This is a genomic window from Thermoanaerobacter sp. A7A (genome assembly GCF_000445185.1).
Classification (GTDB): domain Bacteria; phylum Bacillota; class Thermoanaerobacteria; order Thermoanaerobacterales; family Thermoanaerobacteraceae; genus Thermoanaerobacter.
Genome location: NZ_AVAF01000171.1, coordinates 1 through 100,869, shown reverse-complemented (window position 1 = coordinate 100,869; position 100,869 = coordinate 1). Strand labels below are relative to the sequence as shown.

Below are 100,869 nucleotides of genomic sequence, written 5' to 3'. Positions count from 1 at the left end.
ATTGTTGTTACTTCGGTTTCAAACATCGCAATTAGCTTATTTATAAATTCCATTGCTTGTGCAATTTCTGCTGCTTCTCTTACTTCTTCATCAGTAGCCTGGTCATTTCCATATTTCAAATTTGATTTAATTGTACCGCTGAAAAGCCAGCTCTTTTGGGGTACATATCCTATTCTGCGACGCAGGTCTTCCTGTTTTACCTCTCTTACATCTACACCATCAACCAAAACCTGTCCTTCTGTCACATCGTAAAATCTCAAGATCAAATTCACTAAGGTACTCTTTCCAGAACCTGTTCTTCCTATTATGCCTACTGTCTGCCCTGGCAAAATCTTGAAGTTTATATCCTTTAAAGCGTACTCTTCAGCACCTGGATATTTAAAAGATACATTCCTAAATTCTACAGTTCCAGCCATATTTTCATTAAATTGTTTTGGATTTTCTGGGTCTTTTATAGAAGGCTCTGTAGCCAAAACCTCAGCAATACGCTCTGCCGATACTGATGCTCTTGGTATCATTATAAACAGCATTGAGAACATCAAAAATGCAAAGATAATCTGTATAGCGTATTGCATAAATGCCATCATGTCTCCAACTTGCATGCTGGAATTTTGGATTTGGTGAGCTCCTACCCATACTATCAAAAGAGTAATTCCATTCATCACAAGCATCATAGATGGAAATATAAATGCCATAGCACGATTTACAAAAAGCCCTACTTTTGTAATATCTTGATTAGCTTTGTCAAAGCGCTCTTCTTCAAATTTTTGATTATTAAAAGCTCTTACCACCATTATTCCTGACAAATTTTCACGAGTAACTAAGTTTAATCTATCAATCAATTTTTGCATTAGCATAAACTTGGGCATCGCAATGGAGTACAATGCTGATATTATACCTAAAAGTACTATTACTGCTAAAGCTATAATCCAAGACATTGAAACACTTTTGCTAAGTGCTCTAAATACACCACCTATACCCATTATAGGCGCATAAAACACCAATCTTACCATAATTACAAGAAGCATTTGTATTTGTGTAATATCATTTGTAGTTCTTGTTATCAAAGAAGCCGTAGAAAATTTGTCAAATTCAGCATTAGAGAAGCTCTCTACTCTTGCAAATAAATCTCTTCTCAAATCTCTCGCTACTCCAGCTGCCACTTTTGATGCAAAAAATGCTACCATAATAGTGCTTAATGCACTCAGTCCAGTTATCAATAGCATTATAAGGCCAGTATGAAGAATGTAATCAGTTTGAATTTTGTCTGTATTTATGCCAATTGCCTTGTATTCTTCTTTTACAGCCATTGTTGCAGCTTGTATAACCATATTGTCACCTAAAGAAGCAAACTTTTTGTTCATTTCATCTCTTATTTGAATAAGTTGCTCTTCTGGCAGTTGAGAGATCATAGCAAAGAGGTCTACATTTGCCGGTATTTTCTTTCCATTAAATTCTATACTTCCGTTTTTTGCACTGGCTTTAGCTTTTTCCACACCTGTAACAGCTAAAAAGGCTTTCCCCATAGGTAAATTTATTTTGTCAATTTCTGATTTATCTACGCTTTTAAGGACATATACAGGCTCTTTTGAAAGAATAGGATATTTTTTTACATATTTATCATAATCAGGACTGGATTTGTCTACTAATGTATAATCTTTTAAAATCTCTTCCTTTTCTTCAGGTGTAACAAATAGCAAAAGTTTATCCATTTCGCTTTTCCTTATAGCCTCAGGAACTGCATTTACTATGCCACCTTGCTGTATTCCATTGTTAACTATCTTGGACATATAGTCAGGCAATGACAAATCACTCATTGCTTGAACAAATATAAAGAACACTGCTAAAAAAATCAACAGAATATAGGGTTTTAAATATTTCGCCAGTTTTACCATACCAACACCTTCTCCTCCTAAAAATTTGCCTCGATTTCTTTTGTGAGAACTACTTCTTTTTAAATTTCTACTTCCTCAACTTATTTACTTAATTTTGTTATACTTCCTCACTATAAATCATGTTGTTTTTCCAATATTTTTTTCAGTGCTTCTAATCCTTCAATTATTTTATTAAGGTCTTGTGGGCTTGTTCTACTTATTAATTTTTCAAACTTCTCTTCAGCTTCTTTGAAATGTTTTTGAAAAGTATCTTTAAACTTAGGAGTCACACTGACATAAACAACTCTTCTATCTTCAGTGCTTCTCGTCCTCTCTACCAAGCCTTGCTTTTTTAATCTGTCAATAATGCCAGAAACAGTGCTATTGGAAAGCCCTAATCTCTGACTTAAGTCACTTACTTTCATTTCACCATAACGGGCTAAAATGCCCATAAGCATTCCTTGTGGTCCTGTAATGTCAAAATCTTTGCACTCGTATTTCATAGAATGCTTTATAATATTCATTATTTGTTTTAAAAGCTTAAGTATTTTCAATCCGTTGTTTATCTCTTCCATTTTCACCACCGCATTTTAAATTATTTCGCATGCGAATATTTTGTATTCAAATATTTCTGATACAAAATATATTGTACTCTTCTCATAATAGTATGTCAAGATTTCTTAAAGCTTTTCAAAAAAATAAAATAAAAAAACCGCTAATAAAATTAAAAGCGGTTTTACACCTCCACCTCTTCATGCCTTAATAAAAACTTTTTTATCTCAATACCCCCTCCAAAACCTGTCAAGCTTCCGTTACTTCCAATAACTCTGTGACAGGGAATTACAATGGGAATAGGATTTTTATTAAGAGCTTGCCCTACTGCTCTTGCTGCCTTTGGCTTGCCAATTAATCTCGCAATCTCTCCATATGTCTTAACTTCACCATAAGGAATTTTTAAAATCTCCTCCCACACAGCCTTCTGAAACTCTGTACCTTGCAAATCCAACCGCACGTCAAAATTTTTTAATTTTTTTTGAAAATATAAGTCAAGCTGCCTAATGCACTCTTCAATATAAAAATCGCTGCCTTCTTTAAAACCTTCTAATGAAGATTTCTCATTTTCAAAGTCAATGCGGCATATACCTTTACCCGAAGAAAATATTGTAAGCATGCCAATAGGCGATAAGAATTTTTTATACAGCACCTTCTCATCTCCTTAAAAATTTAAAAACTGGTAATTTGATTATATCACAATATAATCTGCAAAAACATAATGTAAAATTTTTTGAGTAATCGTTTCATATCGATTTATCACTATTGACATCATTTTAAACCTGTTTTATTATAAAAGTGTAAAGAGATTGTTAAATGAATAACAATTAAAATATAGAGCAAACTATTGTTAACTTCTAATTTTTATAGAAAAATACTTAAATTTTTCGAAGTACACTTTGACAATCTCTTTATTTAAATAAAATATTTTGTTAAATTATTATCAATATGGAGGTGTTCTTATGCCTAACTTATTACAAGAAAGAAGAGAAGTAAAAGAAAAAACAGAAGTGAAAGAAACGCTGGATGTTAAAAGACAAATAGACCAATTAGTAGAAAAAGCACAAAGAGCACAAGAAAAATTCATGTCTTATACCCAAGAACAAATAGATAAAATAGTTAAAGCTATGGCTTTGGCTGGTATTGAAAATCATGTGAGATTGGCAAAATTAGCCCATGAAGAAACAAAAATGGGTGTTTATGAAGACAAAATAACGAAAAATCTTTTTGCAGTAGAATATGTGTACAATTATATAAAAGACAAAAAGACTGTCGGCGTCCTAAGTGAAAACTTAGAAGAAAATTATATGGAAGTGGCAGAACCTGTAGGAGTTATAGCCGGCGTAACACCCGTTACAAACCCTACTTCTACAACAATGTTCAAAAGCTTAATCGCTATTAAAACAAGAAATCCAATAATTTTTAGCTTTCACCCAAAAGCATTAAAATCTAGTATAGAAGCAGCAAAGACCATGTACGAGGCAGCATTAAAAGCTGGTGCACCAGAAGGATGCATAGGTTGGATTGAAACGCCTTCAATTGAAGCAACGCAACTTCTCATGACACATCCCGGCGTCTCCCTTATCCTCGCAACAGGCGGCGCTGGAATGGTAAAAGCCGCTTACAGCTCAGGAAAACCCGCCCTTGGCGTAGGTCCTGGCAATGTCCCCTGCTACATTGAAAAAACTGCAAATATTAAAAGAGCAGTCTCAGACCTAATACTTAGCAAAACTTTTGACAATGGCACAGTATGCGCATCAGAACAAGCTGTGATAATAGACGAAGAAATAGCAGATGAAGTGAAAAAATTAATGAAAGAATATGGTTGCTATTTTCTCAATAAAGAAGAGACTAAAATGCTAGAAGAATTCGCTATAGACAAAAACACCGGTTTAATGAATCCAGCAGTTGTAGGTCAACCGGCAACAAAAATTGCTGAAATGGCTGGATTTAAAGTACCTGAAAACACAAAAATACTTGTAGCTGAATATCCTGCTGTAGGACCAGAATATCCTCTCTCCAGAGAAAAGCTAAGTCCAATACTTGCTTTATACACAGTCAAAGATTACAACGAAGGCATAAAAAGATGTGAAGAAATGACAGAATTCGGCGGACTTGGTCACTCTGCAGTAATACATTCTGAAAACCAACAAATTATTAATGAATTTGCAAAAAGAGTACGAGCAGGAAGAATTCTTGTAAACGCCCCTGCTTCTCAAGGAGCTATTGGAGATATTTATAACACGGCTATCCCATCTTTGACTTTGGGTTGCGGTACAATGGGTAGAAATTCAACAACAGATAATGTAAGTGTTTATAACCTTATAAACATAAAACGAGTTTTTATAAGAAAAGAGAGAATGAAATGGTTCAGAGTTCCACCACAAATTTATTTTGAAAGAGGGTCATTACAATATCTGTCACAAGTAAAAGGCAAAAAAGCCTTTATTGTAACAGACCCTGTGATGGTTAAATTAGGTTTTGTAGATAAAGTAACGTATCAATTAGATAAGGCAAATATTAAATATGAAATATTCTCTGAAGTTGAACCAGATCCTTCAGTTGACACTGTAGAAAAAGGGGTAAAAATAATGAGAGGGTTTGAGCCTGACTTACTAATAGCTGTAGGTGGTGGTTCTGCAATAGATGCAGCGAAGGGAATGTGGCTTTTCTACGAATACCCTGATACAAAATTCGAAGACTTAAGGTTAAAATTTATGGACATAAGAAAAAGAACTTATAGATTTCCTGAACTGGGGAAAAAAGCTTTATTTATCGCAATACCAACCACCAGCGGTACAGGTTCTGAAGTTACTGCCTTTGCAGTTATAACAGACAAAAAGAAAAATATAAAGTACCCTCTCACAGATTACGAATTAACACCAGATATCGCTATAATAGACCCTGACCTCACAATGACAATACCACCCTCTGTCACAGCAGACACTGGTATGGACGCTTTAACCCATGCTATTGAAGCCTATGTATCTGTAATGGCATCAGACTATACAGACGCTCTCGCAGAAAAAGCTATAAAATTGATATTTGAATATCTACCTAAAGCATACAAAAACGGGCAAGATAAAGTCGCCCGCGAAAAGATGCACAATGCTTCATGCATAGCTGGAATGGCCTTCACAAATGCATTTTTAGGAATAAACCATAGTATGGCTCATATACTTGGTGCTAAATTCCATCTTCCACACGGAAGAGCAAATGCAATACTTCTGCCCTATGTCATAGATTACAATGCTGAGTTACCTAAAAAATTTGCTTCATTCCCACAATATGAATATCCCAAAGCAGCCGAGAAATATGCAGAAATTGCAAAATTCTTGGGACTTCCTGCTTCAACAGTTGAAGAAGGAGTAAAAAGCCTCATTGAAGCGATAAAAAATCTCATGAAAGAGCTTAATCTTCCTTTGACACTTAAAGAAGCAGGCATAAATAAAGAAGAATTCGAAAAACAAATAATGGAAATGTCGGATATAGCCTTTAACGACCAGTGCACTGGCTCAAATCCAAGAATGCCATTGGTATCCGAAATTGCAGAAATATATAGAAAAGCCTATGGAGAATAAGGGTAAATTTTCAGTTTACCCTTATTCTATTTCCAAAACAGAAGTGAATTTTTCTATAAAAGATACTCCTGAAGTTGTCGGCAGAAAAGTAGAGGTTACCATAACTTCATTTACAGGAACAAATTCATATTTATCTTCCTTTTTCTCTCCATACCCATGAAAATTATGTATTATATAAGGAATGCCTTTTTCTTTTCCAATGTAAATCATAGCATGCCCTGGCATATAGACTAATGCTCCTGGCTTTACACTGTCGAACACTTTTATTCTTTCTTCATTTGACATTCCCTCAATAAATTTATAGGATTTGTCCGCTACTGCTTCTTGCTCATTAGCATTCCTAGGAAGCCTTATGCCAAAAGTTTTAAAAACATACATTATATAGCTTGAACAATCTCTTCCCCCAAAACTATCTCCCCACCCATACCTATCACCTAAAAGTTTAAAAGCTTGCTTTAGAATATTTTCTCTTGTATATGGAAGGTATCCTAAATTTATATCTTCTTTTTTGGAAATCAAAGAATACTTAAATTGAAGATTTCCATTACTATCTCTTACAGGTATTTTAATTACATAATTGCCTTCTACGGATTGATTGCCTATATGCCTTGGAACTTTGTTTGTTTCGAGAGGTATCTTAGTACCCATTGTAAATTCCAGTTTAGAAATGCTTATATCAAAAGGATTACTCCGAGTTTTTGTGTAGTTTCCTGTGACCACTAAAAATTTATAGGAATTTACATAATCAAATAACTCTTTTTTGTCCTTTGAAATTGCAATATCCTCTGCTTTAATCCATCCTCTGTAATTGTACATCTGTATAAAAAACCATTTTCTATCTTTACTTTTGTGTAAAATAACTAAAGGTTCAAAAGCTTGACATCCCGTCTCTTGAAACCTGTCAAATTCAATATCTCCCTGCTTGTCAAAAACAGCTTCCTCCGTGGGAAAACTTCTAATAGAAGTATTTCGAATTGCTATACCGTATTTTACTGGATTTACATCCTCAATTTTTTCTAAATTTGTATTTTCTATTACATCGTCATAAAAGTCTTCTTCTATGAGGTTGCCGTACCTATTGTACATAGACTTTTTGGGTATCTCATAACTTTTGATTAACTTAATAAGCTCATCTTTTTTTAAACTTTTTTTGTATGTCTCAATGTCACATACCATACCTACTTTATTTATTATCTTTCTGTTAAAGTTTTCAATCTCTTGTGGTGTCATAATAACTTTGTCGGCATTGTCTATTTTCCTAATCCAATATTCTGGACTTAACATATCTTCAATAACCTCAAACATACAAACTCTCCTCTCATATATGCAAATTTATACACGCCTATTATAGAAAAATTTTAAAAAAATGAAACTAAAAGCGAACTTTTTCGTCTATATTATAGAGATATGTTTTACAAAGGGGCGGTATACTAAATGGAGAAAAAATTTTATTTAGCCATTTTTTTAATACTGAGTATATTATGTCTTCTTCTTGGGATAACAATATTTTTAACTGCTTTTCATCATGGCATCTAGATTTTTAATACATAAAAGAAAGCGAGAAGGAGTGACAAAGTTTGTCAATCTCCTTCTCCTATTTTTTCGTTATGCTCTTTCAAAATAATTTGCAACTTCTTTAAGGTAGTCAATTATTGTAAGATGTTGTGGACATACGCTCTCACAGGTACCACATTCAATGCAGGAACTCGCTCTTGCATCTCCCAAGTTTTCGTAATCCCTGCGGTTAGCTTCATAGGTGTTATACATATGAGCTTCGTTGTAAAGTTCAAAGTTCCTTGGTATATTTACACCATTTGGACAAGGCATGCAGTAGTTACACCCTGTACAGGCTATTGGTGAAAGCTCTTTGTATTTGTTTCTAACTTTACTCACAATCTCAAGTTCTTCTTTTGTTAAGGTATTTATTCCTGACCTTTTTGCGCTTTCAATATTTTCTTTTAATTGCTCAAACGTGCTCATGCCACTTAACACAACCGAAACCTCCGGCTGATTCCATAACCATTGAAGTGCCCACTCTGCAGGGGTACGCTTAACCTTTGCAGTATCCCAAATGTCTTGCACTGCTTTTGGAGGGTTGGCAAGCCTTCCTCCTCTTATAGGCTCCATTATTACAACACCTAAGCCTTTTGAAGCAGCATATTTTAATCCCTTCTCTCCAGCCTGCACATCTATGTCCATATAGTTGTACTGTATTTGACAGAAATCCCATTTGTCATAATAATCTACAATCTCTTGGAATACAGGATACTCATCATGGAAGGAAAACCCTATGTATCTTATCTTCCCTTCTTGTTTTTTCTTTTCAGCCCAGCTTAAAGCATCAACTTTTTTCATGTTCTCCCATTTATTTTTATCTAAAGCATGCAAAAGATAAAAATCTATGTGGTCTGTCTGAAGTTTCTTGAGCTGTTCATTTAAATATTTGTCCATATCTTCTTTCTCGTTAATTAGCCAGGTGGGAAGTTTCGTAGCAAGAAAAGTTTTTTCTCGGTAACCATCTTTTAAAGCTTTACCTGCAACTATTTCGCTGTTACCTCCATGATACGGCCATGCTGTATCAATATAATTCACGCCATTGTCAATGGCATACCTTATCATCTTTATCGCTTCAGCCTCATCTATTTTGCTGTTATCATTATCAATTACAGGAAGCCTCATTAAACCAAATCCTAATGCAGATACTGCTATATTTAGCTTGCCAAATTGTCTGTATTGCATCTCATCCTCTCCCCTTTGTAAAATGTTTTAATTTATATTATATCATAAATAGCAGAACAAACAAAAAGACGTTTGTACCGTCATAGTACTTTTATCGTAATTTATAAAAGGGCCAAAAAGCCCTTTTAGTTACTCCCTTTCCTTTCTGTATTTGTCCATTATCTCTGAGAAAATCTCTGCATTTGTAGGAGGAGTATAGGATATAGCATTAGCGCCTGCTTCTATCGTCTTTAAAATGGTTTCCTCAGTAGGACCTCCTGTTGCAATAATGGGTATGTCGGGACAAATATCTTTTACACGTTTTACTAAATCAGGTGTCTTTTGTGCACCAGATATGTTAAGTATTGTAGCGCCAGCTTCTACTCTCCCTTTTATGTCCTCTTTCTCCGACACTATAGTTACAACAATAGGTATATCTATTGTCGCTCTAATTTTTTTGATTATATCATTGGCAGTAGGAGCATTTACAACAACTCCCATTGCTCCAGAAAATTCCGCGTCAAGAGCCAAGTTAACAACTCTCTTTCCTTGTGTAAGTCCTCCACCCACCCCGCAAAATACCGGTATATCCGCTGCCATCATAAGAGCGTGAGTAATAACTGGCTGAGGAGTAAACGGATATACTGCTAAAACAGCATGAGCATTAGTATTTCTAATCAAAGCAATATCTGTTGTAAAAACAAGGGATTTTATTAATTTACCATAGACCTTTATTCCCGAAGCTTTTTGATGAATAACTTCAGGAACTAAAACCATCTTTTGCCTTAAAGGTGAAGTTATCTCGGGAACAAAATTATCAGACATTTTATCACCATCTTTTGCTCTTATTTTATAAAAATATTATACCAACAATTGTTTATAAATCAACACCTTTTAAGAATTAATCTCATATTTTCAAAGATCCACTTCTTGCTTTATAAAGGCCATACAAATACAAGCAAAAGCGATATTAAAATCATTTTGCTGTTTATTTACTTTTTAGTAGTCAAAAACCATTTTTAGTTTAAAAATAATATTAAATTTTAAATTGACTTATACTTTTGCTACTTTTTTTGAAGGTTTATTAAATTTTTATGAAAAAATTTCACAAAATATGTACTAAAATCATCTTCGTTTGCATAAAATTAAAATAGATATTTAAAAATTAATAATTTTCATGTTTGTATTTTAATATATTTTTAAAAATACATGTGTAAAATTAAAAAAATCCGCAAAGGATTTACACTTTTAGTGGATATGTTGCCAATATATATTAAATATGCTATAATAGTAATCGTGTACAAAATAAATATAATTTAAAAAATGCTAAGAAAAAAGTGGCTTCCTCTAGTTGTGACCCTAATTTTTATCCTATCTGTTTTTTTGACCTCCTGTGGTAAGACAGAAACTCAAACGCCACAACAATCTCAAGAACAAAAAACAACACCTACAGCTTCAGTTCAAGATAGCGACAACTGGACTAAAGCAAAAGACACTTCAAAAATACCAGAAGCATCAAAGGCTCGTACCGACACACTTATAATAGGTCTTCATGAGCCAAAAGGAGTTTTCAATCCTCTCTATTCTGAAACATCATATGACAATTATGTAAACAGCGCTATTTTTGATAGTTTACTAGAGGTAGACTTCGATGGAACATACATTCCATCTCTTGCAAAGAGTTGGGATATAGACAAAGATAACAATACTATCACCTTCCATTTACGAGATGACGTAAAATTTAGTGATGGAACACCTTTGACAGCTAAGGACGTAGAATTTTCTTATTATGTACTAGCTGATCCTACTTATGATGGGCCAATTGCTTTATCTGCAGCAGGAATCAAAGGGTTTAAAGAATATAATGAAGGAAATGCAGACAAAATTGAAGGAATAAAAGTAATAGATGACCATACAATACAGATTCAATTAGAAAAAGTTCTCGGAACATCTTTGTCAGACCTTAATATCCCAGTTATCCCACAACATTATTATGGAAAAGACTTTGCTAAAGGCAAATTAGACGGAGTAAAGGCTTTAGAACAGCAGCCACTCGGCTCAGGTCCCTATGTATTTGAAAAATTTGTTCCTGGTCAAGAAGTTCGCTTAGTAGCAAATGAGAATTACTGGAAAGGTGCTCCAAAAATTAAACACTTAATTTACAAAACTACAACAGAGGAAACAGCTGTTCAAATGTTACAAACCGGTGAAACAGACTATGAGACCTCAAACATCACAGCAAAGAAAGATAACGTAGAGTTGCTAGAAAGCCTTGGATTTGTTGATTATAGCTTACTTCCAACTAATGGTTATGGTTATATAGCTTTCAATCACAAACTTCCAAAATTCCAGGATGTAAGAGTGCGTAAAGCATTAGCTTATGGTCTTAACCGCAAAGCTATAGTTGATGCTGTATATCAGGGCTTAGCAGAAGTAAGAGATGTGCCACAGTCTAAAGTATCATGGGCATATCCTGATGAAAAAGACATAATACATTATGACTATAACCCAGAAAAAGCAAAGCAGCTTTTAGATGAAGCTGGTTGGAAATTAGGACCAGATGGTTATCGTTATAAAGATGGTCAGAAATTTACAATACACTTCTTAGCTTCATCACCTAATCCAGTAAATGATGCTTTAGTGCCAATGGCAGTAGAAAATTATAAAGAATTGGGTATAGAATTTGTGGCAGAACCTCTTGAATTCAACGCCATAATTGACAAGGTCAATAAAGGCGATTTTGAAATGTACTTCATGGCTTGGGGCTTAACTCCTGAACCAGATCCTTATACTATATTCTTCTCAAAAGGGTCTCAGAATAAAATAGGGTATGCAAATCCAAAAGTTGATGAACTCATACTAAAGGGCCGTGAAGAATTAGATATGAACAAACGCAAGGAAATTTACCATGAACTTTACAAAGTATTAAACGATGACTTGCCATACATCTTCCTGTATCAGAGAAATGACCTCAACGCAAAGAACAGCAGAGTAGTAGGATTCCAGATCTCATCTTTCAGAGATTTTACTTATTCACTGTATCAAGCAGAAATTCTTGCGTATTAATTTAAATTTAAAAGCCCGGGCTGTTAAGGGCCGGGCTTTTCATCTATTAGGAGGGATAGAATGACACAGTTTATTATACGCAGACTACTACAGAGTATTCCTACATTAATTGGAGCTTCTATAATAATATTTTTAATTTTTGCAATGGCACCTGGTGACTACGTCACCTCTCAACTTCAAAATCCTAAGATGACTGAGGAAAGGGCTGCACAATTAAGGGCCCTTTATGGATTGGACAAACCACTCCCTCAAAGATATATATCTTGGGCAAGCGGTGTCTTAAAAGGTGATTTGGGCGACTCTTTATTGTTTAAAAAACCTGTTATACAGGTAATAAATGATTTTATATGGAATTCCTTTATATTGGGAGTTGCCATAATGTTCTTTGAATGGTTAATTGCCTCTATAGTCGGTATCTATTCTGCTGTACGGCAGTATTCCGTATTCGATACCATAGCTACCTTGCTTGTATTTATCCTTTACTCTTTACCCTCTTTCTTCTTAGGTCTTGTTATGCTTAAAGTTTTTGCAGTAGACCTCAAATGGTTCCCCTTAGGTGGAATGATAACAACAGGATCCAATTATACTGGTTGGGCCCATATAGTTGATGTTGCAAAGCACATGGTGCTTCCTGTTGCTACTCTAACTTTAATAAGTGTAGGGGGCTTAAGCCGCTATTTTAGGGCAAATATGCTAGAAGTCATAAAGCAAGATTATATAAGGACTGCCAGAGCTAAAGGCTTAAAGGAAAGAACTGTTATTTTTAAACATGCTTTAAGAAATGCTCTTCTACCTTTGATCACTTTGTTTACTTTAGAATTACCTAGCTTATTTGCAGGTGCAATGATAACTGAGAGGATATTCAACTGGCCCGGCATTGGTAAAGTCGTTCTAGAAGGAATTTATATAAGGGATTATCCATTGTTTTTGGGATACACAATGCTCATAACCGTTCTTACAATTTTAGCAAATATTTTAGCTGACGTTTTGTATGGCGTTGCTGATCCACGTGTAAGACTTAAATAGGGGGGATAAAGCTTTGGATCAAGTCAATGTAAATCAACCTCTTGATTATAAAAAGAAAAATAATCTGAAAAAAGCACCTTCGATTTGGAGAGACGCTTTCCATAGATTTTTAAAAAATAAATACGCCATATTGGGACTGGTAATTTTGACTTTTATGTTCCTTTTCTCTTTTGTAGGGCCTTATTTTTCGCCTTATCTGGATGCAAAAATAGATGTATCAAAAGGGAATCAACCACCAAGTGCAGAACATTGGCTTGGTACAGATAATCTAGGAAGAGATGTGCTTTTAAGGCTTATGCTTGCAGGTAGAATTTCCCTTACAATAGGGATTGCAGCTACTTTGATAATCGTTTTAATCGGTGGAATGTTAGGCTCTATCGCAGGATATTACGGAGGCTGGTTAGATGTCATAATAATGAGGTTGGCAGATATCATTTACGCTATGCCTGGTCTTCCCATTTTAATCATGTTAGGTGCTATAATGTCCGACTTAAAAATTCCGCCACCTCAAAGGATATACTATGTCATGTTTATCTTAGGATTTATATCCTGGGTAGGTCTTGCAAGGCTTATACGAAGCCAAATTTTGAGTTTAAAAGAGCAGGAATTCATGCTGGCAACAGAAGTTTTAGGTTTAAGAGATAGTAAAAAAATAATAAAACACCTTTTCCCCAATGTATTACCTACTGTTATAGTTTCTGCAACATTGGGAGTAGCTGGCGCAATATTATCAGAATCTGCTTTAAGTTTCTTAGGACTAGGTGTCATCCCTCCAACACCTTCTTGGGGATATATGCTGTCTGCTGCAAATAATATGATCGATTTTGCAAAGCGTCCATGGCTTTGGATTCCGCCAGGTGTTGCTATAATGCTAACTGTCGTAGCTATCAACTTCATTGGTGATGCTTTAAGAGACGCTTTCGATCCTAGACAAAAAATTTAGGAGGAATCAAAATGGCGAAAAATCTAGTAGAATTTCGCAATCTCAAAACTTTTTTCTACACTGAAGAAGGTGTTGTAAAAGCAGTAAATGATGTAAGTTTCTCTATACGAGAAGGGGAAACGGTGTGCATTGTCGGTGAATCTGGCTGCGGCAAAAGTGTAACTGCTTTATCCCTAATGAGATTAATTCAGTCTCCTCCTGGGAAAATTGAAGGTGGCGAAATAATCTTTGATGGGCGAGATATTCTTAAATTAAGTGAGGCAGAAATGAGAAGAATACGCGGTAATGAAATAGGCATGATATTCCAGGAGCCAATGACTTCTTTAAACCCTGTTTTAACAATTGGAGAACAAATAATGGAGCCTTTAATGGTGCATAAACTCATGACTAAAAAAGAGGCCTGGAATAAGGCTATTGAACTTATTAAACAAGTTGGCATACCAAGAGCTGAACAGATAATGACAAGTTATCCTCATGAACTAAGCGGTGGTATGAGACAGCGTATAATGATTGCAATAGCTCTAAGTTGCGATCCAAAACTTTTAATAGCTGATGAACCAACCACTGCTCTTGATGTAACAATTCAAGCCCAAATCCTTGACCTTTTGAGAAAAATAAAGCAGGAAAGAAATATGGCTTTAATGCTTATAACCCATGACCTTGGAATTGTTGCTGAAATAGCTGACTACGTAGTAGTTATGTATGCTGGAAAAGTTATTGAAGAAGCTCCTGTAAGAGAACTTTTCAAAAACCCTAAACACCCATATACAAGAGGTCTTTTAAAGGCAAAACCAATAATTGGTCAAAGGCAAGAAAGACTATACACAATCCCAGGGCAAGTGCCTAACCCTATTGGTTTGGGAGACTATTGTTATTTTAGCGATAGGTGCGAATATGCAATGGACATTTGCCGCCAAAAGATACCTCAACTTGCAGCTGACGAAAATGGGCACAAAGTCGCCTGCTGGCTCTATGAAGGAGAGTGGAAAAAATGAGTGAACCTTTAATAGAAGTAAAAAACCTTAAAAAATACTTCCCAATACGAGGCGGTATTTTACAAAGGACGATAGGATATGTAAAAGCAGTAGATGGAGTGACATTCACTATAAATAAAGGTGAAACTTTAAGTCTTGTTGGCGAATCTGGTTGTGGTAAAAGCACAGTCGGGCGTACTATAATAAGGTTGTATGATAAAACTGACGGAGAAGTTTTTTACAAATCTATTCCTATTCACAGTCTCAAAAAAAGCGAGCTTAGAAAACTAAGACCTAAAATGCAATTGGTTTTCCAAGACCCCTTTAGCTCTTTAAACCCACGCCTTAGAGTAGGAGATGCCATAGGAGAAGCTCTTTTAGACCATGGCCTTATTTCTAAAAATGAATTGCGGGATAAAGTCATAGAAACAATGGAGATATGCGGATTAGCTCCGTACCATATAGACCGCTATCCTCACGAATTTTCTGGTGGTCAGCGTCAGAGAATAGGAATAGCTCGTGCACTCATTTTAGATCCTGAATTTATTGTGTTAGACGAACCTGTATCTTCTCTTGACGTATCAATACAAGCCCAAATAATCAACCTGCTTATGGATTTGCAAGAGCAAAAAGGGTTAACTTATTTGTTTATTTCTCACGATTTGAGTGTAGTAGAGCATATAAGCACAAGAGTTGCAGTAATGTATCTTGGGTCTATAGTTGAAATGGCAGCACGAGACGAACTTTTTGCCCATCCACTTCACCCCTATACACAAGCCCTTTTGTCTGCCGTTCCAATTCCAGACCCAGACTTAAAAAGAGAAAGAATAATCTTAGAAGGAGATATCCCAAGCCCTGCGAATCCACCAAAAGGATGCAAATTCCACACAAGATGCCCACTTGCTAAAGACATTTGTAGAGAACAAGTACCAGAATACAAAGATGTAGGAGGAGGGCATTTCGTAGCTTGCCATTTGGTATAGCTAGATGCCTTCCACATCTTTTTGAATTTCTTCTTCAAAAGAAAAGTTACTATTGTTTAGCTTCTCAATAAAAATCGGTTTAATAAATATAGCAAAATACAAAAGACTTACTAATAGTATTACAAACGTAATTAGAAAGGGATAAGTATAATTTTGATTTTCTAGGATATAGCCAGCTAAATAGCTGGCTATTGCTGATCCTATACTCCTTAAAAGTGATTTTACTCCAGCAAAAAAATCCCTTTTTTCTTCCTCTACAACAGACATTGTTTGACTTTCTATCATATTATTCAAAAGCGTAAAACTACCACTTCTTAGTAAAAATATTGTTGAAAACATCATTACAGAAATATTATTAAAGGCTAATATAAGTGCAAACAATAAATTCATCCCATATACATAGTAATAAGCTTTAATGGTTCCAAATTTATTTATTATCCATGGCATTATCATAGAAGCAAAAAACAAAATTAGCCCATTTATTGTAAGCAAATAGGAGACATATTCATCGCTCCAACCCATCCGAAATTTCACAATCACGTTTTGGAAAGGAATTATCGTAGAAAAAGCCATACCCGCCAAAAAAAGATAAAAAATAATTAAAAGAATTTTTTTATCAAAAACTTGGTAAATTCTAATATTTGACAATAACAACTTACTCTTACCTTTATCAAAACTATTGTTTACGCATGGCAACAAAATCCCTCTTAATAAAGCCGCCACTAAAATTAACACGGCTGATATATACACAGAACTTTGATATTTTGTATTACCATATGGAAACCAATTGGGTATAAAGCCTCCCAAAAGCGTACCTACTCCACTAAATAGAGTAAAAACAGCAAATAAAAGGCTATAACTTACAGTTTCCAATTCATTTGTCTCAGCATATGAAAATAAAAGCTGTATTTCTGTTGTAATCAAAAAGGAAATTCCTATAAATTGTATAATCTGTGCCAAATAAAAAACTCCTATAGATTCCCCTAATCCAAAAAGCCCATATCCTATCCCTGTAAGAGTTATTCCTGATATAAAAATTCGTTTTCTCCCAATATAATTAGCAAAAAAACCTGCTGGAATAGCAGCTGCCCCCATCACTAAAGTTCCTACAGAATTAAGAGCTCCTATTTGTTCAGGAGAAACGTTTAAAGCAAGCAAATGCAAATTTAATACTAAACCAAAAATCCCCATTCCTATACCCAATAAGGCTTCAGTTGCTATAAAACGTTTTACTTCTTTGGGCAAAAATTTAACCTGGGCGATGAACGACATATATGTTCTCCTTTCCTCCCGTATATATCCTCCAAAAAAGCCGCTTTAAAAGGCGGCTTTAGAAATACTCAAAAGTTATCCATGTCTTCTTAAAAAAGGTATTTCACAAAGTCATTGATTCCAAAGGAAAGCAAAGCAGATAAACCAACGATCGGAATTGGTTTAACACCAGGAATTCCAAACATGACTAAAAGTGTAACAACAAAGATTGAGATAGTCTCACACAATGAAACACCAAGTTTTGCCCAGCTTCCTTTTGAGATAATTCCACAGGAGATTATCCAAACTCAATCAACCAATGTTGATATAATCTCTGGTACAACAAGGACGTCTTATGGAATAATCATGGCTGTTGAAGATGCTCTAAACAAGGCAAGGATCGAATGTTCACAAACTTCACAAAATTAGTATAATTGTAAACTTAAGAAAATTAGGGAGTGTCCCATAAAATTCACAGGTGCACTCTCTTTCTTTTACTCCACCCATGGTCTTTTGAAATACTCCATCTGCCCAACAATTTGGGCAAAGGTTCTGCTTTTAAACTCAAGCTTGCCAATCTTCTGAACAGGAAAAACCCCTGCAACACTGCTTGTTATGAAACATTCATCCATTGAGGTAAGATCATTTAAAGTTAAAAATTCTTTTTTTACAACATATCCTAAATCTTTTGCAACCTCACACACCTTTTTTCTCATCACACCCGGCAAAAGCCCGCAAGAAAGATGTGGTGTGAAAATTTCATTGCCTCTTCTAAAGAATATATTTGAAAATGCCGCCTCGCATATATGCCCTTTTTTGTTCAAAAAGAGGCAGCTATCATATCCTTTTTCTTTTGCCCTTGCCTCTTCTATCTGGTTTATTCCCATGTTGAAAGTCTTTATATAGTTTAAAATGTTGATTGGGTCTTTTTTTACTTTTGACACTGTCAAATCAAGCCCTTTTTTGAATAAATCATTTGTATATCTGATTCTTTTTTCAAATATTAAAAGCTGATTTTTAAAATATACCACCCTAATTGCGCCAAAACGTTCATTTTTTCTACAAACATATTCTCTTATCCTATACTTAAACTCATCATATGAAATTTCAAAATTCAAACATAGAACCCAAGAACCTCTTTTTAGTCTCTTATAATGTTCAGCCAAAAAATGAGCATCTCCATTTTTATAATATATTGTGTCAAAAGGAACAAGCCCAAGATTAAAGCTATCAAAATCATCTTCAAAAAACAATTTATAATCGTCCCCCTATTTCAAAAATTTCACATGTTTTTGCCTATCAAAATATCAAAAATAGGTTTTCCTTTGTGGAGTGTCTCTTCATACTCATCTTCTTCAGTAGAATCCCATACAATCCCGCCGCCAACATTAAAATAAGCAGTATTGCCTTCTATCACTAAGGTCCTGATTGCAATATTGAAATCCATGTTGAAGTTGTTTGAAATATACCCTATTGAACCTGTGTATATACCTCTTGGGTCCTTTTCTAACTCTTCGATTATCTTAATTGCATTTAACTTTGGGGCACCTGTGATAGAACCGCCCGGAAATGTTGCTTTTATTATGCTATCAAGCTCCACTCCCTCTTTCAAGTCGCCTTTGATTGTTGAAACAAGATGAAACACACTTGAGTACTCCTCAACCTCAAAAAGTTTTTCCAAAGTGATTGTATGTGGTGTACATATCTTTGCAAAATCATTTCTCTCAAGGTCAACTATCATCAAAAGCTCTGCACGGCATTTCTCATCATTTAAAAGAATCTCTTTCAATCTCTTGTCTTCTTCCTCATCCTTACCCCTTCTGATTGTCCCTTTGATAGGCTTTGTTATTATGGTTTTACCTCTTTTTCTCAAGAAAAGCTCAGGTGATGTTGAGATAATACTTGCTTTTGGTAGCTTTATATATGCATGGTATGCACCATAGTTTTTTGACCTTAAAGTTGAATATACATAATCTGGGTCAAAGCTGCCTTTGAACACAAAGCGCTGGGACAAGTTTACTTGATAAACATCCCCTTCATATATGTAATTTTTGATCTTTTTTATACACGCTTTGTATTCTTTCTTTTCAAAGTTGGTAACAAATTCTTCAACAACTGGTCTTTTAAATTCCATCACAAAAGAGCTTGGACTTTTTAAAAGCTTATCAATCTTTTCTAAATGCTCTTTTGAAGATAGACTTACATACATCTTTTTTTCAAGATGGTCAAGAACAATGAAATCCTCGTAGTACCCAAAGAAAGCTTTATAAACTGATGACACATCTTTCTTTCTTTTAACATTGTAAAGGTCCACTCCAAAATTGTAAGAAAAGTATCCTGCAAAACCACCATTGAAAATAAATTCTGAATCTTCTCTTCTTTTTAAAACCTCTTCCGAAAGCCTTTGCAGAAACTCAGACACATCATCTTCATCATTGCAAATAAACACATCTTTGGGGTTTACAAACAAGAAAGAATATCTTCCAAAGTTTTTGTTAAATAGATTGCTCTCAAGTAGTATTGAAAATTTATCATTCAGATAGCAAAACACATCAAAAGGATTTAAAAGACTATCATACACAACCATCTTCAAAAAACTTCACCCTCTTAAAAAGTTTTCTATCATCAAAAGCCCATCTTCTGTTGCAATCGATTCTGGATGAAACTGAACACCTTCAATTTGATAAAATCTATGCCTTATTCCCATTACCTCATCATTTTTTGTAATAGCGCTAATAATCAGTTCTCTTACATTCATACTATCTTTCTCCAAGATAAGAGAATGGTATCTTGTAACTTCTAAAGGACTTTTTAATCCCTTAAATATACCCTGTCCATCATGCTCTATTGTATCTACAATCCCATGTATAGGCTTTCTTGCCTTTATAAGCCTTGCTCCAAAGTACATCCCAATTGCTTGATGCCCAAGACATACGCCAAGGATCTTTTTTGTATCTTTAAAATTATCTATTATTTCAAAAAGTATCTTATCATCAGTAGGTCTTCCAGGACCAGGTGATAGAACAATGTGCGACGGATTAAATTTTTTGATATAATCAATATCAATCTCGTCTCTGTTTTTCACAATGGTCTTTGCACCAAGTCTTAAGAAATAGTTATACAGATTGTATGTAAAAGAGTCGAAATTATCAACAATTAGTACCATCTTCAAAACCACCTTTGTTGACTTTCACACTGCCTTTTTCAATATATTATCGTTTTGATAAAGCAGCTGTCAAGAAAGTTTAAAAATTTTGTGGACTTTTGAGTAAAAATAAGCTATTCACTAATCTACAAAAAACGATTATAATTTTACTTACAAGATTTTTTGAAGTGAGCTAAAGAGGAAAGATGGGAGTATCAAAGGTTTTTTACACAGACCTCAAAACCAAAACAGGGTATAATATGCTTGACATATACCAGTAAGTCCATCTGCTTACAAAATGGACGAAAGCAAATATACATATAACAAAGATTCAGACCAATGGTTTTGCATGGAAGGCAATCATACAGTAAAAAAAGAACATGTTAAGAGAAAAAAAGGCGGTAAATTTAAAGAGGATAGCCAACCTGGTATCCTCTTATTTTAAAACTTTTTTCTATATTATGGGAACAAAAAGTAGTTTTTCAACTACAAGAATAAATTTGTTAAACATCTCTGCATAAAAATAGGGCTTTTTCCAGCAATCTCGGACGGTTCTTCTGTCTGGGACAGAAGAACCGTCCCCGGTGTTTGAAAAAAGTAAGGCTCGTAATGGTCTTCGCTTCAGCCAGTACAAATCTCTTCATACCTCACTTAAAAGGCAAGGTATTGCAAAACCCATACTGACCTATGCTCGACTATTATAGATACCTTAGAAACCTTATGCACTTTGCATAAGACCTCCAGTCTAAGTACATGACGTACTTCGACCTGCGGCACCTATAATAGTCTTAGCTCGACTATAATACATCCTTTTTAGCCTTAAAATTAAGGCTCTACATGGACATATTATAATCTGCCCGCCGACTAGCATCCGACCTTTTGATCGAATACCAATCTTTGGCCGACCATCACAGAACTTGCGTCCTGTGATGACCTTGGCTCAACCATTACGAACCTTACACTATTATATTGCCCTTTTTGTCTTTTTATATTCATTTGTTTTTAAAAAATATTTTACACCGAGTATTGGAAATTTAAAGCAATTACTCTTACCTCATCCTCCAAATCCTCTTTCTTTGCATTTAATTCGGAGGATAAAATCTTTTTGCCACCTGTCATATCCAAAAAGTTATCTACAGTATCAATAGGGAAATTAATAAACTCTGTTTTATAGTGCATTGGTATGGTTATTTTTGGCTTTAGCTGATTCATTACTTCTACTGCTTGTTTTCCATCAATTGTATAATAGCCTCCAACAGGAATGAGTAGAACATCAACTGGTCCTATTTCTTCAACTTGCTTTTCTGTTAAAACATGTCCCAAATCTCCCATGTGACAGACTCTGATTCCATCAATATCAAAGACAAAAACTATATTTTTACCTCTTTTTGCACCATGCTCGTCATCGTGAAATGTATTTACACCTTTTATGTTGATACCTTTTATATTATGTTCTCCTACTGTGTCAACAATATCAAAGTTTCCCTTTACCGCCTTAAAATAATTGTGGTCAAAATGGGAATGAGAAGATGTCACAATGTCTGCCTTCACATTTGGCATAGGGTACCCAACTGATTCATCAAAAGGGTCTGTGACAATGACCGTACCCTTCTCAGATGTCAACTTAAAACATGAATGCCCTAACCATTTTATATTCATAAAAAACACCTCCTAACCATATTATACCACAAAATAAAGGTGGAAAAACCGCCTTTTACATTCTCTCTGGTGCTGTTATTTTCAATATATTTAAAGCGTTCTTTATAACAGTCTTTACTGCTAATATGAGCACAAACCTTGCTTTCATCAAATCTTCTTCTACGCCTTTTACTCTATGACTGTTATAAAAAGAATGGAAAAGCGATGCTACATCAAGTACGTACCTCGTAATTCTGTGGGGTGCCAATGTCTTTGCAGCAATAGTAATTTCTTCAGGGAAATATGCCAATTTTTTAATTAATTCTTTTTCCTCTTCTTCTTTTAAAAGGCTTAAATCTACTTCATCTATATTATCTATCTTTACACCCTCTTCTTCTAACTGCCTTATTATGGAGCAAATCCTCGCATGGGCATACTGCACATAAAATACTGGATTTTCATTCGATTGCTCTTTAGCCAAGTCAAGGTCAAAATCAATGGGACTGTCTGCAGACCTTAAGTTGAAAAAGAATCTTGCTGCATCTTTTCCTACTTCATCTATCAAATCTCGTAGTGTCACCATTCTGCCTGTCCTTTTGGACATTTTAACAACTTGACCGCCTTCTATGAGTTTCACAAGCTGCATTAAAACAACGTCAAGCCTGTCAGGGTCTATGCCAAGTGCCTGCATCGCTCCTTTCATAGGAGCAACATGGCCATGGTGATCCGCACCCCAAACATTTATAACCCAATCAAATCCGCGAGTTATAAATTTATTTTTGTGATAGGCTATGTCAGAAGCCAAATAGGTAGGAAATCCATTAGACCTAACTAATACATCGTCTTTTTCTGCGCCAAATAATGTCATTTTAAACCACAAAGCCCCGTCTTTTTCGTAAGTATACCCTTTTTGCTTAAGCTCTTCAATTACTTTATACACTTCTCCGCTGTCATAAAGAGATTGCTCAGAAAACCACACGTCATATTCTATACCGTAAAGAGCTAAATCCTCTTTTATTTTTTCTAAATTCTTCTTAAGTCCATATTCTATGAGTGCCTTTCTTCTCTCTTCTGATGGTACATCTTTATATTTATCTCCGTATATTTCTAAAAACTCTCTCGCTCTATCTATTATGTCCTCCCCGTGGTAGCCGCCTTCGGGCACTTCAGCCGGTATACCCAATAATTGCAGGTATCTTGCCTCAAGTGAATATCCAAACTTCTCTATCTGATTTCCTGCGTCGTTTATATAAAATTCCCTTGTAACATCGTATCCTGCATAGTCAAGTACTGACGCCAAGGCATCTCCCAAAGCACCGCCTCTTGCATTTCCCATATGCATAGGACCCGTCGGATTTGCCGATACAAATTCCACTTGTACTTTCTTGCCATTCCCAATGTTTACTCGTCCATAATCTTTCCCTCGTTCATAAACGAGCTTTAAAGTTTCTTCCAAAAATTTATCCTTCAAAAAGAAATTGATAAAGCCAGGTCCTGCGATTTCAATCCTTTCTATAAAAGTATTTGAAGGGTCCATTTTTGAAACAATGATTTCCGCAATTTTCTTAGGGGGCATTTTAGCCTGCTTTGCCATTACCATTGCTGTGTTTATTGCAAGGTCACCATGTTGTCTTTCTTTTGGCTCCTCTATTTCTATCTCTGGAATAACCTCTATATTCATCAAACCTTCTTTTACAGAATTCTCTATAGCGGTAGTCACCATGTCTTTTATTTCATCTTTTACTTTTTGTATAATGTTTTCCAAATCAGTTTACCTCCCACACTTTTAAGTATAGTTCATTATTGCTAACAGTCTTGTTATTAAAATCAAGAGCATATTTTATAGTAATCTCACCGCCAGCTTCCGACATAGCCACTTTTACATCTGTTGGCAGTATTCCTAAAGGAACTTTCCCATAAGGAGTATCATAGTCCGATTCGTATCTTTTGTTTTTCTCAAAAACCATTTTCGATTTGTTTGTGCCAAACCGCAATAATGTGACTTTGTCTTCTGTAATTTTTAAAGTAGTAGTAGTTCCATCCATTCCTGATAGTTCACTTTCTTCATATACTACATAAAAAGTATTGCCTTTAATATAGAAACTACCCTCTGTAATAAGTTCTATTGTATCAGATTCATTTTGATCGTTTTTTTGAGTACCTTTTACAGATATAATCGCTTTTTTCAATTACCTCTCCCCTTCTTCCCTTATTTCTCACCATTCCCTACATTTTTCATTATAGCTCTCTGTCGCTAAGTTTATAAGTTCGTCCAATAATATTGAATACGGCTTTCCGCTTACTTCCCACAGTTTAGGATACATGCTTATTTTTGTAAAGCCGGGAATGGTATTAACTTCATTCAAATAAAGAGTCCCTGTATTTCTATCCATTAAAAAGTCTACTCTCGCCATACCTCTCAAATCCAACGCCTTATATGCTTTTATAGCCAATTGTCTTACCTCTTCCATTTTTTCATCTGGAAGTGGTGCAGGTATTAAGAGAAGAGATTTACCTCCATCAAAATATTTAGCATTATAATCATAGAATTCATTAGAAGGAACAATTTCTCCTGCAATAGAGGCTTGCGGATTTTCGTTACCTAGCACAGAACATTCAATTTCCCTAGCATCTATTCCTCTTTCTATCAACAATTTTCTATCATATTTTGCAGCTAATTTCAAGGCCCCAGGAAGTTCTTCCTCATTGTGGACTTTGGTAATACCAACACTAGAGCCTAAATTAGCAGGTTTTACAAAGCATGGATATCCCAAATGTTCAACTTTTTTCTTTATAGCTTCTAAGTCTTCAATCTCTTTTCTATATACTACTACAAAATCAGGTGTAGGTAGCCCCGCTTCCTTAAAAATCCTTTTTGTAAAAACTTTATCCATGCATAAAGCAGAAGAAAGCACATTAGCTCCTACATAAGGTATATCTAATAATTCTAAAAGCCCTTGTATAGTCCCATCTTCTCCATTAGGTCCATGCAAAACAGGAAATACCACATCTATAGGATAAAAACCATTTTTTTCGTCTTCGAAAGTTATTATTCCTCTATACTTCGTAGAAGCTCCCATAGTTGCAGGAATTCCTTCTTTTTCCCATTCTCCGGTTTCTATTTTTTCTACATCTCCTTTATATAAATACCATTCTCCTTTTTTTGTAATACCTATCATGTAAATCTCATATTTATCTTTATCAAGGTTGTTTATTATAGACTTTGCAGACATTAAAGAAACTTCATGTTCTCCCGATTGTCCACCAAATAAAACAGCTAATTTCTTCTTCGCCATTCTCTCACACTCCACTAATTTTTCTTACATTATCTTTATTCTACTCTTTTAAGAATATGTATTCAAGAAAAATTTTATTTTATAAATTTTAAAGCCGGGAAAGAACAAGTTTTTCTTCCCCGGCTTGCTGGGCATTTAGAAGGTGGTATTTCCGTTGTTATAATTTTCTACAAGCATTTTTTCTGCTTTTTCGATTGCAAGTTTTACAAGATTACCGCAATTTCTAGAAGAAACACTTCCCCAACCTTCCTTCATTACTGTGTCGTAAACGCCGAGTTCTTTAGCCAACTCATATTTAAGTTGGTCAGACATTAAGCCTCTGCGTCTACCCATTTTTATCCCCTCCTTCTTTTGCCCTACACTTATTTTGCGCCTTTAAAAGCACTTTTATGTTATGGACTACATGGTCAAATCTCCATGTTCTGTTTTTATAACCTTTAAAATTTTTTCTTCATTTCCATTTAATGCATTTATATACACGTAAAATGTATCACCTTTGTATGTTCCTTTAAATTCGTAAGCCAATACTTCTTTTCCGCCCTCCAAAGGAATGAGTGTTAATTTTGTTCCTTCTATTTTTAAGTTTTTATTTACTTTTTGCTCCGCTTCTTTTTCCGTAAGTTTTGGCTTTTCTAATTTTCTCTCCGTATGATTCATGTAGTAAGCTGTAGCGTCAAATCCGATTATGTCACCATTGTCAAGTGCCACTTTCACTTTGACAATGTCTGGATACAAATATACCTCATCTTGTACAGGAACAAAATTAAACTGTACACTACCATCCGCCTTCATAGAATAAGTACTTTCCACGTTTTTGAAACCGTGTTTTTCTAAAAATTTTTTAGCATACTGCAAAGCTTGTGATTGAGAAATATTTATTTTATTCACACTTCTCTGGTCCATCATCCATACAACATATCCACCTTTTTGACTGACATTTATATAAACAGGTAATTTACCTGGAGATTTTAATTCTATCCCATAAGCTTTTATTTTTCCATTGTTAGGACTATACTTGTTTTGTGATTCTACAGGCTTTCCATAAAAATCTTTTGCTATTTGTAAAGCTCTATCGTAAGAAACTTCTTTCCCAACTAAACCTTTAGGTGTAGTTTTTGCTAAACTTTCAGAAAAAGGGCCGTCATATATCAAAGTAGGGTAATTTGTCATAGTCTGATTGACACTACTCATTTTTACATTTAAAATTTTACTATCAATCTCACCCATTTTTTGTGTACCTTTTTGACGTAAGTTTCCAAGTTCATATCCACCTTGAATTTTTTTTCTTAAGTCTTGTAAGTTTTTACCTAAAAATACCGCATAATTCTGTAATTTCGTAAGGGTTGCTAAATCTTGCTGTGATAATTTTTGCCCTGAAGCAACTTTTTTTGTAAGACTGTAAGCGTAATCGCCAATTTGTGTCAAAAACTTTGAAGTATTATCTATTTCAGGCTGCCCTATAGGAAGTTGATTTAAGTGCTCTTGCCCTGAAAAAGCTTCCCTCCATATTTCATCTAAAATAGGAATAGTGGTTTTATCTGAAGAAGCTACCATTAGTTTTCCCATAGAAGTTTCGATGTTCTCTACGTTAGACACCAATTGATAAAAAGACCTATCATATTGTGCTTGTAAATACCTGTGATAAGAAATTTTCTCAATATATTGTCTATATCCCCATGCTCCGAGGATTAATATTAAAATTAAAGCAAAAGCCGTCAAGCCTCGTTTTAACATTTTTTCACCTCACCTTGCAAAGATATGGCTGCCTATTTGGGTTATAATTGGCCTGTTAAATATCCAATAACTTGTCACTCTCGCAGCGTTGTAATAATACAAGGCACCACCAGTAGGGTCCCATCCAGCAATTGCATCTCTTGCCGCCCTTATGCTGTCATTTGTAGGAGGTAGCCACATTTGACCATCATCTACTGCAGAAAAAGCCCCAGGTTGAAATATAACACCTGCTATAGTTTTTGGAAATCTCGGGTCTCTTACTCTATTCATCACCACAGCTCCAACTGCAACTTTTCCAATATAAGGTTCTCCTCTCGCTTCTCCATTTATAAGCATTGCTAAAAGGTAAACATCGTCATTTGTGGTGACAGAGGAAGAAGCCTGATAAGCCGCTAAATCCTGTGCAGTAGTCGTAAAACCTAAAGCTACTTTTGTATCGTCATCTACAATTCCAGTAACTCTGAGTCCATTATATGCTTGAAATTTCCGAACTGCCAGCCACGTTCTAACCCCAAAAAATCCATCTACAGCTCCCGTATAATATCCCCAGTCTTTAAGCCGTGCTTGCACTTTTGCAACATCACTACCTGTATTTCCCCAATAAAGGTTAGACATAGCTGTTTTGGTCAAATCATAAGCCGCATACTCAAAAACTGCTGTTATAAAAATAGCCAAAACTGTTATTATAATCTTTATGCGGAGAATAAAATCTATTTTCATTTTGAACCTCCTTTTCTTTGGTGTTTGTAAATATTTTTTGTAGTAGTAAAAGTATTATACGCTGTTTTTAATTTAAAAAATTAAAGCGCCCTTTAAGGCGCCTTCCATGCCACTTTAAATTTATTGTAATATTCCTCTATAATTTCAACTATTTTAAATTTAACTTTAGGTTTTTCTTTCTCAATAAGTTTCATTTCATCTTGAGAAAGATATTTAGCCACTTCCTCTGCAGTTTGTGTATCTGTAAACCCGTGGGTAGCATCAATAAAGCAAAGGGGAGGAAATATTACACACCACCAATTTTTACCTTCACCATTTCCTATTACTACTTTAAGCGCGTTGTAATTTCCCGCAGGAAGAGTAAGTGCCCCATAATACCGTGTAGGAAAATCAAAGGTGCCATAGGCAACTTTCACATCATAATTCTTACCTTCTCTACGAATTACTTCCTCTGCAACCTTTTTAATCTCCTCAATACTTTGCTTTATAATCCTTTCCGAATCTTTTACATCTTTTACTTTTTCAAATTTAGGCGTTAAATCAACAAGTATAGCATCTCTAACCTTAAGTTTTAATTCCTGGTCTTCTTCGGAATCGCTGTTGGCAATCACATGAAACCTTATTAATTTGCGGGATAGGTCTTCTCTTTGCAAATTGGAAGATTTAGCCCCATAAAAATTTGCTGCTATAATAATTGCTAATACCATCAATGCAATTAACCTTTTCATAATTTTATCCTCCATCACAAATCTTTAGTTTAACTAAAGTATTACCAAATATATTAAAAAATATACCCTTCTACCTGAAAAGCCCTATCCTTCGGACATGAGAAGTAACATCTACTTTTATCTCTACCTCCGGAAAAATTTTATCCCAATCTTTCCCCACCTTTTCCCATAAACTTGGATGATATTTTTCAATATAATCTCCTATACCTAGCATGTCTACTTTTAATTCTTTTTGAAATCTATTTATAGCTTTTTGTGTCATCTTCTTTATTTCGTCACTAGTTTTTCTTTCTATGACGTTTAACAAGTCACCTTTCATCATTTCTCCGTGCTTTTCAAAAGTATATTCCGTTATATCTCCTTCCACCTCCAGTTTAACTCTATAAATAATTTTCCCATTTTCTTCTTTAACATCTCGCCTTCTAATAACATTTGAAATATTAAAAGGAACCTTTATTTCTTCTCCATCTCCTGGCATATTTATAGAAATATCTCCTCCCTTCACAAGACCAGTCAGCCACATATATCCCATGTTTTCATCATCTTCCATCCAACCTGCTAATTTATAATTTTTAATAATAGCAGAACCTGCTATTTTAATTTCATCTTTTCCTGCAATTATTTTTGGGATTATCGCATTGCCGTTCGTCTCATGAAGAGACTTAGTAATTTTATTATAGTCAATTGTTGGAAATTTTGATGTCAAGTTGTAATGTTTGAATATATCTCTAATATAAGCTCCTGTATTTGGTTCCATCTCGTATTTTTTTAGAAGAATATCCTGAGCTTTTTGTGGAGTTACAAGAAGGTAAACTTTACGGCTCAATTCATAACTCCTGTCAAGAGAATCTAAAACTTGTTGAAATTTATCCTTGTTTTCCACTACGTCTTTGCCAAAAATAATAGCTTGTGTATGACCTAAATACAGCGCTTTATTAATTCTTGTACTTATATGACGGGAAGCAGAAAAAATCGTATCAGCAACTTCTGAAACAGCAAAACTTGGCTTTTCACTTCCTCCTCCACCGCCACTGGTACCTTTTGTAATTTGAGCAGCATTAGGAAATTGAAAAGTCACAACATATCTTTTATTCGAAGAAGATAAATCTATACCAATTGCCATCACAAAAGCCCTGTCTTCTATTTCAATTTTATCCCAACAGCCTGTCAACATAAGAGCAATTAAAACCCATAATATCACTATTTTAAGTTTTCTCTTCATCTTTATCACCTAATCTTTTGACTTTTAAAATGATAAACAATAGTATTGGCAATATAGCTATAAAAAACACTGACATGTACTGGGAAACATATCCCGCATATTTATAAACTGTCACAATAGAATCGGGAATTAAAGCCATTAAATACATTATAGGAACTGCCGGCAATACAAAATAAGAATGTTCTCTGGTCTTTAAAAGCTTTGAAAGAGCCAAAGTAGCAAAATAGTGAAAAGAATAAATAGAAGTAAAAATGGTGAATGTCCATATTCCCATTACAATTCCCTCTACATTTTCAATGAAAAACACAGGAAAATTAATAGATTTAATGAGGGTCAAAAAAGGCCACAGCTGTTCCCTTGTTTCCTTGTATCCAAATATGCCAACTACAAAAAAAGTTATATACATGTAAAACAACATCGTAGAGATTATTGCTGAATTGACACTTCTTTTCAATTTGTCTGTATTAATTATATATGGAAAAAGCAAATACAATATCTCAAAGCCAACAAAACTATATGTAGTCACAAGCATTCCTTTAAAAAACTCAACTAATGAAACCCTCATAAATGGAAGAAAATTACTTAAATCTATATCAGTTAAAGTCGGTAAAAAAAGTAATACAAGAGGTATCACTATTATGGGAAACAAAATTTCTGACATTCGTGCAATTGGCTCAAGTCCATATCGCACTAAATAGGCAGAAGTAAAAAGCATTGTAATAATTATCGTTTCAATAGGGGTACTTGGCAAAAGATATATTTTCAAAACTTCCCCAAAAATCCTTACATCAAGGCTTGCAAATATTGTGAAGTAAAAAACAAGTATAATACTTATAATAATAGAAATAGGTCTTGTTATAAGTTTACCGGTATATTCGACAAAAGTTTCTGTAGGAAATTTAGAAGATAGATAAAGTATCAGCCTTGCAAAAAAAAGAGAAGCTATTCCTCCTCCCAAGATAGCTATAAGCCCATTAGGTCCTACCTCTTTGGAAACATCTGCAGGAAGACTTAATATTCCAGCTCCTACCATAGTAGTGAAAAGCAATATTGATACTTGATTTGCAGAGATTTTATCATTGTTTTTTATCATTGTTGTCTCTCCTATCGTCTTCTATGCTTTCTATTTTTTCTTCTCTTAAATCTTTCATCTTTTTTCTATCAGGAGTATCTAAAATTTCTGGCCGATTTTTAAAGTACATTATAGGAGCTTTTATTAAAGCATCCGCAAGGTCACTTAGGTCTATTTCCACAAAAGGAGAAAGATACGGAACCCCAAAACTTTTTAAAACAACCAAGTGAGTGAGAACTATCATAAATCCCAACATTATACCATACAAACCAAAAACAGCTGCAAGAATCATAAATATAAATCTTAGCATTCTAAAAGCAATGGCAGCGCTGTAACTGGGTATTGCAAAAGAAGCTACAGCTGTAACGGCTACCACTATTACCATCAATGGGCTTACAATACCCGCTTGGACAGCAGCTTGTCCTATAATAAGACCACCTACAATGCCAATAGTTTGCCCTATAGGTACGGGAAGTCTAACTCCTGCCTCTCTTAAAAGCTCAAAAGTCGCTTCCATAATAAAAGCTTCAAAAAAGGCAGGAAAAGGCATACCTTGTCGTGTTGCTGCAACATACAAAGTCAATTTAGTCGGTATAAGGCCTGGATGATAGGCTGTAAAAGCTATGTAAACAGCAGGCGAAATTAATGCGACGATTGCTGCAAGAAATCTCAAAATTCTTAAAAGTGAAGATATCATCCACCTTTCGTAATAATCTTCAGGCGATTGAAAAAGAGTAGCGAGAGTAGTAGGTATTATGAGAGCAAAAGGAGTATTATCTGTCAAAATTGCCACTCTTCCCTCTAAAAGAGAAGCTGCAACCTTGTCAGGCCTTTCTGTACTCAAAACTTGAGGAAATGGTGAATGCCAATCTTCTTCAATCAATTGTTCTATATACCCGCTTTCAAAAATACCGTCTATTTTTATATTTTTGAGCCTTTCCATCACTTTATTCAAAACATTCCTATCGACAATATCTTCTATGTAAAGCACTGCTACATCTGTATGAGTCCTTTCTCCAATCTGCATCTGCTTTATTTTTAACTTGGGATCTCTAATCCATCTCCTTACAAGAGCAGTGTTAACCCTTATTGTTTCTGTAAACCCTTCTCTCGGTCCTCTTACAACCGTCTCTGCCTCGGGAGGTGAAATTGACCTCATCTGCCATCCTTTACTAGAAATGATGACTATTTCAGGAGAACCATCAAAAAGCAAAGCAGTGTCTCCACTCAAAATTGACAAAATACACTTGTCTAAATCTGTAATCTCTTTTATGTCTCCTCCTGTTATAGTCCCTTTCTTTATGACCTCATACAAATTTCTCTTTATCTTTTCAATAGAAGGGTCTGCTTGTCTTGAATCCAAAAGCAAAGAGTGGAGTACATGGTCATTTATGAGGTCTTTGTCCACAAGTCCATCTATAAATACAATTGCAAGATTATATTGTTGGTTTTCCCCCACCCAAATATCTCTATATATTACATCATCACAATCTTTTAATTTATTTTTTATATAATCTAAATTTACCTTAAGACTATTTGAAGCTGGTATACCATTTTTATCTTCTTTTTTATCGTCTTTTTTGCCAAATATCTTATCAAAAAATCTCATATTCTCCTCCTTACATAGGGAAAAAGGTTCGTAAAATAATAGCAACTATTCCAATGAAAATATAAAATAATCCAATCCACCTACACAGCTTAGAATCTCTGTCTAGTCCTTTCCTCTCTAAAAATTTAGGCTCAATAAAAGTCTCATAAATCCCTACAATGAATACATTAGCAAACATATAAACTGTAAAATATTGTCTTACAAAATGCAATAAGCTATACATCGCATCACCTTCTGAATATATATTTTGCACTCAGAAAAAAAATATACAAAAAAATAGGCCTATGCCTATTTTCGACTGAGATATTTAGTTGCCATTACTACATCTTCTTCTTTATCAACATCGTTACCTATTTCTGGATATTTAGATATGATAGCCTTCCCTTTTATGTTAAATAACTCTTCTGCTTTTTTCTCAATATGAGAAATTGAAAGTCTCCCTATTAAAAATAAAAATAATATCTTTCCTCCTAATAATTTTCCTAATTTCCATGGTTTTTTTCTATAAGCTATAAATTGTTTCGCATCTTTTATTAATTTATCTATGATTCCAGGGTTAACATAAAAAATATTGCCACCTGTAAAAACTCCTTCTTTCACCCGTGCATAAGTCCTTTTAGCCTCAGGAAACTTTTTTAAATTATCTTCTTTTCTAACAATAGGATAACATAAGTCCGCTCCTGTAGCCTCTGACTTTTCAATAAAATCGCAAACAGCTTCTTTAGTCAACATAGGAATATCACAAGTAAGAATCAAGACTCTTTTGTCATTTTTAAAAGGCTCTACTCCTTTCAAAACATTGTCCATTATATTGTCAGCTTGTTCAATGATAACATCTATCCCTGCTACTTTTTTAAGTTTTTCGGGATCTCCAACTACTGCAATTTTATCTATTTTATCACAACCTCTTAAAGCCTCAATTACATAAGAGACCATATACTTCTCATTTATTTTAACAAAAGCTTTATCAGGCAATTTGTCCTCTTTAGTACTGCCGGCCAAAATTATGGCATTCACCCAAATCACTCCTTGTAACTAAAATACTTTATGTCTTTTACAACCTCTGTCTGGAAATTGCGTATATGCTTCTCTGCCCATCTTCTTGCAGCATCTGTATCTCTTGCTTCGATAGCTTCTGTAATTTTTTTATGCTCTTGATGTATCTTTTTCGCTTTTTTCTCTTCGTTTATATACCTAACTCTAAATCTGTGTACATGTTCTTGTAAATTATTCATTATTTGAATTAATCTGTCATTTCGTGAAGCAGTAAAAATTAAATCATGAAATTCTTTATCCAACTTCACTAGCCCTTCATTATCACCTTCTTCTATCTTTTTTTGAAATTCCTCTACAATTTTCTTTAATTTATCAATTTCTTCATCCGTTATCCTTTCAGCAGCTAGGGAAGCAGCTAATCCTTCTAACGAACTTCTTACTTCTAAAACATTCAAAAGGTCTTTTGCATCCAAATCTGCCACATAAGCACCCTTTCGAGGAACCATAACAACTAGCCCCTCAAGTTCTAATTTTCTAATCGCCTCTCTCACTGGAGTCCGACTTACTCCCAGCTTTTCTGCCAGCTGAACTTCCATAAGTCTCTCTCCAGGTTTTAACTTGCCTGTAATTATGGCATCTTTCATGTAATCAAAAACTACATCTCTTAGCGGTTTATAATTTTCCAATGGAAGAAAATCATTCATACAATTCTAACCCCTTATCTATAGTTTTTGAAAAAAACACAAAACTGTAAACTTCTTTTAAATCCTCATAAGCTCTCTTAAGTCTTTCTAAATCGTCAAAAATTCCGTAAACAGTGGGACCACTACCTGACATAGCACATCCTAATGCGCCTTTTTTAAGCAATTCCTCTTTTATTTGATTAATAACTTCACATTCCCGAGAAGTTACCAATTCTAAATCGTTTTTTATATTTTCTGCAATTTTGTATATGTTTCCTTCTTGTATAGCTTGAGCAACTAAAAAAGTAGCATGGTGACTTTTAAAATTAAGTCTGTCCCATTTATCATAAATTTCTTTTGTGGAAATTTCAATATCAGGTTTTACAAGAAGTAAACTCATAGAGGGAACCTTTAAATTTTCAAATATTTCCCCTATGCCTTTCGCAAGCTTTGTCCCACCTTCCAGACAGAAAGGAACATCTGCTCCAACTTTCAAAGCAATTTCTTTTTTTTCTTCTTTTGACATATTCAAATTCCATAATTTGTCTAATGCAACAATTGTAGCAGCAGCATCAGCACTTCCCCCAGCAAGGCCGGCAGCTAAAGGGATTCTCTTGTCAAGCTTGACTAACACCCCTTCTTTTTTTTGGTATTTTTCTTTTAGAAGGTTAATGACCTTCACTATTAAATTATCTTCTCCTAAAGGTACTCTATGGTCATTGCAAAAAACCTTGACTATTTCGCTTTTTTCAAACTCTAAAATATCAGCCAAATCAATTGATTGCATTATTGTAGAAATTTCATGATACCCATCTTCTCTCTTTCCTAATACATCTAAAGATAAATTAATTTTAGCATAGGCCTTTACTTTGATTTTTTTCATTTCTCCATCCCATCCACGCTCTTTCAATAATATTATAGTTATATATTATACATTATACAATAAATTTTCTGTAAAAAAAATACGCAGTCTCCTGCGTATCATTCTTCCATAGGTATTATTAATTTCATTCCCTCTGAAACTTTTTCTTCTTCTAAACCATTGGCAGAAATTAATTCTTCAAGGCCTACTCTATACCTTTTAGCGATATCCCACAAGGTTTCACCTTTTTGAATCATGTAAACAACAATGCTGTGTTTATTATCGATTTCTCTTGGGGCTTCGATTTCTTTAAGGTCTACAATAACCTCTATTTCTTTCTCTGCAAGTAAATCAACTGTATTATCAATTGCAAACTTTAATTCAATTTCTTTCATGGCTATTATTTCATAGGAAACATGAGAAATTTTTATATCAACCAACATGGGTCCTTTAACTTGACTTATCTCAACAAAAGTCTTAAAAGGATATTCATCTCTATAAGACTTTACACTACCTTCTTCAGACAAATATAAAATAGTATAATCTAATATTCCTTCTAAAACCAATTTATCTACATCTACACTGTAGTCAGATATAATAGGAATAACCACAACATCTATAAATCTTTTTAAGAGAGAAGGTAATTCTACATTAGTTTTGACTACAAATTGAGATTTAAAAGATTCTAATTTCTCTATCACAGTTAAATTTTCTTTCATGGGTTGAATATAAGCTTTTGTACCATAGGCATCAACAGGAAGCTCTCTATCCTCCGTCTCAAACACTTGAACTTTTACCCTTATTGTGACTTCTATATCTAAAATAGTATTTTCTCCCTTTTCATCCTCCACTGCGGTTGTAATTACCTCCATGAGTTCCTCTTGAGTTTTAGCCGACATATAACTTAAAGCCCCAGGAATATCTACAAAATTTGCATAATTTAAATCTGCTTCTAAATTTCCAAATTCTCCTTCCTGTGAAATATATAAAATATTACATTGTACACTTCCTTGAACTATTACTTTGTTATCAGTGACTTTAATTTCCTCCGGTTTTACTGCCACATCTGTTTTTACGACTTTTTGAATAGGGGCTTCCCCCTCAGGAACTTTTATTTTATCTTTTACAAAGACTTCTACACTATTTTGCCCCACTGTATGCATTAACTTCACTTTTTTCTTTAGGGATTCCACTTTTATCGAATCTTCAGCTCCTATTACTACTTCTTTTTTATCAGATACTACTAACCTACATTGTATCTTTATTACAGCTCTCATACTTATTTTTCTACTGTTTACCAACTTGTAGTCAACATTTTCAACATTTGCAACTAACATACATCTGCTCCTCTTATCAATACCTTCATCCTCAATTACATGTGAATAGTCAATTTCTTTTTCAATCCTTTCAAGCTCTCCATTTTTTTCGCCCAAATACAAAATATCTAATGCTAATTTACCTTCAAACTGAACTTTTCCTTCTGTCACAAAAACTTCATTAATATATGTCCGAGGATTTAATGCCAAAAGTACCAGCACGTCCGGTTCATTCTCAGGAACAATTATATCACTCTCTACCAGAAGTTGAGTATCATATGTACCCGATACAGAATCAAACTCTAAAATATCTTTATACACCTGTGGCATGCTTTTACCTCCTTAAAATAATAGTCCTTCACAATAAGATATGCTAATATAATATATAGTTATTGAGGTAAAATTATGCCAAAAAAATAAGACCGAATATCTTCGGTCATTGGAGACACTGGATTTTTTTATTTCCTTCCATCACTGTCAACTCTACTGTATCTGTCAAAATATCTGAATAACTGTAAGAAACCCTCCGGGTCGCTCCTTGTCCATCTAATACCACAATAAAAATGCTCGGATATGTCTTTTCTAATAATCCCTCTTTTATTATGGTCTTTTTTCTGCCACCATTTGTTTTAAGGCGAACTCGAGCACCTATATGTTTATCCAATTGTTTTTTTATTTCATCAAGGGTTGATCTATCTGCCACCACTATCAACTCCTTAGCACATGCTGTGAATATTGTACCACAATTTTCAGACAATGTCAAGGGTATAATATTATATCAGTGCACCTGCCTACTTGTCAATAATGATTTTTATACAAAAAACAAAAAAAAATATGCAAATCTCAGAGATATTTGCATTTAATCAATAATTTTTAGCTTAAGGAGTAAATTAATTTAATATTTGCCTTTTGGAACACCATATCTAAATTTTCCCATTGTCTGCAATCCTCCAATTCCTGGTGCTCCCGTTATAGTGTTTTCTATTAATTCTTCAATTTTTACAAGCTCATTTATATGGGAAAAAGCTACTTTTTCACTTACCAAGACTGGATCAAGGCAGTGTATTAAAACCCTTTCTGGAGAGCTGGCATAATTGGCTCCCACCTTTATAAGAGCTTCGTAATTTGATTGACAAGCTCCTGCAAAAATCACTAAATTGTCAAGTGCAGGTTCGTACTTTCTTGCATTTTTAACCGCTTCCACAAAATACTTAGAATTTCTATAGTTGTTTATATCGCCATAATCCCTGCTATTGCTTCTTATACTATCATGACCTGTAAGAACCAATATATCCGGCCTATATTTTTCTAAAAGGTCATACACTTTATCTGGTTGTTCTTCTTCCTTTACCACTACTCCTACGACTTCCATACCAACCTTTTTATAAGCATCAAGACATATATTTAAATATTCTTCATCTCCATCTATGTGAAGAACTTTTCCTGGCCTTCCGTAAGGCTCTTGCCGACTTGCACGTACCATCCCTTTTTTTCGCTGAAGGTTTTTTGAAGAAGCAATTTTTTTTAAAAGGTATTCTGCCTTTTCTCTATAAGGCCTATCATATTCCGCAATTTTGGCGCGAGAAGCCTCTATAAGGTCATCTTCTGGTGCATCTGCAATTATTCTCATGTTTAAACCGTGTAAAAGATAATGTCTTACTCCTTTATTATCTATAACATTAATGACTCTAAACAAAATGTCAGAGCCATAAGACTTTCTCATTACAATATCATTAATGCGAAAAGCCATAAATTAACCCCCCTGCGCAGCTTAATTCATAGTTTATAATATGCAGAGGGGTATATATATGTGTATATAAATTTATTCTTCCATCTGTTTACCCAAAAAAGCAGCAGCAGTTTCAGCGATTTTTGCTTCAACTTCTGTAACTGCTTCACCGGCTTCTTTAGTAAAAATCACCACACTTCCTATTGTATCTCCTCTTGAAATAATAGGAACTATAACTTGAGATGTAATGTTAAATTCCTGTCCATCTGCTATTTTAATCGGTCCTTTATCTTTCCCAGTCCCAAGCATTATCGTCTTTTTTTCTTCCAAATATTTTTCTAATTCTTGACTTATTGGTTTATCAATTAATTCTTTTTTTGCTACACCGGAAACAGCTATTACATTATCTGTATCTGTAATGCATACAGGGTGCTTTGTAGATTGATATATGCTATCAGCGTACTCTTGCGCAAAATCGCTTAATTCACTTATTGGAGAATATTTCTTTAAAATTATCTCTCCTTCTTTATCTGTAAAAATTTCTAAAGGGTCTCCTTCCTTAATTCTTAATGTTCTTCGAATTTCTTTAGGAATAACAACTCTTCCTAAATCATCTATTCTGCGTACAATTCCTGTAGCCTTCAAAGTAAATACCTCCATTTCCTAAAATTTTTAGCTCAAGATTAGTATTTATATTTTTCCATAAATTTATTCGCAAAAAAAAGACCGGCAACTAAATTGCCGGATTTTTATCCCACTGTTACTTTTATATTTTGAGGAAACTTTTGTATCTTTGCTGCTTTCTCAAGTGCATCATATTTTTCTTTAATAACCTGATTTTTCTTATTATTTAACAAATATCTTTCTATCGCATCTTTTACTTCATTAAAAGGTTTTATTGTAACACCCTCTGACTTTATTATATGATATCCATAAGCAGTCTTAACAGGTTTTGATATCTCACCTTTCTTAAGTGAAAAAACTACTTGGTCAAACTCAGGAACCATAACACCATGAGGAAATTCTCCCAGATCTCCTCCTTTGTCTTTTGTAGCCGTATCAGTAGAATACTCTTTTGCTAAAGTAGCAAAATTTTCCCCTTTCATAAGTCGATTGTATATATCTTCTGCTGTTTTTTCATCAGCCACTAATATATGACTAGCCTTTACTACTTCAAACTGTTCTTTATTATTATCATAATACTTTTTTAACTCTTCTTCTGTAACTTTTACATCTTTTGTATATTTGTCAAAGAGCTTATTTATTAAAAGGTAATTTTTCACATCTTCCTTTGTAATATCTTTATTAACTTCCTTTTCTTTTTGATACTCATCATCTATTTCTTTATCTGTAACTGTAATATTATTTTTTATTGCCTCTTGCACAAGTATTTTTTGAGCAATTAAATTATCAAGCACATTTTCCTTTACTGCATCTAAAAATTTTTTCCCTTGATAATCCTGATTCCATATGTCTTTTGTATATTGTGGACTACTTTCAATTTGAGCTTTTACTTGGTCAAAAGCTTTTTTGTATTCAGCATTTGTAATGTTTTCCCCATTAACAGTTGCAACAACGTCTTTTTTGGCAGAGCAGGATACGGTTAAAAATACTATAAAAACAAAAAATAAAAGTAATGCGATTTTCCTTTTCAAAATAACATCCTCCTGACTTTAAAAAGTTTACATAGTGATAACTTAATTATATATCATTTCTCCACTAACTGCAAACTTTTTATTTTTTCTACCAATTCTATAAGTTCCTTTTGTATAGTCTCTTTTTTATTGAATTTATAAGTAAGGTACGGTTGTACTTGACTTGAAAATACTAAATTCCCTCCATATTCCTTTATTGCCTTTTCTATAGCCTGCATATTTACTGATTTTGTATCTTTAAACTTTAAAATTACGGCGTTTCCTTTTTCAGTTATTTCAGTAATGTTGACCTGAGAAGCAATAGCTTTTAAATAGGCAATTTCTAATAGTGCCTCTACAGGTTTTGGATAATCGCCAAACCTATCTACAAGTTCTTCTGAAATCTCCATCATATCTTCTCTAGATTCTATAGAGGCTATTTTCTTGTACATTTCTAATCTTAAATTTTCGTCTTCAATATAGGAAGAGTCAATATAAGCATTGACTTTTATGTCTATTGTGGTAGTAATCTTTTCTTTGGGAGCTTCTCCCTTTAAATTTCGTATAGCTTCCTCTAAAAGCTTTAAATACAAGTCATAGCCAATTGCATCAATATGACCATGTTGTTCTGCTCCAAGGAGATTTCCTGCACCTCTTATCTCCAAATCCCTCATGGCAATTTTGAATCCAGAACCAAATTCAGTAAACTCTTTTATCGCCTCCAACCTCTTTTCTGCCACTTCACTTAAAACTTTATCCTTTCTATAAGTAAAATAAGCATAAGCAAGTCTATTTGACCTACCTACTCGTCCTCTTAATTGATACAATTGAGAAAGCCCTAACTTATCTGCATCATAAACTATAATAGTATTTACATTTGGTATATCAAGCCCTATCTCAATTATTGTAGTGCTGACTAACACATCGTACTCTCCATTTACAAAATCTATCATTACTTTCTCCAGCTGACTTTCTTCCATTTGCCCATGAGCTATAGCAACTCGGCAATCTGGAATCAATTCCTTTATAAAAGACGCTATTTTTTCTATGCCGTTTACGCGGTTGTATACAAAAAAAACTTGTCCTCCTCTTCCCATTTCTCTCAGTATTGCGTCTTTTATCAATTCTTCATTAAATTCCACTACATAAGTTTCTACTGGATATCGGTCTTCAGGAGGATTTTCAAGTATACTCATATCTCTTATCCCAATCAAAGACATGTGTAGCGTTCTTGGAATAGGAGTCGCCGCCAAAGTCAATACATCTATATTTTCTTTTAGCCTCTTTATTTTTTCTTTATGAACAACCCCAAATCTCTGTTCTTCGTCTATAATTAAAAGTCCCAAATCTTTAAATTTTACATCACTCTGTAAAAGTCTGTGAGTACCAACAATAATATCGATAGTCCCTTCCGCCAGACTTTTAATTATTTGCGCTTGTTCTTTAGGAGTCCTAAAACGACTGAGCATTTCTATCTTTACAGGAAATTCTTTGAATCTTTCTATGAAATTAGTATAATGCTGATAAGCCAAGATAGTTGTAGGGCACAAAAAAGCCACCTGTTTCCCATCAGCCACTGCTTTAAAAGCAGCCCTTAAAGCTACTTCTGTTTTGCCATATCCCACATCTCCACAGAGAAGTCTATCCATTGGCCTGTCTTTTTCCATATCCTCTTTAATTTCTTTTATACACCTTAACTGGTCTTCTGTCTCTTCATAGGGAAATTGTTCTTCAAACTCTTTTTGCCATGGAGTATCAGGAGAAAAAGCATGCCCTTTAGCTATCTGTCTTTTTGCATAAAGCTTAATCAAGTCTTTTGCGATGTCTTCTACTGCTTTTTTGGCTTTTCTTTTAACTCTAATCCATTCACTCCCCCCCAATTTATTTAATTTAGGAGGATTGTCTGTCGGTCCTACATATTTTTGCACAAGGTCTAATTGTTCCACTGGTACAAAAAGGGTATCTCCTCCCGCGTAAATTATCTTCAAATAATCCCTTATAATCCCATCTACTTTTATTTTTTCTATACCTTCATACTTTCCTATACCATAATTTACATGAACAACATATGACCCTACTTCTAATTCAGTAAAGCTCTTTATCTTGTCGGCATTTTTAATTTTTATAGTTTTTTTACTCCTTTTAGTCTGACCAAAAATTTCTCCATCGCTTATAACCGCAAATTTTGCATCCACATACTCAAACCCCTTGCTAACAGAGGCAGGATATATGACCACTTGCCCTTTTTGTATATCGTATTCACTGTCTTTAATCACTACAGTATCAATGTTAAAACTTTCAAGCGTATCTTTTAAAACTCTTGCTCTTTCTTGATTCCCACTTAAAAGCAACACTTTATATCCTGTGTTTTTGTAATATTTCAAATCATCTACTAAAATATCCATTTTGCCGTGAAAAGGATGCATAGACCTTGATATAAAATTAACAATCGTTTGGGGTTGTAACTCATTATCAGGTTTTGCTAAAGTATTAATTATGAGTAAAAAATTATTTTTCACTCTTTTTAATATTTCATCATAATCAAAAAAAAGCTTACTTTGCTCGGGCAAAACCTCTCCTTTTTCTAGTAAAACCTTGAAATTTTCATTAAATTCCATTTGAAGGTTATTTACCCTTTGTTTAATACGACTGCTTTCATCTAAAATAATAACTGCCTCTTCTCCCATATAATCAACAATAGAATAGACATCATCATAAAAATAATCTATAAGCTCATGAATATTTTCTACCCTTTTAGCCTCGGTAATCTCCTCCATAATCTCTTCAAATTTTTGCTGTAATTTTTCTGCAATTCCACTTTTCGATTTTTTTATTTTTGACAAATAGGAATTTAAATAGTTCGAAACTGCAGAAATCCCCTTTTTGATGTGCTCTGCTTCTGCGATAAACTCTGTAGCTGGGAAAATATTTATATTATCAATATTTTCTAGAGACCTTTGTGTAATCACATCAAAAGTCCTTATGGAATCTATTTCATCGCCAAAAAGTTCAATTCTCCATGGATATTCTTCGGTAGGGGAAAAAACGTCAATTATTCCTCCTCTCACACTAAATTGTCCTTTTCCTTCTACCATTTGAACTCTTTCATACCCCATGGTCACCAAATTTTTTATAACTTTCTCCAAATTCACAGTATCACCTAATTTAAAAACAAAGTGATACTTTTTAAATAAATCCATAGGTATGAGCTTACCTAATGCTGCATCTATAGAAGTGACTACAGCATGGGAACTTTCTTCTGACAATTTTTTAATTACCTGTAATCTTTGAGACACCACTTCTTGACTCGCAGCATCTATTTTATAAAACAAGGCTTCTCTTTTGGGAAATAAAGAAGCATTGCCAAAATTAAAAGAATACAAATCTTCGTATATTTTTCTTGCTTCCACCTCATCAGGAGCAATAACTAACACCTTTTTGTTAAACTTAGTCATTATATAATGGGCAATATGGGCTTTTTGAGAATCTGTAAGCCCATAAGCCAAAATAGGTCCTTTCCCGTGTTGTAGAAATTCTTCTATTGTTTTAATCTCTTTTAATTCCTCTATTTGACGAGTAAACATGTTCATCACCTCAACATAAGCCTATTCCATAAGCCGTGTATTAAAGAAGTTACAATAATGGCCAAAAAAATATTTGTTTGCATCACTAATATGTAAGAGGTTATACCAAAAAAGCTGTGGCTTAAGATACTTAAAATAGAAGCCCTTAAATTGATCTTATAGGAAGTTTTTATGTAATCATTTACTGCCTCTGCAATTCCAAATATCAAATGAGACAAAAGAATAGAGGAAGTCAAATACCCCGCCACTGTCTTACACGTTTCTTCAATGATTGGTACAAAATAAATTATAGCTCTTCTCTTATATTTAGTTACTGCCATCCTATTTAGAAAATATGCTAAAATTACACCACCAATTCCAGATAATAGCCACATGTATTCTTTTTTCTCCTTTATTGCCTTTTTATCAACCGTTAAATTTGCTCATAGCATGTTCTATCCCATTTTCTATAATATCTATCACTGCATCTGCTGCTTTTATAACAGCTTCATCAATTAGTTTTTTCTCTGACTCTTCAAATTTTCCTAATACGTAACTTACTAAATCCTTTTGCGGTTTTCCAATTCCAATTCTAATACGCGGAAATTCTTCGCTATTTAAAAGATATATGATAGAATTCATTCCATTGTGACCGCCCGAACTTCCTTTTTTTCTTATCCTTATTTTGCCCACATCCAGGTCTTTATCGTCATAAATTACAATTACATTTTCAAGTTGAATTTTATAAAAATTTACAGCATCGTATAAAGCTTCACCACTTAAATTCATAAATGTCTGAGGCTTTAAAAGAATTATTTTCTCTCCTTTAAAATTCCCTTCACCCACAAGGGATTTAAATTTTAATTTTGTGACATTTATACCTAATTTTTTTGCCAACTCATCTATTACCATAAACCCTATATTATGCCTAGTTTCTTCATATTCTCTACCAGGATTTCCTAAACCTGCAATTATGTACATACGACCACCCTTCCTTATCAAATTAATTATACATAATTAAACGAAAAAAAGCTATAGTATGTGTAAAAGGCTACCGGCAAGCGATAACTTGCCGGTAGCCTTTGTGCGAGGGAGGCCTTTATTTTATTTATTGAAAGTTTGCACTGCTTTGCAACTTTACAGGAACTGTAAATGTTTTGCTATTTCTCCAAATTGTTACATTTATTACATCTCCAACTTTGTGGTTATTTAATATGCCTTGTAAATCCTCAAAGGAAGTAATGTCTTTACCATCAACCTTTATTATCACATCTCCTGGTTGAATACCAGCTTTTTCTGCTCCACTATTTGGCTGAACTTGAACTACATACACTCCTACGGGCAAATTATATCGGGCTGCATCTTGTTGTGTAATAGTTTGAGCACCTATTCCCATCATAGGCCTTTCTACATAGCCGTGTTTTATTATCTGGTCAATTATAGGTTTTGCCTCGTTTATTGGAATTGCAAAACCCATACCCTCAACAGGAGTTTCTTGGCTCTGGAACATTCCAAAAGGGTCTTGAATACTTGGTCCTATTGAAGTGAGCTTAACACTTGTTATACCTATAACTTCTGCTTTACTGTTCACAAGAGGTCCGCCGCTGTTGCCAGGATTTATAGCTGCATCTGTTTGTATGAGTTTGACAGGCCCATAATCACTTTGGAGATTCCTGTTGAGTCCGCTTATTATACCTGCTGTGACTGTACCTGCAAAGGATTCTCCAAGAGGATTGCCTATAGCAATTGCCAATTCCCCAGGTTGGAGTTTGGAAGAATCTCCTAGTTTTACAATGGGTAAATTAGGAAGGTTTATTTTAAGTACTGCGAGGTCTGTTCTATCATCTTTTCCTACAAGTTTTGCATCAGCACTTCTTCCATCTGAAAGTTTTACTGTGATTTTTGATGCTCCGTCAATTACATGGTTATTTGTGACAATGTATCCATCAGAGCTTATGATAAATCCAGAACCGCTACCTCTAGTTCTATAACCGTAGTTGTAAGCAACACTTGTACTAATTTCTACAACTGCTGGGCTCACTATTTTGTAAATGTTGGGTATCAAATTTAAAATACCGCTTTCGTCTGACGAAGTAGCATCTAGAGGTAAATATCTTGTAACAACTTGTGCTGACGCATCATTTGGGGTCACGTAGTATTTCATTACAGTTCCTGTAATTCCTCCGCCGATTAAAGCTGCCACCAACGCTACTGCGATAAAAGAAGCTAACATTCTCTTTCTGAATCTTTTTACCATCTTCCCCAAACTCTTTTTGTTGTTTCTAAATACCACTTTAGGAATTGGCGCAGTAGTTTCCAACTCCTCTTGCTTTTGTTCCTCTGCTTTTAATATTTCGCTATTTAATTCTTCTGTTTGATATAGCTCTTCTTTTTCATTTTCTTCTGGAAGAACTACATTCTCCGGATCATTCTTTTCAATTTTATCTTCAAAGTCTTTTTCGTAATCCATAATCACTCACTCCTTTTGTTCTTTCTTGCTTTTAATTATAACCCCTTTTTATTAACAAATTATGAACATGATGTAAAGATTTTAAGTAGTTTTTATTAAAAAATTTCCGCGTTGTTTTTTATAAATAAATGTGCGGCCCAAGTATTCACTTGGACCGCTATGATAAGGGAGGTCAAGGAGAGGCATTTGTCGCTCTCAAATATTATTGTATCCCTTATTTATGAATAAAGTGTTAACAAAGTGTAAATATTTTATTGTGATTTTTTAAAATTTTTTCACCGACAAAGTAAAAGTAAATGCTGTACCTTTACCAACTTCACTTTCTACCCATATTTCCTCGTTATGAGCATTTATAATACGCTTTACTATATAAAGCCCAAGGCCTGCTCCATCTTTTCCTCTCGATTTGTCCGCTTTATAAAATCTATCCCATATATGCTCTTGGTCTTCTGGAGAAATACCTATTCCATTATCTTTTATAGTAATGAATACTTTGTCATCTTTTATTTCAGTAAAAATATGAATTATACCCCTTTCTTTAGAAAACTTTATTGCATTATCTATAAGATTTGTCAAAACTTGCTCTATCTTATCCCTATCCCCTATAACTATTCGTCTGTCTTCTTCAAAATCAACCTTAACAGCTAAATCTTTTTCAACTATCCTTTTTTCAAACTTTATAACAGCCAGTCTTATAAGTTCATTTATATCAAATTCAGTCTTATTAAGTGGAAATTGACCTGACTCAAGTTTAGTCATTTCAAGAAAATCGTCTATGAGCCGAGACATCCTCCGTGTTTCTTTTTGTACTATTTTAAGATAATCGCAAGCTTTTTCCTTTGGAATAGTACCGTCTAATATCCCATCTATATATCCTTGTATAGAGGTCAATGGAGACCTCAATTCGTGAGAAACATTTGCCACAAAATCTTTTCTCATGTTTTCTAATTGTTCTAATTCTTTTGCCATAATATTAAAGGATTTAGCCAAATCCCCTATTTCATCTTCTTCCTTATGTTGTACCCTTGCAGAAAAATTCCCCTTCGCTACCTGCTGAACAGCTAAGCTCATCTCTTTAAGAGGCTGAGATATTTTACTGGAAGTATAAGAAATGAGCACAAAACCTATTATAAGAGCTACTCCTCCAGATAAAAGCATTAAAATAAAGATGTTAATAATAGTTTTATTCATTTCTGTCAAAGGAGCATGCATAAATATAGCACCTTCAATTCGGCCATTTATAACAAGAGGCACTCCTACTGTCAAAACAGGCTGATTGAATTTGCCACCAAAATATCCTTTTTTTACAACAGATTGTCCATCTAAAATGCTTTTTATTTCTTCTTTACTGAGGCTTACTCCTGTCCATGCTTTGCCCTGCTGTTGTGATTGACTGTAAATTAGCCCTTCTTTATCTACGATCCATACAGTAGCATTAATCAATCTAGTAACAACGTTTAGTTCTTGATTCCATTTATCTATGTTTATGTCTCCTACCGCAAATTCATTTAAAATTGCATTTATTTCTTGAGCCTCTTCTAACATTATTTTTTCTTTGTCAGCAAAGTAATAGTTTTGAAACATCAGATAAAACATCCCTGAAAGAATAGACAAAGTAATAAGGATGATAATCATATTGCTTATAAAAAGTTTTTTAAAAAGTCTATTTTTGCTCAAATTTAGTTCACCTCAAATTTATAACCTACACCCCATACGGTGGTAAGTTTCCAATTAGGGCCATCTCCCATTTTCTCTCTAAGCCGCTTTATATGAACATCTACTGTACGACTATCTCCCATATAATCATAACCCCATACATTTTCTAATAGCTGGTCTCTCGTGAAAACCCTGTTAGGATGTGTACATAAGAAATATAAAAGTTCTAACTCTTTGGGAGTTAAATCTACATTTTGCCCTTTATAAACAACTTTATATTCGCTTAAACTTACATAAAGTTCTGGATAAGAAACAGCCTGTTTTTCCTCACTTTCCGGTTCATATCTTCTTAAAACCGCTTTAACTCTTGCTACCAATTCTTTCCCGTCAAATGGCTTTACGATGTAGTCATCAGCGCCAATCTCTAAAGCCAATACCTTATCAAGTGTATCCCCTTTTGCGGTAAGCATTATTATAGGCACCTTTGAAAATTTTCTGACTTCTCTGCAAAGAGCTATACCATCAATTCCTGGCAACATTATGTCAAGTATGACGAGCTTTGGAGGTTTTTCTTGTATTTTCTTTAGTGCGGTTTGCCCATCGTATATCTGCTCTACATCAAAACCCTCTTTTTCAAGGTACAAAGAAACTATTTCACATATATTCTTGTCATCATCCACTACATAAATCTTTCGGTTATCTCCCACAAAATCACCCTCTACTTCAAGTTTCCTTGCTTAAATTATATCATAATAAAATTTTAAATAATATAAAAAAGGCACATAAAGTGCCTATACAAACAATTTACTTACAGACATTCCTTCATGGATTCTCCAAATCGCTTCTGCAAATAAAGGAGCTACAGACCTCACTTTAATTTTGTCAATTTTTTTCTCTTCGGGAAGAGGGATTGTATCGGTTATAACCAATTCTTTTATTGGTGATTCCTTAAGCCTTTCAATCGCAGGGCCTGACAACACCCCATGAGTCGCGCAAGCATAAACTTCAGTAGCACCACTGTCAAGAAGAGCCTCCGCCCCTTGTACCAAAGTACCAGCGGTATCAATAAGGTCATCTACCAAAATAGCCTTTTTCCCTCTTACATCACCTATTATATTCATTATCTCTGCTACATTAGCTTTTGGCCTTCTTTTGTCAATAATAGCAAGAGGAGCATTCAATTTTTCTGCAAAATACCTCGCTCTTGTCACACTGCCATGGTCAGGGGAAACAACTACTACATCATTTCCCAATTCCTTGTCAAGAAAATATTTCGCAAGTATTGGTCCTCCTAAAAGATGGTCTACAGGAATATTAAAATACCCTTGTATTTGTGGAGCATGAAGGTCCATTGTAACAACTCTATGGGCTCCTGCTGCAGTTATAAGGTCAGCTACAAGCTTTGCAGTAATTGGGTCCCTCGCCTTTGCTTTTCTGTCTTGTCTTGCATAACCATAGTAGGGTATAACTGCATTAATTTCAGCCGCAGATGCCCTTTTAAAAGCATCAATCATTATCAATAATTCCATTAAGTTGTTGTTAACAGGCGCACAAGTTGACTGTATTACAAAAACGCTTGCACCTCTTACACTTTCTCCAATCCTTACACTTATCTCTCCATCACTAAAAGTCCCTACTTCTGAATCACAAAGTTTAAGTCCAAGATGTTCTGCTATTTCACTGGCTAACTTAGGATTTGAATTTCCTGAAAAAATTTTTAGAGAACTATTATATCTTACCATTTAATTTAAAGCCTCCCTTTTTTTATTCTTTCCTGTACCCAGCCCTCTTTATTAGTTTGCCTACTTCTGGCTATGGCAAGGGCTCCTTCAGGAACATTCTCTGTTATAGTTGAACCAGCAGCAATATAAGCATTATTTCCAATCTTTACTGGCGCTACAAGATTTACATTACATCCCACGAAAACATTATCTCCTATCACTGTCTTGTACTTTTGTTTACCATCATAATTAACTGTAATAGAGCCACATCCCATATTGACATTTTTACCAACTTCCGCGTCTCCCACATACGTAAGATGAGGAACTTTACTCCCTTCATCAATTATTGACTTCTTTATCTCTACAAAATCCCCTATTTTGACATTACTCTGTATCACAGTTTCTGGCCTTATGTGGGCAAAAGGTCCTATTTTAACATTATTTCCTATTTTTGAAGAGAGTATTACCGAATACGTGACACTACATCCATCACCGATTTCTGAATCAACAATCCTACAATTAGGCCCTATCTCACAATCACTTCCTATTTTCGTTTTCCCTTCTATAACACAACCAGGCAATATTACAGTATCTGCTCCAATCTCCACTTCAGCTCCTATATAAGTGGTATCAGGGTCCACTATTGTTACTCCGTTTTCCATGTGACGATAATTAATCCGCTTTCTCATTATTTTCTCTGCTTCAAAAAGCTGGACCCTTGAATTTACTCCCGTTATCTCCTCTGAAGGTACAGTAAAAGCGCCAATTTTTCCATCCATATCTCTTATAATTTCCACAGCATCCGTCAGATAATATTCACCCTGTGCGTTATTATTGGTTATCCTTCTTAACGCCTTTTTTAGTTTGGCTATATCCATAACGTACATGGCAGAATTTATCTCATGGATGCTTTTTTCTTCTTCCGTCGCATCTTTATCTTCCACAATCTTTATAACGTTTCCACTTTCATCCCTTATTATCCTCCCATAACCTGTAGGGTCTTCTAATACTGAAGACAAAATAGTGACACTGTTATGCTCTTTAATATGAAAATTTATTAATTCTTTTAAGGTATTGGAGGTAATAAGGGGCGTATCTCCAGTCAAAATCAGAACATTACCTTCCTCAGGGAGTAAGTCTTCCGCCATCATCACAGCATGACCTGTGCCTAACTGCACTTCTTGATAAGCATACTTGACTCTTTCTTTTAAAACTTCCTTAACTTCTTCTGCTTTGTGGCCGACTACTACAATTACTTCGTTACTTCCTATTTTTTCCACCGCATCTACTACCCATTCTATCATCGGTTTACCACAAACTTTATGAATCACCTTGGGATGCTTAGATTTCATTCTTTTCCCAAGACCCGCCGCTAAAATAAGCGTCACTAGCCCTTCCAATTTTTCCACACCCTCTATACTAAATTTAATTCTCATACCCTATACTATTTTAACTATAATTGCAGCAAAGTTCAACAAAAAAATAAAAAGGAGACAAGCTCCTTTTTATTCCTTATGTGCAGCTTCTTGTTCTTTTGCTTTTTCATATTCTTTGAGAATAGCGCTTTGTAATCTATTTCTTGTGTCTGAATTTATAGGGTGAGCAATATCTTTAAACTCCCCTTCGGGAGTTTTTCGACTTGGCATAGCAATAAACAACCCATTTTGGCCCTCTATAACCTTTATGTCGTGAACTACAAATTCATTGTCAAAGGTTACAGAAACTACAGCCTTCATTTTGCCTTCCTCATTAAGTTTTCTCACCCTTACGTCTGTAATTTCCATAAGCTCACCACCTTCCTGAAGTTAAACCCTAAGTTAGCATTTGCGGAACTACTCTTACACTAATAAATATTCGCCATAAAATCAAAATTTCCTTCAGGAAAAACTAAAATTCCGAAAAATTTTTAAAAAATTTTATTCATTTTAATCCTTCAATATCCAATCACTTATTTCAATGTCAATTATATTTTTCTCTTCCTCCATATTTTTTAACACGAAAACCGAAATGTAATTATCTACCAGCTTATTCTCCGGTTTTTCCGTCGAAATCATAACTCCTGCACCAACCACTTCAGCGTCAAATTCCTCCATAAGTTCCATCATACCTTTAATCGTCCCACCTGCTTTCATAAAGTCATCTATCAATAATACTTTAGAACCTTTCTGTAAAGACCTTCTAGCCAAAGACATAGATCGTATGTGTCTTTGAGACCCAGAAATATAATTAATAGAAACAAAAGAACCTTCTGTAACTCTGCTATCTTTTCTAATTATTACAAGGGGAACATTAAGCGTCCTTGCGCACATTAAGGCAATAGGTATACCCTTTGTCTCCACAGTTACAATCGCATCAACGTTTTTATCCAAAAAAGGAAATACTAAAATTTCACCAATTTTTGTTACAATATTGGGAGAATAAATCAAATCGGCAGTGTACAAAAAACCTCCGGGAATTATTCTCGACGGATCCTTTAATTTTTCCTTTATTTCTTGTACAAAAGGCAAATAACTTTTAATATTAGCTATAGGAATGTATTTTACTCCACCACCAGCTCCAGGCAGCGTAATTAATTTACCAAAATTAAATTTTTCTATTACACTCTTTAAAATATCGATATCTTCCGAGGCAGTAGATTTAGCTATACCAAAAAAATTCATAAAATACTCCAAATTTATTAGTGTATTAGGATTTTCACTAAATATCTTAACGATTGCTGCCAATCGTTCATACCGTTTGTACTTATCCATAAAAAATAACCTCCGCACATACAAACTTTTATACCAAAATTATATTTAAAAGTTCACTTTTGTGCAACATGTGATATAATTTTTTTATAAATATAGGGGCTTTTGACAAGCTTTAATCATATTTTAACCATGAAAAGGCAATAATAACAATAGGAACTGAGAGGAGCGTAAACTATGGATATAAATCTTGAAAACTTTAAAAGAGTGCATTTTATAGGAATTGGCGGTATAAGCATGAGCGGTTTAGCTCATATACTTTTGAATAACGGCCATATAGTAACAGGCTCAGATATAAAAAATTCTCATATAATCGAAAGGTTAAAACAAGAAGGAGCAGTTATAACAATACCTCACAATGAAAACAGTGTCATAGGTTCTGATTTAGTAGTGTATACAGCTGCTATCCATGAAGATAATCCTGAATATCAAAAGGCTAAAGAATTAAATATACCTACTATAGATAGAGCTACCCTTTTAGGTCTCATTATGAAAAAATACAAATACGGCATTGCTGTTGCAGGAAGTCATGGAAAGACAACTACTACTTCTTTAATATCTGTAATACTCGATGGTATGGGATTTGACCCAACAGTTTTAGTAGGAGGAGAAGTAGATGTAATAGGAGGAAATGTGAGAGTTGGAAACAGTGAATATTTTGTCACAGAAGCTTGTGAATATACAGATAGTTTTCTAAAGTTTTATCCTTACATAGCTGTTATACTAAATGTCGATTCAGACCACTTAGATTACTTCAAAAATATTGACAACATAAAACAGTCTTTTAGGCAATTTGCTAATTTAGTTCCACCAGATGGATTTGTGGTAGCATGCAAAGATGATGCAAACACCATGTATGTTGTAAATGGGTTAAATAAAAACATTGTGACCTATGGTATTTACCAAGATAGTGATTGGAAAGCAAAAAACATAAGTTTTGATGACAAAGGCTGTGCAATTTTTGACGTTTATTATAAAGAGGAATATATGGGCAATTTTAAATTATCAATACCCGGAAAACACAATGTTTACAACACCTTAGCTGCTTTGGCAGTAAGTCACCTTGTAGGAATTGACATAAAAAAAGCTTCTCATTATTTAACTGAATTCAAAGGCACTCATAGAAGATTCGAAATAAAAGGAATAGTTGATGGCATAACAATTGTGGATGACTATGCTCATCACCCTGCTGAAATTAAAGCAACTTTAGAAGCAGCAAAAAATTATCCTCATAAAAGAATTATTTGTATATTCCAGCCACATACTTACTCAAGAACTAAATCTTTGCTTAATGATTTTGCAGGATCCTTTGACAATGCGGATAAAATAATAATAGCTGACATATACGCCGCAAGAGAAAAAGACACAGGAATTGTTTCATCTAAAGATTTAGTGGAACTAATCTCTCAAAGAGGAAAGGATGTTTTGTACTTAAAAGATTTTGACTCTATAGTTGAGTATTTAAATAAAAATGCAAAAGCAGGCGATTTAGTATTAACAGTTGGAGCAGGAAATATCTACGAAGTAGGAGAAACGTTTTTAAAAGGCCATAAAAAAGCTGTAGGAATGTAAACCCTACAGCTTTTTATCTTGCAACACAAGATTTCCTCTCCACAAGCTTTACAGGCACAATGATGTGGTCTGTGTCTACATCCTTTTGCTTTAACCTTGCAATCAAAAGTTCTGCAGACTTAATTCCCAAATCAAATGTAGAAATATCTATTGTCGTAAGGGGTGGGTTTGCAAAAGCTGACAAGGGAATGTTGTTAAACCCTACTATTGATATATCCTCAGGAACTCTATATCCTTTATCTATTGCAGCCCTTATAACACCAAATGCCATAACATCATCAGTAACCACAACTGCAGTAGGTTTTTCTCTTTCTAATATTCTCATCATCGCCCTGTATCCACCGTCTTCTGAAAACTCATCTTGTTCCACCAACTCTCTCTTAAAAGGTATTCCATTTTCCTCAAGGGCAAGTTTATAACCATCTAACCTATCTAAACTCACTACATATTCCAATGAACCACTTATAAAAGCAATTTCTCTATGCCCATGTTTAATAAGGTAATTAGTAGCAAGCTTAGAAGCCCCTATATTGTCATTGTCAACCCAATATACACCTTTAGCATCAAGAGGTTTACCTATTACTACAAAAGGAAATTTTTCATCTCTTAGCCAAGGTATAAGCTCATCGGTTGTACGAGAAGATAAAAGAATTATTCCATCTACTCGTTTGCCTTTTACCATATTTATAACCGCTTCTTTTTCCTCTTCTTGATTTCCAGATGTCGACAAAAGCAAATCATACTTTTCTCTATGGGCAACAACACTTATGCCCCTCATAACTTCTGGGAAAAAAGGATTTGAAAAAGCTTCTTCTGTGGAGCGAGGCATTATAAGTCCCAAAGTATTTGTCACTTTACTTGCAAGGCTTCTGGCAATGGCATTTGGATAATACCCCAATTCCTCCATCGCCTTCCAAACTCTTTCTTTTGTCTCTTTACTTATACGCGGATTATCAGCAATAACCCTCGATACAGTAGAAGGAGCAACATTTGCCCTCTTTGCCACATCTTTAATCGTTACATTCATGTATATCACCACCTTTAAAATGAAACCGATTGCATTTCTTCTATTTATTATTCTATCCTATTCTTTTATTTACGTCAACAGTTTTCATTTTCTTTTAAGCATTCTTTATATAACCCCAGCTATTTTTAATATCTGTTCAGTAATTCTATACAAAAATACTAACACTGATAAAAGTACAGGCCAATGCAAGAAAATATATAAGTCTTCTTTTAACTTTGTAATACCGCGAATAACATATGGGTCAGTTACTTTCTTCAAATATCTCAATAGCACATACAAAAGAATAGCAGCAAATAATGCAAAAATCCCATAACCAATGACAACAATAAATGGAATATCTACCTGTTGTAATGGAGTTGCTTTTCCTAAGTTTTGTTGTGCTATAAAATAGGATAACAATACAGAAATAGTGTTATTTGTAAAATGGCCTATCATTCCTCCATATATGGAATTAGTTCTATACACCACATATCCCAATAAACTACCGAGAAAAAGTATACCTAAAAAATTTTGCACATTTAAATGAAGCATTGCAAAGAATATAGCGGTTATAAAAATACTCTTTATAGAACCTCTCATTTCAAAACTTCTCATAACAAGTCCTCGCATAAATATTTCTTCACAGCAGGCAGCTACAGCTCCAAATATTAGAATTTGCATAAAAAGTTCTTGTGTATTGGAAGCTGCAGGTATTGGCATAACCGGAATTTTACCTAATTTAGATAGAAAGTAATTTGTTAAAAGTGCAAAAAAACCTGATACTATCCAACCTAAAGCAGCTATTATTATCACTAAAAAAGCTTGATCACCCTTTATAGGATTTAACCTTAAAACATATTTTACATCATATCTTTTAAAAAGAAGGTAAAGAATAACAGGCAGTAAAACAAGAAAAAATTCTGTGATTAGTATACCTATATATAAAGAAGCCTTTTGCACCAAATATCCCACTGTTATGAGAAGTAACATGACAAAAAAGTACAACTTACTTACATCTTTTTCATCTGGTCGCATTTAATCACTTCCTTTTTTACATCGTCAATTTCACCCTTATAGATTTTAACATAAAAAGAATAAAAAAGTAAGAATTAAATGTGAGGATTTTGTGAAACCTAATAATTGAAAATTTCAATTAATGTGATATAATAAATAATAGAAAAATATGGAGGTGATGTAAATGAGCCTTATGAGGCGAGGACGTGATTGGTGGGATTGGCCATTTGACATCAATCTCAAAAATTTGCCAAGTATTTTAGACGTTAACTTTCCATCTTTTTCAGGTCTATTTTCTCGACCAAGAGTAGACATCACCGAATCTGAAACAGAAATAGTCGCAACTGCTGAACTGCCTGGTGTTGACAAAAAAGACATTGAAATAAATGTTTATGACAATATACTGGAAATAAAAGGGCAAACCACAGTAGACGAAGAAAGAGAAGATAAAAATTATTACATGAGAGAAAGATATTACGGAAGTTTTGCCAGAAGAATAGAACTACCAGCAGAAGTAGACCCTGAAAGAACCACTGCTAAATTTGAAAATGGCATCCTCAAAATCACAATGCCAAAATTACATCCAAGTAAGCCAAAGGGAAGAAAAATAGATATAGAATAAGAAATTGGGTAAGTTTTTACCCAATTTCTTTATTTCTATTTGCTTTCTTTGTCATTCTCTATAATTGTACCTATACGTTCTTTACCATATAAATTTTCCTTGGCTTATATCTATGCATTTGTTAACATAACAATTGATTTACACGTAAAAATGTGTTATACTAAATTACGTGGAGGTGATATTATGAATAGAGAAAGGCAAAAAATAGAAACACAGAACATCACATTGTCTTTACCTAAAAATTTATTACAAAGGATAAAACATATAGCTATAGATAAAAATACATCTGTATCTAGGCTTTTAACAGACACGCTAGAAGAAATAGTAAAAAAAGAAGACTCCTATGAAAATGCTAGATTATATCATATAAAAATATTAGAAAAAGGTTTTGATTTAGGTACAGAGGGAAAAGTTACCTGGAGGAGAGAAGATTTATATGAAAGATAATAGAAATTTGCAGTTCATTGATACAAATATTTTAGTTTACGCTCATGATGTATCTGCTGGTAAAAAACATGAAATTGCAAAAGAACTACTAAAAGAATTATGGTATGAAAGAAATGGATGCTTAAGCACACAAGTGCTTCAAGAATTTTATGTAACAATTACAAGAAAAGTAAAAAAACCTTTGATTCCAGCTGAAGCAGCAGAAATTATTTCAGCTTTTAAGAGTTGGAAACTAAATATAATAGATTTTGAAGATATACTTGACGCAATTAAAGTTTCACAACGCTACATGATTTCTTTCTGGGATTCGCTTATAATCGTTAGTGCAATAAACCTGGATTGTAATATAATATGGAGCGAAGATTTAAATTCAGGCCAGTATTTTAGCAAAGTAAAAGTACAAAATCCATTTTCCTTAGGCAATGACTTTTGAGTATTCCTATTTTTCCATCACCGCACTTGACCAAGCTTCACTTTCTTTCTCTCTAAGCTCTTCACCTTTATATCTTGCTAATGCTTCTCGTAGCAATATCGCATCCTTACACTGTCATCTAGAAATAATTAAAGTTCTCATTTATACCTAAACTGTATGCAAATAAAAAATTAGGGGCAAGCTCTTGCTTACCCCAATTTTTTAGTCAATTTTCTTTTTAAGCACTGCTATCATAAGAGCAGTAACTACTGTACCAACTGCTATTACTCCAATGTAAAGAAGAGGATTTGACACAGCTATCGGTATTACAAATATTCCCCCATGAGGAGCTCGAAGTTCAATGTGGAAAAGCATTGAAAGAGCGGCTGTCACAGCAGAGCCCACCATTATAGAAGGTATTACCCTGAAGGGATCTGCTGCTGCAAATGGTATAGCACCTTCTGTTATAAAGGAGGCCCCTAAAACCCATGCAGCCTTACCTGCTTCTATCTCTTCCTTTGTAAATCTATTCTTGAAAAGAACAGTTGCAAGTGCAAGTCCAAGAGGAGGTGTCATGCCTGCTGCCATGACCGCTGCCATTGGAGCAAAAACATTTGATGCTAAAAGACCTGTTGCAAAAGTATAAGCTGTCTTGTTTACAGGACCACCCATATCAAAAGCCATCATAAGTCCCAATATTGCTCCAAAAATCACTGCATTTGTAGAACTCATCCCAGTAAGCCAGGCAGTCAAAGATGTCATTATGGCTTTCATTGGAGAACCAATTACATATATCATTAAAAGTCCTACTATTAAAGTCGATAATACCGGCAATATGAGTATTGGCATTAAACCTTCTAATGTTTTAGGAAGCTTTATTAACCTTTTCAGATAAACTATCGTATATCCTGCCAAAAATCCTGAAATGATACCGCCTAAAAATCCTGCCCCAGTGGATACTGCCAGCATACCGCCTACCATACCGGGAACAAGACCAGGCCTATCTGCAATAGAAAATGCTATATAGCCAGACAAAATCGGCACCATCAATGCAAAAGCTGAACCACCGCCAATTTTCATCAAAGCCCAAGGAAGAGTTCCTTCTACCTCAAAGGCTTTATATCCCCAGAAAAAGGAAAGTGCAATTAAAATACCACCTGCAACTACAAAAGGTATCATGTAGGAAACACCTGTCATAAGGTGTTTGTAGGCACCTGTCCTTTGCGCTGACCTTTCTTTATGAATTTCTTCTACCTTTTCTACATAATCTTTTGGCTTTTCCATCTTAAGAGCCTTTTCAATAAGTCCTTTTGCATCCTTTATAGCATCTTCAACTGGTACCTCAAGTACAGGTTTACCGGCAAATCTTGATTTATCAACTTTTGTCGCAGCTGCTATTATGACAGCATCAGCAGCTTTTATATCTTCTTCAGTAAGCTGGTTTTCTGCACCTATTGACCCTTGAGTCTCTACCTTTATGTCTACTCCCATTTCTTTGGCTGCCATCTGAAGATTTTCCGCCGCCATATAGGTATGAGCAATACCTGTAGGGCAGGCTGTAACAGCAACTACCTTTTTCATAATTAATCCCCTCTCTTAAAAATTTACTTATTAAAAGCGTTTATGACTTCCTCAGGTGTCAAAGCTTTTTCTAACTCTTCTCTCACCTCCTTATGCATTAAAGACCTTGAAAGCTCAGCCAAAACTTTAAGATGTAACTCATCAGAGTTGTCTGGCACAGCAATTAAGAAAAATAAATGGGCAGGTTTGCCATCCATTGAGTTATAGTCTATTCCTTGGCAAGACTTACCAAATACTATTGCTGGCTTTTTCACAAGACTGCTTTTGCCATGAGGTATTGCAACCCCATAACCTATACCTGTAGAAAACTCCTCTTCTCTTTTTTTCACCACTTCTAAAAAGCCTTCTTCATCATCTACAACTCCATTTTCTTTTAAAACACTTACTAACTCTTCCAACACTCCATTTTTGTCCTTTGCCTTTAGGTCAAAAACCATCATTTTTTCGTTCAATACATCTTTTATTTCCATTTCCATCACCTTTTAATCCTTTCTATTTCAATCTTATCCTTTAATATATTTACCTCCTCAAGAGTACCTGCTCTTGTGCCTTCTTTCATGACAACTGAGGTAGATAAAGCTGCTGCTATTTTTATTGTCTCCTCAATGGGAAGTCCTTTATATATTCCATGGGCAAAGCCTGCAACAAAGGCATCTCCTGCTCCAACTGTCCCTTTTACTTCAACTTTTACAGGCATTACCCTGTATATTCCTTCTTTTGTTATCACAACACTGCCACGGCCTCCCATAGAAATTGCAACTATTTCTATGCCTGAATCCTTCAGCTTTTTTCCTTCTTCAATAACCTCTTCTAAACTTTCAAGCTTTTTGCCTACTACATCTTCTAACTCCTGCACATTAGGTTTTATCATGTAAGGCTTTTCTTCTATGCCGTATAAAAGCGCTTCTTTGTCAGCATCGAGAATTATTTTTAAATCACCGCTTTTTTCTCTAATTATATCTTTGTAAAAAGTCTTTGGCACTCCTTGTGGTAAACTTCCAGAAAGCACAAGCACCTTTGACTCTTCAGCATATTTAAATATACTTTTTTTAAGTAGCTCCATTTCTTCTTCGCTTACATAAGGGCCATATTCATTCAAATCAGTAACTTCCATCCTTGAAATATCAGAAATCTTTATATTTGTCCTCGTCTCATTTTTTATTTTCACAAAGTCAGTTTTTATGCCTTCATCTTCTAAACAATCGATTATATATTTAGCATTCGGTCCTATAAAGCCAAGAGCAATAACATCATCTCCAAAATTTTTAAGGTTTTTGGCGACATTTATACCTTTTCCCCCAGCATCTACTCTTGTTCGAATTACCCTATTTACATAACCAAGTTTCAAATCCTCAACAATTATTGTCCTGTCAATTGCTGGATTCGCCGTTACTGTTGTTATCATTATTTTCATCCTTTCCAAAGCTTACTATATCTATATTTGCCTGTTCATATTTTCTCACTATCTCATAATCAACCTCATCATCTGTTATTATTGCCGTAATGTCTTTTATATCTGCAAATTTGACAAAAGACTTTTTCCCAAATTTAGTGTGGTCTGCTACTATATAAACTTCACTTGCCACATCACACATCGCTTTTTTTGTATTGGCTTCAATTAAGTCTGGAGTCATAAGACCATCCTCAAAAGATATAGCATTTGTACCTATAAAGGCTTTGTCAACTTTAAACTGCTTTATCACCATTTCAGCAATAGGACCAACTAAAGCCTTAGTCCTCCATCTCTGTATACCACCTGTGACAATAAGCTCAATATCTTCATATTTTGAAAGCTCTATCGCGATAAGAGGAGAATTTGTCACAACAGTAAGTTTCATATTCTTAAGATTTCGCGCAATCTCAAGAGTAGTCGTACCAGCATCTAAAATTATAGAATCTCCTTCTTCTATCATTGAAGCAGCAATTTTACCTATTTTCCTTTTTGCCTCAAGTTCTACATCTTCTTTTTCAAAAAATGCAGGCTCATAATGAGTGCCAACATTCAATATTGCACCACCGTGAGTCCTCTGTATGAAACCCTTTTCCTCCAGTACATGTAAATCTCTTCTTATTGTTGATTCAGAAACATTAAAAAGTTTACTCAGTTCAGAAACACTGATACTTTTATCCTTGCTTATAATTTCTGCAATCTTTAAGCGTCTCTCCTCACCAAACATCCTATCAGATATACTCATATTCATTCACATCCATTCAATATTATCCCGCTCAAATGTGATTGATTTTGCTTAATTTTGATTAAATATTATCATTTTTGTTTTGTCAATAGGCAAAAAAATAAAACAGGCAATGCCTGTTTGAGAGAAAATAAAAGAGTCCCCCAAGGAGGAGGACTCTTTAAAGACTAAATTATTGAATTACTATTATAGTAACTTTGCCGCTCGTAGCATCAACATATGCATTAACATTTGAGCCATGTACATATACAATTGTATTACCATTAGCATCAGTACCAGTTTGTTGCGGCACTATTTCACCAAAGCTTGCTGTTGTCACACCCGTTACGTTACCACTTGTATCTTTCACAAGTTTAAATATCTTAACTGCTGGATCTAATGGTTTTACAGTTCCTCCAATATTGATGAATGTATTGCTAATTGCATATACTTCACCATTTACTAATGTTGTTACATCAACTTTTGCAGGATTCGTTGCATTTCCATTAGAATCTACACCAAAGGTAATGATATCCCCATATGCAAATGGAGCTGTTGTAGGTGGTGCACTAGTTAATACTGTATAAGCAGTATCTGTTCCACTCACATTTACATAAAGTTTGTATCCGCCAGCAACTAATGCATATCCTTCGTATACACCAACTGTTCCAGTTGTTATTGGAGCTATTGCATCATTCACTTGCAGATATTGTACTTGGTTGAATGAACCTGTTGTGGAAAGTTTAACTGCTTTGTTACCTGTTCCTATATCAGCAAATTTAATCGGTTTTACAGTACCATTATATACTTGATAAATTACTGTACTGTCTGTTACATAGTATGTGGTTGTTCCAATAGTAAGAGTCTTGTTCGTTTTCGGCGGTCTAAATCCTGCTGCCTGCGCCTCTGCCTCTGTTTTAAACCATACCTGCGCTTTTGTTTTGTCATACCATGGATCTCCAGGAATATGGTAAATTTTCTCTCCTTTGCGGTTGATATTACCCTTAATTAATCCCCTGCCGCTGCTGTCTACATACACTTTACCCGGTTCTCCGTAATACCCGTATGGTAGGTTCTGAGTGGTTGTTCCAATAGTAAGAGTCTTGTTCGTTTGATCTACACTAGCACTGCCAGAAACAGGCAATGTTACTGGCGATACATTTGTAAACTGACCATTAGCATTTACATCATATGTGATTGGTGCTGGTACTGTAGTAACTGACCAAATATCGTTGTAAACATTAGTAGATACAGTTGTTCCATTATAAGCTGTTACATTATCTACTAAATCATATACTGCTGTGGTTCCATCCGGCTTGACAATTTGGAATTTGTATGTTGCATTGCCAAATGCATCTGTTACTTTACCTTTATTTACTACATATGCATAATTAGCAGCATAGGTTGCTGTTACCAACTTCGCATCATATATCTTGCCATTGCTGTCAAGATACAATGTGTAAGTATTACCCGCTGTAAAGGAACTGGTAGATACTTGTGCCCCTGTTGCAAATCCATATTCTACGCCATTGTCCAATTTAATAGTCTTGGTTAATGGTTTTACTTCTACTACTTTGCCTGTCACTGTGTTACTTGATGCAAGTATTTGATAGATCGTTCCATCAGGTGATGCTGCTACTTGAATCACATCTCCAACTGCTAAATCAGCAAATGTTGCTGCTTTTCCATTCTTCGTAATTGTGTAAGTTACATTCGCAGCTCCCAAATTGTATGTGCCATTAGCATATACTACCTTATTTGTTGCATCAATAAATCTAATCTTTTCAGGAGCAGCATATCCAGTTGCAATGATATATTCAACCTTGCCATCATTGTTATTGTCAATTAAGGTTGCTGAGGAATTTGCTATCGTAGTCACATTGGGTTTGTTATTAACACTGTCAGATAATTTACCTATATTTTGGCCATTGTAGATCACTACATTGTTATCTGCTACAGGTATCGTTTTTACTGTATTATCAGATGCAACATAGTATATTGTTCCAGCTACTGTACTATTAGTAATTTGTGTTGTTGTGATTATTGTATTGCCAGTTGGAACCGCTATAAGTGCAGTACCGTTTTTCACATAAACCGTTACATTTTGTCCTATCAATGACTTAAAGTCAACAGAACCAACATTAACAGTCGTTGAACCCACTGTAGCCTGTGTTGCAGTTACATTTGTAACTACACCTGTTATTTGGGTATATCCAAGATATGTTAAACCTGATGCCAACAATGTTTGTCCCTTTGGCAATCCTGTATTAGGATCTACTACAATGTTCCCGTTTGCATCATAACTTACAACAGTACAATCTAAAGCCCTGTTCATTATAATTGCAAGATCGCCACGGTTTATCACATCATTGAAGCCACGATTTATACCCGTTGTCAGACCGAGTTTTTGTGCTTGAGCAACAACGCCATATGGCCATGAGAGATTCTTATAGCCAAGGGCATTGAGCATGAAGCCAAGAGCTTGTGCATATGTTACTTTTTCTTCTGGAGCAAACATGCCATTGCCTACACCATGTGTAAGGCCAAGTTTTGCTGCCAAGTTGATGTCACCAATTGCCCAGTAATTCTTTGGAACATCTTTGAAAGCCGGTGCATCATTTTTAGCCATTTCAGCTAAATTTCTGTAGCCAGATAATCTGTTTACGAAAACAGTCATCATGGCTCTTGTAACTGGCTGATCTACGCCATATGTGCCGTCTGTATTACCATTTGTAATGTTTAGAGCATACAGACGAGCCACTGCTGATGCATAAGGTGCATCATCTTTCACATCGGTGAACGGTGTCGTTGCAGCAAAACCTACTGCCATCGCACTGAACACCAATGCGAATGTGAGAACCACTGCTATTAACTTTTTGAGGTTCTTCATACAGTCAATCCTCCTCCTTGTATTTGTATTTTAATTTTTATATTTTTTGTTTTGAAAGGCATAATGCCTTTCAAAAATTTTTTACCTATGTAAGTACATTTTAGAGCATGTAGTATGTTTTGGATAAACAACCTGATTATATTATAGCATCAGGTATTTAATGAGTCAATAAATGTTACCAATTTGTAATATTTCTGTAATATTAATTTAACATTACGAACCCTGTTGTAATATTATTTTGGGTAAAACTTCTATTTCAAACATTCTGTTCCAAGGGTATCTCACTTTTACTTCTATATCTTTTATGCCAACAGAACTATTTCCCGCCTTTACTATTTCTCCAACATATTTTCCCTTTATTGTATTAATAAGGGGCTTCATCTTTATTGAAAGTTCTTTATCTGCAGTTTTTTTGTCTATGTTATCTTTTGCCATGTGGTTTGACTCTGCCCATTTGTACATTTTATTTCTTACATCAGCTTGATAGGCAAAGTCATCCGCATAACGTATAAAGGAAAAAGCTATAAAACTTTTTATAGCATCTTCTTCTTTGTAAGAAGGAAGTATGCTTTTGTCAAGGACCATTTTTAAAGACATTTCAGATATAACTGTCCCTATTGCGTTGCTGGGAGTATTCCAGCCAGCATAGAGAAAGCTTAAGGGATTTAAGTCAAAGAGCACGTTGATTAGCTTTTTATCCGCCATATTAACATATGCAACATCTGCTATTCCGAAAATTTGTCCGTTATTTTTATATTTTTGTATGTCGTTTTTTATTCCTAAATTTTCATGTGTATGGACATATAATATACATTCGCCACTTGAATCGGTTTTTCCTCCTATAAAATTAATTTTTTCTTCTACAATTTTCTTAAGGTCTGCTCCTTCATAAGGCAAAATAACTTTATCAGGGTCTTTTACGTCATAAACGACATTAAAACGAGGAATTTGCTTGTAGTACTCATTTGCAAGCCTTGCCGTTATCTCCATGCCAATTTCATCAGCGCCATGGAGTACGTATACTTTATTCGATATTTGCTGTGTTTTCGCATATTGGTTAAGTTTTCGCGCCACCATATTTGACATGCTAAACTTCTGTGTGTCGTCAATGCCTATTACTAATGTTTTTATATATCCTTCTTTTGTCCAATCAATGAGCTTTTCATTTATTTCTTTATTTAACTCAAAAAGTTCAGTGTACTTAGTAAGCACATCAGGTGGTATGCTTTTTCTTATTTTTTCAAGCCCGGCTTTATCCTTTTCTTGGTTAAAAAGGTCCACTTTATCAGTTAACTCTGAAAATTCTTTTAGTCTGTCACTGTATTTTACATACTGGTAGTCGGAAAATTGTGTAGGTGTAAGGCGAGGTATTATTGAAAATATGATTATATTTTTGATTTCATTCTCTGTCAAAAATTTGTAAAGTAGCGAAAGTCTTTCTTCATAATCTTTATAGTTTTTGATATCACGGGATGCTATAAGGCCTCCATTCAAATACTGTTGCAGTGATATTACAACAGCATAAACGTTACTTCTAGGAATAACCTCATTAAGCCATTCATTAAGCCCTTCAAAGTTTCCCGGCTTTGTGTAGTCATCAAGTACATTTTGTGGAGGCAAAATCAAGTTTTTCCCCCACATATTTGTCAGAAGGCTTACATTTTGGGTATTTACAGGCCGGCTGTCAAGAGGAATAAAAATTATGTCGTCTTTTGGCATTGTAAATTTTTCATTGTAAGTAGAAGCTGGCAAGGAAAATATACATAAAGTCAGTACAAACCACAAAGCTTTTTTAAACATATCCTTCTCCTGCTTGTCTTTTTGTATAAATTATACCATAACAAAAGGGAATTTTCATTTTATTATAATCTTTTTTTGGGCTTGGGGATTCTTCTGAGTACTTTGCACTCCTCATAATTACAGAAAAAGAAAACTTGGCTCATAATTACAAATATTTCTTTTATAAAAAATTTAATGTTTTGTTAACTTTTTTGTAACATATTTGTGATAATTATGTGATATATTTATGATAAATTTGTGTGAGAGGTTGGAAAACATGAGCAAAAAAGCGTTAATCATCCTTACAATCATGGTAACAATTGTACTTGCTGTATCAATTCCAGTGCTACATTCAAAGGCACAATCTAAAAAGCCATTTGTGCCTGTTTTAATGTACCATCACCTTCAAAAAGAAGGTACATTTGATTCTAAAAAGTATGGTGGTGTGATAATCGACCCAGAAAGATTTGAAAAGCAAATGCTTTACCTTAAAGCGGCAGGATATCACACTATAACTTTAGAACAGCTCAGAGATTTTGTACTGTACAACAAGCCTTTGCCACCAAAACCTATTGTAATAACTTTTGATGACGGATATTTAAGCAATTACACGTATGCATATCCTATACTTAAAAAATTAGGAATGAAAGCTGAAATAAATATTATAGTAAGTTATGTGCCAGATGAAGTAAACAAGCAAAAACCCGAAGTTGTTATACCGCATTTTACGTAGCAACAAGCAAAAGAAATGGCAGACAGCGGAGTAATAGAGATTGAGAGTCACACATATGACCTCCACGGTTACAGGTCAAATGATTTTAAGAAAATCCCAATGGTAATGGGACCTGTAATCATTGATGGACATCTTGAAACAATGGAACAGTATAAAGAAAGGCTTTATCTAGATTTCTTGCGCTCACGAGAAATAATTAAAGAAAAAATAGGTAAAGCGCCTATATGTTTAGCATATCCTTTTGGTTCAGGAAATGAAATAAGCGACGAGATAGCAAAAAAAGTAGGTTTTGAGATGGCATTTAGCACTAAAGAAGGAGTAAATTATTATGGCGATAATATTATGAAATTAAAAAGAATTACTGTGAAGGATTCCGATACAGGTCAAGACATTGTTGAAAAAATAAATAAGTTGAGTAAGGATACAGGGTTTATTCCCTTTTGGGATATTAAAAATATGTGGTCTGAAAAGAATATACTTAGTTCGGTAATAAAAGGGATTTTTGCAGGATATGAAGACGGATCTTTTAGGCCAAACAAAATTATATCTAGAGCAGAATTTGCTTCTTTGATAGACAGAGCATTTTTAAAAGATAAACCGACATTGCAGCAAGAAATTTCCTTCAAAGATGTTTCTCAAAATGCATGGTATTATAAACCTATTGCAAATATAGTAAATAATGGAATTATGGAAGGATACGAGGATAACTCTTTTAAACCTCATAATCCCATAACGCGAGAAGAAGCCATTAGCGTTATTATGAAATTTTATGAGCCAGAAGAGAATGTTGATTTTGCCTTTTTTGATCCTGCAGACAAAAATGACATTTCACCATGGGCATATGATTTCATTAAAAAAGCTTATGAGAATAATTTAATATCTGGTACCAATATAGATGGTAAAATATACATTTATCCTAAAAAGCCTTTGACCCGAGAAGAAGCAGCAGTACTATTAGATAAAATAGTGAAGGAGTAGCGAAAAAAGCCACTCCTTCATTTTTAATAATTAGCAAATACGTCTTTTAATTCATCATTTAGTGTATTCCAAGTATATATTGAATATCCAACTGCATCTTTTGAAGCATCAAGAGCACCCCTTAATTCATCTACAGAGGGAAGTCCATAGCCGTCATCATAACCGTGCAAAATGACTTCTATGTTGACGTTGTTTCCTGCTAAAAATTGTACTTTTTTAATGGAATCAGATACAAAATTTTTTGCATCATCATAAGTGTAGTTTGCGCTTGATACGTGCCAGTAGTCCATTAAAGCAATTGCATCAAAATATTTTGCCATTGTAGCATAAGGGTAGTTAGGTCTGTATTGAGGCGGATAAGTGATCGCGATAAAAGGCATTCCTGCAGGTAAATTTTTTAAAGTTTGTGTTGCATAGTCTTCTACCATCTTTGAAGCTGTAACTGGATCTTTTTGAGGCAATTCTTCTATATCTGCAGCAATCCCATCTACGCGATAACCACTTGGGGTAACATAGTTGGCAACTTGAGCCGTCAAAGATGCATCATATGTGGTGTCTTTTAAGTCTGTGTACACCCATGCTATAACCTTTATTCCAGCTCTATGTGCAGCAGGAAGCAAGTCATCCAGCCATTTTTTCCATTTGTCTGGAAATCCCGCTTTTGATGTAGCAACTTCAAGGTAAATATGAGTTACTCTGGCATTTACAAAGCGGCTTAAATCATTTGCAGTAGGCATCGTAGAATATATACTGTACCATACTCCTTTTCCTGCATAGGGTAAAGACGTAAGAGCTTGACCGATATTTCCTCTTGAAGATTGACTGCCACCAGCTGTCAGCGTCCTTCTATCAAAATTAGAAATATCACTCGCTACTTGATTAGGATTGTTATATGCAATTGTAAGCCATCCTGCAATCCAGCCTACTACTCCGTTTTGAAGTTTGACTTTATACCAATCGCCTGATTTGTTAATTACACTTAATATGTCCCCGTTATTGACCTGCGTTATAATGTCATACTGTGTACCTGGGCCTGTCCGTATATTTACTACATCAGCGTTTACCATTAAAGAGGAAGGTAGAGTTGTAATAATCGGTTGTATGTTAATTATCAATTTGCCATCCTGTTGCGCTACGGAATAATCAGCATCACTGCTCAAGGTAATAATTACTCTCACCGTGTTAGGAGTAAGCTGTGTCGGAATAACACCTTTTACAACTTTATCATCAAGGGCAAATCCATATACTCCATTTTTTAAAACTGCATTGTTTAGATCTACAAAAATTGCGTCCTTATTTGGCGATTTTGAAATGTTATAGTTAGAATCTTGAGTTAAAATAATTACACTTCTTGCATCATTCATATTAGTAAATCCTATACTATCTACAGTATACGGTTTGACAGAGGTATCTTGTGTATTTTGATTTGTGGAAGTATTGTTTAAATTAGATTGGAAAGTCTTGGTAGTATTTGAACTTTGATCACTCAATTTTGCAGAAGCAATTTGCGTGTCTGTCCCTGTTTTACTGTCTATATACACAGTGTTTGTATTTTCATCCCAATTGACGTTATTTTTGAAAGCTTCACTTATAAATCGCAATGGGACATATGTATAGCCATAGTTTACAAGTTTAACAGATGAGTCAAGTTTTACAGGCTTGTCATTTACATAGGCAGTGTCTTTGTAAAAATAGAGGACGATTTTATCTCCATTGTAAGTAATCCACACTTTAGTGCTGTCATAACCTATTTGCGCCCCCATTTTTTCTGAAATAAACCTTACTGGCACAAATACATGATTGTCAATCATGAGGGGCTTCATATTCGGATTTTGTTTTACCCCGTCTATGAGGATATTTATAGGTGGGTAATTGTAGGAGATGTTTTTTCCATCGATGTTATAAGTTTCAGCCGCATATGCAAATGTTCCACTGTAAATTAGAAAAATTAATAAAAAAATGAACAGATACTTTCCCTTTCTTCGCATCGGCCTCCTCCTCTTTTGTTTCTCTACTTTTTATTGGATTTATTGTAATACACTTATGTTACAGTTATATTGCAAAAGGATTACAATATGGTTACAAATTCTTCTGCTTTTACTATTTTAATATTTTTATACTCTTTAAGTTGAAGCAAATGATTGTCACCTGTGACTATGAAGTCACAACTTCCTTCTAAAGCACACTCTAAGAAAATATTATCTTTTGGGTCTTCTTTTATAACCTCTATTTTTTGTTTTGGATATACAAATAAAACCCAATCAAAAGATAAAAGCCTATTTAGCAAGTCAAGTCTTTTCTCAATAGTGCCAAAAACAGCAAACTTATCTCGCGTCAACACATTGGCATATTCTTCCACAATTTCTTTGCTTACTACTGGGTCAAATTTATTTAAGACCCAATAATCAATAACTTTTGCAGGATAGCTTTTTTTGCTAATAAAAGCTGAAATTAAAACATTAGTATCAATTACTGCACGCATTTTCGTGCTTCCTCTATCTCTTTTTGTACGTCTTCCTCAGATAAGCCTGCTGTTTCGGCTTTACTTCTAAATTCGTTTAAAATTTGCATAATCTCTAATTGTTTTGCCTTCTTTTCAAGTTCTTTTAATTGATTGTACATAGAATAACTGATTATAACTCCTTTGGGTTCAGATCGAGAAGAAACTATTATCACATCGCCTTTTTCTACTTTTTCTAAATATTCACCTAATTTGGGCCTTAATTTGTCTACTCCAATGACTTCTTCCATTTGTTTTCACCTCCAGATTAATTTTAAAATTAATTTCTAGATATATTATAGCCTTTTTGTTCATAATTATCAAGTAAAATTTAAAGGCTGGATATTATCCAACCCTTATTCTTTCTCTTTTAACATTGCTCCTATAAAATCTCTAAATAATGGATGAGGTTTTAAAGGTCTTGACTTGAATTCCGGGTGGAATTGGGATGCCACAAAATAAGGATGGTCTTTTAATTCTATCATTTCAACCAGCCTCTCATCAGGAGAAAGACCTGAAAGTACAAGGCCTTTTGAGGTTAAAAGCTCCCGATATTGGTTATTGAACTCGTATCTATGCCTATGTCTTTCATAAATTAATTCGTCTTTATAGGCTTCATAAGCTTTTGTTCCTTCAATTACTTTACAAGGATACACCCCCAATCTCATTGTACCTCCTTTTTCATCTATGTCTTTTTGTTCGGGCATGAGGTCAATTACAGGATGAGGGGTATTGGGGTCAAATTCGGTGGAATTGGCCCCTTTAAGCCCTGCCACATTCCTTGCAAATTCTATGACCGCACACTGCATCCCAAGGCACAATCCAAGGTAAGGAATTTTGTTCTCCCTTGCATACTGGATAGCTCTTATTTTGCCTTCAATGCCTCTATCACCAAATCCTCCCGGCACTAATATACCGTCTGCTCCTTTTAAAAGTTTTTCCACTGTCTCATCATTTACATGCTCAGCATTTACCCACCTTATATTCACAGCAGCTCTATGATAAACTCCCGCATGTTTTAAAGCTTCTACAACACTTATATAAGCATCGTGTAAGTCAACGTATTTTCCCACCAAAGCTACTTCTACCTGTCTTGTGGGGTTCTTTTCTCTTTCCACGTATTCTCTCCATTCTTTTAAGTCCGATTCTCCAATAGGCAAATTCAACCTTTTTAACACGTATTCGTCTACTTTTTGCCTTTCTAGTTCCAAAGGCACTTGATAAATTGATTCTACATCCCTATTTTCTATGACAGCTTCTACGCTTACGTTACAAAAGAGTGCAATTTTTTCTTTTAAATCTTGCGTAAGAGGAAGTTCTGTTCTGCATACAATCATATCGGGTTGAATACCTATTGAACGCAGTTCTTTTACGCTGTGTTGAGTAGGTTTTGTTTTTAATTCTCCCGTCTTTCCGAGATGAGGTACTAATGTCACATGAATAAACATGACATTTTCTCTTCCTTGTTCAATTGCCACTTGTCTTATAGCTTCAAGGAAAGGAAGGCTTTCTATGTCTCCTACTGTACCACCAATTTCTGTTATTACTACGTCCACATTTTTTTCTTTTGCAACTCTGTATACTCTTTCTTTAATTTCGTTCGTTATGTGAGGTATCACTTGAACTGTGGCACCAAGATAATCCCCTTTTCTCTCTTTTGTGATGACAGTCCAGTACACTTTACCTGCAGTTACATTGCTATTTTTGGTAAGGTTAATGTCTATAAACCTCTCATAATGACCAAGGTCTAAGTCTGTCTCCGCCCCATCTTCTGTAACAAAAACTTCACCATGTTGGTATGGACTCATGGTACCAGGGTCTATGTTTATATAAGGGTCAAATTTTTGAACAGCAACTGATATGCCACGACTTTTTAAAAGCCTACCCAGTGATGCAGCAGTTATGCCTTTGCCTAAGGAAGACACAACTCCTCCTGTTACAAAAATGTATTTTGCCATCATCTCACCTCTTAAGTGTATTATCGTTTTTTATGATTAATTTTTAATAGTTTATAACCCATAAAAAAATCTCTATTTTGGAAAAATAGAGACTCGTATCCCTTTAAGTTTAAATAAATTTTTTTAAATTTTTGTCATCCCGGCAGTTCATAAAAAAGCACCTCGTAAAAATAAATACTCATTTATTATATAGGATTTTAAAGTGATTGTAAAGAGGATAAAACATCTCACCTCACAAATTAAATCAATCACTTTAAATTATTATAACACAAATTGCATTAGTTTTTGCAAAATATTATAATGTTGTAAGATATTAAAATCTCAAAGCTTTATCTTATTGAAAAGGAGGAAAAATATGGCTGCAGATTATCACGTCCACATAGAAAACGGCCCTTATACTATAGAATGGCTTAAGAAGTTTATAAATTCTGGTTTAAGTAAAGGTCTAGTTGAGATTGGTATCTCTGAACACGGTCACAGGTTTAAAGAAGGTTTTGAAGTATATAAGAGCAATGGATTTAGAAGAGAGTGGATAAAAACTTACATGGACCAAAGCATTGAAGATTACGTGGAACTTATCAAAGAAGCAAAACAAATGGCTCTTCCAGTTAAGCTGGGAATTGAAGCCGATTATTTCCCGGAAAAGGAAAAAGAAATAAAGGATTTCCTAGCTACTTACCCGTGGGACTTTATAATAGGCTCTGTTCACTGGATTGACGATTGGGGAATAGACCTTGAAGAATCAATAGAGGAATGGCACAGGAGAGATGTTGATGAAGTATATCTAGAATATTTTAATATAATTGAGAAAATGGCCAAGACAGGACTTTTTGATATAATAGGGCACATTGACCTCGTGAAAATTTTTGGATTTAGACCCAATTATAAAGTTTTTGAAAAGATAGAAAGAAATATTGAAGAAATTTCTAAGACTGGCATAGTGATTGAGGTTTCAACTGCAGGATTGAGAAAACCTGTTGGAGAAATTTATCCTTCAAAAGAGATAATGGGAATGATTAAGGAATATAATATACCGATTGTAGTAAATTCTGATGCCCACATGCCTCAAGATGTGGCAAGAGATTTTGACAAAGCTTATGCTTATGTAAAATCATACGGGATAAATACTCTTTATTATTTTGAAGGGAGAAAAAAACTACCCTATAATATTTAAAAGGAGCAAGAAAGACCTTGCTCCTTTTTTCATTTATTTATATATATCTCCTCTTGTATCAAAAGCTTTCACTTTAATAGCAAAATCTACGTTGTCAATCTCAAAAATCAATCTATAGTCTCCAACTCTTAACCTATATAAACGCTCCTTTTTAGATGTTTTTAGTTTTTTTATATCTCCCTCAAAAGGCAACTTACTAATAGCGTCTACAATTCTTTTGACTGTTTTCTTATCATGTTTTTTTAACTCTTTTAACACTTTTTTGTCAATTATAATTTTATATCCCATTGTCCTCTATCCCTAATGCCTTCTTTGCTTCTTCTAAAGTTATATATTCTCCCTCGCTTTCTTTTAACAATTTTTCCTCTTCATGGGTCATTTGTTCTACTTCTAAAGATTTATCCCAATCGTTAAATTTTTTTATAAGCTCTTTCTTTTTTTTCTCTTTAAGATACTCAGCAAAGTCAATCACTTCAGCAATTTCCTTCTCCGTTAAAAAATCTATAATTTCATTTAATTTTTTTATCATGCTACTATTTTGCATTTTTATCACCTTAATAAAATTTACTTTACATATATTATATCATCTTTATAATATTCTGACAACAATTCATATCTCTATATCAATCCTCTAACCGCTCTTGCTTTTATTATGCTATTTAATTTATTTAGAGACTCTACTGCTTCATCAGGAATTTCTTTGTCTGTGCTTACAATCATTAATGCTGTTCCATCATTTTTATTTGGGCTTACTTGCATGGTAGAGATGTTTATGCCAAAGTCTCCTAATACATTCCCTATGTGACCTATAACCCCTGGTACATCTTTATTCTTGACAAATAGCATGTACTCCGTAGGTTCAAAATTTACTTTATGTCCCATATACTCTACAATCCTCACTTCTTCTCCGTATGTGGTTCCTGCAAATTGTGTTGTTTTGCCATTGGTATCTGTAATCTTGAGAATGATAAGGCTTGAATAGTGGTTTATTTCTTCGATTTTACCCTCTACAACTTCTATTCCCATTTCTTTTGCTCTTAATTTTGCATTTACAACACTTACATCCTCCTCTAATACGGGCTTTAAAAAGCCTTTAAGAGCATAGAGAGTAACAATATCTGTATTAGTTTTCGAAATTTCTCCTCTATATATCACTTCAATTAATCTAACAGGAGTATCATTTATTTGATAATAAAATGCTCCCATGGCTTCAGCCAATTTCATATAAGGTTTGAGCTGTGAAAATTCGTCGGATTTTACCCCGGGTAAATTTACTATATTTCCGTACAGATTACCGTTTAAAGCCGAGATTACTTCTTGCGCAATGGATATACCTATGTTTTCTTGCGCTTCATAAGTTGAAGCTCCAATATGAGGCGTAAAAACGACATTTGGCAGTTCAAGAAGTGGATTGTTAAAATCTTGTCGTTCTATATTATATTTGGGTTCTACTTCAAGAACGTCCAATCCTGCTGCCGCTACAATGCCCTCTTTAATGGCATAGTAAAGGGCTTTTTCATCAATGATTCCTCCTCGTGCTGCATTTACTATTCTAACTCCCTTTTTCATTTTTTTGAACTCTTTTTCACTGAGCATCTTTTTGGTCTCTTCCGTTTTTGGAAGGTGAATTGTTATAAAGTCTGATTGCTGAAGCAATTCATCTAAAGTAACTTTTTCCACACCGTATTTTTCAAAACGTTCATCTGGCATATAGGGGTCATATGCAATTACTCTCATATTAAATGCTGCAAGTCTAGACGCCACAAGAGAACCAATTCTTCCTAATCCTATTACACCGACAGTTTTTCCGTTCAATTCAACGCCTTTGAATTTATCCCTTCTAAAATCCCCATTAATACCAGCGTGATATGCCTGCGGTATATTTCTGGCTATAGCCAGCATAAGGCCAATGGTCAATTCCGCAGCAGCTACAGTATTTCCAGCAGGAGTATTTACAACAAGAATTCCTTTTTCAGTAGCTGCTGTTACATCAATATTGTCAACGCCATTTCCCGCACGACCTATGACTTTTAATTTTTCACCTTTTTCGATAAGTTCTCTATCTACTTTTGTAGCACTTCTGACAATAATGGCGTCATAATCTTTAATAGTTTCTAAAAGCTCATCTCTTGAAATATTAGTTTTCACGTCTACGTCAGCGTGTTTTTTTAGATATTCAATGCCATTTTCTGATATTTTCTCTGTGACAATTATCCTCAAGTTATATCCCTCCTTACCCCTCTATTGCGTCTTTCAACGCTTCAAGAGTTTTAGTAAGCATTTCTTCAGTAACATAACCCATGTGACCTATTCTTATGATTTTACCTTTTAAAGGTCCTTGTCCTCCTGTTATCAATACTCCATGTTTTTCTTTCATGTGATTTATAATCTCTGATGCTTTGTACTTTTCAGGAACTTTTATAGCAGTTATTAAATCAGAAGCTATGTCCTCTTCCGGCAGCAGCTCTAATCCCAAATTCTTTACGTATTCTCTTACTCTTTTCCCATAGGTGGCTTGCCTTTTGTATACATTATCCAGCCCAAATTCCAAAATCATATTTGTCGCTTTTGCTACAGCCATTATTGTAGAGACAGCAGGAGTAGCAGGAGTATCGGGATTGAGTTTTAAAACGCCTTCTCTTGCTTTTTTTAAGTTAAAATAATATTTTGGAAGATTAGAAGTTTCAGCCATTTTCCATGCTCTTTCACTTAAAGCAACAAAGCTAAGTCCAGGAGGCGACATAAGGCATTTTTGAGAACAAGTTATTACTCCATCAATACCCCATTCGTCCATTTCAAGTGGTATACCACCTAAAGAGCTTACAGCATCAACGATGACTACCACACCGTACCTATTAGCAATTTTTGCAATTTCTTTTACGTTATTTGTAACTCCTGTAGAAGTTTCATTGTGAGTGACTAAAAGGGCTTTGTAATTGCCATTTCTTAATTTGTCCTCCAATACGTTAAGGTCTACGGCGTTTCCCCAGCCAAAGTCTTGAAGTTCTGCATCAAGGCCATAAGCTTTTGCTATATCATAAAACCTTTCTCCAAAGTAACCTATACTGGCTACTAATACTTTATCACCGGTGGAAAAAAGATTCGCAATGACAGCTTCCATTCCACCTGTTCCTGATGAGGTCAAAGTTATAACTTCATTTTTAGTTTTAAATATTTCTTTTAAATTTCTATTGAGATTAGAAAATAATTCATAAAATTCTTCCGTTCTATGGTGTAATGGCTGTGCACCAGCAACTTTTTTTACCTCTTCCGGTACCATTGTAGGCCCCGGTGTCATCAATATCATCTCTTTCATCTTATCACTCCCTGTTACTAGATATATATTTAATATGATAAATCAATAAAGTAAAAAATGCAATAGTAAAAATACATTTGTCCACATAAAGCGGACATTGTTAAAAAAATATCGATTACTGATAGGCAAAAATGAAAATATCTTATCTAAAAAATAAGAATTATTAAAAATCATTCACAACAATTAGAATAAAAAAGCGCCCGTTAGGGCGCATCTTCATTTTATATATTTCCTGTTTTCTCTAAAATTCTGTAAAGCATAGCTGCTGCCTCTGCTCTTGTGGCGTTGTCTTTTGGCTTGAAAGTGTTATCTTCATATCCTCTTACTATTCCAAGTTTTACTGCATTCGCTACTACATTCTTTGCCCATTCGCTTATCTTGTTGTTATCACTGAAAGTGGTATTGCCTATGCTGTCCTCTTTGTACTCTGCAAGCTTTCCGTATACCCTCATTATTACTGCTGTCATCTCTTCTCTTGTTATTGGGTCATCCGGCCTCATATTCTTGCCGTCTCCTAATATTATCCCTTCTTTATATGCTGCTTCTATCGCGTTTGCATACCATGCTCCTTCTTTTACGTCATTGAATTCTCCTTTGTATGGCTCTTCTTCTATCCCTAATGCCCTTATCATTAATGCTGTAAATTCTGCTCTTGTTATTTTTGCGTTCGGTACAAATGTTTCACTGTCTACCCCTTTTATTATGTGCCTTGATGTAAGTACATTTACTACGTCATATGCCCAATTGTCTTTTGTTACGTCTTTGAATTCTTTATTGTATTCAAAGACTCCATATGTTGAGAAGTGTTTGGCTTCAAAGGTTATTGTGTTTGTCTTTTTGTCAATTCTTCCTCCTACATATTCCCATTGATTTGTCTTTTCGTTTAAGTAGTATACTCCTATTTTCCTTATGTCTTTTCCACCTTTTATGTTAAATGTCATTTTTACTGGTGACCCTATTTTTATGTCTTTGTCTCCTGCTTTTATTGTTATGTCATAGGCGCTTGTTACCGGCTCGAAAGATGATGCGGTTATTTTGCCTTTGTTGTGTATGTTAAGTTTTATTGTTCCTGCTTTGTTTATGAGGTCAATTGCTTCTTGTGATACTGCTAAAGTTTTTGCATCAAATTGAAGACCTACTTCGTCTGATTTTACTACTACGTTTTTGTTGTTCTCTGCTATTAAATTAAGTACAGTTACAGGTATTTCTAATGCTTTTTGAGGTGTAGTTCCTATATTTGTTAAGTCAAATTGTATTTCTTTCTTTGAAGTGTCTTTTATGTCTTTTGCTACTTTGTTTTCGTCTATTGTAAGTGTTGTTGTGTTATTTTCTACAACTATTTTGCCTTGTGATACTTCTTGAGATGGTTTTGTTGTTTCTTCAGTGCCTGCAGGTGGGGTCACTGGTGGAACAATAGGTGTAATACCGCCACCACCTCCGCCAGAAGAAGGTACTTCTTTTACTGTGACATTAACTTTGGTAGTTTTATTACTGGTTTTATCACTATAGCTTATTTCAATTGTTGTAGTTCCATCTTTGACTCCTTTTACAATTCCTTTATCCACTGTAACAATATTTGAATCAAAATTATACTGAGCATTTGCCGTCACATCTTTTGTTGTACCATCAGAATAGGATGCCGTAACTTTTAGTTGTGCTGTCTCTCCAACTTTTATTTCAATGGAAGGTGGTTGTGCTGTTATATTTTCAAGTATTGGATCTGTTACTGTAATTGGTACATTTAACGCACTATTGTTATACACAGCAGTAAGCACAGTGCTTCCTTTAGAAAGGCCCTTTACAACTCCCATAGTGTAGTCAGCAATAAGCGGATTTGCAATTATAAATTTAGTGTAATTTGTCACATCTACTTGACTACCATCTGAAAAATGATTATAAACTGCAATTGGCACCATTTTGCCTGCTGGAACTGTTATAGATGGCGGGTCAACACTTATACCCAATGATACAGCTTCTGAAACTACAACTTTTATATCAACAGATTTATTATCATATGTTGCAGTTATTGTAGTTTCACCTGGATTCATTCCAACTACAATTCCATTACCCTCTACTTTGGCAATGTCCCCATATACAGATTCAAACACTGCTTTATCTGTTATATCTTTTGTTGTACCGTCTGTATATATTGCATTAACGGTTATTTTGCCTGTTCCCCCAACCGGTATATAAAGTGGATTTGGATTAGCATTAAGTGAGTTAAGCATGACTTTTTCAAGTTGTATTGTCTTTTGTGTTCCATTATAGGTTATTGTAACATAATTCTGAGTATCTGAAGTATATACATTTGCAGCTACTGTAGCTTCGGCTTTATTTGTCGCCACATCTACTGCACTTATCGAAATGATATTATTTCCCACGTTAAGCGGTACTCTGGCAGTAAAGGTATCATTAAATGTTGTGTAATCATCAGCTTCTTTGTTAAGTATATTGTTGCCATTGATAAACAATTTGTATCCAAATCCTGTATCATACACACTGCCTGCTACTGTAAGGCTTACTCCCTCAGGTGAAATAAAGCCTTTGAAATTATCTACATTTAAAGTAATTTCGGGTTTTGTAACGTCTATATAAATTGGTATCGCAAATTCTGTCTTGTGTTCATATGTTGAAGGGTCGTCTGCATTATACAATTTATCAAATGCAAGGAATTTTATCTCTTTCTTTCCATCACTGTCAAAATGTATTGTTGTTGAGAAAGTATTGTCTGGATTGACCGTTACTTTTTCATCATTAATATACAATTCACCCATAAATGTCGTCTCATCTTCTATGGTTCCTGAAACAACAATATCTCTTGTATTAAATATTTGTGCTACTTGAGGTTCTTTTACAGTAATTACAGGTCCAAAATTGTCTTTTATTTCTTGGTTAAATGCAATACAGCTATTATTTACACCCATTATATCAGAAATATTTCCTGCATAGTCTACACCAAGTACAGCAATAAATGTATAGCGGTTTGGAAGGTCTACTTCTGTTGAAACAGCATCACTTGGCAGTGATTTTGTTTCAATATTTGTGACATTTCCAGTAATAGGGTCAATCTTCCCTGTAAAAATTATATAGGATTCTATACCCGAACCTTTATCACTACCTGCCCACTTCACTGTTGCTTTTCCGTTTGAAATGTAATCTGCCTTTAAGTATCCATTTTGGTCAACATAGTCCGCATTTAGCAAAACTTCAGGAGGCATTGTATCGACTTTAACAGGCATTTGAAGAACTTGGGTTCTAGCATTCGGATAATCTATCTTAGATTCAAAGCGCATATAATATTGTCCATCAGGAACTGCTCCAAATTGTCCTGTTACAGGGTTAAATGCTTTGCCGTCCCATATCCAAAAATCAGAAATCTGAGCTTTGGATGTCTCTGCTACGTTCTTTCTTAAATATTCCTCTTGGGATACTTCTCTTATTACATTTCCTTTCTCATCTACAACACTTACTTTAAACTCTCTTGCATTTCTCATAAATGAAAGCACTGGCTGTACATAGTCAAATACACCATCGTTATTAGGAGATATGGCAATTGTAGATGGATCAGGCGTCTTGCTCCCAAGGTTCCCTAAGAAATATAATTCATTGTTTATAACTCCTGCCATACCTGTAAATCCATAATAAGTGTCATCTTCCCAAAGAGGTGAATCTATTACTCTTGGTTCATCCCAACTTCCATAAAAAGCTGTATAAGGTACGCTTAGTTTGGGAAGATTGCTATCTTCTGGAATAAAGCTTAAAAATCCTTCCGCAAAAATATCTTGTGGAGCATTTTGAGGAATTATCAATGTAACATTGACAGTCGCTTGTCCGTTCGCAGGCACTGTCACAGTATCTTTATCAAATTTAACTGTCCCTCCTGTAAGGGTTGTTGTTTCAGCAAAATTAAATCCCCAAAGAACATAATCTGTCAAAACTCCATACTCGTCCCTTAAGGTATACGTAACATCGCTGTTACTATGATTTTTAAGAGTCAAGGTAAAAGTCGCACTATTTCCAATACTGCCAAGTGCAATACCTGCTTTCCCATTTGCATCTGTAATTGTCACAGGTGTCTTGATTGCCTTATCTATTTGAATCATACCTGCACCTTGTTGTCTCGGTGAATAAGGCTTAGGACTTCTTAAGATTTTACCTGTATAAGGAGCAGCATTGTCATTTGTATCAATTATAACTTTGGCTGTATTCATAGCCATTATTTTAGCCATTTCAACAAAATCTCTGCCATCTTTGAAGGTCAATTCACCTTTAGATACTTTATCTTTAAGAGCTTCAGCAATTAGCGCCATTGCACCTGCCACATGAGGTGATGACATAGATGTACCGCTCATCAAACCGTAGGAATCTTTGTTAAGTGTTGAATATATTCCGCCGCCAGGTGCCATTATTTCCGGTTTAAAGTCAAAGCTTGGTGTAACCCCCCAGGATGAAAAGTCCGTTACATTGTCTCCCGGAGGAACTCCTAAATTATTTGTTCCTATAGCACCATCAAATTTTACTGTGACTTTTTGCCCTTGATCTAACAAAGCTTTAATTGCAAGACCTGCATCTCTTAAAATAGACACAGAAGGAATTTTCGTACCTTCTCCTAATGCCATTGAAATTGTTCCTGTAGTATTATTGAAAATTACTGCAGCTATAGCACCAGCATTTTGTGCATTTATCGTCTTTGCGTTAAATGTAATAGATCCTCTTGAAATAAGGGCAACTTTACCCACTACATCTTTACCTTGAAAATCCTCGGGTCTACCTAATCCACAATATACTACTTCATACTCTCCTTTCAAGATATCTGCAGGGTCAATAGGGTCATGGTCTGTAGGACTTCCTACAGAATATACTACTCTATCAAAACCTTGTGGAGCAGGATTTACAGAAAAACTTTTTCCTGTAAGTCCAGGATTTATAGAAGCAGCCACTTGAATAGCATCAAGCCACAAGCCAGGCGAGCCGACAGTTCCTATATCTGGATCCATTGCATATGGATAAAATTCTGCACTCGTGGAATAACTGGAGTTACCAGCTGAAACAACAACTATTACGCCATTGTCAACAGCGTTTTTTATCGCCAGATGCTCAGGGTCATCAGGGCGAACGAAACCTGCTGTTGAGCCTAAGCTCATGTTTATAACATCTGCACCAAATGCGACAGCGTGGTCAATACCTGCTACTATATCGTCCGAAAAAGCAGATGCAAAATTAGGATTGTTTGAAAATACCTTTTCAGCTATAAGCTGTGCCTCAGGTGCAACCCCTTTAATATTACCATTTGCTGCAACTATACCTGCAACGTGTTGCCCGTGCATTGACTGTGTAGCCCCAATATCTATAATTTGATCATTGTTGTCTGCCCAGTTCCAACCAACAGGTACTTTATCTGTAAAATATTTATAAGGAAGACCTGTTGTATTTGCTATTTCCTGTACTTTTGCTTGAGTCAATTTTACTTTGGAACTATCTGTTATTTTCATATCCTGGTGCCTATAATCTATTCCTGTATCTACTATTGCAACAACCATTCCTTCACCTTTATATCCCAAGTCATTCCACACGGTTGGTGCATTTGTTGAATAGATCGCTGTTGTCATGTCAAGAAAATACTCATTTACAATTCTTACATCTTTTACTCCAGGCAATGTTTTAATTTTTTCTATGTCTTTAACCTTTACCTCGCCACTTATGCCATTTAAAACGGTTTTATATGTATGTCTTGTTTTAAAATTGAAATTTTTGCTCAATACGCTTTTTAATTGAGTTTGTTCTTGAGTAATTTTGTTTAAAACAGTCGTTTTTTCATTTTGCGTCAAAGTTTTGAGAGTCTTGTTAGACTTTAATGCAAAAGAAGCAAGACTATCCTTTTCTAATTGCACAATAACTCGTACGGTTTCATCAGGATTATATTTTTCAATCTCTTGCTTGGAACCATCTCTTAAATTTTGTATTTCTTCTCCAAATTGCTCTACAATTTTTGACTTGCTTTGATAGGGTTTAGCAGTTTCTTTAAAATTATCTTTAGCAATCTGTTTTACAAGATTATAATCGATTTTTAGCGAATCTAAAGTAAGTTTTGGGTTATCTGATGATGGCATTTGCTCCGAATAACCAAAAGAGCTAAAAACACTGAATACCAATGTAAATGTAATCAGAAAAACTAAAAACCTTTTGCCCATAAAATCTTAACCCCCTTGTTTTTCATCTTTCTTATGTTCCGACAAAAAAATGCAATTTTCTCTCCTTCACCCCCCTTTATGAAATATCTATAATCTAAGGTAATAAGCCCTTAGATTGCATAAGTTTAATAATTATAAATAAAATTTGTAATTATTGCTGAATTTGAGACATTTTATTTAAAATATAATATACTAATCTTTTGCTTGGTTATTTGTATGATTAATATTTAATGTTATATAAATTTCATATTCAATATTATTCTACATAAATTACATTTTTCCTTCTTTGGGAAAATAAAATTTTTTATTTATAAAACATGCTTTTTGCAAGAAATTATTCATCTTATAAAGTTAAAAAGCCACATGCTTTGCATGTGGCTAGAAAACGCTTTTATAAAATTTAAGTATTTTTAAATTTTATATTTTCTTTAATACTTCTATTGCCTTATCTAATTGAATATCCTTATTATTTAATTCTTCAAGCATTTTAACCATTGCATCATAAGTGTTTTTATCAAAAACCCCTGTCGAAGTTAATCCCGCTTTTTCTTGCAGTTGTTTTACAGCATTCGCCGTTTTAGGTCCAAAAATACCATCTTCTGGGCCCGCATTAAACTTCAATATATTTAAATTCTTCTGTAAAATTTTTACATCATTTCCTCTGGAACCTACCTTCAATGTGCCATTAAATTTAATTGAAGGAGTATATTGAGTATTTACCACATATATATCTGGCTTTAAGCCTTGTTTGTCAATATATCTGCCTGAAGGGAGTTTATACCTTGCAATTGTAAGCTTAAAACCACTTCCATCTGGCAATGGCACTACTGATTGGACAGTCCCTTTCCCAAAAGATTTTTCTCCCACTAATATACCCGCTTTGGTATCCTGTATAGCCCCTGCTAATATTTCAGCTGCAGAAGCAGTATTGCCGTTAATTAATACTGCTAATTTATACTTAGGATTATTGAGATAAGAATAATATATTTCATTTTCTCCATTTTTTCTCTCTACAGTCAATACAACTCCTTTTGGAACAAAAAAGTTTGCAACGCTTACCGCCTCTGTAAGGAGTCCACCGGGATTATCTCTTAAATCAAGGACGATTTTATTTATGCCGTTATTATCCATATACGTGAGGGCTTTTGCTATATTAGATGTGGTATTTTCATTGAATTCTTGTATTTTTATGTATCCAATTCCATCGATTATTTTATAAGAAACTGGATTGACACGAATTATTTGTCTGGTAAGTTCAAATTCTTTTATTGACCCTCCTACGTCAAAAGTGACCTTTACTTTTGTACCTTCATCCCCAATTATCATGTTTACTACGTCATTTATATTCATTCCCTCAACGCTTTTGTCGTTTACCGCTTTTATAATATAACCACTTTTGATTCCAGCCTTTTCAGCAGGTGAACCTTCTAAAACAGAAGTTACAACAATTTTTCCGTCCTTTTCAGTCAAGACCATTCCTGTCCCACTGAAAGTTCCAGAAGTATTTTTGGTAAAATCTTTAAACTCCTCTTTTGTAAAATATGTACTGTACTCGTCAAGGCTTGAAAAAATTCCTTTTAAAGCTGCTTCTTTGAGTTGATTGTACGTCACATCTCCAATATAATTATCTGTAATATACTTCATTATAGAACCAATGTCTGCAAGGTTATCATATAGTTGTTGATCTGTCGTGGTTTGCGTTGAAGATTCAGCAAAAACATGTACTGGAACAGTAAAAGCAAGACTTGCAGCGATTAAAAATGTCAAAATTAGCGCCAAAAATTTTTTCACAATATATACCTCCATTTCTAATATATTGAGTTATAATCTCTCCGTTACTACAGTTTAATTAGGTTATGAATAGCGTTCAAAATATTAAAAACTATTCAAAATTTTATTAAACACTTTTCTTTGTTAGGCTACATTCAGCCTAACCGGGTGTAACCCCACACCCTCTATCCCCTCCGCAAATGCTTCGGGGAATACTTTTCTTATAATGTTGTATGCGCTGTTTACATCCGCGTTTATTAAAATTCCTTCATTGCTCCTAAATAAGCCTCTTTTTATTCTCCTCTGGGGATTGTAGTTTATTTCATTGATTTCTTCTCCATCTAAAAAACTGCAACCACTTGTATAACTTTCTTCTACAAGTATGAAATTTATTCCCTCTTCTTCACATTTATATTTGAGCATGTTTATAAAGCCATAAAAAGGGATACTCACGAAATTTTGATTGTTTATTTTCCCTAATTCTATTTCCTGTTTCCATCCCGGGTTGTATCCAACTACAAGTGTATCTATATTATATTGTTTGCAAAAGTTTACTATAAATCTGCTTATTTTATGCATAAGGTCTTTTATTTTGTTGTCTCTCTTTATTGATAGCTTTTTAATTCTATTGCTGGTACCTCTGTCTCCTACATAACTCATTAACTCAGCCTTTTTCTTGTTGTAATATTGATTTATTGACTTAATAACTTTGCCATTAATAACAATAGGCTTTATGCCTATGTTATTTGCCAAAGTTGCAAAGTTATTAAGTCCCAAATCTATTCCAGCTATTCTTTTTGAGGATTTCTTTGTTTCAACTACTTCTTTTTCATAAACTATTTCAATAACATAAACACTTCCTTTTGGGATTATCCTGACTTCTTTTAATTTGCCTTCCACTCTCGTTTTAAGCTTTAGATCTGTCTTTGGAAAAGTTAAATATCCGTCTCTAATCTTACACTGTTGATTGGTGAATATAGCAATGCTTCTCCCATTTTTCTTTTTGTATTTTGGTAATTTAGGTTTCCCATTAAACTTGCTTTTATCTTTTCTCCATTCTTTCATTGCTTTAAAAAATGATTTCCAGTTTCTATCGAGAAGTCTCAAGGTTTGTTGTGCTGTCTGGGCAGGTAAATTTTTGTAAGTCTCGTGTTCTTTTAACATCTTATTGAGCTTCCTGTACCTTATCCATTTTTTGTTGTTTATAAATTCCTGCCTTGTAATGTAGTTAGCATAATTGTATAAGTTTTTTGCTGCAAAGCATATTTTATCACAATAAGGCCATAATTCATGATTTTTATTTATCTGTATTTGTTCTACTCTCTTGACTATTATCTTCAAACACCTCGCTTTCTAAAAGCTTTCTTATTTTTTGAATTTTTCTTTTGCTGTAGAATTTCATACTGTAACAGTGCAGCAAACTTATAATTTCTTCAATTATTTCCTGAGAATCAAGCTCCTCATTACCAACTTCTGATACAACAATCATTTCAGTATTAAATTTTCTAAATAAATGTTTAAACAATTCAAATCCTGCTCTGCTTAACCTGTCTTTGTAGGCTATAATAACCCTCTCTACTTTACCCGCAAGAACATCATCAAGCATTTTAAAAAATTCATTTCTCTTTTCAAAGCTAATTCCACTTGCTATATCAGAAAATACTCCATGTATTTTATAGCCATTATTAAAACAAAACTGTTTCAATAATTCAATTTGATTTTCTAGATCTTTCTTTTGTTTTGGGGTTGAAACTCTTGCGTAAATGTATGTTTTCCTTTCAACACCTTTCATAAAAATTTTGTATACGTCTTCCTCATTATAATCATAAAATCCATTTGGCATAACTGTTACTCTTATTTTTCCTTCTTTTACATATTTGGTTAGTGTTGGCCTTGATATTTTTAATAATTCTAAAACTTCTTTTGCTTTCATATTTATATCACCCATAAATATTATAGCATAACTCACGAAGCAAAGTAAATATATTTTATTAAAAACTTTAATATGTTTAAAGCATTTTAATATTTTTTTGTTACTATATCACATTGGTTAATCATAAAAATTTATCACATAATAAAGTTTCAAAGGTTTCCCTATACTGATAGAGAAACCTTTGAAACTTGAGCACCGTTATTTTCACAATGGAGTTTATATACTCTATAATCTATCTCCATGCTAGTATACACACTTCCTACTCCTTCTACTACTGTATCTACCTTATCTTCCGAGCAAATAGCCATAATTGTGGGGCCTGCTCCACTTAAAAAAACAGAATAAGCGCCTGCTTCTAAAGCTTTTTCAAAACAGGCATACATTTCAGGTATAAGTTTAGAGCGGTATTTTTGATGGAGCATATCTTGAGAGGCAATCTTTAACAAGTCGTACCTTCCACTAAACAAAGCAGCTGTCAAAAGAGAAGACCTACCTGTATTGAATACAGCATCTTTAAAATCTACTTTTTTGGGCAATATACTCCTTGCTATTTCCGTCTTTAAAACTTTTTTTGGAGTAAAAGTGATAAATTTTAAATCATTTTCTAATTCTTTTTTTACATAATAAGTACTTACCCCGTCAAAAACAGTTATATTTAATCCACCATTTAGAGCAGGGCCTACATTATCAGCGTGTCCTTCCATAGAAGCCGCAAGGTCTAAAATTTCCTCATGTGTTAAAATACCTCCTGCAAGTTCATTTGCTGCTAACATCCCACCAATTATCGCCGCCGCACTACTTCCAAGACCACTGCCTATGGGAATACCATTTCTTATCTCTATTTTTAATCCCTCATATTGTGTCTCAGTTTTTTCAAAAACTCTTTTAGCCGCTTTATAGACGAGATTATCCTCAGTTGTTTCTATTTCTTTATAGTCATCTCCTGAAACCTCTATCAAGAGCCCTTCTTCTATAAATCCCATAGAAATTTCTGTATACAAATTTAGTGCCACTCCTATGCAGTCAAAGCCCGGTCCCAAATTTGCTGAAGAAGCGGGAATTCTCACTTTTACCATGTCACTCTCCATATAAAACTTCCTCCAATGCTTTTAGATTCGCCTCTATTGTTTTTATCTCTCCACCTAATTTAACAGCAGTATCTGGATCCTTTAATCCATTTCCCGTTAAAACACAAACAACAGATTCTCCTTCTTTAAAAAATCCTTCCTTGTATTTCTTAATAACCCCTGCAATAGAAGCTGCTGAAGCAGGCTCTGCAAAAATACCTTCCTTCTTAGCTAAAAGCGCATAAGCCTCCAGTATTTCTTCATCTGTAACTTTGTCAATGAGTCCCCCCGACTCATCTCTCGCAGCGACAGCCTTTTCCCAGCTGGCAGGGTTACCTATTCTTATCGCTGTTGCAATAGTCTCAGGGTTTTCAATTACTCTGTTTTCAACTATAGGTGCAGCCCCAGCTGCCTGAAAACCTAACATTTTAGGAAGTTTATTTATTTTCCCCGCATTATAATATTCTTTAAAGCCCATCCAATAAGCTGTTATATTCCCTGCATTCCCCACAGGAAGCGCAACATAGGAAGGAGCATCTTTAAGTTCGTCACATATTTCAAAAGAAGCTGTCTTTTGTCCTTCTAACCTATAAGGATTTATAGAATTCACCAGCGTTATGGGAAATTTTTTTGAAATCTCTCTAACTAACCTCAAAGCATCATCAAAGTTTCCATCTATAGCAATAACCTTAGCACCATAAGCAATCGCTTGAGCAAGCTTTCCTAAAGCAATTTTGCCGCCAGGTATAAGTACAATGCTCTTGAGCCCTGCCTTTGCTGCATAGGCAGCTGCAGAAGCGGAAGTATTCCCTGTTGAAGCGCACACAACTGCATTAGAACCCTCTTCTTTTGCCTGCGACACTGCTACAGTCATACCCCTGTCTTTAAAAGAGCCTGTTGGGTTTAACCCTTCGTATTTCAGATATATTTTTATGCCTGGAAAAAGTTTTTGGAGATTGGTAGCCTCATAAATAGGTGTATTGCCTTCTTTTAATGTAACTATGTTTTCCTCTTTTATTTTAGGCATAAACTCTCTATAAGCTTTTATTAGGCCTTCCCACCCCATTGACTATTCCCCCTCTACTCTTATGACACTTTCTATACTTTCTACTTCCCTCAGATTTTGTATTTTCTCCAGGGCTTCAAATACTTTACCTGTATTCGCAATATGAGTGATCAACACAATCTCCGCAGTATCCCCCAAAACCCCTTTTTGTACTACCGACAAAAGACTTATTCCTTTATCTCCTAATATACCAGTAATTTTGCTCATTACGCCAGGTTTATCAAAGGCTATGAGCCTTATATAATATTTGGATACAGTATCCACAATAGGAAGAAGGTTTGCATCTTCGCACCCATTTTGAATAACAATATGGTTTTTTACATCCATTATGTCCGCAACAACTGCACTGGCAGTAGGCATCATACCCGCACCTTGCCCATAAAACATAACTTCCCCTACTGCATTTCCATCAACTAAAATAGCGTTGAAGACTCCATTTACGCCGCTTAAAGGATTGTCTTTTTTTATCATGACAGGATGTACCCATGCTTCTAAATTGTCTCTTTCATCAATTTTTGCATAAGCTATAAGTTTTACATTGTACCCCAATTCTTCTGCATATTTTATGTCAAATTTAGAAATAGACTTTATACCTTTTGTGTAAATTTTTTCAGGCAAAATGAATTTGTTAAAAGCTAAAGTGCATAGTATGGCAAGTTTTCTTGCCGCATCAAAACCTTCCACATCATCTGTCGGGTCTATCTCTGCGTAACCTTTCTGCTGAGCTTCCTTTAAAACTTCTTCAAAGTCTAAACCTTTTTCTTTCATTTCTGTCAATATATAATTTGTAGTTCCGTTTAATATTCCTTTGATTTCGTATATTTTATTTGCTGCAAGACATTGTTTTAATGGCCTGATGATGGGAATGCCACCACCAACTGATGCCTCATAGAGAAGACTAACTTTATTTTCTGTCGCAAGTTTTATTAGCTCTTTACCGTGAACTGCTATGACTTCTTTGTTGGCAGTGACGACGTGCTTACCACTTTTGAGAGCTTTTATAATATAATCCAGAGCGGGATGTTCTTTCCCCATCACTTCTACCACTACATCTATTTCTTCATCTTCTAAAATATCATTTGCATCAAAAGTTATTTTTCCCTCTGCAAGAGGTGTCCTCTTTTTATTGGGGTCTTTCACAAGTATCTTCTTTATCTCAATCTTTTCACCTATCTTTTTTTCAATGTTTTTACCGTTTTGGTTGATTAAATGAACTACACCTGTTCCAACTGTGCCAAGGCCCATTAGTCCTATCTTCATTCTCAATCCCTCTCATTCTCCTAAAATTTCTATTTTCCTAACTCCGTTTTGACTGGATAATTTCTCAAGGAAATTTTCCAAACTCATTTCCATGTACTGGGTATCAATAGAAATAGTTACGCTGGCAACCCCCATCGAAGGTATACTTTGATTTATAGTAACAACATTGCACCTCGCATCTGCCACAACGTCAAGAATAGAAGAAAGCACTCCTGGCATATGCTCTAATACCATAGATAAAGTTATGATTTTCCCTTTGCTAAATTTAGAAAAAGGGAAAACATAATCTCTATACTTGTAAAAAGCACTGCGAGATATGCCTACTTGTTTTACTGCTTCATTGATGGTTTTCACTTTGCCCGATTCTAATAATTCTTTCACTTTTAAAGTCTTTTTAAGAGAGTCTGAAAGGATTTCTTCTCTTATTATATAGAGTTTCCCATCTTCTCCCATGAATTTCACCTCCACTGTTTTTGTTGAATAAACATCATTCCATATATGGAATACATTTTATCACATTAAATTATAAAAATCAATAGCAGTTTACGTTTACTAAACAAAAAATTAACCTATTGTCTATCTATTCATCTAACCCATGCAAATAATTTTAATCATAAATACTCACTAAAAGCATTATTTTTAAAATATATTTTGTCCAATATATTTCACTTTACCATTACTAATTAGTATATTTATTCAATAGTATGTATTTTTAACAATTAACATAATCGCAGAACTTGTAAATATAGGAACTATGTTAGCTTTTATACTCACTTCTATCGGTGTAATAGTATTGAGATATAAACAACCAGATTTACCAAGAAAATTTAAAGCCCCAGGTGTACCATGGACACCCCTTTTGGCAATAGCTTTTGTACTTTCACTTATGGTATCTCTCCCGTGGGAGACATGGGTGAGGCTCATTGTATGGCTTATAATAGGACTTTTCATTTATTTCGGTTATGGAAGACACCACAGTATACTGGCCAAAACGTCAGAAAGGTAACAACAATATCAAAAAATGCGGCAAAGTTTCATGCTTTGCCGCATTTTTATATTTTTTATATTTCCACCACATCACTTTCAATATTTCTCAGCGCCATACGCACTTCAAATTTAACTCCTGATTTTTTAAGCATATTCGTTACAGTAGCAAAAGCAAGTTCTGGTCTGTTATTATTTTGGCTTAAATGGCCTAAAAAAGCTATTCCTATCGCTTTCATTTTAAACAGTTTCATGAGAGCATCTGCAGCTGCATCATTAGAAAGATGACCTAAATTAGATAAAATCCTTTTTTTAAGAGGCCAAGGATATGAACCATTGATAAGCATTTCTATATCATGGTTTGCTTCTAAAAGTACTACATCAGAACCTATAAGGTGATTTGCAACACCTCTTGTCATGTACCCTAAATCAGTAGCAATGGAAATTTTTTTGTCTCCGCATTTAAAGGAAAAACCTACTGGCTCTACGGCATCATGGGGTTTTTTGAAGGGCATTATTTTTACATCCCCAATTTCAAATTCTTCACCTGTGGTAAAATAGAGTTTGTTTTTTTCGGAAATTTCTTTTATGTCTTTCTCCATCGCATCCCACGTAGCTTTATTGGCATATATAGGTATATTGTATCTCCTTGAAAGTACACCTGCCCCTATGATGTGGTCTTTGTGCTCATGAGTTATGAGAATGGCAGATAGGCTTTTAGGGGTTACCCCTATATTGAATAATGCTTTTTCAATTGTTCTGCCACTTAAACCTGCATCAATTAGAATATGTACATCTTTATGATTTATGTAAATAGCGTTTCCACTACTTCCTGACCTCAAGGAACAAAACTTCATAGCCAATATACCCGCATTGCGGGTATCCCCCTTTCTTTTGCTTTCACAATTAATTATAACAATTTTCCTAAGGCAAGTGAAGAAATTTTCTTTTTAAAGGAAAAGAAATTATTCACATCCAATCTGTGTGCAAATTTTTCATAGCTCAAAAACTTCTCATATTTTAACCGAAAGACTTTTAACATCAAATTATCAACATATTCACATACATTTGTGGATAAGTTGATAATTTAAAAATATAAGAGGGGAATAACCCCTCTTATAGGGAAAAACCTAAATTACGTCCCTCAGAAATAGCGTGGACAATCTTTCTTACTTCTTTAGCATCTCCTATAACATGAAGCTTTTCTTGTGGTAAAACCTTACTGACCTCTTCGTAAAGAGAAGGATCTGGTTTTAAACCCACAGCTAAAACTATAGTATCGGGAAGTGGCAGCTCTTTTTCCCCTTCAGGTGTCTCCACCAAAAGCGCCTTTCCTACTTCTTTTAGACGAGTTTTTACATAAATTTCAACCCCACGTTCTTTTAAGCGCTTCATAATGAGATTCTTCTCAAAAATTCCCATGTCTCTTGCTACTTCCTCCAAAAGCTCAATAACTATAACTTCTTTGCCTTGTTCTGAGAGATAATCAGCAGTTTCCATGCCTATTAAGCCGCCACCAATTATAGCAACTTTATTGCCTGCTTGTTTTTCTCCTCTTAATACTTCCACAGCTGTCAAAAAGCCATATTCTTTAAGTCCGGGAATAGGTGGTACAATTGGCTGTCCTCCTGTCGCAAAGACGACTTCGTCAGCCTCCCATTTTGCTATTTCTTCTGCTGTAACTTTATGCTTAAGATTTAAAGTGACACCAACCTTTGGAAGTACCTCTTTATAGTATTCCACGATACCTTTCAATTCTTCTTTGTGAGGAGGAACAGAACCGGGCAAAACTTGACCTCCTATCTCTCCTTTTTCTTCATAAATGTATACTTTATGTCCTCTTACAGCAGCAGTATAAGCTGCTTCCAAGCCTGCAAGTCCAGCACCAATGATAAATACTTTCTTCCCAGGTTGAGGTGCTTTTTGTATTTCGATTTCCTCCTCATTGCCAACTGATGGGTTGAAATTACAACCAAAACGGCGTCCTGCTCTTAATTCATCTAAACAGCCTTGGTGACAAGCAGCACAACGGCGTATTTCCTTGCTGCGTCCTGATATAGCCTTTTCTACAAATAGCGGATCAGCCACCAAAGGCCGTCCAAGAGCAACTAAATCAGCTTTGCCTGATACCAATATTTCTTCTGCCAATTCTGGCGTATTGATTCGCCCGACAGCGATAACAGGAATATTGACCTGTTCTTTTATTTTTGAAGCAAATTCCCATGCCAATCCTTTTTGCGTTCCCAAAGTTTGCAATGTAATAGCACCAGACTCACAGCTACTTCCTAAAGAAACATCAATAGCAGCAACACCTTTATCTTCTAATGCTTTAGCCAAACGGATCGCATCCTCTAATGTCCAACCTCCTGGCACAAATTCATCAGCACTAATGCGTACAATAATTGGAAAATCAGCACCTATCTCTTTCTTTATTTCATCTAATATTTCCATCCCAAAGCGAATTCTATTCTCAAAACTGCCACCATATTCATCCTCTCTTTTGTTAGTATGAGGTGAAAAAAACTGGTGAATGAGATAACCATGTCCAAATTGAATTTCCAATGCATCTGCACCAGCTTCATAAGCTCTGACAGCAGCTTTTACGTAAGTATTTTGCCATTTCTTTATGTCCTCATGAGGTATTCCTTGTGGTTCAACTCCAATAGTTGGACAAGCTATTGGAGAAGGTGCGATAAGGGGTAATTTAGTTACCATTGGATTTGCTATCCGCCCCGCATGGTTGATGTAGACTGCGACTTTGCTACCATCCTCCTGTATGGGGGTAATAAGGTGGCGAAGCCCCTCTACCATTGAATCATCATAAATACCTAATTGACGCGGAATTTCTTTCCCTGAAAGGTCTACATATGCTGATTCTAAAACAATTAAACCTACTCCCCCTTTTGCTCTATTGACATAATATTGAATTAGGTCCTCTGTAACCTGTCCCTCTGATGTAGCATAACCAGTTTTAACAGGCGCCATTACTACCCGATTTTTTAAATTTAAATTACCTATTTTTATTGGCTTTGTAAGCTCCATTATATCACTCCTTTAGTGCAGTGTATTTTAAAATAATGTTCATAATTATTAAATTCGACATAAAATAGTCAATTCCTGCTTTGTTAAATTTTTGTCTTTGTTTGCTCTGAAATGTAAATTTTATATAATTATGTCTTCTCCACCTTTTCTAAGCCCAAGGATTTCTCTTTCAGAATATTTGGTAGTCCGTAAAATATAAAAAATAACTGAATCCTCATCTTTGTCTATTATTCTTGAAAGCTCTATTTTTAGTTTTTTAAGATTGGCTTCTGATATTTCGCCTTCTAAAACAGAATTTTGGACCCAATGAAGGTATTTTCTGCAAGTCTTTAAAACTTTATTGACCCTTTTTTCATTCACATCGTAGACAAGGATTAAAAACATTTCAATCACCTTAAATTTAACTTGAATTCGTATATGTCCATGCAAATCTGTCTTGTTTTAGACTGTGAGAGGTTTTTGACTACAATTATAATCCTGCAGGTTCTCTCCAATTTAGGAATCTTTGGATATATTTCATTGACACTAAAGGTTTCATCTGTTCGCGTCCAGACATAAAGTAATCTATAAAACGCCTTATCCCTGCTTTGTTTTTAGTTTTTATTACATATTCATAACATTTAGATTCAAAGTACAGTATATTAACCTAAATTGACATTTTTTATCACGACTCTATAGTTTTTATGGCTTTTATGTTAATTTGTACGTGCTGTTCCCAAGCAGACTACTACCTATATTATATCAACTTGTGTTCTGCTATTGTCTTTTTTTAGTTAACATTTTTGCAACCTTTTCTTTTGTTTAATTTGCTATGCTATAAAAATTGAGGGACCCCCTTATTATAAATGGTCCCTTAGACTTTACCCACAATCTGAGGCTGCGGTAAACCCGCAGCTTTTCTTATTTTGCCTGGTGTTTTAGAAGGTTGCTCAGGGTAATGTAAACTCCTCCCAGTATTATAGCCCAGCTCATAATCATGAAAAATAGCGCAATTCCAGACATGCTTACGCCTCCTTTTAAATTTTCGCGCCTTTTTGTGTCTGAGCGCTGCCGTATTTCTTCTGAATAGCATAGTAGGCTTCAGCGAAACCCATGACAAGTATTACTAACATCAGCATGCGCGCACCCTGCACCCAAGGAAGGAGCTCCGGCATTCCTTCTACAAAGCTTGGCACCCACTTCAAGTAACCGTTTTGTATATAGCTCTTTGTAGAGAAGATAAGCAGTATCGCGATCGAAAGCGGCGTGAGAAACTTGATCATCAGGTTAAATAAACCAGAAGACACCTTCCAGTAGCTACCTCTGTTTATTTCTTCAAGAGCGTTTTTTTCACCGAACAACCAGCCTGCCACCAGAGCTTCGATTAAGCCCACGACTACCAGGAAGTAGCTGCCTACCCAGTTGTCGAGCTCAGTGAGGAAGGCCAGTTCAGCAGTTTTGGTTACGATAGGCTCTAAGGCCGACGGTAGCCCCACCAGTATATATAGTCCGAATATCACCAGAGCCCCGACTTTTCTCGGCACATTGAGGTCCTCTTCAAGTATGGCTATCAGATAATTGTACATCGCTATAGCCGAGGTGAAGCCCGCGAAGAAAAGCACCAGGAACCACAACCCACCAAAAATCTGACCTGCTGGCATCATACGGAACACGTTGGGAAGGGCTATGAACGAAAGCCCGACACCACTATTTATGCCTTCAGGGCCGAGGAATGTAAAGGCTATTGGGATAGCGATGGTACCGCCCAAAATGACTTCGGCAAATTCGTTTAGAAAGATCATGCTGGTAGCAGAAAGAACAATGTCGTCATCAGGCTTGAGATAAGAGGCGTAATTAGAGACAATGCCCATTCCGACAGACAGCGTGAAAAATATCTGCCCCGCAGCAGCCAGTGCTGATTCCCACTTAAGTTCGCTCCATTTCGGACTCCAGAGGTAGTCAAGGCCTTTAATCGGTGACCAGTCGGGGTTTACAGGCGAACCGAGGGTCAGCGCCCTTATAATCAGGATGAAGCCGAACACATAGAGCACCGGCATCATAACTTTAGCCCACGCCTCAATACCTTTCTGTATCCCACGGCTGAGGGCGAACGCTAGTAAACCCAGCGATATGACCCAGAAAGTTATGGACATGGCGGGATTCTGGATATAACTTACGAAAATCTCGCCAGTCGACTTGGCTGCATTCATGTAGCCACCGGTTAGGGACATGTAGCTGTAACCAAGGGTCCAACCGATGATCTGGGTATAGTACGCGTTTACAAGGACCGTCACCGAAAACGTCAGCATACCAGCTATAGCACCTATTATTGCTGCAGAGGAATGTCCTAGCTTTCCTCTGGACTCCAGGTATATCATAGCGCCAGTAGTTCCATGCCCGTATTTACCACCATAGCGGCCCTGCATCCACTCGACATACATGAGTGGTATGCCAATAATCAGCAGTGCAGCAAAATAGGGTAACATAAATGCGCCGCCACCGTTTTTGGCAACCTGGTAAGGGAATCTCCAGAAGTTGCCGAGACCTATAGCGTTACCAGCCATAGCAAGAATAAGTCCCACCTTAGTCCCCCAGTTTTCCCTATTTTCCGTCATAAATGCCCTCCTTTATAATTTATTTTTTTAGGTTTTTGCAGAACCCCAAAACCCTCACAGATTAAGGGATTCTGCTATATATTTTCAAAGGAATTCCCCCTCTTTTATTAAATTCATAAATACAATAAATACAAAAAACGGAGGAAATCCTCTGAAAACAAAGTTAAACAATTATCTCTTTCCGACATTTATGATCATCTTCAATCCTTTTTAAAAAGATAAACCTAAGTTTATTAATCTCTCTTTGAATCATTAGTCAATTTGTCTAAAATTATTTTACTTTCTTTCTATGAGCATTCCTTACTCTCATTTTGGTCACCATAGGAAATTTAGTCTTGAATTTATGCTTTCTCCAATTATCATTCAAAAAAATCATTTCTATCCCCACTATTCAATTGCACGTCCATTTTGTAATTAGGTAAATTTATTTTTTATATTAAAGTTGTGTAAAAATTATGGTAATATTATATAATATAATTTTACCTTTTTCAATAATTGTTAAATATTTGTTAATATATCTATTTGCAAATTTTCTGAAATCTTGGTTATAAAAATTTATATCTCTCGCTATGGTTTTTTATTTGGAATTTAAGTCTTCCAATGATGTTTTCATAAAATTTATCATGCATTCTGCTTCACCATTTAGAAAGGAAATCATCAAAATACTTTCCAACAAAATCTTTATATGATATAATAAATTGCAGTAAAAAAATTTGGAAGATTTGGAGGTAATACTTTGGCAAACGAAGTATTTGAAACGCTCATTTCTATCGAAAAGTGGACAAATTTCGCCGACATCCCTGCATACCACCTTGCTAAAATAAAAAAGGAAGTTGAAAAGGCCAAAGAACGCTACCGGAATTTCGATCCGAGCGAGATAAAAAGCGACGAACAGAAAAGAGTCTACGAGGCTCTTGTAAAAAAGGGCGGAGAACTGAAAAAAAAGCTGAACTTCAAAAAAAGCGAAATAAAGGATCATGTCTATTCCTACCTGCGATACGCCAACGCCGCCTACTTCGATTTCATGAACGCCCTGACTCCTTTGAATATCGGGATTCGGTTTTTCACCTTCACATCAGCTTTGTTCATAGCCCTTTCCCCTCAATTTCTTGGGGCAGCTTTTTCGCTAGTCTTTGTGGCGCCCATACTCCTTGGCCTCAATGCCCTCAAAAAAAGGCGAGCTGTAGGCTACAGCCTGGCGATGCTAATAGTGCCTGTGTCTTTTGCAGTGTCGACCATGTGGCTTCGCTTTGGATACAGGGTCCTGGTCGATTACCAGACGGTGCTGTTGGAAACAATAAAGGCTACAGGAAAATCTCCTGAGGTCGCGCACCTTTTTATAACGGTTCCACCGTTACTCTCTCTCCTGCTTCTCTTTTCGACAGGTTATATGGCCTACCAACTCACCAGAGCCAGAGATATGCTCATATAGGCGGAAGGCTTCCCAAAAATGCAAAGACCCGTGCTATCGCTTCGTCTATGTCCATGCAATCTATCCTGTTTTAAGCTGTGATAGTTCTTTAAGTACAATTATAATCTTGCGGGCTCTATCCCATTTGATAATCTTTGGATATATTTCATTGACACTTAAATTTTATCAAAAAAAGTGGAATCTCTATATACATTTTTGTAAAAAATTTTTTCACTTAATTGGCTGTCAATTAGCACTATTTAGGCATTTTGATAATTCATTTACCGAATCCACGTTAAAATGACATCACCATTGTGCAATAAAAGGCTTGTACTGTTCTTCTTCAATCAAGTGTTTTTCCAATTTATACAGCTCTAACCTTATAAGTCTTCTATAAGAAACATTGTTAGAAAGATTCCTGTGTTTAATAGTTGTAGCAAGCTTATCTTCAAATTCCTGCACAAATACTTTTTTCCCTTTTTCTTTAAGTAATAATCCTTCTGCATCTTCTTCAAAGTCTTCTTTAGTAACCATTTTTTTGCTAAGCAAGGTAAATATAGTCCTATCTACAATGATAGGCTTAAAAATCTCTGAAACATCAAGATTTAAAGAAAAACGTCTAAAATTGGTCGCATGCAAAAAACCTATTCTCGGGTCTAAGTGGGTTTTGTATATTTCACTTAAAGTTGTCGTATACATCAAAGAATTTCCAAAGCTTATCAATGTATTCAAAAAATTTTGAGGTGGTCTTTTGCTTCTAAAGTCAAACTTAAAATCTGGGTTTTGAATTATCTCATCAAAAGCCTTATAATAATATTCCCTAATATTACCTTCTATTGCCATTAATTCATTTATTGTAGAAGTTGAATCAACGCTCTCCCCTAATTTTTCTATGGAATAAATGACATTTTCCAAATCTTTACCTCTATTTGAATAATATTTCAAAACTTGCCTTATATTTTTATAAGCTCCTTCGACAAATTTTTGAGCAAGATAAAGCCTTTTGCTTCCATCATTATAGTGCTCAGCTTGTCTTAATATCATATAGCCTGAGTTTAAATGTTCTCTTGGATAATAAGACCCTACATAATATCCATAATGATTGAAAAAATGGAGTATAATCTCTGATTGTGTTAAAAACTCAAGAAGTCTTTTGTTAAGGCTTACTTCTCCAAAAACCATTATTTCAGAAGTATTTTCTACTGGTATAAATTTTCTTCCATTTTCTCCTTCAAAAAATAGAGTATTATCTTTTCTTTTTAATTCTCCATCTGAAAAAATATAAATCGTTTTTTTCATGACATACAAAACTCCTTATACCCACAATTTTTACAATATGGAATTTTTATAAAAGCAGGTGGCTTTTCTTTATATACTATATCTTTAATTTCTTCAATTGCCTTTATAACTTCTCTTTCAAATTCTGGTGTAAGTTCTACTACTTCCCGCTTCCTTTCTTCTGGAAAAAAAAGTTGCCCTTTTGCAGTTATTCCGCTTTGCTTTAACTTGTAGAGATAAAATAAAAGTTGCATTTTAGCACTATCTTCCGCTTTTGAACTTTTCTTTACCTCGCCAATTAAAATATTATCTTTTTCCATTCTCACAAGGTCTAATACCACATTTTCAAAATGAATCTTTTTTCTATCCCTTTGATAAGAATTTTCATCAATAAGCCTACCTATTTCAATATAAGGATGTTCTTGGTCAGGCACTATCTGATGTGCCATAAGCCAAACTTGCCTTTTACAAATGGTATAGCTTTGCATCAATGCCCCTGTAACCTCAAATTCCATAGTATCACCTATAAAAGTTTTTTATATTTTTTAATTAAACTATTTTCAATCCTCATCAAAACCGGAATACATAAACTTATCAGCTATTAATGACTCTAACTTCATTATCTTTATCTGTCTCACATCCAAGCATTTTACCATAGACAAAGTCAAAATTATCACAATACGCTTCAGGTTCGCCACTTGCCGTTGGTACAAAAAGGGCTTTTGGCTTAGCCTTGTCAGTTAGTTTGACTATTTCTTCATCTATCTTAAAAGTTTCAAATTTTGAAATCTCTCCTCCCCCTATGGCAACTACCTTTTTCATATCCTCACCCCGTTTATAAATGAATTAGATCACAGGACCTATGGATAGTTTCAATTCCTTACAGGTAGGCTAAAAACTACGCAGTCTCTAATACTGCATGTAAAAACCGATGAGTTTCAATTCCTTACAGGTAGGCTAAAAACTTAGTTAAGCCATCTGGAGCTATAATGATTTCATTTATGTTTCAATTCCTTACAGGTAGGCTAAAAACCCGCCCCACAAATAGCGCCACTATGGCCCCAAGCAGTGGTTTCAATTCCTTACAGGTAGGCTAAAAACAGGCCCTATTGCTGCTGCGACAGCTGCAAACTGCAAAAGTTTCAATTCCTTACAGGTAGGCTAAAAACCCTGTTGTATCCTCTTCTTTCTAAGAGCATAAAAAAGTTTCAATTCCTTACAGGTAGGCTAAAAACCGTTGTTGTTTGCTTCGAACGGCGTAAACTCGATTAGTTTCAATTCCTTACAGGTAGGCTAAAAACCTTTAATACCTGCATTACCCAAGATAGCCAGTGCTGCGTTTCAATTCCTTACAGGTAGGCTAAAAACCGTCCCATTCACATATATCACAAAATCATTCAAATCGGTTTCAATTCCTTACAGGTAGGCTAAAAACCACTGTATCGTTTTTGTTTGACCTGCTTCATCATATAGTTTCAATTCCTTACAGGTAGGCTAAAAACAAATAAAGTCGTGGAATTGTTTCTGAACTTGAGTATAGTTTCAATTCCTTACAGGTAGGCTAAAAACACAGCACCGCTACCAGAATTATAGCCACCACACATAGTTTCAATTCCTTACAGGTAGGCTAAAAACAAACATGAAATACGTTTTGGAGACAAAGAGAAAGAAGGGTTTCAATTCCTTACAGGTAGGCTAAAAACCGGAGCTCAAAATGTGGGTTATGGAGCTGTAAATGGGTTTCAATTCCTTACAGGTAGGCTAAAAACGAAATATTTATTTTGTCTAATTAGAATTTTGTTTTCGTTTCAATTCCTTACAGGTAGGCTAAAAACGTCAAGTTTTAGACATTGATTTTTTAGAAGAAGAAGGTTTCAATTCCTTACAGGTAGGCTAAAAACGCTTAAAAGAAAAAAATCCTCACTCACATTTTACAATGTTTCAATTCCTTACAGGTAGGCTAAAAACTGTAAGCTATCAAAATCTATCAAATATCATCAACCTCCTGTTTCAATTCCTTACAGGTAGGCTAAAAACTTTATAAAAAAATTAAAAAATTCGTCAAAAAACACTGTTTCAATTCCTTACAGGTAGGCTAAAAACCAAAGAGCCTGTCCTCCCTGGAACAGTCTTCTGGGTCCGGTTTCAATTCCTTATAGGTAGGCTAAAAACGAAAAATAAATGCAGCAGTACAATTCTACTGTGAATGTTTCAATTCCTTATAGGTAGGCTAAAAACCCTGGGTGGACGAATCCTTCCTGGAACACCGGCTTGGTTTCAATTCCTTATAGGTAGGCTAAAAACCTTTCCTCGTCAATTTCGCCGCGTTCATACGCGGACCGTTTCAATTCCTTATAGGTAGGCTAAAAACTCCGATGTCCTTCGGTCCGCTCCTGGCCCATTCAAGTTTCAATTCCTTATAGGTAGGCTAAAAACCAAAGAGCCTGTCCTCCCTGGAACAGTCTTCTGGGTCCGGTTTCAATTCCTTATAGGTAGGCTAAAAACGAATTTTAGGTAAAACAATTGCTTTTCAAAGCAATGGTTTCAATTCCTTATAGGTAGGCTAAAAACCAATATGAAGTTGAAGAAATGGATGGTAATGAAACAT

General features: G+C 34.8%; 86 protein-coding genes, 3 pseudogenes and 1 CRISPR repeat array. Of the genes and pseudogenes, 16 read left to right on the top strand and 73 right to left on the bottom strand.

From position 1 onward, the window contains the following. From M663_RS0113885 to M663_RS0113875, 3 genes are all read right to left on the bottom strand, one after another. Nucleotides 1-1,895: ABC transporter ATP-binding protein (locus M663_RS0113885; protein WP_029689361.1), on the bottom strand; the 1,895-nt coding region annotated here is incomplete at its 3' end. A 110-nt stretch (nt 1,896-2,005) separates the two neighbouring features. After that, nucleotides 2,006-2,449 (bottom strand): MarR family transcriptional regulator, encoded by a 444-nt coding sequence (locus tag M663_RS0113880; protein ID WP_029689360.1) that lies wholly within the window; start codon nt 2,447-2,449, stop codon nt 2,006-2,008. A 161-nt stretch (nt 2,450-2,610) separates the two neighbouring features. Continuing rightward, nucleotides 2,611-3,078, bottom strand: coding sequence for a methylated-DNA--[protein]-cysteine S-methyltransferase (locus tag M663_RS0113875; protein ID WP_029689359.1), 468 nt, complete (start codon nt 3,076-3,078; stop codon nt 2,611-2,613). Nucleotides 3,079-3,388: 310 nt separating this feature from the next. On the opposite strand from M663_RS0113875, the gene adhE reads away from it, so the two are divergent. Then, complete coding sequence (gene adhE / locus M663_RS0113870) at nt 3,389-6,007, top strand: bifunctional acetaldehyde-CoA/alcohol dehydrogenase (protein ID WP_029689358.1); 2,619 nt, start codon at nt 3,389-3,391, stop codon at nt 6,005-6,007. A 21-nt stretch (nt 6,008-6,028) separates the two neighbouring features. Here adhE and M663_RS0113865 read toward each other — a convergent pair whose 3' ends face one another. The 3 genes from M663_RS0113865 to M663_RS0113855 all read right to left on the bottom strand — a co-directional run bounded on the left by M663_RS0113865 (nt 6,029) and on the right by M663_RS0113855 (nt 9,550). Next, entirely contained in the window at nt 6,029-7,312 is a 1,284-nt protein-coding gene (locus M663_RS0113865; protein ID WP_029689356.1) for an SH3 domain-containing protein, read from the bottom strand. Nucleotides 7,313-7,612: 300 nt separating this feature from the next. Beyond that, the gene (locus tag M663_RS0113860) at nt 7,613-8,746 is read right to left on the bottom strand and encodes an aldo/keto reductase (RefSeq protein WP_029689355.1); all 1,134 of its coding nucleotides are present in this window, start codon (nt 8,744-8,746) and stop codon (nt 7,613-7,615) included. Between the two features lie 129 nt (nt 8,747-8,875). Then, on the bottom strand, nt 8,876-9,550 hold the full coding sequence (locus M663_RS0113855; RefSeq protein ID WP_003869657.1) for a hydrolase: 675 nt from the start codon (nt 9,548-9,550) through the stop codon (nt 8,876-8,878). A 498-nt stretch (nt 9,551-10,048) separates the two neighbouring features. Here M663_RS0113855 and M663_RS0113850 point away from each other — a divergent pair, with 498 nt between their 5' ends. The 5 genes from M663_RS0113850 to M663_RS0113830 are packed head-to-tail and all read left to right on the top strand — an operon-like array spanning nt 10,049 to nt 15,717. Then, a complete protein-coding gene (locus M663_RS0113850; RefSeq protein WP_029689354.1) occupies nt 10,049-11,791 on the top strand; it encodes an ABC transporter substrate-binding protein in 1,743 nt (580 codons plus the stop codon). A 60-nt stretch (nt 11,792-11,851) separates the two neighbouring features. Beyond that, the gene (locus M663_RS0113845; protein WP_029689353.1) at nt 11,852-12,817 is read left to right on the top strand and encodes an ABC transporter permease; all 966 of its coding nucleotides are present in this window, start codon (nt 11,852-11,854) and stop codon (nt 12,815-12,817) included. A 13-nt stretch (nt 12,818-12,830) separates the two neighbouring features. Beyond that, on the top strand, nt 12,831-13,760 hold the full coding sequence (opp4C, locus tag M663_RS0113840) for an oligopeptide ABC transporter permease (RefSeq protein WP_006569745.1): 930 nt from the start codon (nt 12,831-12,833) through the stop codon (nt 13,758-13,760). A gap of 11 nt (nt 13,761-13,771) precedes the next feature. After that, nucleotides 13,772-14,755, top strand: coding sequence for an ABC transporter ATP-binding protein (locus M663_RS0113835; RefSeq protein ID WP_004398962.1), 984 nt, complete (start codon nt 13,772-13,774; stop codon nt 14,753-14,755). Continuing rightward, nucleotides 14,752-15,717 (top strand): dipeptide ABC transporter ATP-binding protein, encoded by a 966-nt coding sequence (locus M663_RS0113830; RefSeq protein ID WP_003869652.1) that lies wholly within the window; start codon nt 14,752-14,754, stop codon nt 15,715-15,717. The genes M663_RS0113835 and M663_RS0113830 overlap by 4 nt, the downstream gene beginning before the upstream one ends. On the opposite strand, the gene M663_RS0113825 is transcribed toward M663_RS0113830, so the two are convergent. Further along, a complete protein-coding gene (locus M663_RS0113825; RefSeq protein ID WP_004398963.1) occupies nt 15,718-16,989 on the bottom strand; it encodes an MFS transporter in 1,272 nt (423 codons plus the stop codon). 114 nt (nt 16,990-17,103) lie between these two features. Between M663_RS0113825 and M663_RS0113820 the strand changes: the two genes are divergently transcribed. Further along, nucleotides 17,104-17,397 (top strand): FMN-binding protein, encoded by a 294-nt coding sequence (locus M663_RS0113820; protein ID WP_029689352.1) that lies wholly within the window; start codon nt 17,104-17,106, stop codon nt 17,395-17,397. Between the two features lie 65 nt (nt 17,398-17,462). On the opposite strand, the gene M663_RS0113815 is transcribed toward M663_RS0113820, so the two are convergent. From M663_RS0113815 to purR, 33 genes are all read right to left on the bottom strand, one after another. After that, the gene (locus tag M663_RS0113815; protein WP_003867637.1) at nt 17,463-18,221 is read right to left on the bottom strand and encodes an aminotransferase class IV; all 759 of its coding nucleotides are present in this window, start codon (nt 18,219-18,221) and stop codon (nt 17,463-17,465) included. 29 nt (nt 18,222-18,250) lie between these two features. Continuing rightward, nucleotides 18,251-19,555, bottom strand: coding sequence for an aminodeoxychorismate synthase component I (gene pabB / locus M663_RS0113810; RefSeq protein WP_012268612.1), 1,305 nt, complete (start codon nt 19,553-19,555; stop codon nt 18,251-18,253). Between the two features lie 12 nt (nt 19,556-19,567). Beyond that, a complete protein-coding gene (locus M663_RS0113805) occupies nt 19,568-20,134 on the bottom strand; it encodes an aminodeoxychorismate/anthranilate synthase component II (RefSeq protein WP_003867635.1) in 567 nt (188 codons plus the stop codon). 993 nt (nt 20,135-21,127) lie between these two features. Then, the gene (locus tag M663_RS0113800; RefSeq protein ID WP_029689351.1) at nt 21,128-21,772 is read right to left on the bottom strand and encodes an MBL fold metallo-hydrolase; all 645 of its coding nucleotides are present in this window, start codon (nt 21,770-21,772) and stop codon (nt 21,128-21,130) included. A 55-nt stretch (nt 21,773-21,827) separates the two neighbouring features. Further along, the gene (argS, locus tag M663_RS0113795) at nt 21,828-23,516 is read right to left on the bottom strand and encodes an arginine--tRNA ligase (protein ID WP_029689350.1); all 1,689 of its coding nucleotides are present in this window, start codon (nt 23,514-23,516) and stop codon (nt 21,828-21,830) included. Nucleotide 23,517: 1 nt separating this feature from the next. Next, nucleotides 23,518-23,940: a DUF1934 domain-containing protein gene (locus tag M663_RS0113790; RefSeq protein WP_029689349.1), complete on the bottom strand. Its 423-nt coding sequence runs from the start codon at nt 23,938-23,940 to the stop codon at nt 23,518-23,520. 27 nt (nt 23,941-23,967) lie between these two features. Beyond that, nucleotides 23,968-25,047, bottom strand: a complete 1,080-nt coding sequence (locus tag M663_RS0113785) for a D-alanine--D-alanine ligase family protein (RefSeq protein ID WP_029689348.1) — start codon at nt 25,045-25,047, stop codon at nt 23,968-23,970. A gap of 135 nt (nt 25,048-25,182) precedes the next feature. Continuing rightward, the gene (locus M663_RS0113780; protein ID WP_003867630.1) at nt 25,183-25,380 is read right to left on the bottom strand and encodes a small, acid-soluble spore protein, alpha/beta type; all 198 of its coding nucleotides are present in this window, start codon (nt 25,378-25,380) and stop codon (nt 25,183-25,185) included. A 66-nt stretch (nt 25,381-25,446) separates the two neighbouring features. After that, nucleotides 25,447-26,781: a germination protein YpeB gene (ypeB, locus tag M663_RS0113775; RefSeq protein ID WP_006569754.1), complete on the bottom strand. Its 1,335-nt coding sequence runs from the start codon at nt 26,779-26,781 to the stop codon at nt 25,447-25,449. A gap of 9 nt (nt 26,782-26,790) precedes the next feature. Continuing rightward, nucleotides 26,791-27,501, bottom strand: coding sequence for a spore cortex-lytic enzyme (gene sleB / locus M663_RS0113770; RefSeq protein ID WP_003870422.1), 711 nt, complete (start codon nt 27,499-27,501; stop codon nt 26,791-26,793). Between the two features lie 92 nt (nt 27,502-27,593). After that, entirely contained in the window at nt 27,594-28,229 is a 636-nt protein-coding gene (spoIIR, locus tag M663_RS0113765) for a stage II sporulation protein R (protein WP_029689347.1), read from the bottom strand. A gap of 70 nt (nt 28,230-28,299) precedes the next feature. After that, on the bottom strand, nt 28,300-29,451 hold the full coding sequence (locus M663_RS0113760; protein ID WP_019908111.1) for a Ger(x)C family spore germination protein: 1,152 nt from the start codon (nt 29,449-29,451) through the stop codon (nt 28,300-28,302). Continuing rightward, entirely contained in the window at nt 29,435-30,544 is a 1,110-nt protein-coding gene (locus tag M663_RS0113755; RefSeq protein WP_004398995.1) for an endospore germination permease, read from the bottom strand. The genes M663_RS0113760 and M663_RS0113755 overlap by 17 nt, the downstream gene beginning before the upstream one ends. Further along, a complete protein-coding gene (locus M663_RS0113750) occupies nt 30,528-32,132 on the bottom strand; it encodes a spore germination protein (protein WP_029689346.1) in 1,605 nt (534 codons plus the stop codon). The genes M663_RS0113755 and M663_RS0113750 overlap by 17 nt, the downstream gene beginning before the upstream one ends. A 10-nt stretch (nt 32,133-32,142) precedes the next feature. Then, on the bottom strand, nt 32,143-32,355 hold the full coding sequence (locus M663_RS0113745; RefSeq protein ID WP_029689345.1) for a CLC_0170 family protein: 213 nt from the start codon (nt 32,353-32,355) through the stop codon (nt 32,143-32,145). Nucleotides 32,356-32,420: 65 nt separating this feature from the next. After that, nucleotides 32,421-33,149 carry a nucleotidyltransferase family protein gene (locus tag M663_RS0113740; RefSeq protein WP_029689344.1) on the bottom strand — a complete coding sequence of 243 codons (729 nt, stop codon included), beginning with the start codon at nt 33,147-33,149 and terminating at the stop codon, nt 32,421-32,423. A gap of 5 nt (nt 33,150-33,154) precedes the next feature. Then, entirely contained in the window at nt 33,155-33,832 is a 678-nt protein-coding gene (locus M663_RS0113735) for a GntR family transcriptional regulator (RefSeq protein ID WP_029689343.1), read from the bottom strand. Next, nucleotides 33,825-34,694, bottom strand: a complete 870-nt coding sequence (gene ispE, locus M663_RS0113730; protein WP_029689342.1) for a 4-(cytidine 5'-diphospho)-2-C-methyl-D-erythritol kinase — start codon at nt 34,692-34,694, stop codon at nt 33,825-33,827. Before ispE ends, M663_RS0113735 begins: the two co-directional genes overlap by 8 nt. A 98-nt stretch (nt 34,695-34,792) precedes the next feature. Then, nucleotides 34,793-36,319, bottom strand: a complete 1,527-nt coding sequence (locus tag M663_RS0113725; protein WP_029689341.1) for an SPOCS domain-containing protein — start codon at nt 36,317-36,319, stop codon at nt 34,793-34,795. A gap of 106 nt (nt 36,320-36,425) precedes the next feature. Further along, complete coding sequence (locus tag M663_RS0113720; protein ID WP_003867615.1) at nt 36,426-36,695, bottom strand: Veg family protein; 270 nt, start codon at nt 36,693-36,695, stop codon at nt 36,426-36,428. Nucleotides 36,696-36,884: 189 nt separating this feature from the next. Then, a complete protein-coding gene (gene yabG, locus M663_RS0113715) occupies nt 36,885-37,739 on the bottom strand; it encodes a sporulation peptidase YabG (protein WP_029689339.1) in 855 nt (284 codons plus the stop codon). Nucleotides 37,740-37,811: 72 nt separating this feature from the next. Continuing rightward, nucleotides 37,812-38,363 carry a stage V sporulation protein T gene (gene spoVT, locus M663_RS0113710; RefSeq protein WP_003870433.1) on the bottom strand — a complete coding sequence of 184 codons (552 nt, stop codon included), beginning with the start codon at nt 38,361-38,363 and terminating at the stop codon, nt 37,812-37,814. A 104-nt stretch (nt 38,364-38,467) separates the two neighbouring features. Further along, nucleotides 38,468-39,373 (bottom strand): peptidylprolyl isomerase, encoded by a 906-nt coding sequence (locus M663_RS0113705; protein WP_029689338.1) that lies wholly within the window; start codon nt 39,371-39,373, stop codon nt 38,468-38,470. Nucleotides 39,374-39,426: 53 nt separating this feature from the next. Further along, nucleotides 39,427-42,936 carry a transcription-repair coupling factor gene (mfd, locus tag M663_RS0113700; RefSeq protein ID WP_029689337.1) on the bottom strand — a complete coding sequence of 1,170 codons (3,510 nt, stop codon included), beginning with the start codon at nt 42,934-42,936 and terminating at the stop codon, nt 39,427-39,429. A gap of 5 nt (nt 42,937-42,941) precedes the next feature. Further along, entirely contained in the window at nt 42,942-43,310 is a 369-nt protein-coding gene (locus M663_RS0113695; protein WP_029689336.1) for a hypothetical protein, read from the bottom strand. 31 nt (nt 43,311-43,341) lie between these two features. Next, nucleotides 43,342-43,896, bottom strand: coding sequence for an aminoacyl-tRNA hydrolase (gene pth, locus M663_RS0113690; protein ID WP_029689335.1), 555 nt, complete (start codon nt 43,894-43,896; stop codon nt 43,342-43,344). Between the two features lie 127 nt (nt 43,897-44,023). Beyond that, on the bottom strand, nt 44,024-45,385 hold the full coding sequence (locus M663_RS0113685) for a trypsin-like peptidase domain-containing protein (protein WP_029689334.1): 1,362 nt from the start codon (nt 45,383-45,385) through the stop codon (nt 44,024-44,026). A 264-nt stretch (nt 45,386-45,649) separates the two neighbouring features. Beyond that, a complete protein-coding gene (locus M663_RS0113680) occupies nt 45,650-47,062 on the bottom strand; it encodes a HAMP domain-containing sensor histidine kinase (protein WP_029689333.1) in 1,413 nt (470 codons plus the stop codon). Nucleotides 47,063-47,064: 2 nt separating this feature from the next. Beyond that, nucleotides 47,065-47,748, bottom strand: coding sequence for a response regulator transcription factor (locus tag M663_RS0113675; RefSeq protein WP_003867604.1), 684 nt, complete (start codon nt 47,746-47,748; stop codon nt 47,065-47,067). 84 nt (nt 47,749-47,832) lie between these two features. Further along, nucleotides 47,833-48,783, bottom strand: coding sequence for a ribose-phosphate diphosphokinase (locus tag M663_RS0113670; RefSeq protein ID WP_029689332.1), 951 nt, complete (start codon nt 48,781-48,783; stop codon nt 47,833-47,835). Nucleotides 48,784-48,788: 5 nt separating this feature from the next. Beyond that, nucleotides 48,789-50,162, bottom strand: a complete 1,374-nt coding sequence (glmU, locus tag M663_RS0113665) for a bifunctional UDP-N-acetylglucosamine diphosphorylase/glucosamine-1-phosphate N-acetyltransferase GlmU (protein ID WP_029689331.1) — start codon at nt 50,160-50,162, stop codon at nt 48,789-48,791. A 105-nt stretch (nt 50,163-50,267) separates the two neighbouring features. After that, on the bottom strand, nt 50,268-50,546 hold the full coding sequence (spoVG, locus tag M663_RS0113660; RefSeq protein ID WP_004399029.1) for a septation regulator SpoVG: 279 nt from the start codon (nt 50,544-50,546) through the stop codon (nt 50,268-50,270). Nucleotides 50,547-50,687: 141 nt separating this feature from the next. After that, nucleotides 50,688-51,512: a pur operon repressor gene (purR, locus tag M663_RS0113655; protein ID WP_029689330.1), complete on the bottom strand. Its 825-nt coding sequence runs from the start codon at nt 51,510-51,512 to the stop codon at nt 50,688-50,690. A gap of 174 nt (nt 51,513-51,686) precedes the next feature. Between purR and murC the strand changes: the two genes are divergently transcribed. After that, nucleotides 51,687-53,081 carry a UDP-N-acetylmuramate--L-alanine ligase gene (gene murC, locus M663_RS0113650; RefSeq protein ID WP_029689329.1) on the top strand — a complete coding sequence of 465 codons (1,395 nt, stop codon included), beginning with the start codon at nt 51,687-51,689 and terminating at the stop codon, nt 53,079-53,081. Between the two features lie 13 nt (nt 53,082-53,094). Here murC and M663_RS0113645 read toward each other — a convergent pair whose 3' ends face one another. Both M663_RS0113645 and M663_RS0113640 read right to left on the bottom strand, forming a co-directional pair. After that, entirely contained in the window at nt 53,095-54,108 is a 1,014-nt protein-coding gene (locus tag M663_RS0113645) for a LacI family DNA-binding transcriptional regulator (protein ID WP_004399054.1), read from the bottom strand. A 105-nt stretch (nt 54,109-54,213) separates the two neighbouring features. Beyond that, nucleotides 54,214-55,122 carry a type II CAAX endopeptidase family protein gene (locus M663_RS0113640; protein WP_029689328.1) on the bottom strand — a complete coding sequence of 303 codons (909 nt, stop codon included), beginning with the start codon at nt 55,120-55,122 and terminating at the stop codon, nt 54,214-54,216. Between the two features lie 163 nt (nt 55,123-55,285). On the opposite strand from M663_RS0113640, the gene M663_RS0113635 reads away from it, so the two are divergent. From M663_RS0113635 to M663_RS0113625, 3 genes are all read left to right on the top strand, one after another. Then, nucleotides 55,286-55,723 (top strand): Hsp20/alpha crystallin family protein, encoded by a 438-nt coding sequence (locus M663_RS0113635; protein WP_029689327.1) that lies wholly within the window; start codon nt 55,286-55,288, stop codon nt 55,721-55,723. Nucleotides 55,724-55,906: 183 nt separating this feature from the next. Beyond that, complete coding sequence (locus M663_RS0113630; protein WP_029689326.1) at nt 55,907-56,170, top strand: DUF6364 family protein; 264 nt, start codon at nt 55,907-55,909, stop codon at nt 56,168-56,170. Next, nucleotides 56,160-56,603 carry a PIN domain-containing protein gene (locus M663_RS0113625; protein ID WP_013150970.1) on the top strand — a complete coding sequence of 148 codons (444 nt, stop codon included), beginning with the start codon at nt 56,160-56,162 and terminating at the stop codon, nt 56,601-56,603. Before M663_RS0113630 ends, M663_RS0113625 begins: the two co-directional genes overlap by 11 nt. Before the next feature lie 201 nt (nt 56,604-56,804). Here M663_RS0113625 and M663_RS0113615 read toward each other — a convergent pair whose 3' ends face one another. The 6 genes from M663_RS0113615 to M663_RS0113590 form a co-directional block, all read right to left on the bottom strand. After that, nucleotides 56,805-58,163: a fructose-specific PTS transporter subunit EIIC gene (locus M663_RS0113615; RefSeq protein ID WP_029689325.1), complete on the bottom strand. Its 1,359-nt coding sequence runs from the start codon at nt 58,161-58,163 to the stop codon at nt 56,805-56,807. 23 nt (nt 58,164-58,186) lie between these two features. Beyond that, nucleotides 58,187-58,633, bottom strand: a complete 447-nt coding sequence (locus tag M663_RS0113610; protein WP_029689324.1) for a fructose PTS transporter subunit IIA — start codon at nt 58,631-58,633, stop codon at nt 58,187-58,189. A 5-nt stretch (nt 58,634-58,638) separates the two neighbouring features. After that, a complete protein-coding gene (pfkB, locus tag M663_RS0113605) occupies nt 58,639-59,568 on the bottom strand; it encodes a 1-phosphofructokinase (RefSeq protein ID WP_029689323.1) in 930 nt (309 codons plus the stop codon). Continuing rightward, nucleotides 59,534-60,364: a DeoR/GlpR family DNA-binding transcription regulator gene (locus M663_RS0113600; RefSeq protein WP_029689322.1), complete on the bottom strand. Its 831-nt coding sequence runs from the start codon at nt 60,362-60,364 to the stop codon at nt 59,534-59,536. Before M663_RS0113600 ends, pfkB begins: the two co-directional genes overlap by 35 nt. Nucleotides 60,365-60,530: 166 nt before the next feature. Then, on the bottom strand, nt 60,531-63,227 hold the full coding sequence (locus M663_RS0113595) for an S-layer homology domain-containing protein (protein ID WP_273702753.1): 2,697 nt from the start codon (nt 63,225-63,227) through the stop codon (nt 60,531-60,533). A 213-nt stretch (nt 63,228-63,440) separates the two neighbouring features. Then, nucleotides 63,441-65,027: a DUF4127 family protein gene (locus M663_RS0113590; RefSeq protein WP_029689320.1), complete on the bottom strand. Its 1,587-nt coding sequence runs from the start codon at nt 65,025-65,027 to the stop codon at nt 63,441-63,443. Nucleotides 65,028-65,253: 226 nt separating this feature from the next. On the opposite strand from M663_RS0113590, the pseudogene M663_RS15765 reads away from it, so the two are divergent. Next, a pseudogene (locus tag M663_RS15765) lies at nt 65,254-66,024 on the top strand (polysaccharide deacetylase family protein); the annotation flags it as partial. A gap of 9 nt (nt 66,025-66,033) precedes the next feature. Then, nucleotides 66,034-66,717 carry an S-layer homology domain-containing protein gene (locus M663_RS15760; protein ID WP_337954505.1) on the top strand — a complete coding sequence of 228 codons (684 nt, stop codon included), beginning with the start codon at nt 66,034-66,036 and terminating at the stop codon, nt 66,715-66,717. A gap of 23 nt (nt 66,718-66,740) precedes the next feature. Here the strand turns inward: M663_RS15760 and M663_RS0113575 are convergent, their stop codons facing one another. From M663_RS0113575 to M663_RS0113560, 4 genes are all read right to left on the bottom strand, one after another. After that, a complete protein-coding gene (locus M663_RS0113575) occupies nt 66,741-68,705 on the bottom strand; it encodes a stalk domain-containing protein (RefSeq protein ID WP_029689319.1) in 1,965 nt (654 codons plus the stop codon). An 80-nt stretch (nt 68,706-68,785) separates the two neighbouring features. Continuing rightward, entirely contained in the window at nt 68,786-69,199 is a 414-nt protein-coding gene (locus M663_RS0113570) for a putative toxin-antitoxin system toxin component, PIN family (protein ID WP_004399083.1), read from the bottom strand. Further along, nucleotides 69,187-69,468, bottom strand: coding sequence for a type II toxin-antitoxin system Phd/YefM family antitoxin (locus M663_RS0113565; RefSeq protein WP_029689318.1), 282 nt, complete (start codon nt 69,466-69,468; stop codon nt 69,187-69,189). The genes M663_RS0113570 and M663_RS0113565 overlap by 13 nt, the downstream gene beginning before the upstream one ends. A 105-nt stretch (nt 69,469-69,573) precedes the next feature. After that, a complete protein-coding gene (locus M663_RS0113560) occupies nt 69,574-71,175 on the bottom strand; it encodes a CTP synthase (protein ID WP_029689317.1) in 1,602 nt (533 codons plus the stop codon). A 355-nt stretch (nt 71,176-71,530) separates the two neighbouring features. On the opposite strand from M663_RS0113560, the gene M663_RS0113555 reads away from it, so the two are divergent. Further along, entirely contained in the window at nt 71,531-72,349 is an 819-nt protein-coding gene (locus tag M663_RS0113555; protein WP_029689316.1) for a histidinol-phosphatase, read from the top strand. A 33-nt stretch (nt 72,350-72,382) separates the two neighbouring features. Here the strand turns inward: M663_RS0113555 and M663_RS0113550 are convergent, their stop codons facing one another. The 12 genes from M663_RS0113550 to M663_RS0113495 all read right to left on the bottom strand — a co-directional run bounded on the left by M663_RS0113550 (nt 72,383) and on the right by M663_RS0113495 (nt 89,405). Then, on the bottom strand, nt 72,383-72,637 hold the full coding sequence (locus M663_RS0113550; RefSeq protein WP_029689315.1) for a type II toxin-antitoxin system RelE/ParE family toxin: 255 nt from the start codon (nt 72,635-72,637) through the stop codon (nt 72,383-72,385). Beyond that, nucleotides 72,627-72,893, bottom strand: coding sequence for a hypothetical protein (locus M663_RS0113545; protein ID WP_029689314.1), 267 nt, complete (start codon nt 72,891-72,893; stop codon nt 72,627-72,629). Before M663_RS0113545 ends, M663_RS0113550 begins: the two co-directional genes overlap by 11 nt. A gap of 74 nt (nt 72,894-72,967) precedes the next feature. Next, on the bottom strand, nt 72,968-74,569 hold the full coding sequence (serA, locus tag M663_RS0113540; RefSeq protein ID WP_029689313.1) for a phosphoglycerate dehydrogenase: 1,602 nt from the start codon (nt 74,567-74,569) through the stop codon (nt 72,968-72,970). Between the two features lie 13 nt (nt 74,570-74,582). Beyond that, nucleotides 74,583-75,665, bottom strand: a complete 1,083-nt coding sequence (locus tag M663_RS0113535; protein WP_029689312.1) for an alanine--glyoxylate aminotransferase family protein — start codon at nt 75,663-75,665, stop codon at nt 74,583-74,585. A 221-nt stretch (nt 75,666-75,886) separates the two neighbouring features. Continuing rightward, nucleotides 75,887-81,856, bottom strand: coding sequence for a S8 family serine peptidase (locus M663_RS0113530; protein WP_029689311.1), 5,970 nt, complete (start codon nt 81,854-81,856; stop codon nt 75,887-75,889). 417 nt (nt 81,857-82,273) lie between these two features. Beyond that, nucleotides 82,274-83,647 carry a S41 family peptidase gene (locus M663_RS0113525; RefSeq protein WP_029689310.1) on the bottom strand — a complete coding sequence of 458 codons (1,374 nt, stop codon included), beginning with the start codon at nt 83,645-83,647 and terminating at the stop codon, nt 82,274-82,276. Nucleotides 83,648-83,770: 123 nt separating this feature from the next. Beyond that, the gene (locus M663_RS0113520; RefSeq protein WP_029689308.1) at nt 83,771-84,967 is read right to left on the bottom strand and encodes an RNA-guided endonuclease TnpB family protein; all 1,197 of its coding nucleotides are present in this window, start codon (nt 84,965-84,967) and stop codon (nt 83,771-83,773) included. Next, on the bottom strand, nt 84,924-85,559 hold the full coding sequence (locus tag M663_RS0113515) for an IS607 family transposase (RefSeq protein ID WP_019908135.1): 636 nt from the start codon (nt 85,557-85,559) through the stop codon (nt 84,924-84,926). Before M663_RS0113515 ends, M663_RS0113520 begins: the two co-directional genes overlap by 44 nt. Before the next feature lie 161 nt (nt 85,560-85,720). After that, nucleotides 85,721-86,647 carry a homoserine kinase gene (thrB, locus tag M663_RS0113510; RefSeq protein ID WP_019908136.1) on the bottom strand — a complete coding sequence of 309 codons (927 nt, stop codon included), beginning with the start codon at nt 86,645-86,647 and terminating at the stop codon, nt 85,721-85,723. Next, entirely contained in the window at nt 86,637-87,692 is a 1,056-nt protein-coding gene (thrC, locus tag M663_RS0113505; RefSeq protein ID WP_029689307.1) for a threonine synthase, read from the bottom strand. Before thrC ends, thrB begins: the two co-directional genes overlap by 11 nt. A 3-nt stretch (nt 87,693-87,695) precedes the next feature. Continuing rightward, on the bottom strand, nt 87,696-88,952 hold the full coding sequence (locus M663_RS0113500) for a homoserine dehydrogenase (protein ID WP_029689306.1): 1,257 nt from the start codon (nt 88,950-88,952) through the stop codon (nt 87,696-87,698). A 12-nt stretch (nt 88,953-88,964) separates the two neighbouring features. Continuing rightward, nucleotides 88,965-89,405, bottom strand: coding sequence for an ACT domain-containing protein (locus M663_RS0113495; protein WP_003871326.1), 441 nt, complete (start codon nt 89,403-89,405; stop codon nt 88,965-88,967). Nucleotides 89,406-89,661: 256 nt separating this feature from the next. Between M663_RS0113495 and M663_RS15755 the strand changes: the two are divergent. Further along, nucleotides 89,662-89,958, top strand: a pseudogene (locus tag M663_RS15755) (amino acid permease C-terminal domain-containing protein); the annotation flags it as partial. A gap of 55 nt (nt 89,959-90,013) precedes the next feature. On the opposite strand, the gene M663_RS0113485 reads toward M663_RS15755, so the two are convergent. The 6 genes and pseudogenes from M663_RS0113485 to M663_RS0113465 form a co-directional block, all read right to left on the bottom strand. Further along, on the bottom strand, nt 90,014-90,793 hold the full coding sequence (locus tag M663_RS0113485; protein ID WP_029689304.1) for an MBL fold metallo-hydrolase: 780 nt from the start codon (nt 90,791-90,793) through the stop codon (nt 90,014-90,016). A 259-nt stretch (nt 90,794-91,052) separates the two neighbouring features. Continuing rightward, nucleotides 91,053-92,978 carry an NAD(P)/FAD-dependent oxidoreductase gene (locus M663_RS0113480; RefSeq protein WP_029689303.1) on the bottom strand — a complete coding sequence of 642 codons (1,926 nt, stop codon included), beginning with the start codon at nt 92,976-92,978 and terminating at the stop codon, nt 91,053-91,055. A gap of 120 nt (nt 92,979-93,098) precedes the next feature. Next, the gene (gene cas2 / locus M663_RS0113475; RefSeq protein ID WP_003871087.1) at nt 93,099-93,362 is read right to left on the bottom strand and encodes a CRISPR-associated endonuclease Cas2; all 264 of its coding nucleotides are present in this window, start codon (nt 93,360-93,362) and stop codon (nt 93,099-93,101) included. 20 nt (nt 93,363-93,382) lie between these two features. Further along, nucleotides 93,383-93,621 (bottom strand): annotated as a pseudogene (locus M663_RS15750) (IS1380 family transposase); the annotation flags it as partial. Between the two features lie 257 nt (nt 93,622-93,878). Next, nucleotides 93,879-93,980: a MetS family NSS transporter small subunit gene (locus tag M663_RS15745; protein ID WP_273702751.1), complete on the bottom strand. Its 102-nt coding sequence runs from the start codon at nt 93,978-93,980 to the stop codon at nt 93,879-93,881. Between the two features lie 14 nt (nt 93,981-93,994). Continuing rightward, the gene (locus tag M663_RS0113465; RefSeq protein WP_029689302.1) at nt 93,995-95,572 is read right to left on the bottom strand and encodes a sodium-dependent transporter; all 1,578 of its coding nucleotides are present in this window, start codon (nt 95,570-95,572) and stop codon (nt 93,995-93,997) included. 736 nt (nt 95,573-96,308) lie between these two features. On the opposite strand from M663_RS0113465, the gene M663_RS0113460 reads away from it, so the two are divergent. After that, nucleotides 96,309-97,004 carry a hypothetical protein gene (locus M663_RS0113460; RefSeq protein ID WP_029689301.1) on the top strand — a complete coding sequence of 232 codons (696 nt, stop codon included), beginning with the start codon at nt 96,309-96,311 and terminating at the stop codon, nt 97,002-97,004. Between the two features lie 285 nt (nt 97,005-97,289). On the opposite strand, the gene cas1b is transcribed toward M663_RS0113460, so the two are convergent. The 3 genes from cas1b to M663_RS0113445 all read right to left on the bottom strand — a co-directional run bounded on the left by cas1b (nt 97,290) and on the right by M663_RS0113445 (nt 99,083). Beyond that, entirely contained in the window at nt 97,290-98,282 is a 993-nt protein-coding gene (gene cas1b / locus M663_RS0113455) for a type I-B CRISPR-associated endonuclease Cas1b (protein ID WP_029689300.1), read from the bottom strand. Further along, nucleotides 98,279-98,776 (bottom strand): CRISPR-associated protein Cas4, encoded by a 498-nt coding sequence (gene cas4 / locus M663_RS0113450; RefSeq protein WP_003867574.1) that lies wholly within the window; start codon nt 98,774-98,776, stop codon nt 98,279-98,281. The genes cas1b and cas4 overlap by 4 nt, the downstream gene beginning before the upstream one ends. Before the next feature lie 79 nt (nt 98,777-98,855). Next, on the bottom strand, nt 98,856-99,083 hold the full coding sequence (locus M663_RS0113445) for a Type 1 glutamine amidotransferase-like domain-containing protein (protein WP_029689299.1): 228 nt from the start codon (nt 99,081-99,083) through the stop codon (nt 98,856-98,858). A gap of 47 nt (nt 99,084-99,130) precedes the next feature. Further along, nucleotides 99,131-100,832: a CRISPR direct-repeat array (repeat unit 30 nt; unit sequence GTTTCAATTCCTTACAGGTAGGCTAAAAAC). Nucleotides 100,833-100,869 lie beyond the last annotated feature (37 nt).

Excerpts from the sequence above, each read along its gene's own strand:
- M663_RS0113880 (WP_029689360.1), bottom strand. The coding sequence starts at position 2,449 with ATGGAAGAGATAAACAACGGATTGAAAATACTTAAGCTTTTAAAACAA.
- adhE (WP_029689358.1), top strand. The coding sequence starts at position 3,389 with ATGCCTAACTTATTACAAGAAAGAAGAGAAGTAAAAGAAAAAACAGAA.
- M663_RS0113865 (WP_029689356.1), bottom strand. The coding sequence starts at position 7,312 with ATGTTTGAGGTTATTGAAGATATGTTAAGTCCAGAATATTGGATTAGG.
- M663_RS0113860 (WP_029689355.1), bottom strand. The coding sequence starts at position 8,746 with ATGCAATACAGACAATTTGGCAAGCTAAATATAGCAGTATCTGCATTA.
- M663_RS0113855 (WP_003869657.1), bottom strand. The coding sequence starts at position 9,550 with ATGTCTGATAATTTTGTTCCCGAGATAACTTCACCTTTAAGGCAAAAG.
- M663_RS0113850 (WP_029689354.1), top strand. The coding sequence starts at position 10,049 with ATGCTAAGAAAAAAGTGGCTTCCTCTAGTTGTGACCCTAATTTTTATC.
- M663_RS0113845 (WP_029689353.1), top strand. The coding sequence starts at position 11,852 with ATGACACAGTTTATTATACGCAGACTACTACAGAGTATTCCTACATTA.
- M663_RS0113835 (WP_004398962.1), top strand. The coding sequence starts at position 13,772 with ATGGCGAAAAATCTAGTAGAATTTCGCAATCTCAAAACTTTTTTCTAC.
- M663_RS0113830 (WP_003869652.1), top strand. The coding sequence starts at position 14,752 with ATGAGTGAACCTTTAATAGAAGTAAAAAACCTTAAAAAATACTTCCCA.
- M663_RS0113825 (WP_004398963.1), bottom strand. The coding sequence starts at position 16,989 with ATGTCGTTCATCGCCCAGGTTAAATTTTTGCCCAAAGAAGTAAAACGT.
- pabB (WP_012268612.1), bottom strand. The coding sequence starts at position 19,555 with ATGGTTGTGTATGATAGTCTTTTAAATCCTTTTGATGTGTTTTGCTAT.
- M663_RS0113805 (WP_003867635.1), bottom strand. The coding sequence starts at position 20,134 with ATGGTACTAATTGTTGATAATTTCGACTCTTTTACATACAATCTGTAT.
- M663_RS0113800 (WP_029689351.1), bottom strand. The coding sequence starts at position 21,772 with ATGAATATAAAATGGTTAGGGCATTCATGTTTTAAGTTGACATCTGAG.
- M663_RS0113785 (WP_029689348.1), bottom strand. The coding sequence starts at position 25,047 with ATGGCGAAGAAGAAATTAGCTGTTTTATTTGGTGGACAATCGGGAGAA.
- M663_RS0113780 (WP_003867630.1), bottom strand. The coding sequence starts at position 25,380 with ATGGGTAGACGCAGAGGCTTAATGTCTGACCAACTTAAATATGAGTTG.
- ypeB (WP_006569754.1), bottom strand. The coding sequence starts at position 26,781 with ATGTTAAAACGAGGCTTGACGGCTTTTGCTTTAATTTTAATATTAATC.
- sleB (WP_003870422.1), bottom strand. The coding sequence starts at position 27,501 with ATGAAAATAGATTTTATTCTCCGCATAAAGATTATAATAACAGTTTTG.
- spoIIR (WP_029689347.1), bottom strand. The coding sequence starts at position 28,229 with ATGAAAAGGTTAATTGCATTGATGGTATTAGCAATTATTATAGCAGCA.
- M663_RS0113760 (WP_019908111.1), bottom strand. The coding sequence starts at position 29,451 with ATGAAGAGAAAACTTAAAATAGTGATATTATGGGTTTTAATTGCTCTT.
- M663_RS0113755 (WP_004398995.1), bottom strand. The coding sequence starts at position 30,544 with ATGATAAAAAACAATGATAAAATCTCTGCAAATCAAGTATCAATATTG.
- M663_RS0113750 (WP_029689346.1), bottom strand. The coding sequence starts at position 32,132 with ATGAGATTTTTTGATAAGATATTTGGCAAAAAAGACGATAAAAAAGAA.
- M663_RS0113745 (WP_029689345.1), bottom strand. The coding sequence starts at position 32,355 with ATGTATAGCTTATTGCATTTTGTAAGACAATATTTTACAGTTTATATG.
- M663_RS0113735 (WP_029689343.1), bottom strand. The coding sequence starts at position 33,832 with ATGAATGATTTTCTTCCATTGGAAAATTATAAACCGCTAAGAGATGTA.
- ispE (WP_029689342.1), bottom strand. The coding sequence starts at position 34,694 with ATGAAAAAAATCAAAGTAAAGGCCTATGCTAAAATTAATTTATCTTTA.
- M663_RS0113725 (WP_029689341.1), bottom strand. The coding sequence starts at position 36,319 with ATGCCACAGGTGTATAAAGATATTTTAGAGTTTGATTCTGTATCGGGT.
- yabG (WP_029689339.1), bottom strand. The coding sequence starts at position 37,739 with ATGGCTTTTCGCATTAATGATATTGTAATGAGAAAGTCTTATGGCTCT.
- mfd (WP_029689337.1), bottom strand. The coding sequence starts at position 42,936 with ATGTTTACTCGTCAAATAGAGGAATTAAAAGAGATTAAAACAATAGAA.
- M663_RS0113695 (WP_029689336.1), bottom strand. The coding sequence starts at position 43,310 with ATGTGGCTATTATCTGGAATTGGTGGTGTAATTTTAGCATATTTTCTA.
- pth (WP_029689335.1), bottom strand. The coding sequence starts at position 43,896 with ATGTACATAATTGCAGGTTTAGGAAATCCTGGTAGAGAATATGAAGAA.
- M663_RS0113685 (WP_029689334.1), bottom strand. The coding sequence starts at position 45,385 with ATGGATTACGAAAAAGACTTTGAAGATAAAATTGAAAAGAATGATCCG.
- M663_RS0113670 (WP_029689332.1), bottom strand. The coding sequence starts at position 48,783 with ATGGTAAGATATAATAGTTCTCTAAAAATTTTTTCAGGAAATTCAAAT.
- spoVG (WP_004399029.1), bottom strand. The coding sequence starts at position 50,546 with ATGGAAATTACAGACGTAAGGGTGAGAAAACTTAATGAGGAAGGCAAA.
- purR (WP_029689330.1), bottom strand. The coding sequence starts at position 51,512 with ATGGATAAGTACAAACGGTATGAACGATTGGCAGCAATCGTTAAGATA.
- murC (WP_029689329.1), top strand. The coding sequence starts at position 51,687 with ATGGATATAAATCTTGAAAACTTTAAAAGAGTGCATTTTATAGGAATT.
- M663_RS0113645 (WP_004399054.1), bottom strand. The coding sequence starts at position 54,108 with ATGAATGTAACGATTAAAGATGTGGCAAAGAGGGCAAATGTTGCTCCT.
- M663_RS0113640 (WP_029689328.1), bottom strand. The coding sequence starts at position 55,122 with ATGCGACCAGATGAAAAAGATGTAAGTAAGTTGTACTTTTTTGTCATG.
- M663_RS0113635 (WP_029689327.1), top strand. The coding sequence starts at position 55,286 with ATGAGCCTTATGAGGCGAGGACGTGATTGGTGGGATTGGCCATTTGAC.
- M663_RS0113630 (WP_029689326.1), top strand. The coding sequence starts at position 55,907 with ATGAATAGAGAAAGGCAAAAAATAGAAACACAGAACATCACATTGTCT.
- M663_RS0113625 (WP_013150970.1), top strand. The coding sequence starts at position 56,160 with ATGAAAGATAATAGAAATTTGCAGTTCATTGATACAAATATTTTAGTT.
- M663_RS0113615 (WP_029689325.1), bottom strand. The coding sequence starts at position 58,163 with ATGAAAAAGGTAGTTGCTGTTACAGCCTGCCCTACAGGTATTGCTCAT.
- M663_RS0113610 (WP_029689324.1), bottom strand. The coding sequence starts at position 58,633 with ATGGAAATAAAAGATGTATTGAACGAAAAAATGATGGTTTTTGACCTA.
- pfkB (WP_029689323.1), bottom strand. The coding sequence starts at position 59,568 with ATGATAACAACAGTAACGGCGAATCCAGCAATTGACAGGACAATAATT.
- M663_RS0113600 (WP_029689322.1), bottom strand. The coding sequence starts at position 60,364 with ATGAATATGAGTATATCTGATAGGATGTTTGGTGAGGAGAGACGCTTA.
- M663_RS0113595 (WP_273702753.1), bottom strand. The coding sequence starts at position 63,227 with ATGAAGAACCTCAAAAAGTTAATAGCAGTGGTTCTCACATTCGCATTG.
- M663_RS0113590 (WP_029689320.1), bottom strand. The coding sequence starts at position 65,027 with ATGTTTAAAAAAGCTTTGTGGTTTGTACTGACTTTATGTATATTTTCC.
- M663_RS15760 (WP_337954505.1), top strand. The coding sequence starts at position 66,034 with ATGGCATTTAGCACTAAAGAAGGAGTAAATTATTATGGCGATAATATT.
- M663_RS0113575 (WP_029689319.1), bottom strand. The coding sequence starts at position 68,705 with ATGCGAAGAAAGGGAAAGTATCTGTTCATTTTTTTATTAATTTTTCTA.
- M663_RS0113570 (WP_004399083.1), bottom strand. The coding sequence starts at position 69,199 with ATGCGTGCAGTAATTGATACTAATGTTTTAATTTCAGCTTTTATTAGC.
- M663_RS0113565 (WP_029689318.1), bottom strand. The coding sequence starts at position 69,468 with ATGGAAGAAGTCATTGGAGTAGACAAATTAAGGCCCAAATTAGGTGAA.
- M663_RS0113560 (WP_029689317.1), bottom strand. The coding sequence starts at position 71,175 with ATGGCAAAATACATTTTTGTAACAGGAGGAGTTGTGTCTTCCTTAGGC.
- M663_RS0113555 (WP_029689316.1), top strand. The coding sequence starts at position 71,531 with ATGGCTGCAGATTATCACGTCCACATAGAAAACGGCCCTTATACTATA.
- M663_RS0113550 (WP_029689315.1), bottom strand. The coding sequence starts at position 72,637 with ATGGGATATAAAATTATAATTGACAAAAAAGTGTTAAAAGAGTTAAAA.
- M663_RS0113545 (WP_029689314.1), bottom strand. The coding sequence starts at position 72,893 with ATGCAAAATAGTAGCATGATAAAAAAATTAAATGAAATTATAGATTTT.
- M663_RS0113535 (WP_029689312.1), bottom strand. The coding sequence starts at position 75,665 with ATGAAAGAGATGATATTGATGACACCGGGGCCTACAATGGTACCGGAA.
- M663_RS0113530 (WP_029689311.1), bottom strand. The coding sequence starts at position 81,856 with ATGGGCAAAAGGTTTTTAGTTTTTCTGATTACATTTACATTGGTATTC.
- M663_RS0113515 (WP_019908135.1), bottom strand. The coding sequence starts at position 85,559 with ATGAAAGCAAAAGAAGTTTTAGAATTATTAAAAATATCAAGGCCAACA.
- thrB (WP_019908136.1), bottom strand. The coding sequence starts at position 86,647 with ATGGAGAGTGACATGGTAAAAGTGAGAATTCCCGCTTCTTCAGCAAAT.
- thrC (WP_029689307.1), bottom strand. The coding sequence starts at position 87,692 with ATGGGGTGGGAAGGCCTAATAAAAGCTTATAGAGAGTTTATGCCTAAA.
- M663_RS0113500 (WP_029689306.1), bottom strand. The coding sequence starts at position 88,952 with ATGAAGATAGGACTAATGGGCCTTGGCACAGTTGGAACAGGTGTAGTT.
- M663_RS0113495 (WP_003871326.1), bottom strand. The coding sequence starts at position 89,405 with ATGGGAGAAGATGGGAAACTCTATATAATAAGAGAAGAAATCCTTTCA.
- M663_RS0113485 (WP_029689304.1), bottom strand. The coding sequence starts at position 90,793 with ATGAAGTTTTGTTCCTTGAGGTCAGGAAGTAGTGGAAACGCTATTTAC.
- M663_RS0113480 (WP_029689303.1), bottom strand. The coding sequence starts at position 92,978 with ATGGAGCTTACAAAGCCAATAAAAATAGGTAATTTAAATTTAAAAAAT.
- cas2 (WP_003871087.1), bottom strand. The coding sequence starts at position 93,362 with ATGTTTTTAATCCTTGTCTACGATGTGAATGAAAAAAGGGTCAATAAA.
- M663_RS15745 (WP_273702751.1), bottom strand. The coding sequence starts at position 93,980 with ATGTCTGGAATTGCGCTATTTTTCATGATTATGAGCTGGGCTATAATA.
- M663_RS0113465 (WP_029689302.1), bottom strand. The coding sequence starts at position 95,572 with ATGACGGAAAATAGGGAAAACTGGGGGACTAAGGTGGGACTTATTCTT.
- cas1b (WP_029689300.1), bottom strand. The coding sequence starts at position 98,282 with ATGAAAAAAACGATTTATATTTTTTCAGATGGAGAATTAAAAAGAAAA.
- cas4 (WP_003867574.1), bottom strand. The coding sequence starts at position 98,776 with ATGGAATTTGAGGTTACAGGGGCATTGATGCAAAGCTATACCATTTGT.
- M663_RS0113445 (WP_029689299.1), bottom strand. The coding sequence starts at position 99,083 with ATGAAAAAGGTAGTTGCCATAGGGGGAGGAGAGATTTCAAAATTTGAA.